The 112,836-nt window shown below is 69.7% G+C and carries 108 protein-coding genes (2 of these 108 running past the window's edge); 65 read left to right on the top strand and 43 right to left on the bottom strand.

The window, feature by feature from the left end; genetic code table 11:
- A protein-coding gene (locus G361_RS0128075) for a DUF2075 domain-containing protein (RefSeq protein ID WP_231387111.1) crosses the window boundary here: on the bottom strand, positions 1-989 show its 5' portion. The gene continues 913 nt to the left of window position 1, outside the view; the window shows 989 of its 1,902 coding nt (coding positions 1-989); the start codon lies at positions 987-989; its stop codon lies beyond the left edge, outside the window.
- A gap of 217 nt (positions 990-1,206) precedes the next feature.
- On the opposite strand from G361_RS0128075, the gene G361_RS0128070 reads away from it, so the two are divergent.
- The 5 genes from G361_RS0128070 (at position 1,207) to G361_RS0128050 (ending at position 3,773) form a co-directional block, all read left to right on the top strand.
- Positions 1,207-1,638 (top strand): SRPBCC domain-containing protein, encoded by a 432-nt coding sequence (locus tag G361_RS0128070; RefSeq protein WP_026343602.1) that lies wholly within the window; start codon positions 1,207-1,209, stop codon positions 1,636-1,638.
- Positions 1,628-1,981: a helix-turn-helix transcriptional regulator gene (locus G361_RS0128065; protein WP_019930456.1), complete on the top strand. Its 354-nt coding sequence runs from the start codon at positions 1,628-1,630 to the stop codon at positions 1,979-1,981. The genes G361_RS0128070 and G361_RS0128065 overlap by 11 nt, the downstream gene beginning before the upstream one ends.
- Positions 1,982-1,993: 12 nt before the next feature.
- On the top strand, positions 1,994-2,764 hold the full coding sequence (locus G361_RS0128060) for a DUF899 domain-containing protein (protein ID WP_081635679.1): 771 nt from the start codon (positions 1,994-1,996) through the stop codon (positions 2,762-2,764).
- A gap of 137 nt (positions 2,765-2,901) precedes the next feature.
- Positions 2,902-3,387 carry a MarR family winged helix-turn-helix transcriptional regulator gene (locus G361_RS0128055; RefSeq protein ID WP_019930454.1) on the top strand — a complete coding sequence of 162 codons (486 nt, stop codon included), beginning with the start codon at positions 2,902-2,904 and terminating at the stop codon, positions 3,385-3,387.
- Positions 3,388-3,395: 8 nt separating this feature from the next.
- A complete protein-coding gene (locus G361_RS0128050) occupies positions 3,396-3,773 on the top strand; it encodes a DUF5313 family protein (RefSeq protein ID WP_036495936.1) in 378 nt (125 codons plus the stop codon).
- 4 nt (positions 3,774-3,777) lie between these two features.
- On the opposite strand, the gene G361_RS0128045 is transcribed toward G361_RS0128050, so the two are convergent.
- Positions 3,778-4,761, bottom strand: coding sequence for a sigma-70 family RNA polymerase sigma factor (locus G361_RS0128045; protein WP_019930452.1), 984 nt, complete (start codon positions 4,759-4,761; stop codon positions 3,778-3,780).
- A gap of 147 nt (positions 4,762-4,908) precedes the next feature.
- Between G361_RS0128045 and G361_RS0128040 the strand changes: the two genes are divergently transcribed.
- The 3 genes from G361_RS0128040 (at position 4,909) to G361_RS0128030 (ending at position 8,481) form a co-directional block, all read left to right on the top strand.
- Entirely contained in the window at positions 4,909-5,493 is a 585-nt protein-coding gene (locus G361_RS0128040; RefSeq protein WP_019930451.1) for a dihydrofolate reductase family protein, read from the top strand.
- A gap of 93 nt (positions 5,494-5,586) precedes the next feature.
- Positions 5,587-5,997: a VOC family protein gene (locus G361_RS0128035; protein WP_019930450.1), complete on the top strand. Its 411-nt coding sequence runs from the start codon at positions 5,587-5,589 to the stop codon at positions 5,995-5,997.
- Between the two features lie 93 nt (positions 5,998-6,090).
- On the top strand, positions 6,091-8,481 hold the full coding sequence (locus tag G361_RS0128030) for an excinuclease ABC subunit UvrA (protein WP_026343600.1): 2,391 nt from the start codon (positions 6,091-6,093) through the stop codon (positions 8,479-8,481).
- Here the strand turns inward: G361_RS0128030 and G361_RS45150 are convergent.
- Positions 8,466-9,818, bottom strand: coding sequence for a S9 family peptidase (locus G361_RS45150; protein ID WP_019930448.1), 1,353 nt, complete (start codon positions 9,816-9,818; stop codon positions 8,466-8,468). The two genes, G361_RS0128030 and G361_RS45150, sit on opposite strands and share 16 nt — an antisense overlap.
- A gap of 1 nt (position 9,819) precedes the next feature.
- On the bottom strand, positions 9,820-10,380 hold the full coding sequence (locus G361_RS0128020) for a dihydrofolate reductase family protein (protein ID WP_019930447.1): 561 nt from the start codon (positions 10,378-10,380) through the stop codon (positions 9,820-9,822).
- Positions 10,381-10,569: 189 nt separating this feature from the next.
- Between G361_RS0128020 and G361_RS0128015 the strand changes: the two genes are divergently transcribed.
- Positions 10,570-11,304: an enoyl-CoA hydratase/isomerase family protein gene (locus G361_RS0128015; protein WP_019930446.1), complete on the top strand. Its 735-nt coding sequence runs from the start codon at positions 10,570-10,572 to the stop codon at positions 11,302-11,304.
- 70 nt (positions 11,305-11,374) lie between these two features.
- Positions 11,375-11,893 carry a peptide-methionine (S)-S-oxide reductase MsrA gene (gene msrA, locus G361_RS0128010; protein WP_019930445.1) on the top strand — a complete coding sequence of 173 codons (519 nt, stop codon included), beginning with the start codon at positions 11,375-11,377 and terminating at the stop codon, positions 11,891-11,893.
- 61 nt (positions 11,894-11,954) lie between these two features.
- Here msrA and G361_RS0128005 read toward each other — a convergent pair whose 3' ends face one another.
- Positions 11,955-12,665, bottom strand: a complete 711-nt coding sequence (locus G361_RS0128005) for a GntR family transcriptional regulator (protein ID WP_081635611.1) — start codon at positions 12,663-12,665, stop codon at positions 11,955-11,957.
- Between the two features lie 479 nt (positions 12,666-13,144).
- Here G361_RS0128005 and G361_RS0128000 point away from each other — a divergent pair, with 479 nt between their 5' ends.
- From G361_RS0128000 to G361_RS0127990, 3 genes are read left to right on the top strand one after another with little or no spacing between them, the layout of a single operon-like run.
- Complete coding sequence (locus tag G361_RS0128000; RefSeq protein ID WP_019930443.1) at positions 13,145-13,573, top strand: GAF domain-containing protein; 429 nt, start codon at positions 13,145-13,147, stop codon at positions 13,571-13,573.
- Between the two features lie 15 nt (positions 13,574-13,588).
- Complete coding sequence (locus G361_RS0127995) at positions 13,589-15,019, top strand: NCS1 family nucleobase:cation symporter-1 (protein WP_019930442.1); 1,431 nt, start codon at positions 13,589-13,591, stop codon at positions 15,017-15,019.
- Positions 15,012-15,932, top strand: a complete 921-nt coding sequence (locus tag G361_RS0127990; RefSeq protein ID WP_019930441.1) for a polysaccharide deacetylase family protein — start codon at positions 15,012-15,014, stop codon at positions 15,930-15,932. Before G361_RS0127995 ends, G361_RS0127990 begins: the two co-directional genes overlap by 8 nt.
- 13 nt (positions 15,933-15,945) lie before the next feature.
- Here the strand turns inward: G361_RS0127990 and G361_RS0127985 are convergent, their stop codons facing one another.
- The 4 genes from G361_RS0127985 to G361_RS0127970 all read right to left on the bottom strand — a co-directional run bounded on the left by G361_RS0127985 (position 15,946) and on the right by G361_RS0127970 (position 19,693).
- A complete protein-coding gene (locus G361_RS0127985; protein ID WP_155981808.1) occupies positions 15,946-16,227 on the bottom strand; it encodes a hypothetical protein in 282 nt (93 codons plus the stop codon).
- Positions 16,228-16,427: 200 nt separating this feature from the next.
- On the bottom strand, positions 16,428-17,699 hold the full coding sequence (locus G361_RS0127980; RefSeq protein ID WP_019930439.1) for an acyl-CoA dehydrogenase family protein: 1,272 nt from the start codon (positions 17,697-17,699) through the stop codon (positions 16,428-16,430).
- A gap of 73 nt (positions 17,700-17,772) precedes the next feature.
- Positions 17,773-18,903 carry an acyl-CoA dehydrogenase family protein gene (locus G361_RS0127975; RefSeq protein WP_019930438.1) on the bottom strand — a complete coding sequence of 377 codons (1,131 nt, stop codon included), beginning with the start codon at positions 18,901-18,903 and terminating at the stop codon, positions 17,773-17,775.
- A gap of 22 nt (positions 18,904-18,925) precedes the next feature.
- Positions 18,926-19,693, bottom strand: coding sequence for an SDR family NAD(P)-dependent oxidoreductase (locus G361_RS0127970; RefSeq protein ID WP_019930437.1), 768 nt, complete (start codon positions 19,691-19,693; stop codon positions 18,926-18,928).
- Positions 19,694-19,910: 217 nt separating this feature from the next.
- On the opposite strand from G361_RS0127970, the gene G361_RS0127965 reads away from it, so the two are divergent.
- The 4 genes from G361_RS0127965 to G361_RS0127950 all read left to right on the top strand — a co-directional run bounded on the left by G361_RS0127965 (position 19,911) and on the right by G361_RS0127950 (position 23,619).
- Positions 19,911-21,128, top strand: a complete 1,218-nt coding sequence (locus tag G361_RS0127965) for a CaiB/BaiF CoA-transferase family protein (RefSeq protein ID WP_019930436.1) — start codon at positions 19,911-19,913, stop codon at positions 21,126-21,128.
- Positions 21,129-21,154: 26 nt separating this feature from the next.
- On the top strand, positions 21,155-21,718 hold the full coding sequence (locus G361_RS0127960; protein ID WP_019930435.1) for a hypothetical protein: 564 nt from the start codon (positions 21,155-21,157) through the stop codon (positions 21,716-21,718).
- Entirely contained in the window at positions 21,715-22,986 is a 1,272-nt protein-coding gene (locus tag G361_RS0127955) for an amidohydrolase family protein (RefSeq protein WP_019930434.1), read from the top strand. Before G361_RS0127960 ends, G361_RS0127955 begins: the two co-directional genes overlap by 4 nt.
- Positions 22,987-23,055: 69 nt before the next feature.
- Positions 23,056-23,619: a TetR/AcrR family transcriptional regulator gene (locus tag G361_RS0127950; protein ID WP_019930433.1), complete on the top strand. Its 564-nt coding sequence runs from the start codon at positions 23,056-23,058 to the stop codon at positions 23,617-23,619.
- Here the strand turns inward: G361_RS0127950 and G361_RS0127945 are convergent.
- Positions 23,616-24,479 (bottom strand): alpha/beta hydrolase fold domain-containing protein, encoded by an 864-nt coding sequence (locus G361_RS0127945; RefSeq protein WP_019930432.1) that lies wholly within the window; start codon positions 24,477-24,479, stop codon positions 23,616-23,618. The genes G361_RS0127950 and G361_RS0127945 overlap by 4 nt on opposite strands.
- Before the next feature lie 155 nt (positions 24,480-24,634).
- Between G361_RS0127945 and G361_RS0127940 the strand changes: the two genes are divergently transcribed.
- Entirely contained in the window at positions 24,635-26,680 is a 2,046-nt protein-coding gene (locus tag G361_RS0127940) for a glycosyltransferase family 39 protein (protein ID WP_019930431.1), read from the top strand.
- Between the two features lie 67 nt (positions 26,681-26,747).
- Positions 26,748-27,398 (top strand): hypothetical protein, encoded by a 651-nt coding sequence (locus G361_RS0127935; RefSeq protein WP_155981807.1) that lies wholly within the window; start codon positions 26,748-26,750, stop codon positions 27,396-27,398.
- A gap of 7 nt (positions 27,399-27,405) precedes the next feature.
- Here G361_RS0127935 and G361_RS0127930 read toward each other — a convergent pair whose 3' ends face one another.
- The 3 genes from G361_RS0127930 to G361_RS0127920 all read right to left on the bottom strand — a co-directional run bounded on the left by G361_RS0127930 (position 27,406) and on the right by G361_RS0127920 (position 29,754).
- Entirely contained in the window at positions 27,406-28,866 is a 1,461-nt protein-coding gene (locus tag G361_RS0127930) for an MFS transporter (protein ID WP_026343596.1), read from the bottom strand.
- A 155-nt stretch (positions 28,867-29,021) separates the two neighbouring features.
- Entirely contained in the window at positions 29,022-29,504 is a 483-nt protein-coding gene (bfr, locus tag G361_RS0127925) for a bacterioferritin (RefSeq protein ID WP_019930428.1), read from the bottom strand.
- A gap of 58 nt (positions 29,505-29,562) precedes the next feature.
- Positions 29,563-29,754 carry a bacterioferritin-associated ferredoxin gene (locus G361_RS0127920; protein ID WP_019930427.1) on the bottom strand — a complete coding sequence of 64 codons (192 nt, stop codon included), beginning with the start codon at positions 29,752-29,754 and terminating at the stop codon, positions 29,563-29,565.
- Between the two features lie 172 nt (positions 29,755-29,926).
- Between G361_RS0127920 and G361_RS49745 the strand changes: the two genes are divergently transcribed.
- Complete coding sequence (locus tag G361_RS49745) at positions 29,927-30,100, top strand: hypothetical protein (RefSeq protein WP_019930426.1); 174 nt, start codon at positions 29,927-29,929, stop codon at positions 30,098-30,100.
- Positions 30,101-30,113: 13 nt separating this feature from the next.
- Here G361_RS49745 and G361_RS0127910 read toward each other — a convergent pair whose 3' ends face one another.
- Positions 30,114-31,466: a cytochrome P450 gene (locus G361_RS0127910; protein ID WP_019930425.1), complete on the bottom strand. Its 1,353-nt coding sequence runs from the start codon at positions 31,464-31,466 to the stop codon at positions 30,114-30,116.
- A 205-nt stretch (positions 31,467-31,671) separates the two neighbouring features.
- On the opposite strand from G361_RS0127910, the gene G361_RS0127905 reads away from it, so the two are divergent.
- Complete coding sequence (locus G361_RS0127905; RefSeq protein ID WP_019930424.1) at positions 31,672-32,604, top strand: TIGR03564 family F420-dependent LLM class oxidoreductase; 933 nt, start codon at positions 31,672-31,674, stop codon at positions 32,602-32,604.
- 9 nt (positions 32,605-32,613) lie between these two features.
- On the opposite strand, the gene G361_RS0127900 is transcribed toward G361_RS0127905, so the two are convergent.
- Positions 32,614-33,228, bottom strand: a complete 615-nt coding sequence (locus G361_RS0127900; protein WP_019930423.1) for a nitroreductase family protein — start codon at positions 33,226-33,228, stop codon at positions 32,614-32,616.
- A 116-nt stretch (positions 33,229-33,344) separates the two neighbouring features.
- On the opposite strand from G361_RS0127900, the gene G361_RS0127895 reads away from it, so the two are divergent.
- From G361_RS0127895 to G361_RS45130, 5 genes are all read left to right on the top strand, one after another.
- Positions 33,345-33,998, top strand: coding sequence for a TetR/AcrR family transcriptional regulator C-terminal domain-containing protein (locus G361_RS0127895; RefSeq protein WP_019930422.1), 654 nt, complete (start codon positions 33,345-33,347; stop codon positions 33,996-33,998).
- An 80-nt stretch (positions 33,999-34,078) separates the two neighbouring features.
- The gene (locus G361_RS45145; protein WP_019930421.1) at positions 34,079-35,230 is read left to right on the top strand and encodes a cytochrome P450; all 1,152 of its coding nucleotides are present in this window, start codon (positions 34,079-34,081) and stop codon (positions 35,228-35,230) included.
- Positions 35,231-35,417: 187 nt separating this feature from the next.
- The gene (locus tag G361_RS47315) at positions 35,418-35,870 is read left to right on the top strand and encodes a hypothetical protein (RefSeq protein ID WP_019930420.1); all 453 of its coding nucleotides are present in this window, start codon (positions 35,418-35,420) and stop codon (positions 35,868-35,870) included.
- Positions 35,871-35,910: 40 nt separating this feature from the next.
- On the top strand, positions 35,911-36,423 hold the full coding sequence (locus tag G361_RS45135; protein ID WP_155981806.1) for a hypothetical protein: 513 nt from the start codon (positions 35,911-35,913) through the stop codon (positions 36,421-36,423).
- Between the two features lie 4 nt (positions 36,424-36,427).
- On the top strand, positions 36,428-37,606 hold the full coding sequence (locus tag G361_RS45130) for an MAB_1171c family putative transporter (protein WP_019930418.1): 1,179 nt from the start codon (positions 36,428-36,430) through the stop codon (positions 37,604-37,606).
- 183 nt (positions 37,607-37,789) lie between these two features.
- On the opposite strand, the gene G361_RS45125 is transcribed toward G361_RS45130, so the two are convergent.
- The 8 genes from G361_RS45125 to G361_RS0127835 form a co-directional block, all read right to left on the bottom strand.
- On the bottom strand, positions 37,790-38,221 hold the full coding sequence (locus G361_RS45125; protein WP_019930417.1) for a DUF427 domain-containing protein: 432 nt from the start codon (positions 38,219-38,221) through the stop codon (positions 37,790-37,792).
- Between the two features lie 15 nt (positions 38,222-38,236).
- Positions 38,237-39,133, bottom strand: coding sequence for an acyl-CoA thioesterase II (locus G361_RS45120; RefSeq protein WP_019930416.1), 897 nt, complete (start codon positions 39,131-39,133; stop codon positions 38,237-38,239).
- A gap of 11 nt (positions 39,134-39,144) precedes the next feature.
- Positions 39,145-39,447, bottom strand: coding sequence for a putative quinol monooxygenase (locus G361_RS45115; protein WP_155981805.1), 303 nt, complete (start codon positions 39,445-39,447; stop codon positions 39,145-39,147).
- Positions 39,448-39,504: 57 nt separating this feature from the next.
- On the bottom strand, positions 39,505-40,593 hold the full coding sequence (locus G361_RS0127855; RefSeq protein ID WP_019930414.1) for an ABC transporter ATP-binding protein: 1,089 nt from the start codon (positions 40,591-40,593) through the stop codon (positions 39,505-39,507).
- A gap of 10 nt (positions 40,594-40,603) precedes the next feature.
- Positions 40,604-41,452 (bottom strand): carbohydrate ABC transporter permease, encoded by an 849-nt coding sequence (locus tag G361_RS0127850; RefSeq protein WP_019930413.1) that lies wholly within the window; start codon positions 41,450-41,452, stop codon positions 40,604-40,606.
- On the bottom strand, positions 41,449-42,294 hold the full coding sequence (locus tag G361_RS0127845; protein WP_019930412.1) for a carbohydrate ABC transporter permease: 846 nt from the start codon (positions 42,292-42,294) through the stop codon (positions 41,449-41,451). Before G361_RS0127845 ends, G361_RS0127850 begins: the two co-directional genes overlap by 4 nt.
- 3 nt (positions 42,295-42,297) lie before the next feature.
- Positions 42,298-43,605 (bottom strand): ABC transporter substrate-binding protein, encoded by a 1,308-nt coding sequence (locus G361_RS0127840; RefSeq protein WP_026343595.1) that lies wholly within the window; start codon positions 43,603-43,605, stop codon positions 42,298-42,300.
- 105 nt (positions 43,606-43,710) lie between these two features.
- Positions 43,711-44,436: a GntR family transcriptional regulator gene (locus G361_RS0127835; RefSeq protein ID WP_019930410.1), complete on the bottom strand. Its 726-nt coding sequence runs from the start codon at positions 44,434-44,436 to the stop codon at positions 43,711-43,713.
- Between the two features lie 33 nt (positions 44,437-44,469).
- On the opposite strand from G361_RS0127835, the gene G361_RS0127830 reads away from it, so the two are divergent.
- Positions 44,470-47,295 carry an FAD-binding and (Fe-S)-binding domain-containing protein gene (locus G361_RS0127830; RefSeq protein WP_036495560.1) on the top strand — a complete coding sequence of 942 codons (2,826 nt, stop codon included), beginning with the start codon at positions 44,470-44,472 and terminating at the stop codon, positions 47,293-47,295.
- Between the two features lie 61 nt (positions 47,296-47,356).
- Positions 47,357-47,992 carry a PASTA domain-containing protein gene (locus G361_RS47310; RefSeq protein ID WP_019930408.1) on the top strand — a complete coding sequence of 212 codons (636 nt, stop codon included), beginning with the start codon at positions 47,357-47,359 and terminating at the stop codon, positions 47,990-47,992.
- 28 nt (positions 47,993-48,020) lie between these two features.
- Here the strand turns inward: G361_RS47310 and G361_RS0127820 are convergent, their stop codons facing one another.
- The 4 genes from G361_RS0127820 to kduI all read right to left on the bottom strand — a co-directional run bounded on the left by G361_RS0127820 (position 48,021) and on the right by kduI (position 51,487).
- Entirely contained in the window at positions 48,021-48,950 is a 930-nt protein-coding gene (locus G361_RS0127820) for a hypothetical protein (protein WP_019930407.1), read from the bottom strand.
- Between the two features lie 79 nt (positions 48,951-49,029).
- A complete protein-coding gene (locus G361_RS0127815) occupies positions 49,030-49,803 on the bottom strand; it encodes an IclR family transcriptional regulator (RefSeq protein WP_019930406.1) in 774 nt (257 codons plus the stop codon).
- Positions 49,800-50,582: an SDR family oxidoreductase gene (locus tag G361_RS0127810; RefSeq protein ID WP_019930405.1), complete on the bottom strand. Its 783-nt coding sequence runs from the start codon at positions 50,580-50,582 to the stop codon at positions 49,800-49,802. Before G361_RS0127810 ends, G361_RS0127815 begins: the two co-directional genes overlap by 4 nt.
- A 71-nt stretch (positions 50,583-50,653) precedes the next feature.
- Positions 50,654-51,487, bottom strand: a complete 834-nt coding sequence (kduI, locus tag G361_RS0127805) for a 5-dehydro-4-deoxy-D-glucuronate isomerase (RefSeq protein WP_019930404.1) — start codon at positions 51,485-51,487, stop codon at positions 50,654-50,656.
- 140 nt (positions 51,488-51,627) lie between these two features.
- On the opposite strand from kduI, the gene G361_RS0127800 reads away from it, so the two are divergent.
- From G361_RS0127800 to G361_RS0127710, 18 genes are all read left to right on the top strand, one after another.
- Positions 51,628-54,351, top strand: a complete 2,724-nt coding sequence (locus tag G361_RS0127800) for a hypothetical protein (protein WP_019930403.1) — start codon at positions 51,628-51,630, stop codon at positions 54,349-54,351.
- On the top strand, positions 54,338-55,438 hold the full coding sequence (locus tag G361_RS0127795) for a glycoside hydrolase family 88 protein (RefSeq protein WP_155981804.1): 1,101 nt from the start codon (positions 54,338-54,340) through the stop codon (positions 55,436-55,438). The genes G361_RS0127800 and G361_RS0127795 overlap by 14 nt, the downstream gene beginning before the upstream one ends.
- Positions 55,435-56,382, top strand: coding sequence for a sugar kinase (locus G361_RS0127790; protein ID WP_019930401.1), 948 nt, complete (start codon positions 55,435-55,437; stop codon positions 56,380-56,382). Before G361_RS0127795 ends, G361_RS0127790 begins: the two co-directional genes overlap by 4 nt.
- A gap of 319 nt (positions 56,383-56,701) precedes the next feature.
- Positions 56,702-58,114 (top strand): sensor histidine kinase KdpD, encoded by a 1,413-nt coding sequence (locus tag G361_RS0127785; RefSeq protein ID WP_019930400.1) that lies wholly within the window; start codon positions 56,702-56,704, stop codon positions 58,112-58,114.
- Entirely contained in the window at positions 58,114-58,530 is a 417-nt protein-coding gene (locus tag G361_RS0127780) for a roadblock/LC7 domain-containing protein (RefSeq protein WP_019930399.1), read from the top strand. The genes G361_RS0127785 and G361_RS0127780 overlap by 1 nt, the downstream gene beginning before the upstream one ends.
- Positions 58,527-58,898 (top strand): DUF742 domain-containing protein, encoded by a 372-nt coding sequence (locus tag G361_RS0127775; protein WP_019930398.1) that lies wholly within the window; start codon positions 58,527-58,529, stop codon positions 58,896-58,898. Before G361_RS0127780 ends, G361_RS0127775 begins: the two co-directional genes overlap by 4 nt.
- The gene (locus G361_RS0127770; RefSeq protein WP_369797944.1) at positions 58,879-59,544 is read left to right on the top strand and encodes an ATP/GTP-binding protein; all 666 of its coding nucleotides are present in this window, start codon (positions 58,879-58,881) and stop codon (positions 59,542-59,544) included. The genes G361_RS0127775 and G361_RS0127770 overlap by 20 nt, the downstream gene beginning before the upstream one ends.
- Positions 59,541-60,818: a cytochrome P450 gene (locus tag G361_RS0127765; RefSeq protein ID WP_019930396.1), complete on the top strand. Its 1,278-nt coding sequence runs from the start codon at positions 59,541-59,543 to the stop codon at positions 60,816-60,818. The genes G361_RS0127770 and G361_RS0127765 overlap by 4 nt, the downstream gene beginning before the upstream one ends.
- Entirely contained in the window at positions 60,815-62,047 is a 1,233-nt protein-coding gene (locus G361_RS0127760) for a cytochrome P450 (RefSeq protein ID WP_019930395.1), read from the top strand. Before G361_RS0127765 ends, G361_RS0127760 begins: the two co-directional genes overlap by 4 nt.
- Positions 62,048-62,129: 82 nt before the next feature.
- On the top strand, positions 62,130-63,365 hold the full coding sequence (locus G361_RS0127755) for a cytochrome P450 (RefSeq protein WP_019930394.1): 1,236 nt from the start codon (positions 62,130-62,132) through the stop codon (positions 63,363-63,365).
- Between the two features lie 105 nt (positions 63,366-63,470).
- Positions 63,471-64,244: an IclR family transcriptional regulator gene (locus G361_RS0127750; protein WP_036495919.1), complete on the top strand. Its 774-nt coding sequence runs from the start codon at positions 63,471-63,473 to the stop codon at positions 64,242-64,244.
- A gap of 99 nt (positions 64,245-64,343) precedes the next feature.
- Positions 64,344-65,438 carry an ABC transporter substrate-binding protein gene (locus G361_RS0127740; RefSeq protein ID WP_019930392.1) on the top strand — a complete coding sequence of 365 codons (1,095 nt, stop codon included), beginning with the start codon at positions 64,344-64,346 and terminating at the stop codon, positions 65,436-65,438.
- Positions 65,435-66,274: an ABC transporter ATP-binding protein gene (locus G361_RS0127735; RefSeq protein ID WP_019930391.1), complete on the top strand. Its 840-nt coding sequence runs from the start codon at positions 65,435-65,437 to the stop codon at positions 66,272-66,274. The genes G361_RS0127740 and G361_RS0127735 overlap by 4 nt, the downstream gene beginning before the upstream one ends.
- A 12-nt stretch (positions 66,275-66,286) precedes the next feature.
- Positions 66,287-67,240, top strand: a complete 954-nt coding sequence (locus G361_RS0127730) for an ABC transporter permease (RefSeq protein ID WP_081635608.1) — start codon at positions 66,287-66,289, stop codon at positions 67,238-67,240.
- A gap of 52 nt (positions 67,241-67,292) precedes the next feature.
- The gene (locus G361_RS0127725) at positions 67,293-68,636 is read left to right on the top strand and encodes an LLM class flavin-dependent oxidoreductase (protein WP_019930388.1); all 1,344 of its coding nucleotides are present in this window, start codon (positions 67,293-67,295) and stop codon (positions 68,634-68,636) included.
- 47 nt (positions 68,637-68,683) lie between these two features.
- Positions 68,684-69,625 (top strand): TauD/TfdA family dioxygenase, encoded by a 942-nt coding sequence (locus tag G361_RS0127720; RefSeq protein WP_019930387.1) that lies wholly within the window; start codon positions 68,684-68,686, stop codon positions 69,623-69,625.
- A gap of 112 nt (positions 69,626-69,737) precedes the next feature.
- Entirely contained in the window at positions 69,738-71,318 is a 1,581-nt protein-coding gene (locus G361_RS0127715) for an FAD-dependent oxidoreductase (RefSeq protein WP_019930386.1), read from the top strand.
- Complete coding sequence (locus G361_RS0127710; protein WP_026343591.1) at positions 71,318-71,653, top strand: ferredoxin family protein; 336 nt, start codon at positions 71,318-71,320, stop codon at positions 71,651-71,653. The genes G361_RS0127715 and G361_RS0127710 overlap by 1 nt, the downstream gene beginning before the upstream one ends.
- 69 nt (positions 71,654-71,722) lie before the next feature.
- Here G361_RS0127710 and G361_RS0127705 read toward each other — a convergent pair whose 3' ends face one another.
- The 6 genes from G361_RS0127705 to G361_RS0127680 all read right to left on the bottom strand — a co-directional run bounded on the left by G361_RS0127705 (position 71,723) and on the right by G361_RS0127680 (position 82,314).
- Positions 71,723-72,673: a hypothetical protein gene (locus G361_RS0127705; RefSeq protein ID WP_155981801.1), complete on the bottom strand. Its 951-nt coding sequence runs from the start codon at positions 72,671-72,673 to the stop codon at positions 71,723-71,725.
- 324 nt (positions 72,674-72,997) lie between these two features.
- Positions 72,998-74,002 (bottom strand): nucleoside hydrolase, encoded by a 1,005-nt coding sequence (locus G361_RS0127700; RefSeq protein WP_036495917.1) that lies wholly within the window; start codon positions 74,000-74,002, stop codon positions 72,998-73,000.
- A gap of 55 nt (positions 74,003-74,057) precedes the next feature.
- Positions 74,058-75,632 (bottom strand): hypothetical protein, encoded by a 1,575-nt coding sequence (locus G361_RS47305; RefSeq protein ID WP_155981800.1) that lies wholly within the window; start codon positions 75,630-75,632, stop codon positions 74,058-74,060.
- 251 nt (positions 75,633-75,883) lie between these two features.
- On the bottom strand, positions 75,884-78,670 hold the full coding sequence (locus G361_RS0127690) for an ATP-binding protein (RefSeq protein WP_019930381.1): 2,787 nt from the start codon (positions 78,668-78,670) through the stop codon (positions 75,884-75,886).
- A 9-nt stretch (positions 78,671-78,679) separates the two neighbouring features.
- Positions 78,680-80,452, bottom strand: coding sequence for a hypothetical protein (locus G361_RS45100; RefSeq protein ID WP_019930380.1), 1,773 nt, complete (start codon positions 80,450-80,452; stop codon positions 78,680-78,682).
- 458 nt (positions 80,453-80,910) lie between these two features.
- Positions 80,911-82,314 carry an IS1380 family transposase gene (locus G361_RS0127680; RefSeq protein WP_019925568.1) on the bottom strand — a complete coding sequence of 468 codons (1,404 nt, stop codon included), beginning with the start codon at positions 82,312-82,314 and terminating at the stop codon, positions 80,911-80,913.
- A gap of 268 nt (positions 82,315-82,582) precedes the next feature.
- Between G361_RS0127680 and G361_RS0127675 the strand changes: the two genes are divergently transcribed.
- Complete coding sequence (locus G361_RS0127675; protein ID WP_019930379.1) at positions 82,583-84,121, top strand: MFS transporter; 1,539 nt, start codon at positions 82,583-82,585, stop codon at positions 84,119-84,121.
- Between the two features lie 107 nt (positions 84,122-84,228).
- On the opposite strand, the gene G361_RS0127670 is transcribed toward G361_RS0127675, so the two are convergent.
- Positions 84,229-84,717, bottom strand: coding sequence for a MarR family winged helix-turn-helix transcriptional regulator (locus tag G361_RS0127670; RefSeq protein ID WP_019930378.1), 489 nt, complete (start codon positions 84,715-84,717; stop codon positions 84,229-84,231).
- A gap of 403 nt (positions 84,718-85,120) precedes the next feature.
- Here G361_RS0127670 and G361_RS0127665 point away from each other — a divergent pair, with 403 nt between their 5' ends.
- From G361_RS0127665 to G361_RS0127635, 7 genes are read left to right on the top strand one after another with little or no spacing between them, the layout of a single operon-like run.
- Positions 85,121-85,666 carry an MSMEG_0572/Sll0783 family nitrogen starvation response protein gene (locus tag G361_RS0127665; protein ID WP_019930377.1) on the top strand — a complete coding sequence of 182 codons (546 nt, stop codon included), beginning with the start codon at positions 85,121-85,123 and terminating at the stop codon, positions 85,664-85,666.
- A gap of 4 nt (positions 85,667-85,670) precedes the next feature.
- Positions 85,671-86,729: an MSMEG_0568 family radical SAM protein gene (locus G361_RS0127660; protein WP_019930376.1), complete on the top strand. Its 1,059-nt coding sequence runs from the start codon at positions 85,671-85,673 to the stop codon at positions 86,727-86,729.
- Between the two features lies 1 nt (position 86,730).
- Entirely contained in the window at positions 86,731-88,188 is a 1,458-nt protein-coding gene (locus tag G361_RS0127655; protein WP_019930375.1) for an MSMEG_0567/sll0787 family protein, read from the top strand.
- Complete coding sequence (locus G361_RS0127650; protein ID WP_019930374.1) at positions 88,185-89,096, top strand: carbon-nitrogen hydrolase family protein; 912 nt, start codon at positions 88,185-88,187, stop codon at positions 89,094-89,096. Before G361_RS0127655 ends, G361_RS0127650 begins: the two co-directional genes overlap by 4 nt.
- The gene (locus G361_RS0127645; RefSeq protein ID WP_019930373.1) at positions 89,089-90,330 is read left to right on the top strand and encodes an MSMEG_0569 family flavin-dependent oxidoreductase; all 1,242 of its coding nucleotides are present in this window, start codon (positions 89,089-89,091) and stop codon (positions 90,328-90,330) included. The genes G361_RS0127650 and G361_RS0127645 overlap by 8 nt, the downstream gene beginning before the upstream one ends.
- Before the next feature lie 11 nt (positions 90,331-90,341).
- Positions 90,342-91,193, top strand: coding sequence for a carbon-nitrogen hydrolase family protein (locus G361_RS0127640; protein WP_019930372.1), 852 nt, complete (start codon positions 90,342-90,344; stop codon positions 91,191-91,193).
- Positions 91,193-92,287, top strand: a complete 1,095-nt coding sequence (locus G361_RS0127635; protein WP_019930371.1) for an MSMEG_0565 family glycosyltransferase — start codon at positions 91,193-91,195, stop codon at positions 92,285-92,287. Before G361_RS0127640 ends, G361_RS0127635 begins: the two co-directional genes overlap by 1 nt.
- Before the next feature lie 15 nt (positions 92,288-92,302).
- On the opposite strand, the gene G361_RS0127630 is transcribed toward G361_RS0127635, so the two are convergent.
- Positions 92,303-93,265: a LysR family transcriptional regulator gene (locus G361_RS0127630; RefSeq protein ID WP_026343589.1), complete on the bottom strand. Its 963-nt coding sequence runs from the start codon at positions 93,263-93,265 to the stop codon at positions 92,303-92,305.
- 99 nt (positions 93,266-93,364) lie between these two features.
- Here G361_RS0127630 and G361_RS0127625 point away from each other — a divergent pair, with 99 nt between their 5' ends.
- The gene (locus G361_RS0127625; protein ID WP_036495559.1) at positions 93,365-94,735 is read left to right on the top strand and encodes an MFS transporter; all 1,371 of its coding nucleotides are present in this window, start codon (positions 93,365-93,367) and stop codon (positions 94,733-94,735) included.
- Complete coding sequence (locus G361_RS0127620; protein ID WP_019930368.1) at positions 94,732-95,478, top strand: 3-hydroxybutyrate dehydrogenase; 747 nt, start codon at positions 94,732-94,734, stop codon at positions 95,476-95,478. Before G361_RS0127625 ends, G361_RS0127620 begins: the two co-directional genes overlap by 4 nt.
- A 10-nt stretch (positions 95,479-95,488) precedes the next feature.
- Here the strand turns inward: G361_RS0127620 and G361_RS0127615 are convergent, their stop codons facing one another.
- Together G361_RS0127615 and G361_RS0127610 are read right to left on the bottom strand one after the other, a co-directional pair.
- Positions 95,489-96,625 (bottom strand): homoserine O-acetyltransferase, encoded by a 1,137-nt coding sequence (locus G361_RS0127615; RefSeq protein ID WP_019930367.1) that lies wholly within the window; start codon positions 96,623-96,625, stop codon positions 95,489-95,491.
- A gap of 16 nt (positions 96,626-96,641) precedes the next feature.
- Positions 96,642-97,970, bottom strand: a complete 1,329-nt coding sequence (locus G361_RS0127610; protein WP_019930366.1) for a bifunctional o-acetylhomoserine/o-acetylserine sulfhydrylase — start codon at positions 97,968-97,970, stop codon at positions 96,642-96,644.
- Between the two features lie 298 nt (positions 97,971-98,268).
- Between G361_RS0127610 and G361_RS0127605 the strand changes: the two genes are divergently transcribed.
- Complete coding sequence (locus G361_RS0127605; protein WP_019930365.1) at positions 98,269-99,126, top strand: metallophosphoesterase; 858 nt, start codon at positions 98,269-98,271, stop codon at positions 99,124-99,126.
- On the opposite strand, the gene G361_RS0127600 is transcribed toward G361_RS0127605, so the two are convergent.
- Positions 99,095-100,342: a cytochrome P450 gene (locus tag G361_RS0127600; RefSeq protein ID WP_155981799.1), complete on the bottom strand. Its 1,248-nt coding sequence runs from the start codon at positions 100,340-100,342 to the stop codon at positions 99,095-99,097. The genes G361_RS0127605 and G361_RS0127600 overlap by 32 nt on opposite strands.
- Positions 100,343-100,498: 156 nt before the next feature.
- The gene (locus G361_RS0127595) at positions 100,499-101,191 is read right to left on the bottom strand and encodes a FadR/GntR family transcriptional regulator (protein WP_019930363.1); all 693 of its coding nucleotides are present in this window, start codon (positions 101,189-101,191) and stop codon (positions 100,499-100,501) included.
- Positions 101,192-101,265: 74 nt separating this feature from the next.
- On the opposite strand from G361_RS0127595, the gene G361_RS0127590 reads away from it, so the two are divergent.
- The 7 genes from G361_RS0127590 to G361_RS0127560 all read left to right on the top strand — a co-directional run bounded on the left by G361_RS0127590 (position 101,266) and on the right by G361_RS0127560 (position 108,111).
- Positions 101,266-102,018 (top strand): (Fe-S)-binding protein, encoded by a 753-nt coding sequence (locus G361_RS0127590; protein WP_019930362.1) that lies wholly within the window; start codon positions 101,266-101,268, stop codon positions 102,016-102,018.
- The gene (locus tag G361_RS0127585) at positions 102,015-103,493 is read left to right on the top strand and encodes a lactate utilization protein B (RefSeq protein WP_019930361.1); all 1,479 of its coding nucleotides are present in this window, start codon (positions 102,015-102,017) and stop codon (positions 103,491-103,493) included. Before G361_RS0127590 ends, G361_RS0127585 begins: the two co-directional genes overlap by 4 nt.
- A complete protein-coding gene (locus G361_RS0127580; RefSeq protein ID WP_019930360.1) occupies positions 103,493-104,116 on the top strand; it encodes a lactate utilization protein C in 624 nt (207 codons plus the stop codon). Before G361_RS0127585 ends, G361_RS0127580 begins: the two co-directional genes overlap by 1 nt.
- Before the next feature lie 117 nt (positions 104,117-104,233).
- Positions 104,234-104,875, top strand: coding sequence for a TetR/AcrR family transcriptional regulator (locus tag G361_RS0127575; RefSeq protein ID WP_231387110.1), 642 nt, complete (start codon positions 104,234-104,236; stop codon positions 104,873-104,875).
- Between the two features lie 133 nt (positions 104,876-105,008).
- Positions 105,009-105,773 carry an SDR family oxidoreductase gene (locus G361_RS0127570; RefSeq protein WP_036495557.1) on the top strand — a complete coding sequence of 255 codons (765 nt, stop codon included), beginning with the start codon at positions 105,009-105,011 and terminating at the stop codon, positions 105,771-105,773.
- Entirely contained in the window at positions 105,774-106,955 is a 1,182-nt protein-coding gene (locus tag G361_RS0127565; RefSeq protein WP_019930357.1) for an acyl-CoA dehydrogenase family protein, read from the top strand.
- 49 nt (positions 106,956-107,004) lie between these two features.
- Entirely contained in the window at positions 107,005-108,111 is a 1,107-nt protein-coding gene (locus G361_RS0127560) for an acyl-CoA dehydrogenase family protein (RefSeq protein WP_026343587.1), read from the top strand.
- Between the two features lie 60 nt (positions 108,112-108,171).
- Here G361_RS0127560 and G361_RS45095 read toward each other — a convergent pair whose 3' ends face one another.
- The 4 genes from G361_RS45095 to G361_RS0127540 all read right to left on the bottom strand — a co-directional run bounded on the left by G361_RS45095 (position 108,172) and on the right by G361_RS0127540 (position 112,259).
- Positions 108,172-108,987, bottom strand: coding sequence for an acyl-CoA thioesterase domain-containing protein (locus G361_RS45095; protein WP_019930355.1), 816 nt, complete (start codon positions 108,985-108,987; stop codon positions 108,172-108,174).
- 123 nt (positions 108,988-109,110) lie between these two features.
- Complete coding sequence (locus tag G361_RS0127550; RefSeq protein ID WP_019930354.1) at positions 109,111-110,178, bottom strand: phosphotransferase family protein; 1,068 nt, start codon at positions 110,176-110,178, stop codon at positions 109,111-109,113.
- Between the two features lie 11 nt (positions 110,179-110,189).
- Positions 110,190-111,428 carry an acyl-CoA dehydrogenase family protein gene (locus tag G361_RS0127545; RefSeq protein WP_019930353.1) on the bottom strand — a complete coding sequence of 413 codons (1,239 nt, stop codon included), beginning with the start codon at positions 111,426-111,428 and terminating at the stop codon, positions 110,190-110,192.
- An 18-nt stretch (positions 111,429-111,446) separates the two neighbouring features.
- Positions 111,447-112,259 carry an SDR family oxidoreductase gene (locus G361_RS0127540; protein WP_019930352.1) on the bottom strand — a complete coding sequence of 271 codons (813 nt, stop codon included), beginning with the start codon at positions 112,257-112,259 and terminating at the stop codon, positions 111,447-111,449.
- 231 nt (positions 112,260-112,490) lie between these two features.
- On the opposite strand from G361_RS0127540, the gene G361_RS0127535 reads away from it, so the two are divergent.
- Positions 112,491-112,836, top strand: the 5' end (the start) of a protein-coding gene (locus tag G361_RS0127535; RefSeq protein WP_019930351.1) for an MFS transporter. The gene runs 1,403 nt beyond the window's last position; only the first 346 of its 1,749 coding nucleotides appear in the window; its start codon is at positions 112,491-112,493; its stop codon lies off the right edge, out of view.

The raw sequence follows: 112,836 nt of genomic DNA, 5'->3' as shown, positions 1-112,836 counted from the left end.
CGATAGTCGGCGAAGGTCCGGAAATACTGGAAGAGGGTCTGGAGTTCCTTCGACCCCCGTCCGGGAAACTTCCGCAGCGATTCGGTGAATGCGGACGAGCCGGTCGCGTGCGCCACCCGCAATCCCTGTCGATGCAGTTCGGCCAGCAACGACACCGCGATGATGCTCTTACCGCTACCGGGTCCGCCGGTGACGATCACGACGCTCTTGGCATCGGACTCCTGTGCGCGCCGCACCATGCTCATGACGGCCTCGTAGGCCAATTCCTGCCGGCCCAGCAGCGAATATTCGGTCGCCGCACGAAGTTCCGCGCTCGTGAAGCCGAACAGGTCCGGCCGGGGACGCACGGCGCTGGACAACAGCCGATCCGCTGCTCCGGTTCCGGAGCCCGGGGCGAATTGGCTCTTCAGGTAGGTCAGGAATTCGTCTCGCTGCTCGCCGGTGAACATCCGGCCCCGGTCGTCCGGTTGCCGGACGCGCAACGCGCTCACCGAATTCTCGGTGGCGTTGTGCAGGTAGGCGACTCCGTGCACCGCGTCCGGTCGATCGTGGAGAACGTCGACGTATTGGGAAAGGTACCGGCAGTAGCCGCGCACCTGATCGATCGGATGCAGATGTTCGCCCGCCAGCCGCGGAACCCGCACGATGCGATCGCTGTTCCACGCGAGTTCGGCGGCGCTCCACTGCTTCAACTCGACGACGACGTAGTTGTCCGCGCCGGTCTGCGGATGGGTACCGCTGAGGATCACGTCGGGACGGAGGCTCGAGGACGGAAGGCGATATTCGACGAGCATCTCGATCTGCTCGAGTCCGACATCGGCCAGATCACCGGCGATCGCGGGCAGGCTCCGATCCCACGACCGCTGCTCGGCGGTCGGTCGCGCGCGGGGGACGCGGCCCAGATGTGCGGCGATGATGGCCGACAGTTGTTGGTCCGCAGGCAGAGCGAGAACCTCTTCTGCGGTCGACCGATACACCTGATTCGGCAACAGAATACCCCCGGGCAGCACGAATTCTCGTGCGGTGGGGCATATCCGTTGGCACAGAAGCCCGTCGGGCCGCAACCTGACCCGGGAATCCTACCGGACCGGCGGTGGGTCCGGCCGGTTCGGTGGTTCACGTCGTGAGAGCGGCCCGGTCCATTGACGCAACCGAGTGGTTGCAATAGTATCGCAACCGTCAGGTTGCTACTCAGTGGAGGTTCTCGTGGGGTTTCCGGATCGGATCGAGCGGACGGTGGAGTTGGCGCATGCGCCGGCTCGGGTGTGGCAGGCGCTGACCACGGCGGAGGGGTTGGGGACGTGGTTCGGGGATGAGGCGGAGATCGAGTTGCGGCCCGGGGGGCCGGCCCGGTTGGCGTGGAAGGAGGGGTTCGCGGTGCGGATGCGGGTGGAGCGGGTCGAGGAGCCGCGGGTGTTCGGATACACCTGGCAGATCATGGGTTTGGCGGACGACGATCCGCGGCGGACCTATGTCGAGTTCACGCTCGAACCGGTGGGGGCGGGGACGCGGCTGACGGTGGTGGAGTCCGGATTCGCGCAGCTGCCGGACGAGGCGTACGAGAAGGCGCACGAGTCCAACACCCAGGGTTGGGGGAGTGAGCTCGGCAAGCTGGCCGCGTATCTCGATGCGGCCTGACGCCGAGGCGATCGCCGAACAGGTCTTCGTTGCCCTGGCGGATCCCAGCCGGCGGGCGATCCTCGCCGCGCTGGCAACCGAAGGACCCTCCACCGCAACGGATCTGGCGGCTCGGCTGCCGATCTCCCGGCAGGCGATCACCAAACATCTGGCATTGCTGTCCGAGGCCGGTCTGGTGACCGCGGAACCGGGGGAGCGGCGCCGGGTGCGCTATCGGGTGCATTCCGCGCCCATGCAAGTGGCACAACAGTTCCTGGCCGCGCTGGCGCGTGACTGGGACGGTCCGCTCGGGGCGTTGCGAGACCATCTCGACCGGGTGCGGCCGGAAGCCGAAAAGGATTAGGAGGCAACGATGATGAAGACTCCGCCGATCGTCGATCGGACCGAGTGGGAGGCGGCGCGGCTGCGCCTGCTCGACAAGGAGAAGGAGATGACCCGGGCCCGGGACGCGCTGGCGGCCGAGCGCCGGCGGATGCCGTGGCTGCCGATCGAGCACCCCTATGTGTTCGAGGGGCCGACGGGACCGGCGAGCCTGCTCGACCTGTTCCACGGCCGCCGGCAATTGGTGATCTACCGGGCCTTCTTCGAACCGGGTGTGTTCGGCTGGCCGGAGCATCCGTGCCGGGGATGTTCCATGGTCGCCGATCAGGTGGCCCATCTCGCGCACCTCAACGCGCGCGACACCACGCTCGTCTTCGTCTCGCGCGCACCGCAATCGGATATCGCGCGGGTGCGGGACCGGATGGGCTGGACGATGCCGTGGTACACGCTCACCGACGGATTCGACGCCGACTTCGGCGTCGACGAATGGCACGGCACCAACGCCTTCATCCGCGACGAGAACACCGTCTACCGAACCTATTTCGTCAACAGCCGCGGCGACGAGATGATGGGCGGCACCTGGGACTACCTCGACATCACCGCCCTCGGGCGGCAGGAGTCGTGGGAGGACTCACCCGAGGGATATCCGCAGACGCCGCCGTACGAATGGTGGAACTGGCACGACGAGTACACCGGCGCCGAGTCGGCCGCGCCGGGCTGGCTGGTGCAGCTCAACGGCGCCGCCGGAACCGGCATCACGCTGCGCGAGGAGCCGGCGGACTGCTGTGCCCATCCGGTGAAATGAGCCGCACCCGAACGAGTCCCGTCCGGGGAAGGGGCTCGTTCGGGCGTCGTCGTGCATCCGGCAGAGGTCGTATGTGCACTAACTGTTTGTGCATTAACTATTAGTGCGGTACTTTGTTGGTGGCGATGGGAGGTGTGATGGAGTTCGACGATCCGCTACGGCTGGAGAAGCAGGTGTGCTTCGCGCTGGCGGTGGCCAACCGGTCCGTGCTGGCGATCTACCGGCCGCTGCTGGAGCCGATGGGGCTGACCCATCCGCAGTATCTGGTCATGCTGGCGTTGTGGGGTGAGTCACCGATGTCGGTCAAGGCCATCGCGGAGGCGATCCAGCTGGATTCGCCGACGCTGTCGCCGCTGCTGAAGCGGCTCGAATCCGCCGGGTACATCACCCGCCGGCGCGATCCGCGCGACGAGCGCACCCTGCTGGTCGACCTCACCGCGGACGGCCGCGCGCTGCGGCGCCGAGCCGAGCGCATCCCACCGGCGGTGGTCGAACGGCTGGGCGTGAGCCTGGCCGACCTCGAGGAGTTGCGCGAGGTCCTCACCCGGGTCAACACAGCTGCGCTCCGTTCCGCGGTGCGCAATCACGCTGTGCCCGTAGAACTTCCGGTCTCGGAAAACTAGGAGTGGAGATGACTGGTCGGAGCCCGAACCCGATTGCGCGGGCGCGCTACATCTTCGGGGCAACCCTGCCGCCGTCGATGTCGGACTGGGTGCTGCGGGATTTGACCGGCCCCGGCGCCGGCCGCCGCTACCTGCTGCGCTTCATGGTGCCGATCCTGCCGGTGCTGTGCCTGTTCCTCCTGGTCCCCGGTCCGCTCTGGATCGGCCTCGCGATGATGGCGCTGCTGTACGTGCCGCTGATCTACTTCACGATCGCGCTGATGTACGTGTACCGCCGCCACCGGCTGATCGCGCACGGCCTGGACCCCGAACTGGCCGACGCCGGCGAGCGCGCGCGGGCGGCGGCCGAGCGGGCCGCCTACGAAACCCGGCACGGCCGTGGCTGATTCGTCAGCGCTGCGGTAGCGAGCGGGGCAGCCCGAACCACGGCAGCACCGTATTCTCGAATCGGGCCATCCCGCTGATCCGATCGCCGGACAGCGTGAGCACGTAGAGACCGGTCCCGTGCCGGACTCCGGTCGTGCCGCGCAGATAGGTGCCGAAGGCGGGCTGCCCGTTGGCGCGGGTCGGCACCAGATCGAATCGCCTGCCGCCGTTGAGGATCGCGCCGCAGAAGCGTTCGGCGGCCGCGCGGCCCTCGTATTCCAGCGGCATCGGCGGCATCGAGATGAACACGTCGTCGGTGAGCAACGCCACCAGGGCCGTGAGGTCGGCGGCCTCCCAGGCCCTGGTGAACCTCGCGACGATCGCGCGCTCGGCGGGGGAGTCCGCGGGCGGCGGATCGGACGCCCGCAGTTTCCGCCGCACGCCGGCGCGGGCCCGTTTGAGCGCGCTGTTCACGGATTCCACACTGGCATCGAGCATGTCGGCCACCTCGGTGGCCCGGAAGTCGAGTACGTCCCGCAGGATCAGGACCGCGACCTGCCGCGGCGGCAGCACCTGCAGTGCGGTCACGAAGGCCAGCGAAACGGCCTCGTGCCGTTCGTATCCGGCCTCCGGACCGGGCCCCGCGAGCAGGGTGTCGGGAAACGGCTCCAGCCAGACGATATCGCCGAATCCGGTCGGCTCGGGCGGTTCGATGTGCGGGATGTCCCACTGTTTGGCCGGTCGGCGGCTCGCGGCGCGCCGCGCGTTGAGGCAGCGGTTGGTGGCGATCCGGTACAGCCAGGTGCGCAGCGAGGCCCGCCCCTCGAATCCGTCCAGCGCCTGCCACGCCGCCAGCAGGGTGTCCTGCAACGCGTCCTCGGCGTCCTGCAACGACCCGAGCATGCGGTAGCAGTGCACCTGCAATTCCCGCCGGAACGGGTCGGTCAGCTGCCGGAACGCCTCACCGTCCCCGGCCCGCGCCCGCGTCAGCAATTCACCGGTCACCATCGTGCGTCACCTCTTCCTGCGCTGTCGACCTGCGCCTCCGATATGGACACCGGCCGGGCCGCGAATCGGTCGCTCGCGGACCGGCCGATTTCCGGGCTCGCCGGTTTCTGCCTCCTCGTAGGACCACAACGATGAAGGAGATCGAACATGGGAACAATCGTCGTCAGCGAGAACGTCACCCTCGACGGGGTGGTGCAGGACCCGACCGGTGACGAGGGCTTCGCGCTCGGTGGCTGGTTCACCCACTTCGGCGGGGCCGATCGCGACGAATGGTCCGCGATCGAGTACGCGGAGGCGCGCGCGGCCGCGGCGCTGCTGCTGGGTCGCCGCACCTACACCTGGTTCGCCGGCCGGTGGGCGGCCCGTCCGGGCGACTGGGCGGACCGGCTGCGGGAGTTGCCCAAGTACGTCGTGGCCTCCGCGGCCCTCGACGGACCCGACTGGATGAATGTGGAGGTGGTGAAAGGTGAAGTGGTGGAGGAGGTTTCGGCCCTGAAGCAGCGGGTCGACGGTGAGATCGTGGTCTACGGCAGCCGGCAGCTGGTGCAGTCGCTGCTGGCGCACGACCTGGTCGACGAACTGCGGCTGACCACCTTCCCGTACCTGCTCGGCGCCGGTGAACGCTGGTTCGACCGGATCGGGCCCGCGACCCGGCCGCTGCGGCTCGTCACGACCCGCGCGATCGGGAACACCCTCGCCCTGCACACCTACCGGCCGGAGCGGGCCGCCTGACCGGAACCGGCCGTGCCCGTCCCCGGCGGGCACGGCCGAACCGATCAGGAATCGAGAAGCACGGGCCGGTCGGCCGCGCCTAGCGTCGTCGGCATGGACATCACCATCGCATCGACCTTCCTCCCGCACGAGGACCCGAAGGCCACGCTGGCCTTTTATCACGATCTGCTCGGCTTCGAGGTGCGCAACGACGTCGGCTACAACGGCATGCACTGGATCACCGTGGGCCCGGCCGGGCAGCCCGGCACCTCGATCGTGCTGTATCCGCCGGCCGCCGATCCCGGCGTCACCGAGGCCGAACGCGGCACCATCACCGAGATGATGGCGAAGGGCACCTACGGCCGCATCACCCTCGCGGTGCCGGACCTCGACGCCGCCTTCGACACCCTGCAGGCCGGCGGCGCCGAGGTGGTGCAGGAACCCACCGACCAGCCGTACGGTGTGCGCGACGCCGCGTTCCGCGATCCGGCGGGCAATCTGATCCGGATCAACCAGGTCGGCTGATTCGAGCACCGTGACCTGCGCGGACACGTTCCCGGCGCGGAATGTGTCCGGGTCACGGCCTATGGTTGGGTCCGAACAGACAGAGGAGAGATGATGAGCACGGCCACCAAGGGGAACGCCGCGTCGCCCGGTGCCCATATCGCCGACAGCCACGACCTCATCCGCGTGCACGGTGCGCGGGTGAACAATCTCGCGGACGTCAGTATCGAGATCCCGAAGCGCCGGTTGACGGTGTTCACCGGGGTATCCGGCTCGGGCAAGAGCTCCTTGGTGTTCGGCACCATCGCGGCGGAATCGCAGCGGCTGATCAACGAGACCTACAGCGCCTTCGTCCAGGGTTTCATGCCGACGCTCGCGCGCCCCGACGTGGACGTGCTCGAGGGGCTGACCACGGCCATCATCGTCGATCAGCAGCGGATGGGCGCCGACCCGCGCTCCACCGTCGGCACCGCCACCGACGCGAACGCCATGCTGCGAATCCTGTTCAGCCGCTTGGGGAAACCGCATATCGGCTCGTCGCAGGCGTTCTCCTTCAACGTCGCCTCCATCAGCGGGGCCGGTGCGGTCACGCTGGAGAAGAACGGCGAGAAGGTCAAGGAGCGCCGCAGTTTCAGCATCACCGGCGGCATGTGCCCGCGTTGTGAGGGCCGCGGTTCGGTCACCGATATCGATCTCACCCAGCTCTACGACGATTCGAAGTCGCTGAACGAGGGCGCGATCACCGTGCCCGGCTACACCTCCGGCGGCTGGAATCTCCGGCTGTACCGGGAATCGGGCCTGGTCGACCCGGACAAGCCGATCCGCCGATACACCAAGAAGGAACTCCACGACTTCCTGCGCGCCGAGCCGACCCGGATGAAGATCGCCGGGATCAACATGACCTACGAGGGTCTGATCCCGCGGATCGAGCGGTCGATGCTCGCCAAGGACAAGGAGGGGATGCAGCCGCACATCCGGGCCTTCGTGGAGCGCGCGGTCACCTTCACCACCTGCCCCGACTGCGACGGTACCCGGCTGAGCGCGGCGGCCCGCTCCTCGAAGATCGAGGGCATCAGCATCGCCGACGCGTGCGCGATGCAGATCAACGATCTGGCCGCCTGGGTGCGCGGACTCGACGAGCCGTCGGTGGCCCCGCTGCTGACGACGCTGCGCGGCACCCTCGACTCGTTCGTCGAGATCGGACTGGGATATCTGTCGCTGGACCGGCCGGCCGGCACGCTGTCCGGCGGCGAGGCGCAACGGGTCAAGATGGTCGGCCATCTCGGCTCCTCGCTCACCGATGTCACGTACGTGTTCGACGAGCCCACCACCGGGCTGCACCCGCACGACATCCAGCGGATGAACGAACTGCTGCTCCGCTTGCGGGACAAGGGAAATACCGTGCTGGTGGTCGAGCACAAGCCGGAGACCATCGTGATCGCCGACCACATCGTCGATCTCGGTCCGGGTGCGGGCAGCGCGGGTGGCGCGGTGTGTTTCGAGGGCACCGTCGACGGGCTGCGCGGTAGCGGCACCATCACCGGCCGGCACTTCGACGACCGGGCCGCGCTGAAGCAGCAGGTGCGCAAGGGCAAGGGCGCGTTGGAGATTCGCGGCGCCACCACACACAACCTGCGGGCCGTCGACGTCGACATCCCGCTCGGTGTGCTGTGCGTGGTGACGGGTGTGGCGGGTTCGGGCAAGAGTTCGCTGGTCCACGGCTCGGTGCCCGGCGGCGCGGGGGTGGTGTCGGTCGACCAGAGCCCCATTCGGGGTTCGCGGCGCAGCAATCCGGCCACCTACACCGGACTGCTGGAACCGATCCGCAAGGCGTTCGCGAAGGCCAACGGCGTGAAACCCGCACTGTTCAGCGCCAATTCGGAGGGTGCGTGCCCGACGTGCAACGGCGCCGGCGTCATCTACACCGATCTGGCCATGATGGCCGGGGTGGCGACCACCTGTGAGGAGTGCGAGGGCAAGCGGTTCCAGGCCGCCGTACTCGACTACCACTTCGGCGGTCGCGACATCAGCGAGGTGCTCGCCATGTCGGTGGACGAGGCGGCCGCGTTCTTCGGCGCCGGCGAGGCGAAACTGCCTGCCGCGCACGCGATCCTGCGGCGACTGGCCGATGTCGGGCTCGGCTACCTGCGGCTGGGCCAGCCGCTGACCACGCTGTCCGGCGGTGAACGGCAGCGGCTGAAGCTGGCCACCCACATGGCCGACAAGGGCGGTGTCTATGTGCTGGACGAGCCGACGACCGGCCTGCACCTCGCCGATGTCGAACAGCTGCTGGCCCTGCTGGACCGCCTGGTCGACTCCGGCAAGTCGGTGATCGTGGTCGAACATCATCAGGCGGTCATGGCGCACGCCGACTGGATCATCGACCTCGGTCCCGGCGCCGGTCACGACGGCGGCCGCATCGTCTTCGAGGGCACCCCCGCCGATCTGGTCGCCGCCCGCTCGACCCTGACCGGCGAACATCTCGCGGCCTACATCGGCGCCTGACCCGGCCGCGCGCCGATCCACGCGGCGATCTCGGCGACGACCGCCGGATCCATATGCTGCGCGGACAGATACGAGTCGGGTGTGGACCGTCCGGAACCGGGGAAGAACTGGTGGTCGTCGGCCTCGTGCACGGTGATCGTGACATGCGGCCGGCCGGCGAGTCCGGCCCGCCACAGCGCGAGATCGTCGTCGACGGTGACCTGGTAGTCGCGGCCGCCCTGCAGGACGAGCAGCCGGCGGTCCAGGGCGGCGGCCGTGCCGACCGGGTCGAGCGCTATCCAATCCTGCCAATAGTGCAGCGGCACACCGGGGAGCAGCGGTTCGGCCACGGCCCCCGAGGTGTCGAACCGGGCGACCCGCTCGGCGAGTTCCGCCAGCTGTGCCGCCAGGTCCGGATCGGGTTCGGCGCGCAGGCTCGCCAGGTAGCGGTACTGTCGCAGCAGCGCGTGGTGGGGTGGCTGCGCCCCGCCGGCCAGGATGATCACACCCGCGATCGCGGGCTCTCCCATCGCGATACCGGGAGCCATCGAGCCGCCGAGGCTGTGCCCGAGCAGGAAGATCCGGCTCGGATCCACCGCGGGCTGCTGCCGCAACAGGGTGATCGCGGGACCGGCGTGCGCGTATTCGTCTGTGAGCGTGAACTTCTCGGTGTCGAGGCGACCGGCGTGGGTTCGGACGACCTTGTCGTACCGCAGCACCGCGATACCCCGACCGGCCAGCCTCCAGGCCAGATCCTTGAAGGGCTTGTTGCGCGGATAGGCCGACAGGGTCGAGTCCCGATCGCAGGGACCGGACCCGGTCAGCAGCACCACCCCGGGCACCGGCCCGGAGGCGGTCGTGATCCCGGATCCGGTGATCGCGGCGGTCGTGATCCCGGGTTCCGCCGGTCCTCGGCCCGGAGCCGCCGGGCGAGCCGCGGGCAGGGTCAGCGTGCCCGGGACGGCGAACGGTCCGGCGCCGATCGTCAGCTCCTGCTCGGTGAGGGCTTCCGGATCGACATAATCCGGTGGCTGCCACGGCTCGGCCCAGTCCAGCTTCGGCAACCGCAGCCCGATCAGCCGGTCGTCCGGATCGAACATCGCCCCGAAGCCGAAACCGCCCTGCTCGCAGTACAACGGGATCCGCACCTGTATCGCGGTGGGCGACAGCCGATCACGGCTCGGCACACCGGTGCGCAGGATCCGGCCGTGCGCGCGCACCGCTTCGTCCCACGACCGCTGCAACTCCTCGGCGCCGTCGGCGGGTACCGACAGATCCGTCCGGACCGCCGGCTCGCGGATCCGGCCCTCCCGCAGGAGGCGCATCACGCGCAGCGCCGCTGCGGTCGGATCGACCATCTCAGGAGCGCACCCGGTAGTGGAGGTGCACGACGCCACCGTGGAAACGGCGCTCCGACAACAACTCCAGGTCGACGGCGATGCCCTCGGGCAGTGCCTGTTTGCCACGGCCGACGAGGATCGGGCCGAGGAACAGGTGGATCTCGTCGACCAGGCCCGCGGCGAAGACCTGGCGGGCCAGATCGGCGCCGCCGACACTGATGTCCCGGTCGGCGGACTTCTTCAGTCCCGCGATCGCGGCCGGGTCGAGGGTGCGCTCGAGCCGGGTCCGTTCGGTCGAAACCGATTGCAGCGTCCGGGAATACACGATCTTGTCGGCCTGCCGCCAGATCCGGGTGAACTCGTTCTCCAGGACGGGCCGGTCGGCGCCGGTGGGTGCGGTCGCCCAGTAGCGCATCGTCTCGTACATCCGGCGGCCGTACAGATAGGTGCCGATCGGGCGCTCGATCTCGTTGACCGCGGCGAGTACCTCGTCATCGGGTGCGGCCCAGTCGAATTCGCCCTGGGCGTCCTCGATGTAGCCGTCCAGTGAGGCGATCGCCGAATAGATCAGCCCGGCCATGTGCGTGCTCCTCCCCGTCGATGGCTGGGCGCTCCGGAGCAGCTGTCGCTCGGCGGGCCGAACCAATCCGGGGAGTAGGTCTACCACGAAAAAATCGGCGGCACCCGTGAATCCGGGGATCCCGGCACCGAAATTCGGAGAACGTTATTCTTGTTGTCGAGATCAGGGTTCTCCCGGGACAGGATGGCTATGGGTGAGTTTTCCGAGGTGACGGTCGAGCGGCAGGGCGCGGTGGCGGTGGTCACGCTGAACCGGCCGCAGCGGCGCAACGGCGTCACGATCGCCATGTGTGAACAACTCCACCGCGCGCTGGGCGCGGTGGCGGCCGGTGACGCGCAGGTGGTGGTGTTGCGCGGCGCCGGAACCGATTTCTCGGTCGGCGCCGACATCGGGGGCAGCGGCGACAGCGCCGGCGAGGCCACCTTGCAGCGGCTGGGCCCGACCTATCACGCGTCGACCCTGCTGCACACCATGCCGCAGGTCACCATCGCGGCGATCGACGGCGGCTGCGCCGGTGCGGCGATGGGCTGGGCGTGCGCGTGCGATTTCCGCTGGGCCTCGACTCGCGCGCGGTTCAACACGGCCTTCCTGGACGTCGGCATCTCCGGCGATATGGGCCTGAGTTGGTCGTTGCTGCATGCCGTCGGCGGCGGCCGGGCCCGGGAACTGCTCCTGTTCCCGGGGAAGTTCACCGCCGCGCAGGCGCACGAACAGGGCCTGGTCACCCGCCTGTTCGAGCCGGCGGACCTGCACGACGAGGTGCTGGCGCTCGCCGGTGAACTGGCCGCGCGGCCGGCGTTCGTGCTGCGGATGATGAAGGCGAACCTGTTGTCGGCGGAAACCCTGCCCCTGGCCGGATACATCGACATCGAATCCGCGCGGCATCTGCACACGGTGGGTGATTCGCCGCTGAGCCGCCGGTGACCGAGCGGAACTTTTCGGCCCCGGAACGAGTTGTAGGAGTAGTCGAGAACGTGCTCGTGAAGGAGGCAGCGTGACCGAAACGCGGACGGCGATCCTGGCCGGTGGGTGCTTCTGGGGTGTGGAGGACTTGATCCGCAAGCAGCCCGGGGTGGTGTCGACCGAGGTCGGCTACACCGGTGGCCGCAACGATCACCCGACCTATCGCAACCATCCGGGTCATGCGGAGGCCGTGGAGATCACCTACGACCCGGCGCGGACCGATTACCGGGCACTGCTGGAATTCTTCTTCCAGATCCACGATCCGACCACGAAGAACCGGCAGGGCAACGATATCGGCACCAGCTACCGCTCCGAGATCTTCTATCGCGACGACGAGCAGAAGCGGGTGGCGCTGGACACCATCGCCGACGTCGACGCCTCCGGCCTGTGGCCGGGCAAGGTGGTCACCGAGGTGAGCCCGGCGGTCACGTTCTGGCCGGCCGAGCCGGAGCATCAGGACTACCTCGAGCGCTACCCGGACGGGTACACCTGCCACTTCCCGCGGCCGGGCTGGAAGCTCCCGCGTCGGCAGGCCACGGCGCAGTCGTAAAACCACAAGTGAGCGGGGTCGTCCGGTGACGGCCCCGCTCGCCGTTCCGGATCGTCCCCGCTCACCAGGGCAGCCCGGCGAGGATCTCCCGTCGAGTGGCTCGCATGTGCGCCGCGGACAGTTCCGCGGCGAGTTCCGCGTCACCGGCGGCGATCGCCGCGGTGATGGCGGCGTGTTCGGTCTCGATGCGGTCGTTCTCGCTGCCGTGCCGCAGCAGGAACTGCACCCGGCCGCGCAGCGGGGCGAGCACGCTGTCGAGGACCTCGTTCCCGGCCAGTCGCGAAATCTCTTCGTGCAGAGCCATATTGCCGCCGTCGGAGATCGGGAAGCCGCCGGTGGCCAGCCGTGTCCGGCCCATCTCCAGCACCGCGCGCAATCGCAGCGTGCCGGTCGCGGTGATCTGTTCGGCGGCCTGCCGCGCGGCCAGCGCCTCGAGGGTCTCGCACACGTCGAGCAGATGCGCGACCGAGGCCGGATCCAGGGCCCGCACCCGGACCTGCCGTCCCCGCACGGTCACGTACCCCTCCGCCTCCAGGATGCGAATCGCCTCCCGCACCGGCACGCGGGAGATGCCGAGTACGGTCGCCAGATCCTGTTCGAACAGGCGCATGCCCGGTGTGAGCCGGCCGTCGGCGATCCAGTCGCGCAGCACATCGCGCACCCGTTCCCGTAGCGGCGGCAGGCCGGGGCCGCACTGCCGCAACATATTCTGCGCGCGGGGCGGGACCGGGGGCAGTTGCGCATGTCCCGGAACCGATGTCGGTAACGCCATGAATCAGTGGTAACACCCGCGTGCTAATACCTCGCACCGCCGATGTTTCGGCGGTGTTTCCGGCTGTGTATACCTCGCGAAGTATACGTTGCTGTTCATTGACTTCGATGTCGCCGGATTCCCAGAATATCGACATCGCAGCGATCGGCCGGATACGGAGGAGGGCAGTTCATGACAGCGATCGACATGGTCCGCACCGGACCGCGACGGATTTTCGCCGAGGCTGCCGGGTGCCGCGCGGAAATGGCCGCACGAATATTGCCCGACGGCAGTGAATCGACGTCCCGGCCGAGTGGATTTCGATGCCGCAAACCTTTTTCCGGCGGGCTCCGATCGTATTCTGTTGCAGCCCGCGGGCGACTCCGTGAATATGTTCCGCCGCGGTCGGATCATGCGGCGATATCGAATGTCCCGGCCCGGATCGGCACGCGGGATCGAGCCCGGCCGTCGCCGGTCCGGCACGAGGGCAGGGGTTTCGCGTGACCACCGAATACGCGGACGGATGCCGCCGGCTGCTGTCCGCCACCGGGGCCAGCCGGGTGACCCTGCGATTGGCCGACCCGACGGGATTTCCGGCGCTGGTCGCGGAGGAACTGTCACCCGGCGTGCCCTCGATGCGATCCGGGACCCCGATCAATCCGGCCGACTACCCGACCTACCGCCACCTGGTCGACACCGGTGAGCTACTGATCCAGTCCGATACCCGCACCCACCCGATCCGGCCGCCGCGGTCGCTGATCGACGAGATGCGGGTCTACGCACAGATATTGGCGCCGATCCGCCGCGACGGCCGGACCGTCGGCACCATCTCCGTGCACATCCAGGACCGTCCGCACCGATTCACCGCCGCCGATGTCGCCGCGGTGCGGGATTTCCAGCAGTACGTCGAAGCCGGGCTCACCGGCTGAATTCGAGGAGTAGTCATGTCCGAACCACCGCCGATCAGTGCGCGGCTGCACAATCCGGATCTCGCGCCGGCCACCACGCGGGACTGGAACGGGTACAGCGTGTTCGCGCTGTGGATGTCGGTGTTGCACAACGTCGGTGCCTACACCTTCGCGATCGGATTCTTCTTCCGCGGCCTCGGCACCTGGACGGTGCTCGCCGCCATGGTCGTGGCCCTGATCATCGTCTACGTGCTGATGAATCTCAGCGGCGCGATCGGGCAGCGCACCGGAGTGCCGTATCCGGTCGTGGCCCGGATCAGCTTCGGGGTCTTCGGCGCCAACCTGCCCGCGCTGGTGCGCGGCGTGCTGGCGGTGTTCTGGTACGGGGTGCAGACCTATCTGGGCTCGCTGGCGGTGTCCGCGCTGGCGCTGCGCCTGGTCCCGGGGCTGGCCTCGTGGAACCGGACGCATGTGCTCGGATTGTCGGCGCTGGGCTGGTGCTCGTTCATGCTGCTGTGGGCGCTGCAGTTGCTCGTGGTGCGGCACGGTATGGAAGCGGTACGTAAGTACCAGAACTGGGCCGGTCCCGCGGTGTACGCGGTGATGTTCGTACTGCTCGGCTGGGTGCTGGTGCGCACCGGCGGCGCGCCGGGGGTCGAGGTGTCCGCCGAGCGGGTGCACGGCGGTTCGGCGGTGCTGGCGTTCGCGTCGATCGTGGCCCTGATCGTGTCCTTCTTCGGGACCTTCCTGCTCAACATCAGCGATTTCACCCGGTCCAGCCCGAGTCCGCGGTCCATGCGGCGGGCGAATCTGTGGGGGCTGCCGGTGAACTTCCTGGTCTTCGCGGTCACCGTCGCGGTGGTGACCACCGGCAGCGCGAAGCTGTTCGGCACGGCGATCACCGATCCGATCCAACTGGTCCAGCGGCTGGACAACACCCCGGTACTGATCGTCGCGACGATCGTGTTCACCGCCGCCACCGTCGGCGTGAACGTCGCCGCGAACGTGGTGTCGCCGGCGTTCGACTTCTCCAATATCGCGCCCCGGTACATCACCTTCGAGCGCGGCGGGCTGATCGCGGCGGTCGGATCCGTGCTGGTGTGCCCGTGGGCGCTGTACTCCAGCCCGGTCGTGGTCGACTACTTCATCGGCGGCCTCGGCGCGCTGCTCGGCCCGTTGTTCGGGGTCATCGCCACTGACTACTACCTGGTGCGCCGCGGCACCGTCGTGGTCGCGGATCTCTATGTCGAGGGCGAGGGCCGGTACTGGTACCGGCGCGGGGTCAATCCGCGGGCCATGGTGTCGGCCGCGATCGGCGCCGTCGTCGCGCTCCCGGTCGCGCTGATCCCGGCCTGGCAGCAGGCGGCCCCGTTCTCGTGGGCACTGGGCGCGGTCCTCGCCGCCGGCGCGTATCTGGCCGTGAACCGCTCGACCGCCGCGTCCGAACGAGAGGTCGTCCATGCCTGAGGAATTCGGGCCGCGGCGGGATTTCGCCGGCTACGGCCGGGTGCCACCGCGGGTGGTGTGGCCGGAGGGCGCGCGGATCGCGGTCAGCCTCGTGATCAACTACGAGGCGGGGGCCGAGTACAGTTTCGCCGCCGGTGACGGCCGCCGGGAAGCGGTGGGGGAGTTCGGCGTTGCCATCAACCCGACCCGGCCCGGAATCCGGGACCTGTGCGTGGAATCCAGCTTCGAATACGAGAGCCGTTCCGGCACTTGGCGTCTGGCGCGCATCCTGGACGAGTACGGGCTGCCGGCCACCTTCAACTGCTGTGGCCGTGCGCTGCTGGAGAATCCGGAGATCGGCAAGTACATCGCCGAGGCCGGGCACGAGCCGATGGCGCACGGCTGGCGCTGGGAGGAGCCCTGGCGGCTGTCGCGGGCGGAGGAGCGCGACCATATCGCGCGGGCCGTCGCGGATATCGAGAAGGTTTGCGGCACACGGCCGGTCGGCTGGCATTCGCGCTGCACCCCGTCGGTGCACACCCGGGAACTGGTGGCCGCCGAGGGCGGATTCCTGTACGACTCCGACGCCTACAACGACGACCTGCCCTACTTCACCGATACCGCCGCGGGTTCGCATCTGGTGGTGCCGTATTCGCTGACCTTCAACGACATGCGGTTCGCCTTCCCGGGATACGCCGACCCCACCTCGTTCACCCGATATCTGGCAATGGGTTTCGACGATCTGTGGGAGGAGGGTGCGACCCGGCCGCGGATGATGACCATCGGCCTGCACGGACGCTGGGCCGGGATGCCGGGGCGCGCCCGCGCCGTCCGCGACTTCCTGGATCACGCGCTGGCGCGCGAGGATGTCTGGTTCGCGCGCCGGGCCGATATCGCCCGGTGGTGGCTGGATCACCATCGAGAGTTCGACTGAGATCGAACCGGTGTCAGACGTCCTCGTATACCGGTTCGTTGTACGTCGGCAGGTTCGCCATCGGCGGCTGCTGCAGCATTCCGCCCGGGATGCCGTTCGACGGCGGCCGCAGATTCAGTGGGTTGGGCGTGATTCCGGGGAAGATGTGCAGGCCGCGCGGGATGGTGTCGTTTCCGGAGCGGTTACCGCGATCCTCGTCGGGATTGGCACCACCACCGCCACCGCCACCGCCAGGAACGCCGGGACCGACGGGCAGGCTGATCGCACACTCCCCGCAGCCGGCGAGCGTGGCCACCGGATGCGGGCCGAATAGCGGCCCCAGGAGGCCGCACACCACCCCGGTGGCGAAGCAGCAACGTCGTAGCAGCGGCGATTTCCGAGCCATGGCTGCACCTCTATCCTGGCGTACCTGGACGGCACGATACGACAGCTAATTGACAGCGATCCCTGTTTCTGATACTACGCCCGTCGGCCGGATTCGTACCCGGTGTCGCCCTATCGAGATCCGCCGCGCGGTACCTCCCGGAACGGCACGTTGCGATCGGGCAGCTGTTCCCGGGGGAATCCGAGCACCCGCTCGCTGATCACGTTCCGGGCCATCTCCGTGGTGCCGCCGCCGATGCAGGCGGTCTGCCGCATCAGGAAACCGTTGCCCGCCTGCGAGATTCCGCCGTCGTCGTCGGACCAGGCGGCCGCGTCGGGGCCCGCGATGTCGAATTTGATGGTCGCCGTGCGGGTTCCGGCGATACCGCGGTACAACCGGCCGATCGCGGCGGACTGGTCGGAGATCCGGCCGGCGCGCATACCGCCGGCGATGCGCTGCATCAGCGCGTCGCCGACGACGTCCAGGGTCCGGGCCTCGCCGATCAGGTCCCGGGCACGGGGATCGTCGAGAACCCCTGCGTCGCGGGCGATGTCGGCGGGCGAGGCGTCGGCGACCGTGTGCACCTGCCCCTGCGGATAGGTGACGTACGGCGAGTTGAACAGGGTGCGCTCGTGGAACATCCAGCGCGTCACCACCGTCCACCCGTCGTCGACGGCGCCGACCCGATCGGTGTCCGGCACCCGGACGTCGGTGAGGAATTCCTGGCAGAAATCCTTGGCGCCGTTGAGCATCTCGATCTGGTGCACGTCCACGCCGGACTGCTTGATCGGCAGGATGAACACCGACAGGCCGCGGTGCTTCGGCACGTCCCAGTTGGTCCGGGCCAGGCACAGCGCCCAATCCGACCACCACGCCCCGGTGGTCCACACCTTGGAGCCGTTGAGCACCCACTCGTCGCCGTCGCGGACCGCGCTGGTCAACGCGCCCGCGACGTCCGAGCCGCCGGACGGCTCGGAGAGGAACTGCATCCAGATCTCCTCGCCGCGCAGCATCGCGGGGATGTGCCGTATCTTCTGCTCCTCGGTGCCGAAGTCGAGAAGTACTGCGGCACAAGGGCACATCGTCGGGATCTGGAAACGGGTCGCGCACTCGTACCCGGCCAGCTCCTCGTTGAACGCCCGCTGATGGGCGGCGGTCAGGCCCTGCCCGCCGTATTCACGGGGGATGGCGATGCCCGCGAACCCGGCGTCGTACACCTTGCGCTGCAACTGCCGGTCGTAGGCGACGGCCGCCAACTCCTCTTCCGCCGGAACACTTCTCAGGCCCATCGCGGTCTCCGGCCGGAACGGGCCGAGATTACCGCGGATCCACTCCCGGGCCCGCGTGCGGAAACTCTCGACATCCTCGGCCACGGCCGCGACATCCGACACATCGACACTCATGCTGTCACTCCCTTCGGCATGTGCGGCGGGCCTACGTGGTCACGCTCCGCTGCCGCCTCCGGCCCTCGACCGCTCATGCCGCACTACCTTCCCGATCGATGACGAATTGCGCGATCCGCGCCCGGTGCTGCGCCGGGGTGCCGTGCAGCGCGCGGTCGACGGTGGCGCGGCGCAGGAACAGATGCAGATCGTGCTCGAAGGTCAGGCCGATACCGCCGTGCAGTTGCACGCAGTCCTGCAACAGTTCCAGGCCGTATTCGCCGATGTAGGCCTTGGCGACGCTGACCAGTTCGCCCGCGCCGGCGGCCCGTGCGGAGACCGCGGCCGCCGCGCTGTCGGCGATCGCGTGCGAGGCCTCGAGCCACGACTTCAGATCGGCGAAGCGATGTTTGATGGCCTGATAGGAGGCCAGCGGCCGGCCGAAGGAGTAACGATCGGCGGCCCATTCGACGGTCATGTCGAAGCCGCGTTGCATCGCGCCGACGGTCTCGGCCGCCTGGATCACCAGGGCCAGTTGCAGTTGATACTCCAGTTGCGCTGCGGCGCCGCCGATCTCGCCGACGACCGCGTCGCGCGGCACCCGGACCCCGTCGAAGGTCACCGTGCCGAACCGGCCGGTCAGGTCCACCGTCTGCAGTGCGGCGACCGAGACGCCGGGGGCGTCGGCGGGCACCAGCACCTGGGTGAGCCCGTCGCCGGTGCGGCCGCTCACCAGGAACCAGCCGGCCTGCCCGGCCGCCTCGACCGGGCGCTTCACCCCGTCGAGCACCAGCTCCGCACCGTCGGCCCGGATCTCCAGGCCGACCGCGCCGATGCCGCCGCGCGGTTCGGCGTGTGCCCACCCCGCGACGGTGGCGCCCGAGAGCAGATCCGCCACCACCTCCGGATGCGATCCGGCGCCGCTCAGCGCGGCGGCCACCACATTGGCCGACGTCAACGGCCCGGGGGCGGCGGCGCGGCCGAACTCGTAGGCGATCAGCGTCAGATCCACCACCGGATCACCGCTGATGCTGCCGCCGCCGGCCTCCTCGCCGACCAGCAGCGAGGTCCAGCCCAGATCCGCACCGCGACGCCAGTATTCGGCGTCGAAGGCGTCCGTCTCGTGACGGCGGCGCCGGATCGCCTCCACCGGTACCCGCTCGCTCAGGAACTTCGCGGTGGTGTCCCGGAAGAACTCCTGATCAGCATTCAACTCCCACAACATGGGCCCACAACTCCCGCACTTCTCAGATGTTGAACCGCAGCGCGCCGTCGATGCGGATCACGGTGCCGTTCAGATAGTCGTTGTCCGCGATGTGCAGGGCGAGCCGCGCGTATTCGTCGGCACTGCCCATGCGCTTCGGGTTCGGGACCGACGGGCCCCATTTCGCCTGCACCGCGGCCTCGTCCGGGCCGTAGGCGGGTGTGTAGAAGGTGCCCGGGGCGATCGTCATGACCCGGATGCCGGTGGGCGCCAGATCGCGCGCGGCGGTGAGGGTCAGGCCGATGACGCCGCCCTTGGCCGCCGAGTAGTCGCTCTGTCCCACTTGACCTTCGAAGCCCGCGATACTCGCGGTCGCGATGATGACGCCGCGCTGGCCGGAATCCAGTGGCTCGTTGGCGGTCATCGCGGCGGCGGTGAGGCTGAGCACCCGATAGGTGCCGGTGAGGTAGATGTCCAGGGTGCGGGCGAAGATGTCCGCGGAATAGGGCTCACCGGCGCGGTTGACGATGCGCCGGGCGGCGACCGGCCCGCCGTGCACGATCACCACGGTACGCAGCGGCGCCGCGGAGGTGGCGGTGGCGATGGCCTCGCGCACCGAATCGTCGCTGGTGACGTCGGTGCGCACATAATCGGCGCCGGCGCCGAGCTCGGCGGCCAGGGCCTTACCGCGCTCGTCGTTGAGGTCGGCGATCACCACGTGTGCCCCCGCCTCGGCCAGTCGCCGCACGGTAGCCGCGCCGAAGCCACCGGCCCCGCCGACCACCAGGGCGGACGATCCCTCCAGCTGCATTGCTCTCTCCCGTTCCTGCGGCCGGCGCCGACCGGGCCGCGGTTGTTCTCCCCGCGCAATGCGACGGCTCCGAGAGCCTCGAAAAGCGTTGAAAGACAGTGATATTCAGCAGGCAGGGGGAGCGTGCCCGAGCGTTGCCGTGGTCTTGACTATATGTCCGCGGACCGCGAAAGTAAACGAGACAGTCTCGTCTCGCAAGTCCGATGGGTGGTCGTAGATGACCGAAGTCATGCAGGGTGTGCGCATCCTCGAAGTCGCCGAGCACACCTTCGTCCCCGCGGCGTCGGCCCTGCTGTCCGACTGGGGCGCCGAAGTGATCAAGATCGAGCACGTCGAGCGCGGCGACGCGATGCGCGGACTCGGCGCGACCGGCGTGGTGAACATTCCCTCCGACGTCCACGTACTGCTGGAACACTCCAATCGCGGCAAGAAGAGCCTGGGGCTGGACCTGAACTCCGACGAGGGCCGGGCGATCCTCTACCGGCTCGCGGCCACCGCCGACGTGTTCCTGACCAACAAGCTGCCGCGGGTGCGGCAGAAGTTGCAGATCGATGTGGACACCATCCGCGAGCACAACCCGGACATCATCTACGTGCGCGGCACCGGCCAGGGCGAGCGGGGACCGGAGGCCGACGCCGGGTCCTACGACTCGCTCGCGTTCTGGGCCCGGCCGGGTGTCGCGATGGCGATGGCACAGCCGTCCTACGGCCACGTGCCCAGCCCGCCCGCCCCCGGCTTCGGCGATTCCATCGGCGGTATGACCATCGCCGGCGGCATCATGGGCGCGCTGTTCCACCGCGAGCGCACCGGCGAGGCCACCACCGTCGACGTCTCGCTGCTGGGCACCGGCATCTGGGCGATGGGCCAGGCGGTCGCGCTGTCGCTGCTGATGAACGTGCCGTGGATGCCGCCGCCGGAGGGTCGCGCGCGGCTGAACCCGCTGGTCGGAAACTACCTCACCCAGGACGGGCGCTGGCTGTCGCTGTGCTGTCTGCAGGCGGGCCGGTACTGGGCCGAGGCGTGCGAGCTGATCGGCCGGCCGGATCTGGCCACCGATCCGCGCTTCGCCGATCATGCCGGGCTGCAGCAGAACTGCGCCGAGGCGGTCGAAATCCTCAACGAGGTCTTCGCGTCTCGTCCCCTCGACGAATGGCGTACCGCGCTGGCCGGATTCAGCGGTCAGTGGACGGCGGTGCAGACCACGCTGGAACTGCTGTCCGATCCCCAGGTGGTCGCGAACGGCTACGTGCAGGAATGCCGTACGGCCACGGGCACCCCGTTCAAGATGGCCGCCGCACCCGTCCAGTACGGCGAGCAACCACCGGTGCCCGGCCGCGCGCCGGAGTTCAACGAGCACGGTGACGCGATCCTCGCCGAACTCGGCCTGGACTGGGATACCGTCGTGGACCTGAAGGTTCGCGGCATCGTCGCCTGATCGCCGTGCAGCCGAAGGGAGTTGCCATGCGCCCGGCCACCACGACCACCCCGCCCGACCGCCGGTGCGGGTTGCGGCACCGCCTGGTCGTCGTCGCGGCCGACCCCGAGCAGGTGGTCCGGCACGCGGGCGGATGGCTGTTCGACCAGGTGATGGCGGGCTGGATGGTGTACGCACTGGTCGCCGAGCGCGGTAACGGGCGATCGCTGCGCATCCTCGGTACCCATGTCGCCGGGCTGCACCGGCTGGACGCGGCGCTCGACGCACCGGGCCCGCAGGCCCTGGCCGTCGACGCCGCGCTGTACCGGGCGGATCCGCAGGTCCGCGAACTGGTCGCCGCCGCCCGCGACCGCGGTCGCACCGAGGTCCGCTCCTGGAATGCCGCCGGCAGCTCGGATCAGGATCCCTTCGAATACCGATTGAGTTCCGCCGCAATGGCTTTCAAAGCCCAGGCGCTCGTCGCGGTCGGGGCCGGCGCGCGCCGGGTCGACCGGGTCGAGCGATTCCACCGTGCCGCCGTATCGGCCACGGTGATCCCGTTTCCGTCGACCCACGCTCGCATCGCTCGAACCTCGAAGGAGTTGCCATGAATCTCGAGGACATGATTCTGGTCAGTATCGATGACCACATGATCGAACCGCCGACCATGTACGCCAATCACGTACCGGCGAAATGGAAGGACGACGCGCCCAAGGTCGTCCGCAACGCCCAGGGTGTGGACGAGTGGGTGTTCCAGGGCGAGGCCACCTCCACCCCGTTCGGGATGGCCGCGACCGTCGGCTGGCCCAAGGAGGAGTGGGGTTTCAACCCCGGCGCCTACAGCGAACTGCGGCCGGGCTGTTTCGATGTGCACGAGCGTGTGCGGGACATGAACGCCAACGGTGTGCTCGCGTCGATGTGTTTCCCGACCATGGCCGGATTCAATGCCCGCACCTTCCACGAGGCGCGGGACAAGGAATTGGCGCTGGTGATGTTGCAGGCCTACAACGACTGGGCCGTCGACGAATGGTGCGGCACCTACCCGGGCCGGTTCATCCCCCTGGGCATCGTGCCGATGTGGGATGTGGACCTCGCCGTCGCCGAGGTCCGCCGCCTGGCCCGCAAGGGCTGCCGGTCGATCAGCTTCCTGGAGACCCCGCACGTCCAGGGTTTCCCGAGTTTCCTGTCCGGGCACTGGGATCCGATGCTCGAGGCCCTGTGCGAGGAGAACATGGTGCTCTCGCTGCACATCGGTGCCGGGTTCGACGTGATCAGACGCCCCGACGAGGCCCCCGTCGACCACTTGATGGTGCTGGCCTGCCAGATCTCCGCGATCACCGCGCAGGATCTGCTGTTCGGCCCGACGCTGCGGAAGTTCCCGACCCTGCGGGTCGCGTTGTCCGAGGGCGGGATCGGCTGGATCCCCTTCTACTTCGACCGGGTGGACCGGCATTTCACCAATCAGGCGTGGCTGCACGGCGGCAACGACTTCGGCGGGAAGCTGCCCAGTGAGGTGTTCAAGGAACACATCCTGGCCTGCTACATCACCGATCCGTCGGGCCTGCTGCTGCGCGACCGGATCGGTACCGACATCATCGCGTGGGAGTGCGACTACCCGCACACCGACACCACCTGGCCCGAATCCCCGGAATTCGCCTGGGCTGAATTCCGGGAGGCCGGTGTGACTCCCGACGAGATCCACAAGATCACCTGGCAGAACGCCTGCCGGTTCTTCGACTGGGATCCGTTCCGGCACACCCCGAAGGAGCAGGCCACCGTCGGCGCGCTGCGGGCCGCGGCCACCGACGTCGACGTCACCCGCATGTCGAAAACCCGATGGCGCGAACGCAACGAAGCCGCCGGTATCGGTACCTTCTGACCGTACGTTCCGGGACGTCGCGGACCATTACCCGCGCAGTGCTTCGTCAGCCCGTCGAAAGGACCGCCTGTGCCGCGCCCGCTCGCCTCGGAAGAACTGATCCTGCGCGCGACGATCGACATCCTGGCCGAACACGGCGTCGGCGGCTTGGCCGTCGACACCGTGGCCGCCGCGGCGGGCGTGAGCAAGGCGACCATCTATCGGCGCTGGGGTTCCCGCGCGCAGCTGGTACACGCCGCGATCACCTCGATCCAGCGGCCGGTGGACGAGCCGGACACCGGATCGCTGCGGGAGGATCTGCTGGTGCTGGTCCGGCAGCTGGTCACCTATGTGTCCAGTCGCGACAGCGGCCGGGTGTTCGCCTCGTTCATCGACGCGGCCACCCGGGAGCCGGAACTCGAGGAGGTCCGCCGTAATTCGGTCGCCGACGCCCGCGGCACCTACGAACGGGTGCTGCGCCGCGGTGTCGATCGCGGCGAGCTGCCGCCGGCCACCGAGGTGGGACTGCTCATCGATCTGCTGATGGGCCCGGTGGTCTACCGCGCCCACTTCGAACGGAAATCGGTGCGCGGCGGGTACGCCGAGACCGTGGTCGACATGGTGCTGACCGCCGCGCGGGCCTGCGCGCCCTAGGCGTTCGCGACGGTCTCGACGATCACCTTGGCCGCGGCCCGGCCCTCCGGGACGGGGACCAGCGGATACACGTGGATTGCGCCCTGGCACACGGTCACCGAGACGGTGGCGGAACGCTGCCGCAGCAGTAACGCGTCGGGATAGAACAGGTCCCGGGTGCCGATGTAGACGTCGGTCGGCGGCAGGGCGGACAGCGGGCCGTTGATCGGGCTCAGGCGGGGATCGGCGAGATCGTCGCCCGCGGCCCAGGCGGTGCCCGCGGCGAGCAGTCCGGTACGGCTGAGCCAGGGGTCGCGGATCGCGGCGGCGTCGGGATTGGCGACGGTGAGATCCAGCCAGGGCGCGATCAGGATCAGCCGGGCCGGCGGCGGCAGTTGCCGCCGGGGCAGGGTCTGGGTGAAGCCGAGCGCGAGCCCGCCACCGGCGGAATCCCCGAGGATCGTCATCGGCGTGGCGTCCGGCGCGGTCGCGGCCCGGCGGTAGACGGCGGTCAGGAAGTCGTAGGCCTCGCGATAGTCGTGCTGGGGCGCCAGCCCGTAGATCGGCACCTCCACCCGGACGCCCGCGTCGGCCAGCTGGGCGATCAGTGCCCAGTGCTGCCGCACGATCTCCGAGATGTAGCCGCCGCCGTGCAGGTAGAGGGCGCTGCGTTCGACGGTCCGGTGCCGCGGCGTGATCGTGTAGCAGGTGAAGCCGCCCTCGGTGCGCCGTTCGACGCGGTGGCGGCCGCGCAGCCGGGCCGGCGGCAGTGCGGAGCCCTTCGGTGCGGCGATCCGCTCCCGGGCGCGCTGCGGGGTGCTCATACGGCGTTGCGTCGTCATCCGCATGTACACGGCCACTGCGTCCATCTGCACGCTCATCCGTACTGTTCCTCTCCGGCGGTGGTGGCAGCATATCGGTTGCCGGATGCCACCGGCATCTGCGGTATGGCCTGGTCGAAGCGCCGGATCGGCTCACAGCGTATTCGCAGCGACACCTCAGGCGGGCCGGAGTGAGGCTGCCGAGAATCGGCACCATGACCGAGACTGTCACGCGAGCCGACGTGCCGCCGGAGACGGCGAGTCCGGCTCCCTCGCCACGGCCGCGCTGGGAACTGCCCGGCCTGGCCCTGCTGCTGATCGGCACCGCTGTCGCCTACTTCTGGAAGCTGACCGCGGCCGGATGGGCCAACGAGTTCTACGCGGCGGCCGTGCAATCCGGCGCGCGGTCGTGGAAGGCGTTCTTCTTCGGATCACTGGACCCCGGCAACATCGTCACCGTCGACAAGACGCCGCTGTCGTTGTGGCCGATGGAGTTGTCCGCCAGGCTGTTCGGATTCGGCAGCTTCAGCATGCTGATGCCGGAGGTGCTGCTCGGCGTCGCGTCGGTGGCGGTGCTGTGGGCCACCGTGCGGCGGCCGTTCGGCCCCGGCGCGGGCCTGCTCGCCGGTCTGGTGCTGGCGCTGACTCCGGTGGCGGCGTTGATGTTCCGGTACAACAACCCGGACGCGATGCTGACCTTCCTGATCGTCGCGGCGGCCTGGGCGATGACCCGGGCGCTGGCCGACGGACGCTGGCGGTGGCTGGTGCTCACCGGCGTGTTCATCGGATTCGGTTTCCTGGCAAAGCAATTGCAGGTGATGCTGGTCGTACCCGGGCTCGCGCTGGCCTATCTGGTGGCCGGGCCGCGCCGGTTCGGCATCCGGATCGGCCAATTGTGCGCCGCCGGTGCGGGTCTGGTGCTCGCCGCCGGCTGGTGGGTGCTGATCGCGCAGTTGTGGCCGGCCGGCTCCCGGCCGTACATCGGCGGCTCCGACGACAACTCGGTTCTCGATCTGACCTTGGGCTACAACGGAATTCAGCGACTGAACTCCGAGGGCGGCGGCCCGCGCTCCGGGAGTCCGGGCATCACCCGGCTGTTCCAGCCCGAACTGGCCGGGCAGATCACCTGGCTGATCCCGGCGGCGCTGGTACTGCTGCTGGCGGGCCTGGCGCTGCGCGGCCGCATCACCGCGGGTTCGGTTGCGACGGAAGGACATTCGCGCACCGACGAGCAGCGGGCGGCCCTGCTGCTGTGGGGCGGCTGGCTGCTGGTGTCCGGACTGGTCTTCAGCTTCATGACCGGTACCTTCCACTCCTACTACACGATGACGACGGCCCCGGCGGTCGCGGCGCTGATCGGCGGCGGCAGCGTGCTGCTCTGGCGCGAGCGCGAACGGCCGTGGGTGCGTGCGGCACTGGCGCTGAGCGTGGCTCTTACGGTGGTGACGGCCTGGTCGATCCTGTCCCGGACACCGGACTTCTTCGGGTGGTTGCGCTGGACCGTGCTGATCGCGGGTGTGGTGGCGACCGTGGCGATGCTGCTGCCGCTGCGCGGCCGCGCCCTGGTGATCGCGGGCCTGGCGGCGGTATTCGTCGGCCTCGCCGGCCAGATCGCCTACACCGCGGACACTCTGGCCGTCGCACACGGCGGCGGCGGTACGTCGGCCGGGCCGCGGGTGCCCGGCCGGGGCGGGTTCGGCGGCGGTCCCCGCGGTGGCGGACCGGGCGCCCCGAACCCGGGCGGTGCGGTCGCCCGCAACGACGCGGGTGATACCGGTCCGGCAGGCAACGGCGCCCCCGGATCGGGCCGCACCGGCCGCCCGGTCGCACCGGTCCCGAACGGTGGTGGCGCGAATCCCGGTGCGCCGGGCGGGAATACCGCGGGCGGTCCCGGCGGCGGGTTCGGCTTCGGCGCGAAGCCGAGCGAGCAGGTGATCGCGATGCTGCAGGAGAACGCCGGTTCCTACACCTGGGCCGGAGCGGCCGTCTCCTCACATTCGGCCAACTCCTATCAACTGGAGAGCGAGGTCTCGGTGATGTCGATCGGCGGGTTCAGCGGCGGTGACCCGGCGCCGACCCTGGCGAAGTTCCAGGAGTACGTGGCGCAGGGCAGGATCCACTACTTCCTCGGTGGCAGTCGCGGTTTCGGCAACGACCGCGACACCGAGAGCGCGAAGATCACCGCCTGGGTGCAGCAGCACTACACCGCCGCCACGGTGGACGGCGTCGCCGTCTACGACCTGACGGTCCCCGCACACTGACCGGTGGGCGACCTGGACATTCGGCGCAAATGGTGCCGGTGTCGAATCGCGGTGGTAGACCGATCCCATGACAGATGCGGTTGCCGTGCGGCCGGTGACGGGTGGGCGGTCGGCGGAGTTCTGGGGATACCTCATGTGGGGCCTGGCCGGATCGGTGATCCTGGTGCCGGAGTTGATCGCGGTGTTCCGGGTCGCGGATCTGCCGACCATCTCCGCGACCGTCGGCCACCTGGAGACCCAGCACTCGTGGGTTCGGTTAGTCGTGGTGTTCGTGATCGTCGTGCTCGCCTATTATGCTGTGCCGCAACTGATCACGAATCCGGAGCGGGCCGGTGTGGTCGGCGGGCGGCAGGTCACCGCCAACGGGCGGATGACCCCCGACCCCGGTGTGGTCCGCTATCAGGGCATGGGCGGCTATCTGGTCGCCGCGATCGCCACGCTGGTGGTGGGGGTCGGGTTCGCCGTCGGGGCCCGGCAGACGCATCCGGGCACCTATGTCGGCGCGTACGTGCTGTACGGCGCGATCGCGGTGATGTGGGTGGTCGTGCCGAGTCTGCTGGCGGCGTTCCGGGCGCGAGAAGTGCCGTTCCCCACCCTGTTCCGCACGATCGGCTATCTGGAGCGCCGGGCGCATCCGCTGGCCGCGGTACTCCTGGCGCTGCTGGTGCTCCTCCTGCTGCACCTGGCGTTCTATCCGTGGCCGCGGATGCCCGCCTGAATCCGGCTCAGCCGTCCACGCGCAGCGCGGCCGGCGCGGGCACGACGGGTTCGGGTTCCGGCTCGGCATCGGCGAGCCGGCTGCGGATCGGGATGGTGGCGGTGATGACGGCGGCCATTATGGCCACGCCGCAGCCGATCAGCAGCCCGGTGTGGAATCCCGCGGAGGTGGGGATGCTGTGGCCGTGGTAGTTCCGGGTCATCTGGGACAGCACCGCGCCGACCACCGCCGCCGAGACCGAGGTGCCCGCGGCCCGCATGAGGGTGTTGAAACCGTTGGCCGCGGCCGTTTCCGAATGCGGCACCGCCGCCATGATCAGCGCGGGCATGGCGCCGTAGGAGAAGGCCACACCGGTGTAGATGATCATGGTGACGATCAGCAGCGTCCAGGTGTGCGCGAGCATCACCGTGGAGGCCGCGTATCCGGTCGCGATGATCAGGCAGCCGACCAGCAGGGTCGTCTTGGGCCCGCGTGCGGCCGACAGCCGCGCGCTCACCGGCGACATCAGCACCATCGTGAGGCCGTTGGGCGCCATCCACAGACCCATCGTCATCATCGACTGGCCCAGGCCGTATCCGGTGTCCAGCGGCAGCTGCAGTAGCTGCGGGATCAGCAGTGCCTGGGCGTACATGCCCATCGCGACCACGAAGGAGGCGGCGTTGGTCAGCAGCACCTGGGGACGGGCGGTGGTGCGCAGGTCGACCAGCGGATAGCGGCTGCGCAGCTCCCACCAGCCCCACAGCACCAGCGATCCGAGGCCCACCACGATCAGCGTCAGGATGGAGCCGCTGGTCCAGCCCCAGGCGGCGCCCTTGGAGACGGCCAGCAGCAGCGTGACCAGCCCGATACCCAGCCCGACCGCGCCGAGCGGGTCGAACCGGCCCTCGGGATCGCCGGTATCGGTGGCCGGGACCATGAAGACGATGAGGATGCCGATCAGCGCGGCCAAACCCGCGAGGCCCCAGAACAATACGCGCCAGTTGCTGTTCTCCATCACCGTCGCCGCGATCGGCAGGCCCAGGGCCGCGCCGACGCCGAGCGAGGAGCTGATCAGGGCGATCGCCGAGCCGACCCGCTCGGGCGGCAGCAGATCGCGCAACGCGCTGATCCCGAGCGCGACGATGCCCGAACCCATGCCCTGCAGGCTGCGGCCGATGATCATCGGCACCAGCGAACTCGCCAGTGCGCAGACCACCGCGCCCGCGATCAGCAGGGCCACGGAGATGAGCAGGATCCGGCGTTTGCCGTACAGATCGCCCAGCCGCCCCGCGACGGGATTGGTGACCGCGCTGACCAGCAGCGTCACGGTGACCACCCAGGTGGCGTTCGACGTACTGGTGTGCAGGATCTGCGGTAGCTGGCCCAGCAGGGGCACCACCAGGGTCTGGGTGAGCGATGCGGTGATTCCCGCGAGTACGAGCACCGTCATGAGGGCACGGGGTCGGGCCGTCGATACGGGCATGGCCATGGCTGGTACTTCCCTCTGCTGAGCAACCCTAACTATATGGCTACTACACACGATGTGCATGATGCAACTCATGCGCGAGTGGCAGAGGGTTCCACGACGGCAGTGCTGTCACCGGCGAGGCCGGCGGCGGTGACAGCGTCGCTCGTCGCGAGAGGTCAGTCGTCGTCCTTGGCCTTGGTGTAACGCTGCAGGTACAGCGGCTCGCCGAGCTTCTCGATGAGATCGAGTTCGGTCTCGAGATAGTCGACGTGGCTCTCCTCGTCCGCGAGGATCTCCTCGAAGATGCGGGCGGAGGTGACGTCGCCGCGGGAACGCATGAGGTCGATGCCGCGACGCAGCCGCTCCACGGCTTCCATCTCGACCTGCAGATCGGCCTTCAGCTGCTCGGGCACGGTCTGCCCGATGCGCAGCATGTTCAGCTTCTGGTAGTTCGGCAGGCCCTCGAGGAACAGGATGCGGTCGGTCAGCGTCTCCGCATGCTTCATCTCATCGATGGATTCGTGCCGGGTGTGGCTCGCCAGCCTGGTGAAACCCCAGTTCTCCTGCATCTTGGCGTGCAGGAAGTACTGGTTGATCGCCGTCAGTTCGGCGGTCAGTTGCTCGTTGAGCACCGCGATGATTTCCTTGTCGCCTTCCATGACTAGTCATCGTGGCACAAGCCACGATGACTGGCGGTATGCGACTGTGTGTGTCGGGTCAGGCGGCGGTGGTTTCGATCGTGTCGCTGTTGCGCGCGTCGCGCACCATCTGGGCCAAGCGGGTGGTGCAGCTGCCGCATCCGGGCTTCCACCCGCACGCTCGTTTGACCTGTCCGGTCGTGCCTGCGCCTGCGGCGACGCAGTCGTGCACGTCCGATTCCGTGACGGCGTTGCAGATACAGACGTACATGGCGGGCCTCGAAGCGCATCAGTGGGCAACCTGGCGAGGTTAGGCTCGTCTTCACGAGGTAAGCCTCGCCTAAATTTATAACATCCGGACCCGGATGCCCGTCAATAGCGACGAACAAGTTTCCGTCACGATCGGTCGCCGGCGAGGCGGCCGGGCCACGTACCGTGGACGTATGGGACAGATCGGTGAGCTCTTTCCGGGGCCGAAGATCCGCAAGGAGAGCCAGGAAGACGCCGGTACCGGTGATCAGCCGTTCGAGATCGAATCGCTGGATCTGGACCGCGGTGTGATCCGGGTCACGCCGCGACCGGCACCCCGGGCTCCCGAACCGGATCCCGAGGGCTGATCGCCGGATTCGGTCAGCGCACCCGGCGCCGGTAGCGGACCGTGCACGGCTGCTGCAACTGCACCACCATCTTCGAGTGGTCGTTGCGGTAGCTGTCGGATGGCTGGGCCATCTCGAACTCCCAATCGCGCAGCAGGATCGAGAAGATCGCCTTCAGCTGCATCTGCGCGAAGGCGGCGCCGACGCAGCGATGCCGGCCCGCCCCGAACGGAATCCAGGTCCAGCGATTGGTCAGGTCCTCCTGGCGCGGATCGAGATAGCGGCCCGGATCGAAGCCGTCCGGATCCGGGAAGTCCTCGGGCAGGCGGTTGGAGATCGCGGGCGTGGCGGCCACCAGATCGCCCGGTGCGATGCGGTTTCCGCACACCTCGAACTCGTCGCGGGCCACCCGCATCAGGATGATCAGCGGCGGATGCAGCCGCAGCGTCTCCTTGACGACCGCGTCCAGCTGCGGAATCTGGCGCAGCGCATGGAAACTCACGTCCTGCCCGTCCGCGTACAGCTCGTCGAGCTCGGCGGTCACCGCGGCGAGCACCCCCGGATTGCGCAGCAGTTCGATCACCGTCCACGCCGCGGTACCGGAGGTGGTGTGGTGCCCGGCGAACATCATCGAGATGAAGATGCCGGTCACCTCGCTGGCGGAGAAGCGCAGCGCGCCCTCCTCGTCCCGGATCGACACCAGGACGTCGAGCATGTCCCGATCCGCCTTGTCCGCGGGCGGATTCGCGATGCGGTCGTTCATGATGCCCTGCACCAGGTCGACCAGCTGCGCGCGCGCCTCGTCGCGGCGGCGGAAGCTGTCGATGGGGGCGTACGGGTCGACGTAGCACAGCGCGTCGGTGCCCTGTTCGAGCTCGTGGTACAGGTGCGCGAACCGGCCGTCGAGCTCCTCGCGGAACTTCACGCCGATCAGGCAGGCCGAGGAGGTGTAGATGGTGAGCTCGGCGAAGAACTCCAGCAGATCGATCTCGCCGGCCTCGTCCCAGCCGGCGATCATCCGGTTCACCTCGCGGGCGATGGTCTCCGCGTGCCCGCGCATGAAATCGCCGCGCAGCGCCTGGTTGTGCAGCATCTCCTTGCGGCGTTCGGGGCTGGCGTCGAACACCACGCCCTCGCCGAAGATGGGCTTCATGAACGGATAGGCGGCGCTCTGGTCGAGATCCTCGTCGGTGGAGCGGAAGAAGAATTCGTTGGCCTCGGCGCCCGACAGCAGGATGACGTCCTTGTCCGCCAGCCGGAACGAGCCGACATCCCCGCACTCCTGCCGGACCCGGCGCATCAGCGCGATCGGATCGGTGCGGAACTCCTCCAGGTGGCCGTGTTCGTGCTCGCCGCCGGAAACCTGTCGTGGCCGGACCAACGTCATCGTTCGAACCCTCCGTAGCGTGCCTGCCGACACCATGTTGGACACCTGTCTGGACGGTACTACAGGGCAGTGGCCGTTCACAAGGGCGGCGGGTCGAGGGGCCGGGAGCCATTGGCTCAGCACGCTTTTGGCGGGCTGTCGATCGTTCCGATCGGGATGGTCGTAATCCGGGGATCCGGACCCGGGCCGGGCTACGGTGGCGGTCATGGGTATCGGAATTCCGATCGGTGTGTCCCTGTGGCCGGAGCCCGGGGCGGCCAACGACGTCACGGACGTGATCGATCAGGTGACGGCCGCGCGGGCCGCCGGAGTGCGCTCGGTGTGGTTCGGGCAGCGGTTCGATCTGGATTCGCTGGTGCTGGCCGGCGTGGTGGCGCAGGCGGTGGACGGTATCGGCGTCGGTACCTCGGTGGTGCCGATCAACCCCCGGCATCCGGTCGTCGTCGCCTCCGCGGCGCAGACCGTCCAGGCCGCGTCGCGGGGGCGGTTCCGGCTCGGCCTCGGCCTCGGCGCGGCCGCCATCGAGGACGCGGTCTACGGCATCCGCGAGCCGAAACCGGTACGGCGCCTGCGGGAATACCTCACCGCACTGCGGCAGCTGATCGAGGAGGGCGGGGCCGACATCGACGGTGAGTCGTTGCGCGCCCGGCCCACATCGCCGACGACCGTCCATGGCGGACAACAGGTTCCGCTGCTGGTGGCGGCGCTGGGTCCGCAGGCGCTGCGGGTCGCGGGCGAACTCGCCGACGGTGTACTGCCGTTCCTCACCGGTCCGCGCACACTGGAATCGCACATCCTGCCGAGCCTCGAGCGCGCCCGGCCGCGGCAGGCGCCTGCCGCGCAGGTGGTCGCCGGGGTGGTCGCACTGGTCACCGACCGCGCCGCCGAACTGCGCGAACAGGCGCTGGCGGCACTCGGCTTCTACGAGGGCATCCCGTCCTACCGCGCCGCGCTCGATCGCGAAAAAGTAACTCGCGCTGCCGATCTCGCGCTGATCGGAACCGAGGAGGAAGTGGCCGAAGGGTTGCGGGCCTACGCCGGGGCGGGGGCCACCGAACTGTGGGTCAGCCGGTCCGGGCTCGGCGACGCCGCCGAGCGGGACCGGACCGTCGCCCTGCTCGGGCAGTTGACCGCCTGAGCCGCCGCCTCAGGCCGTGGCGCCCCACCGGTTGCGGTAGGTGATCTCCTCCACCGGCGGGCGAGCGCCCGGTCGGAAGGTGCCGGTCGTCGTGTGGCCCACGGCGAGCATCGACACCTGGGTGACCTCCGGCGGGATACCGAGGATGCGGGCCACGTCGGATTCGTGCCCGGCCAGGTGGTACCCCACGATCGTGCTGCCGAGCCCGCGGGAGCGCAGCGCCAATTGCAGGCTCCACACCGCCGGATAGACCGAGCCGTAGAAGGCGGTGAGCAGCGCGTGATCGCCGGTGGGCCGGCCGCGCAGACAGGCGATCACGTACACCGGAATGCGTTCGAGCGTCGCGAGCAGATGCCGCCCCGAGGCCAGGGTGCGCGGCGGCAGGCCGGCGCCGTAGGTGGCGAAGGATTTCTCCCCGTCGGCCCGGATGATCGGGGCCAGTTGATCTTTCGTGTCCTGATCGTCGACGACCAGCCATCGGAATCCCGCGGCGAAGGCGCCCGCGATGGGCGCCTGCTGCGCGATGCGCAGGCAGTCGGTGAGGATGTCCGGCTCCACCGGGCGGTCCAGATCGAGTTTGCGGCGGACCGAACGGGTGGTGGTCAGCAGCGTGTCGGCATCCATGGGTGCGTCCTCCCTCGTACTTACTAAGTAAGTATAGCCCGTCGTACTTACGATGTAAGTAGTCGGCGGCGATCGCCGGATTCCGATCGGAAGGATTGTCAGATGCCGGAGCATCCGTGGCGCGGGAAACACTGACCCGCGGGCGCGTGCTGCGCGCCGCGCTGGAGCTGGTGGACACCGAGGGGGTGGCGCGGCTGTCCATGCGCCGGCTGGGCACGGCGGTCGGTGTCGAGGCCATGTCGCTGTACAACCACGTGTCCGGCAAGCGCGATGTGCTCGACGGCGTGGCGGCCCTGGTGTTCGAGGAGATCGCGTTGCCGGATCCGGCACTGCCCTGGCCGGATCGGTTGCGGACGCTGGCCCACGGCGCGCAGGCGAGCTTCCTCGCCCATCCGGTGGTGGTCGGGCTGCTCGCCGGGGGACAGGCCGATCCGCGGTCCCGGGGTGCGCTGCGCTTCATCGACGCCGTACTGGGAAGCCTGCTGGACGCCGGACTCGACGATCGCGCGGCGGCCCGGTACTACCGCTCGCTGCTGGGATTGTTGTTCGGCAGCGCACTCGCCCGCACCGCCGATGTCGCGGAATCGCCTGACGTTTCGGGTGATTCCATCGCGGACTGGTTCCGTGACACCGCGGCCGCCGAGAATCTGCCGCACCTGTCGCGGGTGCTGCCCGCTCTGATCGACGCGGACTGTTACCCCGACTTCGGGCACGAGATCGAGATATTCGTCGCCGGAGTGCGCGCGATGGCCGCGCTGCCGCGCAGCTGAGAGCGCGAAAACCGTTGGGCTGCCGCAGGTGTCCGGACGGTGATCGTGCGCCGGGGCGCGGCAGCGACCATGATGGCTGGGTGCTGACCATATTCGACGAGGAGTTCGCCCGGGAGCCCTGGCCGGTGCTGGCGCAGCTGCGTGCCGACGGCGGAATGCATCGGGTGGCGACGCCGGACGGGCCGCCGGCCTGGCTGGTGACCCGCTTCGACCAGGTACGCGGCGGACTGCTGGACGAGCGGCTGTCCACGAATCTCCGTTTCGCCCAGGGCGACGACTACCGTGGGTTCGCGGTGCCCGCGCCGCTGGACGTGTTCCAGAGCAGCGATGCCGAGGACCACGCGCGGTTGCGCCGGACCGTCGTGGCGGCGTTGCGGCCGCGGCGGGCGGAGGAGTGGGCCGAGCCGGCCGGAGATCTGGTCCGGCGGTGTCTCGCGGCGGTGCCGGCGGACGAATTCGATTTCGTCGAGCGGGTGGCCGTGCCGCTGCCCGCGGCGGTGCTCGGCGATCTGCTGGGGCTGGCCGACGCGGAGCGCGAAGCCCTTCTGGGATGGGCGAATTCGACGTTGCGCCCGGACGGGGCGCCGCGGGCGCGCGACACCCTCACCACCATGGCGGGCATCATCGCGGGCACGCTGGAGCACGCGCGGGGAGCCGGGGCGGACACCGTGCTGGGGCGGTTGCTCGCCGCCGGGCGGGACGACGCCGGACTCGATTCCGGGCAGCTCTCGGGTCTGCTGTTCTATCTGCTGTTCGTCTGGTACGAGGTCCTGGCCGACCTCGTTTCCGGTGCGGTGCTGACGTTCTCGCAGCGCCCCACGCTGGCGGCGGAGCTCGGACCCGACGGCGCGGTGGTCGACGAACTGGTACGTCATCAGTCGCCACAGGTGCTGGCGGGCCCGCGGTTCGCCGTGACGGATCTCGACTTCGGCGGCTACCGGGTGCGCGCGGGGGAGACGGTGCTGCTGTGCCTGGCCGCGGCCAATCACGATCCGGAGCGCTTCGCGCGGCCCGAGGAACCGGATCCGCGCCGGGGGCCGAATTCGCATCTGGGACTGGGCCTGGGCGCGCACGCCTGCGTCGGCACCGCGCTGGTGCGGACCGTCACCACGGTTGTGCTGCAACAGATCTACGCGCGGTGGCCGGGTCTGCGCGCCACCGCCACCACCGTGCCCTGGCGGTCCGGATTCCGGCACCGCGGCCCGCTGACCCTGCCGGTGAAGGTTTCCTGAGGCACGGGTCCGGATGGGGCGAGCGTCCTCGATCGCCCCACCCTTTGCTTCGCGTACCGTGCGCCGACCTCTCACGGCCGATGCCCTCCCCTTCGGGGGCAACCGCCGTCGACACCGGGTCGCGAAGTCGCCGATGAGTATATGATCTGTGGCACGGAGCCTGTCAACTGCAGGAGACAAGATCGGAATGGTTGCGTCCCACGAGCATCCGTTCACGTATGCGCTGAACACCCTGATCGGCGCGATGCATCCGCCCGCCGAGCGCGACGGCCGCACGGTCGAGATCACCCATCGGGCGTTGGCGGAGAACATACTTCGCGCGACCGGATTCGGCCTGTCCGCCAACTATCTGTGGAAACTGCGCACGGGCCAGGCGGTGAATCCGTCGTTCGAGACGCTGGAGGCGCTGCGCGCCTACTTCGGACTGGACAGTCTCGACCCGCTGACCAATCCGCGACTGGCCGCCGAACGCGGCCGGGAATTGGCATTGATCAACGCGCTCAAGGGAAAAGGCGACAGCGCCGCGCTGGAACTGGTGCTGCGCGACGGGCTCGCACACGGTACGGTGCGGGCCGAGGCCGTCGCGGCGATGTTCGACGTGCTGCGGCGGATCGAGGCCGAGCGCGACAGCGGCGGCTGACGTGCGGATCGCGGCGTGGCGGAGCCTCGGGGGTGGGAACGTGGTGATGGATCATCGGCGGTTGCGTCGCGAACTGCGCACATTGGGCCTGACGCAACACTTTTCGGTGGCCGGGCTGGCCGAGGCGCTGGCCCGGCGGCGCGGCCGTCCGCTACGGCTGCGCCCGGAACCGCTGCCGCCGGCCGGTCTGTCCGGCGGACTGCTGATCACCGACGACATCGATTTCATCGCCTACCAGCGTGATACGACCCGGATGCATCAGGATCACATCGTGTGCCACGAATTCGGGCATCTGCTGTCCGGGCACCGCCCGGTCACCGTCACCGGGCTCGACGCCGCTCGCCTGCTGGCCCCGCACATCGACCCGGTGGTGGTGCGGCGGATGCTGGGCCGATCCTGTTCGTCCGACGGCGAGGAACGGGAGGCCGAGCACATCGCGGATCTGCTGATGGCCCACCACATCACGGAATGGACCGCCCGTCCGGAATGGGTGCTGCCGGACACCGCGCCACCGGAGCTGGGCAGCCTGCTCGACACCCTCGGACCGGCCTGACGGCATGGGATTCGCGCTCACCTACGGTGGCATCGGGACGCTCGCCCTGATCACCTTCGGCTGGCGGCTGGTGCCGGCCGTCCGCAACCCGAGTTCCGCCCGCTGGGCCGTGGCCGTCGCGATCCTGTGCGCGGCAGTGGGTTTCGAGGCCGCGGTGCCGGCGATCTACGACTGGATCGGCCGGGTGAGCGGCGTCCCGAATCTGGCCACCCCGATCGTGTACGCGGCGATCGCGACGGCGGTACTGGCCCAGTTGGTGTGGACGGCCTATCTGGTCGCGCCGCAGGAACATCCGCTGCTGCGCGGCCGGGTGGTGATGGTGGCGATCGCCGCCGTCGTGGTGACCCTCGCGGTGCTGTTCGCGGTGGCGCCGGTGCACGACCGTTCGCACGCCACCGATTTCGACGACCACTACGGGACCCGGCCGGTGGTGACCGTCTTCCTGACGGTCTACCTGGTTGCCTACAGCGGCGGACTCGTGCGCCTGATCCTGCTGTGCCGCACCTGGCTGGGCCAGGTGCGCGCGCAGGTGTGGCTGTGGCGGGGACTGTGGCTGCTGGCCGCGGGCTCCACCGTCGCGCTCGGCTACAGCGTGGGCAAGGCGGTGGCGCTCGCCGCCGCGTGGGCTGGAACTCCGCTGCACGGGCTGAGTATTCGGATCGCGCCGGGATTCGCCGCGCTCGGCGCGACGATCATGCTGATCGGCTACCTGTGCCCGTCGCTGATCCCGCAGGCGGTCACCGCCGTGGCGCAGGCGCGGACACTGCCCCGGCTGCGACCGCTCTGGTCGGCGCTGCGCGCGCAACTACCCGAGATCGGCGGCGGCGCACCGGAGGTCGGCCGCGGCATGCGGAATGTGCGGTACCGCCGGGTGATCGAGATCCGCGACGCGCTGCTGCGCCTGCAACCGTACCTCGGCCCGGACGACGGCGACCGCGCCGAGCGCCGGCTCGCGGGATCGCGGCTCAGATCGGAGAAGCGTTCGGCGGCAATCGAAGCCGCGCGCATCGCGGCCGCACTGCGGCGGCAGGCCGCGGGTGCGCACGGCGGTGGTGGCGCGATCTTCCGGGATCCGCCCCGGCCCGGCTTCGACGGGGAACTCGACTGGCTGCTGGCGGTCGCGTCGGCCTTCCGGAAACTGCCGCCGACGTCCGGCGTCGCGGATCGCCGCACGTCAGGATGAATATCCGCTACCTGCGCGAATTCGATAAGTGTGTCGAAAAGTACTGTGTATCTGTACATTTCGGTGAACAGCAAGTATCGGCCCGATGATGACGTGCGGGCCCCGGGCGGCTATCCTTGCCGGTGCGGCTGTGGTGTTCGATATCCCCTTCATCGAACACCACAGCCGTCCAAGCGTTCCGTGTCAGTGCGCGGCGGCGGCCGTGGGCTTCGGCGCCGGGCGACCGCTGACGGCGGGCACCGCCACACCCACCTCGAGGGTGGTCCGATCCTGATAGAAGCCGATGTGGCCGCGGATCACCGCCACCTCCGGATACGGGTCGGTGTACTCCCAGGCGATCGGCTCGCTGCTCTCCGGGCGCCGCCAGTACTTTGCGTCACCCTTGAACGGGCAGCGGCTGGTCGTGTCGTCGTCCGGGGCGAGCAGATCGAACCGGACGTCCTCGGCGGGGATGTAGAACACGATGCCGTGATCCTGTTCGGCCACCAGCAGTGCCCCGGTGGTCTCGGCGAGCAGTGCTCCCTCGTGGGTCACCCGGATCAGATTGCGCACGCGCCGGACGTCGATGTAATAGTCCGGCCAGTCGACGAAGCCCGAGGGCCGGTCGTTGGTCATGCTTGCCTCCTGTGGTCAGAGCAGGGTGTCGCCACCGGGGGTGGCGTCGGTCCGTTTCAGCAGGCCCCGGATCATGGCGTGCACGCTGTACGAGGCGACCAACCGGCCGTCCACGTCGAACACGTGGCCGTCGCTCTGGGCCTGACCACGGCCGGCGTAGGTGGCACGGGTGGCGTACAGCAGCCACTGCGAGACATCCGCCGAATCATGGAACGTCACGGTGGTCATCGTGATTCCGGTGGAGATGCTCCGATGCGCCATCGACTCACCGATCCCGGTGTGCGGGCGCATCGCGGCGGCGACCGTCCAGTGCGTCGTCGACTGGGTCAGCAGCGCCTGGTGCAGATATTCGTATCCGGGGGCGTCGCGGAATCGCGTCCACACGAACAACTCCGGCGGACCGACCCGATCCGGGTCGTGGTCGTAGGCGTCGTCGACGACCCGGATGTCGCGGCCGTCCACGACGGCGCCGGGCACGTCGTGCGAGCGCAACCGGTCCGGGGGGTCGACGTCCGGCATCGTGATCGAGTTGCGGATCAGGTCCGGGGCGCCGGAGTCGAGCAGTACCACGCCGGAGCAGCGCTGCGTACCCTGTTGCCGCACTTGGGCTTCCACGGTCGAGAAGGTGCGGCCGGTGCGCACCGTGTCCAGGTGCACACGCAGCGGCTGCGAATGCGCGGCGGCCCGGGAGAAGATCATCGACGCCGAGACCACCCGCTGGTGCTCGACGTGTTTGGCCGCGGCCGCCACGGTCGCGCCGAGCATCTGCCCGGCCTCCACCACGTCGCGCGCGGTGGAGCCGTGCGCGGGGGCCAGGTAGACGCCCTCCTCCTCGTGGTCGGGCTGCAGGTCCATCAACCGCAGCAGCTCGTCCTGGGTCCAGGGGCGGGTCTGTTCCGCTGTGTCGTCCATGGCGATCCCCGTCAGTCGGCGATCCGGGTGTGGTGGCTGAACTGGGGATAGCCCTCGAACAGGTCGGCCATGCCGGGAACCGCGCCCTCGCCGGCCCGCCACTTGCGGTAGGCCCGGTCGTGCTCCAGGCTCGCCCACTCCTCGACGAGGGTGATCAGGTGCTCGTCGGCGGCATCGGCGAGCAGCGTGACGTTCAGGCAGCCGGGGAAGGCCCGGGTGTCGGGGATGGACTTCGCGAGCGTCTCGCGGGCGGTGGCGGCCGCGCCGGGCTTGACGCGCAACTGGACGATGGCGACGATCGGGCTGTCCGACATGATGAGATCCTTACTCTGTTCCAACGAGAACAAGATTCTCACAAAATGTCGCAACGATCATGCAGTCTGCAGCAGCGTCCCGGATCCGGGGTCGTACCAGCGGCACGCCTGCGGCGGGATCCGGAGCGTGAGGGTATCGCCGGGCTCGGCGCGGAAACCGGCCGCGGCCTGCACCCTCACCACCTGACCCGCGACCGCCGTGGTCAGCAGCGTCGAGGCGCCGAGCGGCTCGATGACCTGCAGGTCGGCGCGCAGCACCGGATCGGAGCCCGCCTCCACGACCTCCAGCGCCTCCGGCCGGATACCCAGACGCAGGTCGCGGCCGTCGAAGCCGGCCAGGGCCTCCGGCAGCGCCAGCGACTGGCCGCCCAGATCCAGCCGCGGCCCGTATTCGGCCGGCGCGACGGTGCCGGTCAGGAAGTTCATCGGCGGGCTGCCGAGGAAGCCGCCGACGAATTCGGTCGCGGGCTGGTCGTAGACCTCGGCCGGGGCGCCGGTCTGCACGATCGTGCCCGCCCGCATGACCGCTATCCGGTGGCCCAGCGACAGCGCCTCCACCTGATCGTGGGTGACGTAGACGGTGGTGATGCCGAGTTCGCTCACCAGCTTCTTCAGCTCGGCGCGAAAGGACATGCGCAGCAACGCATCCAGATTCGACAGCGGTTCGTCCATCAGCAGCAGATCGGTGTCGGTGACGATGGCGCGCGCGACCGCGACCCGTTGCCGTTGCCCGCCGGACAGTTTCGCCGGGTAGCGGTCCAGATACGGTGTCAATTGCAGCAATTCGGCCGCCCACGCCACCTTGCGCCGGATCTCGTCGGCGGGCACGCCGCGCACCCGGAGGCCGAAACCGATGTTGGCGGCGACCTTCTTGTGCGGGAACACCGCGTACGACTGGAACACCATGGACAGGTTCCGGCGCCGCGGTTCCAGATAGGTGACGTCCCGCCCGCCGAGCACGATCTGCCCGGCGTCGGGCACCTCCAGCCCGGCGATCATCCGCAGCAGGGTGGTCTTGCCGCAGCCCGACGGGCCGAGCAACACCATGAACTCGCCGTCGGCGATCTCCAGCGAGACCGCGTCGGTGGCCCGGGTGGTGCCGCCGGGATAGGTCTTCACCAGGTCGCGCAGGATCAACTCGGCCATCGCACACCCCTCATCGCAGCGTCGTCCCCCACATGTTCAGCAGATAGCGGCGCATCACGAGAATGAACACCAGCGCCGGGACGATCAACGCGAACCCGCCCGCGAACCGATACGGCGTGGACGCCTCGCCGAGCGCGGTGAGCACCTGGGCCGGCAGCGTGCGGTGACCGAGGGTCACGAGGGTGGCGCCGAGGATCTCGTTCCACGAGAGTACGAAGGTGAAGATCGCGGCGGCGGCCAGGCCCGGCAGTGCCAGCGGCACGACGACCTGCCACGCGGCCTGCCGGCGGTTGCAGCCGAACACCTGCGCGGCCTCCTCCAGATCCGCGGGCACCGCGACGAAGATGCCCGCGGTGATGAGCACGGTGGTGGGCAGCGCCAGTACGGTGTGCACCAGCGTGACGGCCAGTACCGTGTCGTCGAGACGCAGGTGCAGGAACATGGTGGCCAGCGGCACCGACAGCACCACGATCGGCAGGGCCCGCACCAGCAGTACGAACAGCCGGTAGGCGTCCTTGCCGCGGAAGGCGTAGCGCGCCAGCGCATATCCGGCGGGTGCGCCGATCAGCAACGACCAGAACACCGTGTACAGACCCACCAGCACCGAATTGCCCAGGGCCGGGAAGGTTCCGGTGGCGTGGAAGAACGAGGACAGCGTCTCGGTTGAGAACTGCCGGGGGATCAGGGTTTTCGGGTAGGCGTCGATACTGTCGCGGGAGGAGAAGGCCGCCAGCGTGATCAGCGCGATCGGCACCGCCATGAACAGCGAGACCGCGACGCAGGCGAGCTGGACCCCGGCCGCGCGCCACCGCCGGCGGCGCAGCGGGCGGCGGTCGATCGGCGGCAGGCCGGTGGTCATCGCGCCTCCTCCGGTGCCCGGACCGTCCGCAGGTACAGCGCGGCGGTGATCAGCGAGATCGCCAGTACCACCAGGGATACCGCGCTCGCGACGGCCGGATTCTGCAGATTCGAGTACCACTGGTAGGTCTCGCCGACCAGGAGCGGGAAGTCGCGGCCGGTCAGGGCCTGGGCGACGGCGAAGGCCTGCAGCGCCAGGATCGTTCGCAGGATCAGCGCCACCTGCAGGCTCGGCGCCAGCAGCGGCAGCGTGACGTGCCGCAGCCGCTGCCAGGGGTTCGCGCCGAAAACCTGTGCGGCCTCGTCGTAGTCGCGGGGGATCAGCTGCGCGCCGGCCACCACGATGACGAACACCAGCGAGGTGGCGCGCCAGACCTCGGCGATCACGACGGCCAGCAGCATGGTCCAGGTGTGCCGGTAGCCCAGCCACTGCACGCCGTCGTGGGCGAGACCGAGCCGGATCAGCAGCGAATTCAGGTAACCGCGATTGCCGAAGACGGACAGCCACACCAGGCCCGCCGCCAGCTCCGAGATCGCCAGCGGCAGGCACCAGAGGTAGAAGTGCCCGGCGAGGAATCGCGGCCGCGCCTGCACCAGCAGCGTCATGGCGATCGCCAGTATCAGCTGGATCGGTACCACGATGACGATCAGCAGAATCGTATTGCGCAGGGCGGGAAGGAAATACGGATCGTGGAACAGACGGGAGAAGTTGCCGACGGTGAGGCCGTGGCCGCCGCGGAACGCCTGCACCACCGCCTGTGCCAGCGGCCAGCCGAACAGCGCCAGCAGCAGCACGATCGAGGGGAGCAACAGCAGCCACGGGGTGCGGGCGCGCAGGGTCATCGCTCACACCACCCGGCAGTGCGCGGCGGGCGGATCGGGGGCCCAGCACGGCACCTTCATCTCGTCGAGGATGCCCTGGAGGATCTTGGCCTGCTGGTCGAGCGTGCCGCGAATATCGGCCCCGCCCAGCACGATCGCGCGGAAGGTGTCCTGGAAGACCTTGCTCACCTCGCCCTCGCGCTGCCCGAGCCCGACCGGTGGCAGCGAGACGATGGTGCCCGGCGCCTGCTGCTGCCGGCGCACCGCGTCGGCCTCCAGCCGCACCGCCGGCGGCAGATCGCCGGGGATCGCGGCGCCGACCGCGGGGAAGAATCCGTTGGACCGCAGCAGGTCGATCTGCGCGGCCGGTTGGCTGAACGCGGAGATGGTGCGTTGCGCCAGTTCGGGTTCCGGCCCGTGCTTCGGGATCGCGAGCCCCAGCAGGACCGCCATGTAGCCGAGCCCCTTCGGTCCACGCGGTGCGGGAAACATGTGCCAGTTCTGCGGATCCCGGGCCGGCGCCTGCGCCAGCCGCACCACATGATCCCAGGCCATCCGCACCTCCCCGGCGGCCAGCGGTTCCTGCATGAAGTCGTAGGTGGTGCTCGCGGGCGTGCAGTTGGCCCACAACTCGCGGAAGTACTGCCACGCCGTGACCGCCGCCGCCGACCGGAACGCGGTGATCTGCCCGGCGGTGAACGAGGGCAGCAGATACCCCTGAGTGAACCTGTGCAGCAACCCTTTCGGTCCCGCGGGCAGCCCGAGCATCGGCCGGTTCCCGTTGGCCCGCCGCGCGGCGACGGCCCAGTCCAGGAACTGGTCGTAGGTGAGCGCGTCGGCATCGGCCCCCGGCGGCAGATGCCCGAGCGCCTCGGCGTGGGCCGCGAGCACGTAAGTGGCTGTCGCCCAAGGGACGTACCAGGTCCGGTCGGTACCCACCCGGGCCAGCGCGAGATGGTCCGGGGACCATCCGCGCGGCCCGAGATCGCCGATCAGCCCGGTGAGATCCTGCAGATATTCCGGCGCGAGCGGCGCCAGATCCCCGTGCAACCCGCCGACCAATCCGATCCTGGTGGACCCCGCCGACACCTGACTGCGAATCTGCGTCGCGAACGGACTCTCCTCGATGGTCACGTACGCGACCCCGGGGGCGGTCCGGGCCAGCAGCGCCCGGAAATGCTCGACCTCGTCGGCCGGCCGGAACTGGGTGGAGAGGAAGATCATCGACCCGTTCCCGGTGGTCGAGAATCCGGTACATCCGGCGGCGAACGCCGCCACCCCCAGCCCGGCCGCACGCAACACCGCCCTGCGTGTCGAGCGGGCTGCCGACATACTCGTTCCCCCGGTGCTGGACCGTCCGTTGCTCGAAGCGTCAATCTATGTGAGCTGTAACACATTGTCAACAAGAGCCCGGACGGTCGGCTTGGTGCCGTGCGGCTATTCGATCAGGGCGGTCCAGATGGCGTCGGGGTCGAGGTGGGGGGAGGTGCGGGCGGCCTGGTGGACCAGCAGGCGGCCGGTGGTGATCAGGTGCGCGCGCATGGCGGTCGCGGCGGCGTCGGGATCGCCGGCGGTGACGGCGGTGACGATCGGGGTGTGTTCGTCGTCGATGTCGGTGAGGGTGCGGGAGGTGTCGGCGGTGGAGGCGCCGAGCAGGCGGGTGGTCTCGCGGAGGGCGGCGACGATCGCGCGGGACCGGGCGTTGCCGGCGGCGGCCAGGATCAGGTCGTGGAGGCCGAAATCATCACGGGCGAAGGTGGATTCGTCGGCGGTGCGGGCCGCCGTGTGCATGCGCTCGTGCCGGTCGGCGAGGGCGTGCCGCAGTGCGGGGTCGGGGTTCGCGGCGGCGCGGTGGGCGGCGGGGACCTCCAGGGCCAGGCGGACGGCGAAGATCTCCGCAATCTCGTGGGGTTGCGGGAGCAGGATGCGGAAGCCTTGGCGCGCTTCGAATTTGATGACGCCGACCTCCTCCAGGCGGAGCAGCGCCTCGCGGACGGGGGTGCGGGACATGTGCAGGGCGTCGGCGAGTCGATAGACCGAGTATTTGGTGCCGGGGCGCATGCGGCCGGTGTCGATGGCGGCGCGGACGGCGGTGATCGCCTGCTCCATGCGCCGGCCGGTGGCGGGCGGGAGGGGACCGAGGTCGAGCGCGCCGTCTGGCATGGCGGCGATCGTAGCATGCTACGACGGTGTAGCATGCTACGAATGATCGATGCCGCCGCACTGGCCGACCGGTTGCGCCGCTCCGGGGTGGGGGAGGTGCGCGACGATTCGACCACGCGGGCCGCGTACTCCTCGGACGCCTCGTTGTATCGGGTGCTGCCGCAGGTCGTCGTGCGGCCCCGGCATGCCGACCAGGTGGCGGCGGGGCTGGCGGTGTGCCGCGCGGAGGGGGTGCCGCTGACCTCGCGCGGGGGTGGTACCTCCATCGCGGGCAATGCCGTCGGGGCCGGGGTGGTGATGGATTTCGGGCGATATCTGAACCGGGTGTTGTCGATCGATGCGCAGGCGCGTACCGCGGTGGTGGAACCCGGTGTGGTGCAGGCGGTTCTGCAACGGGCCGCGGCGCCGCACGGGTTGCGGTTCGGGCCGGATCCGTCGTCGTACACCCGCTGCACGATCGGCGGGATGATCGGGAACAACGCGTGCGGTAACCGGGCGCTGGGCTACGGGCGGACCTCCGACAACATCGAGGAGCTGCGGGTGCTGACCGGAACCGGTGTGGCACTGCGGCTCTCGGCCGGTCGCACCGAGCCTGCCGCGGGGCCGCTCGCGGATCTGCATCGGGTGATGCAGGGCGGGCTGGCCACCGCGCGCACCGAGCTGGGCCGTTTCGGCCGGCAGGTGTCCGGTTACGCGCTGGAGAATCTGTTGCCGGAGAAGGGGTTCGACGTCGCGCGGATGCTCGTCGGCAGTGAGGGCACGCTCGCGGTGGTGACGCAGGCGACGGTGCGGCTGGTCGCCGATCCGGCGCATCGGGTGCTGGTGGCGCTGGGGTATCCGGATATCGCGGCCGCCGGTGACGCCGCACCCGGAGTGCTGGCCTTCGCGCCGACCGCGTGCGAGGGGATCGATTCCCGCATCGTCGAGGTGCTGCGGCAGCGCCGGGGGCCGGATGCGGTGCCGCCGTTGCCCGCCGGGGCGGCCTGGCTGTTCGTCGAGATCGCGGGGGACGATCGCGCGGAGGTGCTGGACCGGGCCGCGCGGACGGCCGAATCCGCTGGGGCACTGGACAGTCGAGTGGTCACCGACGCCGCGCAGGCCGCCCGGTTGTGGCGGATCCGGGAGGACGGCGCCGGTCTGTCGGCACGCAGTCCGGCCGGACTGCCCGCGCACGCCGGGTGGGAGGATGCGGCGGTGCCGCCGCACCGGCTCGGGGCGTACCTGCGCGATTTCGACGCGCTGATGCGCGATTTCGACGTGACCGGCCTGCCCTACGGACATTTCGGCGACGGATGCCTGCACATTCGGCTCGACCTGCCGCTGGATCGGCCCGGCGGTACCGCGATCTTCCGCGAATTCCTCACCGCCGCAGCGGAACTCGTGGCCGGTTACGGCGGATCGCTGTCCGGTGAGCACGGCGACGGCCGGGCCCGCAGCGCGCTGCTGCCGGCGATGTACTCGCCGGCCGCGATCCGGCTGTTCGCCGCGGTGAAGCACGTCTTCGATCCGGAGAACGTGCTCAATCCCGGTGTGCTGGTGGACCCCCGGCCGGTCGACGCCGATCTGCGGGTGCCGGCCGCGCCGCCGCTGCGCCGCGATCTGGCCTTCGGCTACCGCGACGACGACGGCGACTTCACCCGGGCCGTGCACCGCTGTACCGGAGTCGGCAAGTGCCGCGCCGACAACACCGGTACCGGCGGGGTGATGTGCCCGTCGTTCGCGGCCACGGGGGAGGAGAAGGATTCCACCCGCGGCCGCGCCCGGATCCTGCAGGAGATGGTCAACGGCACCGCGGTCACCGGGGGCTGGCGTGCGCCGGAGGTGCACGAGGCGCTGGATCTGTGCCTGTCCTGCAAGGGATGTCGTTCGGACTGCCCGACCGGTGTCGACATGGCCGCCTACAAATCCGAGGTACTGCACCAGACCTATCGCGGCCGCCTCCGGCCCGCCGCGCACTATTCGCTGGGCCGGTTGCCGCGCTGGGCCCGGCTCGCGGCCCTCGCGCCGCGCACGGTCAACGCGGCCATGCGGATTCCGGGTGTGAGCCGTGCGGTGCTGGCGGCCGCCGGTGTGGACGCGCGCCGCGGCATTCCGCCCTTCGCGCCGCGCACGTTCCGGTCCTGGTTCGCGGCCACCGCGCACGAACGCGCCACGACCGGTGATCCGGTACTGCTGTTCGTCGACTCCTTCACCGACCATTTCGATCCGGAGGTCGGCATCGCGACCGTGCGGGTGCTGGAGGCGGCCGGTTACCGCCCGCGACTCACCGCCGCGCGGCAGTGCTGCGCGCTGACCTGGATCACCACCGGCCAGCTCACCGCCGCGCGGAAGATCCTCGGCCGGACCGTCGGAACCCTCACGCGGCAGGTCGGATCGGGTATTCCGATCGTCGGGATGGAGCCCTCGTGCACCGGGGTGCTGCGCTCGGATGCCGTGGAACTGCTGGGTGATTCGGCCGCCCCGGTCGCGGCGGCCACCCGCACCCTGGCGGAGCTGCTCACCGAACGCGGCTGGCAGCCGCCCACTCTCGCCGGGACGTCGATCGTGGCACAACCGCACTGCCACCACCATGCCGTCATGGGCTGGAGCGCCGACGAGAAGTTGTTGCGCGCCGCCGGGGCCGAGGTGCAGCGGCTCGGCGGATGTTGCGGTCTCGCAGGCAATTTCGGCGTCGAGAAGGGGCACTACGAGGTCTCGGTGGCGATCGCCGGGGATCGGCTGCTGCCCGCGGTCGCGGCGGCCGGCCCCGGCGATCCGATCCTGGCGGACGGATTCTCCTGCCGCACCCAGCTGGCCGATCTGACCGATCGCCGGGGCGAGCATCTGGCGCAGTTGCTGGCGGATCGACTGGCGCCGTAGCGATCCGGTGTTCACCGTGGGCGTAGTGTCGGATTCTCCCTGTCAGGCTAGCCTGTCGGATATGGCAGACAGCAGCAGGTGGAGCGATGGTAACGCGGCGTGGAAGCGGCTCACCTCCCGGCGCGGGGGCCCGTCGACCGGATCGGACGCACTGGCCGCCCTCGACGACGTCGTCACGGTGCGCCGGACATTGGACCAGATGGAATTGCGGGCCGTGCACGCGGCGCGGGAGTACGGGCAGAGCTGGACGGAGATCGCGACCTATCTCGGCGTGACCCGGCAGTCCGCCTGGGAGCGCTGGCACGATCTGGATCAGCAGGTCGTGCTGGAGCAGGCCGCGCGGGACGCGGCCGCCATCCCGATGCGGGCGATCCGGGAACGGCGCCGGTCGACGGTCACCGTGCCGAATATGATCGGCATGAGCTGGATCGACGCCCGCACGGCGCTGGACAAGGTCGGACTGGCCGCGGTGAGCGCCGAATCCGACACGCCCACACCGGAACTCGGCGAGACCGGCTGGATCGTGACCGATCAGAGCCCGGAGTCGGGCGCCCGGGTGCCGGCCCGCTCGGTCGTGCAGGTCTGGCTCACCCGCGACGACGGCCACGGCGGTGTGCGCGAACCGCGCCGCCCGCGGCCCACTCCGCTGTCGATGCGCGAGGCGCTGCCCGAGCCCACCCAGGAAGCGGTCGGCTGAATCCGGCCGCGCCGCAGCGGTTCCCGGCTCATTCGCCGTAGCGGTCGAGCAGTTCCCGGAAGTCCTCCGGCAGGTCGAAGGTCATCCGATCGTCCTCGTGCTGGGTGAGCTGGGTCAGTTCGCCGCTGCGCCACCAGTACAGGTGCGGGCTGACCAGACCGGGAGCGTCGACGTAGCCACGAATGGTGAAGTCGGTCATATCGTGCACGGCCGGCGCGAACGCACTGCCGTCGAGCGGGCGGAACACCAACTGGGTCCGGTTCGGCATCGTCACCAGCACACCGTCCTCGCCGAACGGGACCGCCATCCGGGTCAGCAGTTCGTCGAGGACCAGCACCCGCGAGGCCGTGAAATACGAGTCGTCGATCATCGCGTGGAACCAGCCGCCGGCCCGGCGGCCGAAGGTCTGATGCGCCGGAATCGGCAGGGCGCGCAGGTTTTCCATCGCCCGCGGCCACAGTTCGTCGAAGCCGCCGAGTTCCGCGACGGCGGTGTCGGGCATCGTGGTGACCGTGTCGGGCCGGTCGAGGGCGAGCACCACCCACAGCCCCTCGGCGACCTCGGGACCGTAGCGGAACTCGTCGCGGTACTGCATCTGGAAGTCCGGCACGACGCGGGGGAACATGGTCGGCAGCAACTCGTCGACGGGCAGATCCAGCGGATCCGAATCGTGTTCGCGCAGCAACCGGTCGAGGTGCTCACCGATCAGCGCGGGCCAGGACCCCGGATCGCCGCCGAAACTGTGGCAGTAGGCCGCGATGTTGTAGAAGCCGAGCTGAGCGCCGTCCATGGTGGTGAGGTGCGTCTCGGAGACGACACCCTCGATACCGCGCTCCGCCAGCACCTCTCGCATGGTCGCGCGGAAACGCCTGCCCTCGTCCGCCGACAGGAACGAGAACGAGGGATCGCGCGGGTCGGTCCCCGGATCGCGTCGCTGCCGTCGGTTGAACCAGCTCACGCCCGCCTCCGATCCGGAAGAACAACCCGGACAGCCTAACTCGCAGGCTGCTGCCCGAGGAACCCGGAGCGGGCGCGGCTCAGTCGCGGCGGGCGGGCAGGCCGAGCGCCTGGGACGCCTCCCGGGCGGCCGTGAGCAGAAGCGGGGCGCAGGTCCGGACCTTGGTGCGATCGAGGTCGAAGGTCAGCGCCGACACGCTGATACCCCCGATAGGCGCGCCGTGATGGTCCAGTACGGCGGCGCCGAGACAGCGGGTGTGCTCCTCGTTCTCCTCGTCGTCGACCGAATACCCGCGCGATCCGACCTGTTCCAGATGGGCCACGAGCAGATCCGGATCGGTGATGGTGCGCGGCGTCATCGCGGTGAGCGGTAGCCGCGAAAGTCGTGTGCGCAGTTCGGGTTTCGGCAGCGACGCCAGGATGGACTTGCCGATCGCGGTGCAGTGCAGCGGGATCGACAGGCCGATGCGCGAGCGCATGGCGTACGCGCGGTCGCCCTCGAGCTTGTCGACGTATACCGCCTCGTCGCCGGACAGCAGCGCGAAATGGATCGTGTGGCCGGTCTCGGCGCACAGTCGCTGCAGAATCGGGCGCACGATCTGCGGGATGCTCGCCGACTGCCCGGCCAGCGACAGCAGCCGCACGCCCGGCAGATAGCGGCGGTCGGCGTCGACCCGGACCCAGCCGAGTCCCACCAGTTCCTGCAGGATCCGATGCACCGTCGAGGTGGGTAGCCCGGTGCCGCGGCTGATCTCGCTGACCCCGTGGACGCTCGCCAGCGCCTCGAGGACCAGTACGACCTTGGCGACCGCGCTGGGCGAGGGCGGGGCGACGGCGTCGGCGGAGGACGTCATCGGGCCATCCAGCCGCCGTCCACGACCAGTACGTGCCCGTGCACGTAGGCCGCGGCCGGCGAGCAGAGGAAGACCACCGCACCGGCCAGATCGGCGGGGTCGCCCCAGCGCCCGGCCGGAATCCGTGCGGAGATGGCGCGATTGCGGTCCGGATCGGCCCGCAGCGCCGCGGTGTTGGCCGTCGCGATGTAGCCGGGGGCGATCGCGTTCACCCCGACACCCGCACCCGCCCATTCGGTCGCCAGCGCCTTGGTGAGCCCCGCGATGCCGTGCTTGCTCGCGGTGTAGGAGGCGACGTTGAGTCCGCCCTGGAACGACAGCAGCGAGGCGATGTTCACGATCCGGCCGGTGCCGCGCGCCAGCATCGCGGTACCGAAGCAGCGGGAGAGCAGAAAGGCCGCATCGAGATTCACGTCGAGCACCTGCCGCCACTGCGTCAGCGACACCTCGGCGGCCGGGCCGCGGCTGATGATGCCCGCGTTGTTCACCAGCAGATCGATGCGGCGGCGGGCGGCCAGATCGCCGGCGGCGGATTCGACCGCGGCCGGGTCGGTGAGATCCGCACCGACGGTGTCGCATTCGCGGCCCAGGGCCCGGACCTCCGCCGCGACCTCCGCGAGCCCGGCCCGATCCCGGCCCCAGAGCACCACATTCGCCCCGGCCCGCGCCAGCGCCAGCGCCGCGGCGCGGCCGATGCCGGTGCGAGCGCCGGTGACGACGGCCCACTGCCCGTCGACCCGAAACGCCCCGCCTACCGCCTCCGCCCCCTGACCGCTCACGCTGTCTCCATCGGGCGTGCTCGAGGGGCCTGCGTGGTGACGCTCCGCTACCGCCTCCGGCCCCTGACCGCTCACGCCAGGTCCGCGGTGGCGACGAAATCCATGTCGGTGTAGGCGAGGTTCTCGCCGGCGGTCGACCAGACGAATCGGTAGGGGGCGGTGCCGGCGCCGGTGTGGACCGACCACGGCGGGCTGATCACCGCCTGCCGGTCGGCGACGATGATGCTGCGCGTGCGGGCGGGCTGTCCGCACAGGTGCACCACGCGCTCCGCGGGATCCAGGTCGAAGTACAGGTAGATCTCGGTGCGGCGGTCGTGGGTGTGGCACGGCATGGTGTTCCACACGCTGCCGGGTTCGAGAGTCGTGATGCCCAGGGCCAATTCGCACGACCGCACGCCGTCCTCGTGGACGTATTTGCGGAGGGTGCGCTCGCTGGCCTTGGCCGGATCGCCGATGTGGTGGGTCTCCGCCTCGTCGCGCGTGATCAGGCTCGTCGGCAGCGGCCGGTGCGCCGGGGCGGAGACGAGGTAGAAGACCGCATCACCGGCCACCGCAACGGATTCCGTGCCCTGGCCGACGTAGACGATGTCCTCCGCCCGGACCTCGAAGCGCTGCGCACCGGCGGTGACGGTACCAGTACCGGACAGCGTCACGATGCCCAATTCGCGGCGGTCACAGAGCCGTTCGGCGCGCAACTCCGGCGGCGGCGTCAGCGCGAGCTCACCTCCGGCGGGCACCGCGCCACCGATCAGCAACCGGTCGTGATGCGACAGCGTGAAACGCACCTCGCCCTCGGCGAACAGATCGGTCACCAGGAAGCGGGCGCGCAACTCCTCCGGCGACAGGGTGGCCATTTCGACCGGGCTGGTGGCATAGCGGACGTCGGCCACGTACTGCTCCTTCATCTTTCCCGTCTGACGGAAAGCACTTTCCCTCCCAGAGGATGCGGGAGGAGTATGCCGTACCGAGCACGACAGCGGCAAGGTACGAATGCCGCGCGACGGCGGGCCGCGACCCGCCGCGGAACGAGGAGCGGAGCCGTGAAATGAGCCGGTATCTCCCCGATCTCGCCGTGGGCGAGCGTTCGGCGCACGCGCTCGGCGCGCACGGGTTCGTCCGCGACTGGCTGGTGAGCCCGGCCTGGTCGGCCCCCTGTGACGATCTCGATCAGGTGCTGGCGGCGGACGGCAGCCCCTGGGGCGAGGACGGCCGCTGGGTGCTGACCAACGGGCCCGATGTCGCACCGTTGAAACAGCGCCTGTACCAGCGGCATCCGCTGTATCCGGCGCAGCCGCTGCCGATCGTGGCCGAGGGCGGGGAATTCGACTGGCGGCCGGAGGCTTCCGGGGAGATGCGGCACGCCACCTGGCGGCGTGCGCACACCGGGGCCGACGGCCTGCTGGACTGGAGCGAATTCTGTTTCACCCCGGAGTACCGGCAGGCGATCGCGGCGACCGTGCTGGAGGTCGACCAGGCCGAGTACCGGGTGCTCGAGGTCGCCTGTACCGGTCCGGCCGCCGTCTTCGTCGACGGCGAATGTGCCGGGGCGATCGAGGATTTCACCTATATGGAGCCGCATCCGCTGCGCCTGCGGGTGCGGCTGCGCGCCGGACGGACCGCGGTACATCTGGTGACCTGGCAGGTCGCCTTCCGGGAATGCCGGCAGGTGGCGAGCCTGCGGATCGAGGGATTACCGGTGCGGGTGCTGATCCCGTCACCGGGGGCCGACGAGAACCGTTGTGCCGCCGCCGAACACATCCTCGACGCGATCGCGGTGGCCCCCTGGGCCGTCACCGGCGACACCGTGACACTGACCGGTCCGGCCGGGGCGCGGGTGGCGGTCGACCTCGGCGGCCACACCCGCGAGGTGCGGCTCACCGGCGGTCGTGCCGCGGTGTCGTGGTGCGGTGCGCCCGCCGCCGCGGAAGCGGATCCCACCGACAGCACCGCCTCGATGCTCACGACCGGGGAATCGACGCTGACGGTGCGGATTCCGGGCACGCCGGTATTCCGTGAGCTGCGGGTGGCGCGGGTGCCCGCCGAATTCCGGCCGGCGCCCGACGGATCCGATGCGCGGCGGTGGCGGGCGGAGTTGCTGCGGCACGTCGCCGCCGGGGCGCCCGGGGTCGCGCGGGCCCTGGCCCGGCACGCGCTGGAGCCCGGGTCCGCCCTGCGCGACGCGGATCTGGACCCGCCGCTGCGCATGATCGAATCCCGTTCCGACTGTGCCGATTTCGAGGCGGTCGGACTGGTCCACCTGTGGTATCGGCTCGGCGACGCGAACTGGTCGCCGGCGCAACGGGATCGCGTGCGTCGTGCGCTGCTGGCCTTCAAGTACTGGATCGACCAGCCCGGCCTGGACGCGATGTGCTACTTCACCGAGAATCACCAGTTCGTCTGGCACACCGCGGAAACCCTGATCGGCGAGCTGTTCCCGGACGAGACCTTCGGCAACGCCGGTCGGTCCGGCCGGCAGCACGCCGACCACGGCCGGCGCCTGGCCGCGGAGTGGATGCGCCGCAAGCTCGCCGGTGGTTTCAGCGAATTCGATTCCAACGCGTACCTGGCCATCGACTCCCTGGCGCTGGTGTCCTGGATCGAGTACGCCGCCGACGACGGACTGCGCCGGCTGGCGGAAGCGCTGCTGGACAAGGCATTGCTGACGCTGGCCGCGAATTCCTGGCGCGGGGTGCACGGCGCCGCGCACGGCCGCTCCTACGTGCCGACGTTGCGGTCGTCGCGATTCGAGGAGACCGCGCCCATCATGTGGACCCTGTGGGGGGCGGGCGCGCTGAACTCGGCGGTGCTGCCCGCCACCGCGCTGGCGACCGCGACCTGTTACCGGATGCCCGCGGCGATCCGCGCGATCGCCACCGAACTTCCCGCGGAATGGACGGGGCGGCAGGTGTATCGCGGCGACTACCGGCTGCACCACGATCTGCTGGACCGCCCGTACGGATCGGATCTGCGGGTGTGGCGCACCCCGGCGGCCATGCTGTCCAGCGTGCAGGACTATCGCAGCGGCCTGCCGGGCCTGCAGGAGCACATCTGGGGCGCGACCCTCGGTCCCGAGGTACAGGTGTTCGCCACCCACGCCGCCGCCGACAGCACCTCCTCGTCGGCCCGGCCGAATGCCTGGGCCGGACAGCGGATTCTGCCGCGGGCGCATCAGCACCGCGACACCGTGCTGGTCCTGCATCGGATTCCGGCGGGCGACCGGTTCGGCACCCATCTGTGGTTCCCCACTCCGCATCTCGACCGCGCGACGGCCCGCGGCGCGTGGCTGGCCGGTGCGGTCGGCGACGGATACGTCGCGGTGGCCGCCGCCGGTGGTTTCGAACCGGTCCGGGCCGGTGACGAGGCCGGGCAGGCGTGGCTGCCCCGCGGCGACGGCCGCGCCTTCGTGGCCACCGTGGGGCACAGCGTGGCCGACGGCTCGTTCGACGAATTCGTGGCCGCGCTGGCCGAACCCGAATTCGGCGCCGCGACGGTCTCGTGGCGGGCGCGCGACGGCCGCGAGCTGGCCCTGTCGTGGCCCGGAGCCTTCACCGTGAACGGTTCGCCCGCAACCGATCTCGTGGACGGATTGCCCGCCGAGCCACCGCATCTGGACAATCCGGCGGTCCACCTGCCGTTCGGCGCACCGCGGCTGACGGCCGCCTGGTCGGGGCATCGTCTGGTCCTGGACCTCGCCGCGGGACGCCGCCTCGAACCCGAGAGCGGCGTCCCCGCCGCCGAATTCGAGGGTGCGGCCGATGTCGTCCGCTGATCCGACCTCCGCGCGGCAGGCCGCGCCGCCGCTGCCGCCGTTACCGGATCTGTCCGTACCGCGGCTGATCGATATCGGCGAACGGCTGGTGTGGCGGACCTGGTCGGCCGGACTGCCCGAGTGGTTCTGGGGCGAGGGGGTGTGCCTGCTGGGTATGCTGCGATTCGCCCGGGCCCGCGGCGCGGCGGTACCCGCCGAGGTCGTGGATTGGCTTCGCCGCCACCGGGATACGGGGATCGAGGTGACACACGTGAACAACCTCGCGCCGGGCGCCGCGGCGGTGCTGGTCGCCGCCGACCACGCGGACCTCGCCGAATCGGCAGTGGCACTGGGCCGCTGGTTCCGGGAGTCGCCCGCCGCCACCCGGGCGCCGAACGGGGCCCTGGAACACTGGCCGGGCGGGGTGTGGGCCGACACCACCTTCATGGCCGGGGTGTTCCTCGGACATCTCGGCGAACATCTCGCCGATCCGGAGCCGGTGCGGTGGTTCGGCGAACAACTGCTCGCCCACGCCGAGATCCTGCAGGATCCGGCGACCGGGCTGTTCGCGCACGGATCCCATCGCGGCGAGACGATCCCGTGTTTCTGGGGACGCGGCAACGCCTGGTGCGCCCTGGCCGCGGTCGAATTCCTGGAAGTTGCTGCCCGCGAACGGGTTCCGGTGGATCCGGCACAGCGCGCGGCGGTGGCCGCGGTGCTCACCCGGCAGTTGCGCGCGCTGGCCGCGCGGCAGCCGGAGCACGGCGTGTGGAGTGTGCTGGTCGACGAGCAACCCGAGAACGCCGGAATTCTGGAGACCTCGGCCGCGGCCGGGATCGGCGCCGCGATGTTGCGCGCGACGGCCGTATTGCCCGAGTGCCCACCGGAGATCGGTACCGCCGGACGGCGGGCGGTCGCCGGGGCCCTGGCCTACGTCGATGCCGGCGGCACCCTCACCCGGGTCAGCGCCGGAACCGTACTGCAACTGATTCCGTTCGGCTACAGCGTGATTCGGGACGATCGGCAACAACCCTGGGGTCAGGGGCTGGCCCTGCACGCGGTGGCGGCGGCCCTGACGGCGGCGCAGTCCCCGGGAGGATCGCGGTGACCACCGCCGCCGCCGGCGGACCGGCGCCGGGAGTGGTGCTGTGCGTGGGGGAGCCGCTGATCGCGCTGACCCCGGCCGCCGCGACCGGATTACAGCACACGGACACGTTGTCGGTGGCCGTCGGCGGCGCGGAGGTCAACGTCGCGGTCGGCCTGGCGCAACTCGGGGTGCCGAGCCGGTTCGCCGGACGGGTGGGCGACGATCCGTTCGGCCGCAAGGTGTCCGCGGTGCTCACGGCCGCGGGGGTGGACGCCCGATTCCTCGAGGTCGACCCGGGCCGCCCGACCGGTCTGTATCTGAAGGATCCGGCCGGACCGGTGCGGTACTACCGGAAGGATTCGGCCGCATCCGTTCTCGCGCACCTGCCGGAACCGGCGCGGGACGGGGTCGGCCACGTCCACCTCACGGGTATCACGGCGGCGCTGTCGCCGCAGTGCCGGGATCTGGTCGCGCGGCTGCTGTCCGCACCCGGCGCCACCGCGTCGTTCGACGTGAATTACCGTCCGGCGCTGTGGCATCCGGCCGTGGCAGGTCCCGTCCTGCTGGCGCTGGCCGCGCGCGCCGATATCGTGCTGGCCGGTCTGGACGAGGCGGCGCTGCTCTGGGATGTGCACGAGCCCGAGGACATTCGCGCCCTGCTGCCCGATGTCGGCGAACTGATCGTCAAGGACGGACCGCGTCGGGCCAGCGCCTTCCGGGGTGCGGATCGCGTCGACGTGCCGCCGCTGCCGGCGCCGGTGGTCGAGCCGATCGGCGCGGGCGACGCCTTCGCCGCGGGCTATCTGGCGGCTCGGCGCGGCGGTGCGACCCTGGCCGCCGCGCTGCGTACCGGACATCTGCTGGCGGCCATCGTGATCGGCGGTCACACCGACCACGGCCGGGCCCCGACCGCTCGCGAACTGGACCTCGCCCGGACCGGTACGGGCTGGCCGGCGGCGGATTGAAACCCCGCTTCCCGATTCGCCGATATGCGCGCTACGACCGGTTGCCGCAGTTGGGCGTGGTTTGCGGCGAATTGCCGCCGGGTACCCTCCCCCGGCCGACTGGCGCGGCTGTGCCGGACTGGCTATGCTCATCCGCGGCTCGAAACTGCTTGTCGGTCCGCCTGTTTGGGTTACCCCTGAGTAGCGGATAGGTCCGGGGAGGCTGTGTCATTTCCCTTGACGAGTGTGGAAGTGCGGGAAGGTGTCACAGTCATCGAATCCGCCGGAAGATGAACGTCGCGACGCCGTAGCGCAGCGACGGAATCCTACCGTTCCGGTATTGCTGGGCGTCACGATCGTGACGGCGAGTATTGCGGTGTGGTCGGTTCTCATCTCTCCGGCAAATATCCGGATCCCCCTCGGCGTCGGTCTCGGCGCGGCGGCGATCATCGTCTCGGTCAGCGTGAGCCTGGCCGTACACAACGCGGTCAAGGCCGCCCGGGCACAGGCCGAGGCCGCCTGGTACCGAGAGGGTATCGATCAGGCCCGGATCGTGGTCGACCAGGCGCGCCGGGAGACCGATCTCGCGCGTGTCGACACCGAACGGTTCCGGATCGATTCCGAACGTTCGGCCCAGACCGCCGCGATCGATATGGCGACCCGCCTCGCGGCCGCCGACGAGAACATCGCGCACTATGTGCGCCAGGCGCAGCAGAACGAGAATCGGCGCTCCGCGGCCGTGGCGTCCTTCGCCAGCGCCGCCGGCCGCATGCAGGCCATGATGACCAGCATGCTCGCCGAACTGCGCGAGATGGAGCACCGGCACGGTGATCCGGCGGTGCTCGCCGATCTGCTCGAACTGGACCATCGCACCGCGCAGGCGGGCCGGCTGGCCGACAGCGTGGCGGTGCTCAGTGGCGCCCGTTCCGGCCGCCGCTGGGCGAAACCCATTGCGATGGAATCGATCCTGCGTGGCGCGATGGGCCGGGTCGCGGGCTATCAGCGCGTCCGGCTGCGGGCCGTCGCGGATGTCGCCGTGCTCGGTCACGCCGCCGAGGGCGTGATGCACGCGCTGGCCGAACTGATCGACAACGCCTGCAACTTCTCGCCGCCGACCACCGAGGTCCACGTGTACGCCGCGGAAGTTCCTGCGGGCGTGGTGGTCACGATCGAGGACAGCGGTCTGGTGATGAGCGAGTCCGCGTTGCGCCGGGCCGAGCACGCCGTCTCCGGCGAGACCGTGCGCGGCCGGGATCTGTCCTCGCTGACCGGAACCCGGCTGGGCCTCGCGGTCGTCGGCCATCTGGCCCGCAAACACACTCTGACCGTGTCGTATCGGCCGTCGGCGATCGGCGGCACCGCCGTGGTCGTCGTGGTGCCGCGCGAGCTGACCGCGCGCCTGGATCGCACCCCCGGTGCGACCACCGTGCTGGCGCTGCCCGCCGCCGGTGTCACGGTCGCCGCCGCCCCGCGCCCCAGCGCGGGATCCATCGGTCCCGCTCCGATCTCCGCCACCACCACCGCGCAGCTTCCGGTGGCCGAGGATGCCCGGCTGCCGAAGCGCCGCCGCGGCAGCACACTCGCCGCCGTACATCCGGACGGTCTGTCCAGCCCCGCCGGAACCGAGAACGCGACGCTGACGCCGCCTCCCGCCCGGCCCGATGCGCTCGGAGCCTTCCAGCGCGCGGTGACCGGTCGCGACATCGACGCCGCGGCCACCGTATCCCCCTCTGTCGCCGTGGAGAACGATTGATGACGACATCCGCCACCTCTCAGCTCAGTTGGCTGCTCGAGCAGCTGCTGGACCGCACCCCGGAGACACGGCACGCCCTGCTGTTGTCCAGCGACGGGCTGAAGATCTGCCACACGCCGGAACTGTCGATCGACAAGGCGGATCAGCTGGCGGCCATCTCGGCCGGCATCCAGAGCCTCGCGCACGGCGCCTCCGCCGAATTCGGTGACGGCCGTAGTGGTGTCCGGCAATCGATGACCGAGTTCTACGGCGGCATCCTGTTCATCGTCGAGGCGGGCCAGGGCGCCCACATCGCGGTGGTGGCGGCGGAGGACGCGGACGCGGGCCTCGTGGGTCACAACATGCGCGAACTCGTGGAGCAACTCAGCGAGCACCTGGCCGCACCGCCCCGTGCCGAGGGCGAGATCGTATCGTGACGAGGCCCGGTCGCGACGACGCCCCGGATCGGCTGTACACGCTGACCGGAGGCCGCAGCCGCCCGGACACCGATGCCTTCGACCTGGTGACGCTCGTTGTGAGCGAATGCGATCCGGTGCCGGGTATGCCGTCCGAGCAGGTGAAGATCCTCGGAATGTGCCGTGCCCCCACCGCGGTCGTGGAGATCGCGGCGGAACTGCGGTTACCGGTCGGTATCACCATGGTTCTGCTCTCCGATCTGTTGCTCGCCGGGAAGATCACCGTGCGACATCCGAAGACCGGCCACACTGGCCCCGGTGCGCAGCAGAATTCGCTGTTCGACACCGCCATGCTCGAGAAGGTGCTCGTTGGACTCCGCAACCTTTGATCCCCGGCCGGCGCGGGCCGAGGCGCCGTTGCTCAGCACGGCCAGCCGGGGCCTGAAGATCGTCGTGATCGGCGGCTTCGGCGTCGGTAAGACCACTCTGGTGCGCGCGGTGAGCGAGATCCGCCCGCTGGACACCGAGGCGACGATGACCAACGTGGGCGTGGGTATCGACGATCTGTCCGCGGTGCCCGGAAAGGCCACCACCACGGTGGCTTTCGACTTCGGCCGGATCACCATCGACGCCGAGCACGTGCTCTACCTGTTCGGCGCGCCCGGACAGGAACGGTTCTGGTTCCTGTGGGACCGGCTGTTCACCGGTGCGCTCGGCGCCATCGTGCTGGTCGACCAGCGGCGGATCGCCGACTCCTGGTATTCCATCGATCGCCTGGAGCATCAGGGAATCCCGTTCGTGGTCGCGCGCAACAACTTCGGGGGCGCCACCCAGACGCTGGCGGACATCCGGGACGCGCTGGACCTGGATCCGCTGGTGCCGTTGATCGATTGCGATGCCCGGTCCCGGGATTCGTGCAAGCAGATCCTGATCGCCTTGGTGGAGCACCTGTTCCGGGGCGCCGCGCGGTTGCGCGAGCAGACGGCCCACGCCGTGGGCCCGGCATTCCAGCTAGGACCGGAGGTCCTCTCGTGAGCGCGCCCGATTTCGCCTCGAACCATTCCGGCGGTTGCCCGGTCGAGCGGCCGCCGGTGTCGTTGTCCGGACCGATCTTCCACACCGATCCGCACCAGCTGTACGGCCAGATGCGCCGCGAGCACGGGCCGGTGGTGTCGGTGGAGTTGCCCGGCGGCATCCCGGCGTGGCTGGTGATCGGCTATCGCGAATTGCACCAGGTACTCAGCGATCCCGAGCTGTTCCCGCGGAATGTGGCGCTGTGGAACCAGTGGCCGAACATCCCGCCGGACTGGCCGCTGTTGCCGATGGTGGGCCAGCCGATGCCGTCGATCTATTTCAGCGCGGGCGCCGAGCACCGGCGGCACGTGACGATGGTGGAACCCGCCCTGGAGGAGGTGGATCCGTTCGAATTGCGCCGCATCACCGAGGAATTGGCCGATCGGCTGATCGATCTGTTCTGCGGTCGCGGTGAGGCGGACCTGATCGCGTCCTACGCCGAGCCGCTGCCGGTGTACGCCATCGGCCGGATCGTCGGCGTCGCGGACGAGGACATCCCGGACCTGGCCTGGACGATGAAGACGCTCGCCGACGGCGGCGCCGACGCCATCAACGCCCATCAGCGTTTCGGTGAGCACACCCAGAAACTGGTCGCCGCCAAGCGCAGTCGTCCCGGCAACGATGTGACGACCCGGATGATGCAACACCAGATCCCGTTCACCGACGAGGAATACGCGCTGGATCTCATGGCGATCCTGGCCGCCGGGCACCTGACGACGGCGGACTGGATCGGCAACTCGGTGCGGCTGATGCTGGTCCAGGACCGCTTCGCGGCGGCCTTCGGCGGCGGCCGCAACAGCATCGCGCAGGCGATGAACGAGGTGCTGTGGGACGACGTGCCGTCCCAGATCCTGGCCGGCCGCTGGGCATCCCGCGACACCCGGCTGGCGGAGAAGGTGATCCGGGCCGGCGACATGCTGCTGCTCGGCCTGGCCGGCGCCAACACCGATCCGCACATCCGGCAGAACCTGGACGACCGCCAGCAGACCGCCTACACGGGCAACAACGCCCACTTCGGTTTCAGCTACGGCGAATACCGGTGTCCCTTCCCCGCGCAGCAGATCGGCGAGATCATCGCGCGGACCGGGATCGAGGTGCTGCTGGACCGGTTGCCCGATATCCAGCTCGGGGTATCGGAGGCGACGCTGGCGCGGCGGCCGTCGGTGTTCCAGGGCGGAATGACCTCGCTCCCCGTTCGTTTCACCGCAGTTCGCCCGCTCGGAGGTCTACCGTGAGTTCGAAATGCCCGTTCGGCGATACCATCTCGATCGACCCGATGGTCGGCGACCTGCCCGGTGAGACGGCGCGACTGCGCGCCGCCGGCACGGTGGCCCGCATCGATCTGCTCGGCGCGCAGGCGCTGACCGTCACCGACCACGCGCTGGCCCGGCAACTGCTGGTGGACGGCCGCCTGGTGAAGGACATCAACGCCTGGAGTCTGTGGCAGTCCGGCGCGGTCACCTACGAATGGCCGCTGATCGGCATGGTCGACGCCGGCCGTTCGATGTTCACCGTCGACGGCTCCGAACACCGGCGGCTGCGGATCAAGACGACGCAGGCGCTGTCGCCGCGGCGGCTGGAACTGTTGCGCCCCACCGTGTCCCGGCTCACCGACGAACTGCTCGACGATCTGGCCGAGGCCGGGCGCGACGGGGACGTGGTGGATCTCAAGCAACTGTTCGCCTATCCGTTGCCGATCCGGGTGGTGGGGGAGCTGCTCGGGGTCGACCGCGTCGATCATCCGATGTTGCTGGACGCCTACAAGAAGTTCTTCTCGGTGCTGACGCCGCAGGACGAGCGGCTGCAGATCATCGCCGATCTGGACGACTACTACCTGGATCTGATCCGCAAGCGGACCGCGCAGCCCGCTGACGATCTGCTGTCGGCGCTCATCCTCGCCGACGAGGGCGGCGATCGCCTGACCGAGGAAGAGGTGCTGGGCAATCTGAAGGCCCTGGTGGCCGCCGGGCACGAGACGACGGTCAGCCTCATCCTGAACGCGGTGCGCGCCTTGCTGACCCACCCCGGCCAGTTGGCGCTGTTGCAGTCCGGCGACGTGGACTGGAAGCAGGCGGTGGAGGAGACGCTGCGCTACGAGAGCCCCTCGACGCATCTGCTGATGCGCTTCGCCACCGAGGACATTCCGGTGGGGGACGCGGTGATCGAGAAGGGCGAGGGCGTGGTGATGTCGTATCGCGCGATCGGCCGCGACACCTCGGTGCACGGCGCCGACGCCGACGAATTCGATATCGAGCGCCCGAGTGCCAACCGGCACTTGGCCTTCGGCTACGGCCCGCACGTATGCCCCGGTGCGGGACTGTCGCGGCTGGAGGGCAATGTGGCCCTGCCCGCGCTGTTCGAGCGCTTCCCGCAGCTGCGACTGGCGGTGCCGGTGACCGAGATCCGCAATCTGCCGGTGCTGACGCAGAACGATATCGCGGCATTCCCGGTGCGGCTGAGCTGAACTGCTCCATCGGGACGATCCGGGTGAGTCGGATATCGCCATTGCCCTTACGATTTCGGTAGCTTTCGAATAGCGTGTCCGTGTGCTCGATCCCGTAGCCTCGGTGGATCCGGACCCGGCTCCGATTCCACTGTTCGGCCCGCGCTTCCTGAACGATCCTCAGGGCCTGTATCGCGAGATGCGGCGCGAACACGGTGCGGTGGTACCGGTCGAACTGCCCGGCGGCGTGCCCGCCTGGCTGGTCATCGGCTACCGCGAATTGCACCAGGTCACCAACGATTCCGACCTGTATCCGCGGGATCCGACGCTGTGGAACCAGTGGCCGAACATCCCGCCGGACTGGCCGCTGCTACCCCTGCTGCCGATCTCGCCCCCGGCCCTCGCCGATTTCCCGCATCGCGCGCAGCAGGCCAATCTCGATCAGGCCCTGGAGGCCATGGATCCGTTCGTGCTGCGCCGCGATTGCGAGGAACTGGCCGACCGGCTGATCGACAACTTCTGCGGCCGCGGCACGGTGGATCTGGTCGGCGCGTTCGCGGAGCCCTTACCGGTGCTGGCCTTGGCGCGGCTGATCGGCCTGCCGGACGCCGAGGGCCTGGAACTGCTGCGCTCGATGGAGATCATCGGCGACGCCGGCGCAGATTCCCTGCAGGCATACGCCCGGCTCTCGGAGAGTATGCGGCAGTTGATCACCCGCAAGCGCGAACGGCCGGGTACCGACCTGGCGACCGCTTTGTTGCAGCAGGGCCACTACACCGAGGAGGTCTGCGGCCTGACGCTGATGTCGGTACTGTTCTCCGGGCACATCACGACCGCCGACTGGCTGGTCAACTCGCTGCGGCTGATGCTCACCGACGATCGGTTCGCCAACGCCTTCGGCGGCGGCCGACGCAGTATCGGGGAAGCGATGAACGAGGTGCTGTGGGAGGAGACGCCCACCCAGATCCTCCCGGGTCGCTGGGCGGTGCGCGACAGCCGTCTGGGCGACAAGGTGATTCGCGCCGGTGACCTGTTGCTGCTCGGTCTGGCGGCGGCCAATTCCGATCCGGACATACGGCAGTACGCCGGAGCCGAGCCGTCGAACCTCGGCAACAGCGCGCACTTCGCCTTCGGGCACGGCGAATACCGTTGCCCGTACACGGCACAACAGATGGCCGAGACGATCGCGCGCACCGGTATCGAGGTGCTGCTCGATCGGTTGCCGGATATCGATCTGGCCGTCGCGCCCGAGACCCTGGTGCGCCGCCCCTCGCCGTTCCTCAGCGGGATGACTTCGCTGCCGGTGCGGTTCACCGGGGTTCGGCCGCTGAACGACTGAATCCGGCCCACGTACCGCCGGCCCGGAATCGCGGTGCGCGGAATCATTGTGGCAAACCCGGTGTCGTCCGATAGTTCCCTGCAGGCGGAACTCGAGGAGGATGCCATGAGCGAGCAGCCGAGGTCGGGAACACAGGCGGTGGATCGGGCGATCCATGTGCTGAACTGCTTCGCGGGAACGGATCCCGAGCTGTCGGTGAGCGAGCTGGCGCACCGCGCCCGGCTACCGGTCAGTACCACCCATCGGCTGGCGCAGGCCCTGGTCCGCGGCGGCCTGCTGGAACAGGACGCCGGCACCGATCGGTACCGGGTGGGCGGCGGGCTGGCGGATCTGGCCGGACCGGCGCTGGCCCGCCTGGGTTTCGACACCGTGGCGCAGGCCGGGGTCGAGGCCGTGGCCCCGCATGTGTACGCGCTCGCCGCCGGTATCCGCATCACCGTCAATCTGAACGTCGCCGATCGGACCGAGGCGGTCTCGGTGCTCCAGGCCCGGCCGCCGGTCTGGTTCTGCGCCAACCAGGTTCAGACCGCCCGGCGGCCGCTGTACGCCAGCGCGGCCGGGCGGGCCATGCTGGCCTTCGCACCGGGGGATCGGATGCCGGCGCCGGTGCGGGAGAGCCTGCACGGCGTGCGCCGGACCGGATTCGCGGTGGAGGAGATCGACGCGGCCGAGCCGGTGCGCTCGGTGGCCGTGCCGATTCTGAGCCCCGATCGGCAGGTCTGGGGTGCGCTGAGCATCCAGGCGCGGTCGGTACGGCTCAACGACGAGCTGGTGCGGACCGTGGTGCCGGCCATGCGGCAGCTGGCGGGCCGGCTGAGTCCGTATTTTCATGCGGCGGCCGCCGCGGCGCACACGGCCGCCGAATTAAAATCACCGTGATTTCCACAGCGTGAAAAGCTCGTTGCCGGGAGACTGTGCGGTCCGCACGATTGAAACGGCGGCGAATACTTCGCCGTTGTCGTCCACATGAATTCAGGAATGGGCATGCTCGAGAATTCGAAAACTTCCACACGGAACAAACGATGGTACCGGACGCTCTACGCACTGTTGACGCTGTGCCTGATCGCGGGGACCGTCGCGGCGTGTGGCAAGGGCGACTCGGGCGCCACCGCGGACGGCCGGACGATACTCCGCTACCAGGGGTCGACCGGTCAGGTGGGCCCGTTCGAACTGGCCGCGGACCTGGGTTACTTCTCGAAGATCCAATTGCACTGGGAAGGCGACACGACCAGCGGCCCGGCCAATATCCAGGCCGCCGCCACGAAACAGATCGAATTCGGCAGCGCCTTCAACGGCGCGGTGGTGAAATTGTCCGCCGGCGGTGCGCCGATCACGTCCGTCCTGTCCTCGTACGGCGCCGACCAGGAATCCTTCACCGGTTATTACGTGCGTGACGATTCCGGCATCAAGACCGCCCGCGACCTCATCGGCAAGAAGGTCGGGGTGAACACCCTCGGTGCGCACCACGAGTTCATCACCCGGGAATGGCTGCATCAGCAGGGGCTCACCGACGCGGAGATCAAGCAGGTGCAGTTGGTCGTGCTGCCGCCGGTCAGCACCGAGGAGTCGCTGCGCAAGGGGCAGATCGACGTGGCGGCGCTGAGCAGCGTCTTCCGGGACACCGCGATCGCCCGCGGCGGTATCCATCCGCTGTACACGGACAAGGATCTGTTCGGCCAATTCGACTACGGCACCTTCGTTTTCCGCAAGGATTACCTCGCCGCGCACCAGGACGCGGTCAAGGATTTCGTCCAGGGCACCGCGCGTGCGATCCGCTGGGCGCAGATCACGCCGCGCGATCAGGTGGTCGCCCGCTTCACCGACATCATCGGCAAACGCGGCCGCAACGAGAACCTGGATCTGCTGAAGTACTACCGCAGCACGGGTATTCCGGTGCCCGGCGGCGTGATCGCCGACAAGGAGATCCAGATCTGGATCGACTGGCTGGTCCGCAACGGTGAACTGCCGCAGGGCAAATACAAGGCCGCCGATCTGTACACGAACCAGTACAACCCCTATGCCAACGGCACCTACAAACCCGACGCCGGTCCGACCGGGGAGGCAGCGAAATGACCACAGCGATACAGCCCGTGAAACTGTCGATCTCCGGGGTCGGCAAGGAATTCTCCGGCCGCGGTCGATCCGGCGCCTTCAGCGCGCTGCAGGACGTGACGCTGGAATTGCGCAACGGGGAATTCCTGGTGCTGGTCGGCCCGAGCGGCTCCGGTAAGTCGACGCTGCTGGACCTGCTCGGCGGGCTGACCGCGCCCACCACCGGGCAGATCCTGCTGGACGGCCGGCCGATCACCGGCCCGGGGCTGGATCGCGGCGTCGTCTTCCAGCAGTACGCGCTGCTGCCGTGGCGCACCGCGCGGGCCAATATCGAATTGGGCCTGGAGGCCAAGGGAATCCGGCGGCGGCAGCGCCGCGCCATCGCGGACGACTATCTGGAACTGGTGGGGCTGGGCGGTTTCGGTGACCGCTACCCGCACGAGTTGTCCGGCGGGATGAAGCAGCGGGTGGCGATCGCCCGCAGCCTGGCCTTCGATCCCGAGGTGCTGCTGATGGACGAGCCGTTCGCGGCGCTGGACGCGCAGACCCGGGAATCGTTGCAGGACGAGCTGTTGCGGATCTGGCAGACCACGGGCAAGACCATCCTGTTCATCACCCACGGCATCGACGAGGCCGTCTATCTGGGCCAGCGGGTCGCGGTGCTGACGTCGCGGCCGGGCCGGATCAAGGCCGTGGTCGACATCGACATCGACCGGGACGGTGACGATATCCGGTCCAGCGCGCAGTTCCGCCGGCTGCGGCACGAGATCTGGACGCTGTTGCAGAGCGAGGTGACCCGGGCCCAGGGCCTGGAGCGCGTGGCGGTATCGGCCCGGACCGGCGCGGCCGGACAGTGACGGAGGAATCCCATGTCTAGTGTTGTTCAGATCATTCCCGCCGCGGCCGAGGTCGCCGAGGTGGAGACCGTGCGCGCGGAGATCGCCGCGCCCGCACCGGCGGCCACCCGCACGGTGACCACCGAGCCCACCGAAACCGTTGTGCCGCGCAGTGATTCGACGCCGCCGAGCGTCGCGCCGCGGTCCGTGGCGCGCATCGCCGTCGCGTTCGCGGGCCGGCTGGTGTGGCGAATCGTCAAGCCGCTGCTGGTGATCGCGGTGTTCGCGGGGATCTGGGAGGCGGCGCCGCGACTGGGCCTCGTCGACGAGGTGTTCCTGCCGCCGCTGTCGACGGTGCTGGGCGCGTTCGTGGATCTGGTGCGCAGCGGGGAGATGGCCGAGCACGTCGAGGCCAGCCTGGCTCGTTCGGTCGTCGGGTTCGTCATCGCGGTGGTGGTGGCGGTGCCGGTCGGTGTCGCCATCGCCTGGTACAAACCGGTCGCCGAATTCCTCAATCCGCTGCTCGAATTGTTCCGCAACACCGCCGCACTGGCCCTGCTGCCGGTGTTCGTGCTGATCCTCGGCATCGGCGAGACCTCGAAGATCGCGCTGGTGGTGTACGCGGCGTTCTTCCCGATCCTGCTGAACACCATCAACGGTGTGCGCACGGTAGATCCGCTGCTGGTGAAGGCCGCTGTCTCACTGGGCTTCTCACCGCTGCGCCTGTTCGCCAAGGTGATCCTGCCCGCCTCGGTGCCGTCCATCTTCACCGGTGTGCGGATGGCCGCGGCCGCCTCGATCCTGGTGCTCATCGCGGCCGAGATGGTCGGCGCCCGAGCCGGATTGGGCTACCTGATCACCGCGGCCCAGCAGAACTTCCAGATCCCGCAGATGTACGCCGGCATCCTGGCGATCTCGTTCGTCGGCCTGCTGTTCAACGCCGTGCTGGTCGGCATCGAACGCCGACTGTCGCGCTGGCGGAACTGAATCCGCGGAATCACGAGATACGGCAACCACTCAGTAAGGAATTTCGTCCCCGATGACACACGACGGCAACACCCTGCACATCAACGCCTTTCTGATGGGCGTCGGCCACCACGAGGCGGCCTGGCGGCATCCCCGGACCGAGGCGCACCGGGTGCTCGATGTCGCGCACTATCAGGAACTCGCCCGGATCGCCGAGCGCGGCCGGCTCGACTCGATCTTCTTCGCCGACAACCTCGCCGTCGGCGCGTATCCGAAGCGCAACGTGCACACGGTCTTCGAGCCGATCACCCTGCTCTCGGCGATCGCCCCGGTCACCGAGCGGATCGGCCTCATCGCGACCGCGTCCACCTCCTATCACGAGCCGTACGCGCTGGCCCGGGCCTTCGCGTCGCTGGATCACATCAGCGGCGGACGCGCGGGCTGGAACATCGTCACCTCGGGCACCGAGGCCGAGGCGTTCAACTTCGGTTACGACGCCATCCCCGAGCACGCCCGCCGCTACGCGCGCGCCGAGGAGTTCGTCGACGTGGCCGGAAGGCTCTGGGACAGCTGGGAACCCGGCGCCCTGGTGCTGGACACGGCCGAGGGGGTGTTCGCCGATCCGGACAAGGTGCACACCCTCGACTACGCCGGGGAGCGGTTCCGGGTGCGCGGTCCGCTGAACTCGCCGCGCAGCCCGCAGGGCCGGCCGCTGCTGGTGCAGGCCGGATCGTCGGAGGACGGTAAGGAATTCGCCGCGCGGCACGCGGAGGCGGTGTTCACCGCGCAGCAGACCCTCGCCGAGGGGCAGCAGTTCTACGCGGATCTCAAGGGCCGCCTCGCGCGCTACGGCCGAGCCGAGACGGAGTTGAAGGTGCTGCCGGGCCTGGTGCCCTTCATCGCCGACACCGAAACCGAAGCCGTTGCGCTGCAACAGGAGTTCACCGGCCTCATCTCGCCGGACTACGCGCTGCGGCAACTGTCCACCATGCTCGGCACGGATCTGACCGGCTATCCGCTGGACCGGCCGCTGCCGTCGCTGCCGGACGAGAGCGCCGTCGAGGGGCAGAAGAGCCGGTTCACGCTGGTGAAGCAACTGGCCGCGGGCCGGGAGCTCACCGTCCGTCAGCTGATCGGCGAACTCGGCGGTGGCCGTGGCCATCGGACGCTCGCCGGTACGCCCGAGCAGATCGCCGACGATCTCGAGACCTGGTTCCGCGGCGGCGCCGCCGACGGTTTCAACATCATGCCGCCCTATCTGCCCGGCGGGCTCACCGACTTCGTCGAGCGGGTGGTACCGATCCTGCAGCAGCGCGGGCTGTTCCGCACCGAGTACACCGCCACCACGCTGCGCGGCCACTACGGGCTCGCGCCCGTACCCAACCGATTCGCCGACGCGGTCCCCGCGACCGTCTGAGCCGTTCCGAAAGCAGTCCGCCGGAACCCACCGAAGGAGTTATCGCCATGACCGCTGTCAACGAACCCCTCACGCGCACACTCGAATTCACGCCGGTCGCCGGCCACACCGGCGCCGACGTGTCCGGGGTGGATCTCGCCGCGGAGCTGTCCGAGGCGCAGGTGTCCGAGATCACCGCGGCCCTGCACGAATACAAGGTGCTGTTCTTCCGCGGGCAGCAGCACGTGGGCCACGCCGAGCAGGTCGCGTTCGCGCGCCGGTTCGGCAAGGTCACCCCGTCGCATCCGTACGACGACGACGCGCCCACCGAACATCCGGAGATCCTCGCGATCGACAGCCGCGTCTACGAGAAGCGGTTCGGCGTCAAGAAGTTCAGCTACACCAACTATTGGCACACCGACATCTCCTCGCTGATCAACCCGCCCGCGGCGTCGATCCTGCGGGCGCACGACGTCCCGGTCCGCGGTGGCGACACCCAGTGGACGAATCTGGCCGCCGTGTACGCGAATCTGCCGCAGTCGCTGCGGAACTTCCTCGACGGACTGCGCGCCGAACACCGCTTCGGCGGTCGCCGGCCGCAGTGGGACTCGAACAGCGACTACGCCCGGAAGGTGGCGGCGGCGCCGCTGGCCACCGAACATTCGGTGGTCCGGGTGCATCCGGTGACCGGCGAGCGAATCCTGTTCGTGAACCCGGGTTTCACCACCCGCATCCTCGGTCTGTCGCCGCGGCAGAGCGACGCGCTCCTGGAACTGCTGTTCGCCGAACTGGCCGATCCGGTCTACACCGTCCGATTCCGGTGGGAGCCGGGCCATGTGGCCTTCTGGGACAACCGGGCCACCGCCCATCTGGCCCCCGGCGATCTGGGGCATCTGGGCGCCGACGTGAACCGGGTGCTGTACCGCACCACGCTCGAGGGTGACGTCCCGGTCGGTGTGGACGGCCGGGTCTCGGAGCAGATCGTGGGCGAGAAGTTCTCGGGGAACTGACCTTCCGGCGCGCCCGTCCGCCCGTCCGCCGGGCGGGCGGGCCCGCGCCGCGGTATTCCGGTTCCGGCGTGCGGCCGGGCCCGGGTTCGGACCATCGACAGGAGCAACACCGATGCGCGAATACCTGCACGCCAGTACCGATGTCCTGGTCATCGGCGGCGGACCCGCGGCCTGCTGGGCCGCGATCCATGCCCGCGAGGCCGGGGCCGAGGTGATCCTCGTCGACAAGGGCTACTGCGGCACCAGCGGTACGACCGCCCCCGCCGGCACCGGCGTCTGGTATGTCGCGCCGGAGCCGTCCGCGCGCGCCGCCGCCAAGGCGAGCCGGGAGGCCCTCGGTGGCTATCTGGCCGACCATCATTGGATGGACCGGGTGCTGGATCAGACCTACGCCAACATGAATCGGCTCGCGACCGAGGGCCGCTACCCGTTCCCGGTGGATCCGCGGACCGGGGAGCAGATCCGCACCGGCGTGCAGGGTCCGGAGTACATGCGGCGGATGCGAGCGTGGGTGCGCCGGCTCGGCGTCGAGATCCGCGATCACGCACCGGCACTGGAACTTCTGGTCGACGCCGACGGCGTGGTCCGCGGCGCCGCCGGCTGGCAGCGCGACGGCGATCACGAGTACCGGATCACCGCGGGCGCGGTGGTCCTGGCCAGCGGCGGCTGCGCATTCCTGTCCCGCGCGCTGGGCACCAACGTCGACACCGGGGACGGCACGCTGATGGCCGCCGAAGCGGGAGCGCGCTTCTCGGGCATGGAGTTCTCCAACGCCTACGGCATCGCGCCGAAGGGTTCCACCATCACCAAGACCGCGTACTACGGCTATGCCACCTTCTTCCACGCCGACGGCCGGGTGCTGGAGGGCGCGGGCTCCCAGCAGGGCCGGTCGGTGATCGCGCGAACCCTGTTGTCGGAACCGGTTTTCGCGCAACTCGACCGCGCCGACGAGACCGTGCAGCGGCAGATGCGCGTCGGCCAGCCGAACTTCTTCCTGCAGTTCGACCGGCGCGGCATCAACCCGTTCACCGACCGCTTCGAGGTGGACCTGCTCGCGGAGGGCACCGTGCGCGGCACGGGCGGACTCGACATCGTCGCCGACGACTGCGCGACCACCGTCGCGGGCCTGTACGCCGCCGGTGACGTCGCCACCCGCGAACGCATCTGCGGCGGTTTCACCGGTGGCGGCAGCCACAATTCGGCCTGGGCGATGTCCTCGGGCACCTGGGCCGGCCGCGGCGCCGCCGCCTTCGCCCGCCGCTCCGGCCGGCCCGATCCCGCCGCGGTCCACGGCGTCGGACGGGCCGGCCTGCACCCGGCGGGTACCGGCACCCTGCGCTCGGCGGACGTATTGGCCGGCGCCCAATCGGAACTGCTGCCGCTGGACAAGAACTACCTCCGCCACGGCGACCGCCTGCTGCTGTCCCGGGACCGCCTCGACCTGCTGTGGGAACTGGTGGTGCACAACCTTTCCGGCGCCACCGGCGCCGAGCGGGTGCGCGCCCGCGAGGCCGCCGCCGTCACCGCCGTCGGCCGCCTGATGTACGAATCGGCGTTGCGCCGCACCGAATCCCGGGGCATGAGCAAGCGCGAGGACCATCCGGATCAGGACCCGGCCCAGCACCACCACATCCTGTCCGGTGGGACGGATCGGGTGTGGGCCGCCGCGGACGCGCTCGCGGCGGTGGCGTGATGATCGAGCTGGTTCGCGCGGACGACTGCATCGCCTGCGACAAGTGCGTCGACGTCTGCCCCACCTCGGTCTTCGATCGCACCGACAGCGGAATCCCCTCGATCGCACGACAATCCGACTGCCAGACCTGCTTCATGTGCGAGGCGTACTGCCCCACCGACGCCCTCTACGTCGCACCCCAGGTGACCCCGCTGACCCCGGAGCAGGCGATCCCGGAGGACCAGGTGGGCCGCTACCGCCGCGAGATCGGCTGGGGCCGTGGGCGCCGGCCCGGCAGCCTCGTCGCGATCGGGCCGGAACTGCCACGGGGTGGGCAGCCGCCGCGGCGCGAGTGAGCGGCGCCGGGCACCTGGCCACCGGTGCAGTTCGCCGGAATACCGTCGCCGCCACACTGGGCAGCATTCTCAACCGACCGACAGGGTGTGCCGGGAGATCAACCGGACGGTGGCGGCGATGGCGGTTCGCAGATCCGGGCTGCCGAGCCGGTGGTAACTGTCCGGATCGGCCGGGTCGTGGTGCGATCGCCACCACTGTCCGGCGGTCCCGTGCGTGAAACCCAGTGGAATGATGGGCTTCTCGAAGCGCTCGGCCAGCCGTGCCTCCGACTCCGTGCCGGGACCGCCGCCGAACAGCAGGACCAGGTTCGACTGGGCCAGCAGATGTACGCGGACGGATTCGCGAGTGCCGTGCAGATAGTCGCATGCACCGTAAGGCTGGCGGGCGCGGGTGTGCCGGGGCGAGTCGTATCGTCCGAACAGGCGTGCTCGAGGCGATTCGTAACGGCCACCGGCAATCCGGGCCTTCTCCATGCCGTAGCTGATGTGGATGCCGGGATCGGACATGGCGGCGATCAGCCGGACCGGCTGATCGGCCAGCGCGTGTCCGACCTCCTCCGCGATCGAGTCCCATGCCGGATCGGCGTAGCTGCCACCGATGAAGACGGTCGGCGCCGCTACATCCCAATACGCGCTCTGCAGCCCGGCCGCGAGCTGGGCGAGTACGGCGCTGCGCCGCACTCGGAACTGGTCGTCGCTGAAATCGTGATCGTTCTCCCTGACGTGATCGAGGCGTAGCGAGACCTTGAGGCGTTCGAATTCGGGCTCGGAGGCCAGAACCACCTGCGCGATGCGGCGATCGGCCTTGTCGGACAGACGTGCGATCTGATGGTGCAGCTGCGGTACCACCCAGCGCGCCAATCGCAATCGCTCGTTCGCCTCGAGTTGCCGGCCGCCGGTGAGAGCGTCGAGGACATCCGCTCGACCGGCCGCCACGGTCTCGACGGACAGGCGCCGTTCGAGGCGACCGTGTTGTTCCAGGGCCCGATGCAGCGGTGTCGCGGTGTGCGAGGTTGCCATGTCGTAGATCATGGCCCGGAGGCCGCAGAAACGCATGCAGCGGCAGAATATTCGGTTCGTGCCCCTCGAAAACTCCCACGCGTTTTCCCGGTTCGCGCGGCGTAGCGTCGTGCACGTCCGGACCGGCCTGCTCGTCGGCCGGCGATTTCGGTTCATCCACACGGGAAGACGTCGGGAGACAGCGATGGGACGACACCGTAGGCAGGGCCCGGCCTGGTGGCGCAGGGGCAGTACCACGACGCTGATCGTTGCCGTCGTGGTGAATTCGCTTCTCGTCGTGTGGTTCGTGCGGCGCCGGGCGCGAGCGCGGTGACGAGCGGGCGGTCAGTAGTCGAGTTGTCCGGCCAGCCAGGCGCGGAAGGCGGCGTAGTCGGCCCGGCTCGAGGCGCGGACGCTTCGACCGCGGGGGTCCACGCGCATCCGGGCGTCGTCGCCCAGGACGATTGCGCGCCGGGCGAAGTCGACGAACGGCAATTGCAGGGCGGCGGTGAGGGTCAGCGGATCATGTTGCCTGGTACCGGGATAGAACCGGTCGAACCAGTTGTCGAGGTGGGTGGCGAGCAGGCGTGCCCACTCCGGGGCGTCGGTGGCGGCGAGCCGCTTGTAGAGCTCGCTGTCCCGGTCGATCTCGATCTCCGGGGTGAAGGTCGTGTCGGACAACATCAGGAACAGGTGAACGGCGTGGCCGACCACGAAACTCGCGGCGGCGGGATCGAGCCGGAAGTTGTGTTCCGCCTTGGCCGGATCGCGATAGGCGATCGCGCCGCCCATCTGGGTGATCACCAGGCGTGGCGCCAATTCCGGTGCGGCGTCGAGGATTCGGGCCAGGTTGGTCAGCGGGCCCATGCCGACCCAGCGCACCGGGCCGTCGGTCGCGGCGCACACCGCGCGGACGGCGGCGATCGGATCATCGCGCTGGCCGGGTATATCCGGCGGGATCAGGTCCTCGACGCAGTAGTACCGGATGTTGCCCAGATCGGCCCCGGCGACCACCGGCACCTCGGCCCGGCCGTGGAGATCGAGCACATGGCGCGCGAAACGTGCCCGCTGACCATGGTTCTCGTCCGCGGTGAGCACCAGCGCCAATTCGGGCACACCGCGGGCCGCGCAGGTGACCGCGATCGCGTCGTCCGGGTCGCCGCCGATATCGGTGTCGATGATCACGGGGGTGCCACGCAGGGGTGGTAGCGGCGGACCCCCGCCGCGCAATTGGTCGGCGAGCGGGCCGAAGCCGAGCGTGCGGTAGCGGTCCGCGAAATCCAGCAGCGACGACCAGGCGGACCCGATCGGCTCGGGGGGCTCGTTCGCTTCGTCCTCGATATCACCCATGGTCGGTTCCTTCCGGCGGTCGGTTCGGCTCTGCATCTCTGTGACGTCTGCCCGGTCAACCGGCGGGAGGCCGATCGGAGCGTCGCACGAACGAATCCAGCACAGTTCGGAGGGTGGGATCGACGGTGTCGCGGCCCTCCCTCCATGATCGCACCTGCTCAGCGGTCCGCGCCGCAGCGGACGGCAGGCCGGGGGGCCGCGGCGGGCCGGATACCCGGTCCGCGAACCGCTCGGCGTGCTGGGCGACCGCGACCTGTGCGATGTCGAGGGCTGCCCGTCGTACCGCCTCGTCGCGGTATTCCGGGGCCAGCGCTCGGTGATCCAGTCCGGTGATCGGCGCCTCCGGACGCTGCTCCGGCAGCCCGTCGGCATCGAATCGGACGGCCTTCGACAGCGGGCCGCGCAGCATGTGCTCCACGGCGAGAACTGCGTCCTTGTGGGAGAAGGTGCTCGCGAACACGTCGGCCGGTCTCGACCCGTCGGCCGAGATGTGCAGCAGATGACCGGTTTTGGTGCCCGGATGCGGATCGTCCGGGGATTCGGCGTGGAACAGGTAGTGACCTTCGAAGTGCACGTCGGGGTACTCTGCCGACAACAGCTCCTGGACAGTGCCGTTGAAACTGGTGTCGATCAGCAGGATTCGGCTGCCGGGGTCGGCCACAGGTACGCCGCGGCCTTCGAGGTAGTTCGTCAGTTGTGCTCGGGAGCCCGGAATGTCGTCGACCTCGACCTTGTCGCGCGCGCTCCGGAACGCTTCCACCTCGGGAAACTCTCTGCCGGAATGCTGTTCGAGATCCTGCAACGAGGCGTCGGCCAGGACTCTCGACACCGTGACCTCGGTGCAGTGCCGGCGGAAGAACTCCGGGTCCAGCTCGTTGGCGGCCAAGGCGAGCGAATGCCCGTCGCGGCCGAGGAAGACCACGCGGGTGTCGGGATGCTCGGCCACCGCGGCCCGTGCGGCGTCGAGAATCTTCATCGTGCCGTAGGTGATCAGTGGCGCAAGGTGTTCCGTGATCACATCGTGGACCCGTTCCACCGCGGCCCGCCCCTCCGGCGTACGCACGCCGTACCGATCGAGCACGGTCGCCACCGCGAGTTCCCGTGGTTCCGGCGCGGTGTCGGCGGGCCGACGGGAGTGGTCCGCGAACGCGCCGGCTCGTTCGAGGGCGGCGGCGAAATCGGCCGTTCGTATGCGGCCGTCATCGCTGTCCCCGGCGCTGCGGTCGCTATCGCTGTCGCTGAACCGATTTCGCGCGTCTGCCTCGCCGGACTCGGCCGGATCCGGGCTGTGCTGCTCGACCCGATCGGGGCCGTCGGCCTCGGACCGGCTGCTCCCGTCGGTGCCGGGAGGTGCGAGGTCGTCGATCCCGACCCGGTCCTGCGGGTCGGTGTCGGCTGTGGCAGAAGTGTCGGTTCCACGCGGGTCCAGGTCGCCGGTGTCGGACTGCTGCCCGGACTGGTCGATCTCCGGTGTGGCCGGTACGCCGATCTCGGGCGATCCCGAGTAACCGGCCTTCTGCTCCGGAAGACCGCCGGTGGCCGGCCCGTCGAAACCACCTGTCTCGGTGCCTGTGTCGAATCGGGCAGCACGGCCGGTTTCGGGTGAGGCCGGTACGCCGATCTCAGGCAAGGTTGGGCCGCGGGGCCCGAATGCTGCACGGCGGCTGCCGGTTTCGGGCTCGGCGCTCCGATCCGCACCGGGGACGGCGTCGGGCGACGCGGGGCGGCTCGGGCCCGGCCCGGCGGGGCTCGGTGCCTCCTCGGCCTCGGCCGATCCGTCGAACTCGAATATCGTATTGCTGTCGTGGAGGTCGTCCGTATCCTTCGGTTCTGATTCCGGTTCCGGCGCAACACTTTCCGGTTTGTCGTGGGATTCGATGCTCATGCCGGCCTCCGGGTGGGTTCGGCGAGCAGTGCCAGCGGCCAGCGATGGGCGGGGGACAGGTGGGCGGTGGCATCGCGCAATCGCTGTTCGGGGTCGGGTGCGAGGCTCAGCCTGGTCAGGGCGAGGGTGAGGGCGGTGGGGGCCGGGCCGATCACGATCGTGGGATCGGCCCAGGTGTCCGGATGGGCGTGCAGGGCGGCCTGCTGTTCCCGGATGGTCGCGCCCGGCAGGTGCAGGCCGCGTTGCAGCCAGGTGGGGGTGTCCGGATGGGGTCCCTCGTGTGCCGAATCCGCGTCGTGCAGAGCACGGTCCACATCTCCCCAGCGGAATCGTCCTGCTTGCCAGCGGGTTTCGCCTGTGGGGCAGATGTCCGTGGCACCGTCGAGTGCGGCGGACGCGGCGGCGTGGAGGTGTTCGACGAGGTGTTCGGGCTGGTAGTACCCGCACAGGCCGGCGTAGCGGAGTTCCACGGCGGCGTGGAATCCGTGATGGACGGCGGCTGTGAGCAACCGGGGCGAGTGGCGGTGGGTGAGGTCCGTCCGCCATCGCGCGGTGGGGCGAGGCCACGGACGGCCGATCAGATGGGCCAGCAATACCAGTTCCAGCCAGAGTGCCAGGCGCGCGTCCTGGGCGATTCGGCGGGCGCGGTGCAGATCTCGCAGTAGCAGCGGCTCGGTCGCGGCGGGGCCGATGACGGCGACCGTGCGGACTGCGCGGGTCGGGTCCTCGCGATGCTGCCCCAGCGGCACCGCGATGCGGACCGGCCGGTCCATGCCGTCGGTGAACACGGCGGCGCGGCCGGGGGGTAGCGATACCACCTGGCGCGACTGGCTCTCCGTCAGATTCATGGTGGCGCCGACGATGTCGCGGTCGTCGGCGGCGGGGAGCCGATGCATGATCTTGTACGCCGTGTTCTTGACGACGTCGACGGCGATCTTCGCCGGAATCTGCTCGACGACCACGATGCCCTCGCCGTAGGCGCGGATCTCGGCCAGCAGCGCGGTGAACAGTTCCACGGCGTGCGCGGTCATCGTGCCGGGCTCGGCGCGGCGCAGCAGCCGGTGCGCCTCCTCGATCACCAATACGTGCCGTAATCCGTTGCCGTCGTGCCGATGTACGCGCAGATGCTCCGCCAGGCGGATGAGGACGACACCGATGAAGAACGCCTTGTCGGCGTCGTTGCCGATGTCCTCGAGTTCGAAAACCGTGTTGCGCCGCAGCAATTCGCCGATGTCGAGCGGGTACGCGGCCTCGAAGAACCGGCCGGGGGTGCCGAGCCGCAGGGCGCCGATCCGGACGGTGATGAATCCCCGGACGTTGTCGGCCACCTCGCGGCCGTAGCCGATTCCCTCCACCACCGACAGCGCGGTGGTCTGGAGGTCGGCGAGGGTGGGGTAGCGCGGCCGGACGTCGTCGTGCACCGGTTCGCCGAGCACGGTGTCCCAGCCGAGGTCGGTGTAGCAGCGGGTCAGTGCGTGCGCCAGCACCTGCGGGAACGGATCGACCGCGTCGAAGGCCGCCAGGAACAGGGCTCGGATGAGGTCGATGTGGGTCTGCAACGGGAAGCCGGGCTCCGGTTCCAGCGGTCCGAGTCCGACCGGCACCTCGTCGCTCGCGCCGGGCCGGATCACCGCTGTCGAGACGGTGGTGATCCGGCCGGCCATGCCCGCGTACTCGGCCTTGGCCGGTTCGATCACCAGCCACGGAATGCTTTCGGCGGCAAGACCTTCCAGCAGATGCCGGACGGTCTGCGATTTACCCGACCCGGTCGCGCCCGCGACGAAGCCGTGGCGGTTGATCGTGTCCAGGCCGATGCGGAAGGGGCCCACCCGGCGATCGGCCTCGTCGAGTATCTCGCCCAGGGGGATACCGTCGTCGCGTTCGGGGGTGACGTCGAAGCGGATCGGATCCACGGCCCGGATTCCGGGCAGTTCGCGCTGGGGCGGCCGGGCCAGAGCCGCGACCACCTCGGTGCCGGCGAGGAACGGACTGCGGAACTCCGCGGTGGAAACCGTTGCACTGTCGTGGATCTCGGTGAGCGTGCCGGTGGCTCCGGTCGGGCGCAGGACATACGGAAACCGGTCGAGATCGGCGGCGCCGCACAGCAGGGCGGCGGCGGACCGGGTCCGGTCGGGATCGTGCCCGCCGACGAGGACGTGCACCGACCACAGCCCGGCCGACTGCGCGCGTACCAGTTCGCGATAGCGGAACTCGTCGCGGTGCAGTGCCACTCGGTCGATTTCGGTGTGTTCGCGCGCACGCAGCCGGGGTAGCCGGGCGGCCAGGTCACGCAGTTCGGCCTCGACCTCGGCCGCCGGCGCCGGTTCGGCGACCACCAGCCAGACGAATTCGCCGGGCACATGAGCGATGTGGTCCTCGAAACATCCGCGTGCGGGCGGGGCGGCCCCCTCCGGTGACCACAGTGCGTCGATGCGGGCCGTGCAGCGCAACCAGTTCGGCAGGCCGGTCCAGTCCGCCAGCACCGCCGCGGTATCCACGGCGATCGCGGTACTGCCGGGTGGATAGCGGATCGGCACCGGCTCCGTGGATTCGCCTTCGGCCCAGGGGAACCAGGGACAACCGCCGACGAGCACCCGCAACCGGTGTCCGGGACCGGTGCGTTCCCAGGCCACCGCGATACCGGCGCCGGGGGTCGGCGCCATCCGGTCGTGTGCCGCCACCAGCGCGGCGAACAGGTGCCCGGAGTGGGTGGCCGGGTTCTCGTCGGGTGCCGCCGGGATGGTCAGTACCTGATGGAAGCGGTAGCGCCGCAACGGAATCATGCGCTGTCCTCAGGCCACTCGCGGGCGGATGGAGACCCGTTCCAGCAGGGTGATGCCAGGGTTGCAGTCCCCGGCGACCACCCGCCTGCCCGTGCGGCCGGTCTCGACCAGCACCAGCGCGGTGGGTGGCAGCGATTGGAAGGTGACCGGTTCGATGACGTACTCGTAGGTGCGGGCCACGGTGCGGCCGGTGGACAGCGAGATCGACTCCGACCGGTTCACGGTCGACGACCAGGTGCGTGACCAGGAGTTCGATACGCTCGCGGCACCGGTGGAATAGCCGTCGGTGTGCGAGGTGGACGTCGAATCCCCGGTGGTGTCGGAATATCCGTCGGTCAGGCCGCGGCCGTACTGATCGGTCAACTGGGACAGCACGAAACGGTGGCCGCGGCCGACGAATTCCGCCGCGACGGCGGCCTCCGCGGCATTGCCCAGCCGCATGAGGATCGCGGCGCCGTCGGCGGCGCCGAGCAGTTGGGTCAGCTCACCGCGCAGGTGCTCGACCATGGTGACCAGCCGGATGCCGATCCGCTGGGCTTGCCGCGCAAGCTGTTCCAGCTCGCCGACCCCGAATCCGTCGGCACCGGCGATGATCAGCGTGGCCCGTCCCCCGGTGCCGGTGTTGCGCAGGCTGTGCGCCGTCCGATGGAACAGCAGCCGGTCCAGCAGGGTCTTGCGCCGCGGATTGGTCGAGGTCGTGCTGTAGACGTGCAAACCCGCAGGCGGCCAGCGGAGTTCCGCACCGGCGTCGGACGGCGGTGCGGCAGCGAGCAGATCGAGTAGCCCGCCGAGCAGCCGGAGTTGCTCGCGCATCGGCTCCGACCAGTCGAGCAGGCCCAATTGTTCGACGAGGCAACGGGTTTCCGCGTCGGACAGGACCGGGCCCGGCTCCAGCCGGCGCAGGATCCGCAGGCCCGCGGCGAGCCGGGGGACGGTGATCGGCGCGGTGAGGCACCGTGCGACCAGTTCGGCGAGTTCGGCGTGCAGACCCCGGGTGGTGTCGGTGGCCGGTGCCGATTCGACCGTGGTGGCGATGAGCTCACCGATCTCGGCGGGAGTCAGTCCCGCCAGCGGATTCAGTCGCGCGGGGGTGTCACCGAATTCCACCGCCGCGGGAAATTGCCCGATCGCACGCCACATCGCGGCCAGGCCGGCGGCGATCCGGTGTTCGGTGAAATCGAGCACCATGATGCCTGTGACCTCCGCCAGCGGCCCGGTTCCGGCCGTGGCGAGCAGGCTGATCCAGCCGTCGACGGTACCGCCGAATATCTGTACGCGGCGAGATTCCGGTCGCAACATCAGCGGATACCACAATATGGTCGCGGCGGCCCGTGCCCGTTCCCGCCGCTCTTGTTCCGCGACCTGGGCGGCCCAATGTTCGTATGCGCGCCGATAGCGGACGTGGCGTTGTGATTCGGCGGTACGGAATTGCTGGCGGATCGCCCAATATCGCAGTGCGATCCAGATCGGCCATGCGGCCGCCGCGGCAATTCCACCGAGCAGCGGAACGGGCCACAGCGACGACCCCCACGCGGCGACGGCGACCGTGGCCCACACCGCGAGCATTATTCCCGCGGCGAGCGGAATCGGAGCTCGGTGCAGGCTGCGGTGCAGGTGGGTGAGGTGCGGTGGCTCCGGGGCAGCGACCCAGAACGGTTCGCGGGATCGCAGCGGATTCGGCGCAATCGGCTGTGGCGGTGTGAATTCCCAGCCCCACCGCTGTCCGGGCACGAGTAATCGCACAGCGAGATCGCTGTCGCCGATGGTGTGCAGCCGATCCATGACATCCCCCTGCAAGATGCAAAAGCGCCGCGAGACACAGGATACGGGCTGGTTCACGAAATCGCATCCGGCTGCGCGCAAAGTCCACTCGCTTCCGGAGATTCAGAAGTTCGATTTCGAGCGCAATTGTGCGGGTACCCGGATCAGGGCCCGAGACACATGCGAGTTCCGGTGCGATGCGGTGAATCATGCGTGTGCGGGTGAATCCATGGCGAACTCGAAAAGTGGAGTTCGGACGACTGCGCTCGGCTCGATTTCAGGTGGACGTGCCGACAGTTCGGTCGTTTTTCCACGGCGTGTCAGATTAGCGGTTTTTAGCCTGAATCCACTGACGGGGGTTTCGTGCTGGTCCGCGCGCCTGCGGCGCGCGGACCAGCGGGTTTCGGGCGTGGGGTAGCCGCTGGCCTGGCCAGCTTTTCCACGTGAGTCCTCGGTTCGGGCCCGTCGGGCGGGGATGGTCAGATGCTGTCGGGTTGTGGTGGTGTGTAACCGATTGTGTTGTGCCACAACGTGAGCCATGCGTCCGCCCAGGGCCAGCAGCGGGGCAGGTGCAGGATGGGACGCCGTTGAGGGCGAGCGAGCCGGGCGGGGATGGTGATGATTTTGCGGCGCAGGGTCGATCCGCGGGCCCGGCCGAGTCGGCCACCGGCCAGTATTCCGGCGGTGCGCAGCAGGTTGTGGGCGATCGCGGCGCACAGGACCCAGGCGAAGTTGGCGCCGAATTTCCCGGACGGAATGTGAGCCAGTGGCCCGTCGATCAGGTCGGCGAACACGGTTTCGATGATGGCGTGTTTGCGGTGGGTGATGTCGGCATCGGCGACGGGCTCGGTGGAGTTGGTGAAGAACGGGTGATACCGCCAGACCGGGAACAGGGCATCGGGGTATCGGGCGTCTTTCACCCGGCGCACGATCAGCCTCGCGGTGGTCCGGTCTTTCGTGGAAGCGAAAGCGGTATAAGAGATTTCGGCGACCTCGGCGTCGGAGATCCACTCACCGGTATCGGGATCACGCACGGCACCGGGATACCGCACCGGAGTCCATTGGTCTTCGCCGATCGCGGTGATCGCGGCGTTGACCGCCGAATTCTTGGTCAGTACCAGCGAGAACTGTGCCCCGGCGCGCAACGCGGCGCACACGACTTTGCGGGTGCCGTATGCGGAGTCCCCACGCACCAGCACGATGCCGGTGGCGCGGGCGGCACGAGCGGTGCCGATCGCGGCGGTAACCATCGATGCGGCACCTTTGCCCGAGCCGGTCTTACCTGCGCGTAGCCGTATCCCGGCGATCACCGGTGCCGCCAGGTCGGTGCTGATCGTGGTTGCCAGGGGTGAAAGTCCTTTGCGGAGAACCTTTTTCCCAGCAATCTTCGTGTGCCCGTACGACGCGCCCTGCTTCTGGTGGCCATAGACCGGGCGCAGCAGCGAATCGATATCGACGAAGGTCCGCACAGCCGCACCGGGCAACAGATCCGCGCGCGCGGTCAAGGCCAGCAGATGCTCGCGCATCACCGACTCCAACTGCTTGGCGTGACCGAATGTGAACTCCCGCAACAGAGTCCCGACCGTCGAGGGCGCATACACGCCACTGAACAGCGTCTTGCACCCGCCGCTGCGCAGCAGACCGATATCGTCGATGCTGTCCGCACCCGCACACATCCCGGCGATCAACGTGGCCAGTTTCGGTGCCGGGTTCACCGACCCGGACTTGACTCGTGGCGCGTCGATGGCAATTTTCTCGGTCAACAGCCTGGTCAGACCCGTCTGCTCGGCCAGGGTCATCACCGGAACCAACCCCGCCACCGACACGAGGCCATCATCATCGAACCTCGCCGAGGACTCGGCGAACCTGTGGAACAATCGCACTGAAAGTGTCTTTCGGAACTTGTCTTGGTTGTTGTGTGGTAACTCCAATCATCCCAGGTCAGAAGGCACTTTCTTCATTTCGACACACCCAAATACACCGAATTCATCGGTGGATTCAGGTTTAGCCATACGGGGGTTCCGCGCGAGTGCCGGAGTGCGGCCGCCGGCCCGGATCCGGGCAGCAAAGTGCCTTGCAGATTGTCTGTAACGAAACTATCCGCTAGTCTCGTTCTTGTTCCTCCGGAACCTGATCAGACGGGAGTGCACGATGTCGTTTCCCAAACTTGCTGCGCTGGTGGTGTTGTCGGCGTCGGCGTTGATGACGATCCTCGACGGCAGCATCGTCACCGTGGCGATGCCCGCGATCCAGCGGGACCTGGGTTTCGCTCCGGCACAGCTGAGTTGGACGGTAAATGCGTACCTGATCGCGTTCGGCGGGCTGTTGCTGCTGGCCGGGCGGGCGGGTGATCTGATCGGCCGCCGGACCGTCTTCATCGCGGGCAACGTGGTGTTCACGGGCGCGTCCGTGCTGGCCGGGCTGGCGACCGGGCCCGGCTGGCTGATCGCGGCGCGATTCCTGCAAGGGGTGGGCAGTGCGCTGGCCACGGCGGTGGTGCTGGGCATCCTGGTCACGGTGTTCCCCGAAGGCCGGGAAAGGGCAACCGCCATCGGTGTTTTCAGCTCCACCGGGGCCGCGGGGGCGTCGATCGGACAGGTGCTCGGTGGTGTGCTCACCGATATGCTGAGCTGGCACTGGATCTTCTTCATCAACGTCCCGATCGGGGTGGTCACCGTCGCCGCGGCGCTGCGGGTACTGCCGCGGGATCGGGGGATCGGGATGCGCGCGGGCGCCGATGTATTGGGTGCGGTGCTGGTCACCGGCGGTCTGATGCTGGGTATCTACACGGTCGTCGGCATCGCGGATCACGGGTGGGCGTCGGCCCGGACCCTGATCCTGGCCGCGGTGTCGGTGGCGCTGCTGGCCGGTTTCGTGTTCCGCCAGTCGCGGGCCCGGACCCCGCTGTTGCCGTTGCGAATCTTCCGCTCCCGCACCGTTGTCGGCGCGAATCTGATCCAGATGCTCGCGCTCTCGGGCATGTTCGGATTCCAGATCATGGTCGCGCTGTTCATGCAGAAGGTGCTGGGCTACGGCGCCACCGCCACCGGCCTGGCCATGTTGCCCGCCGCAGTGGCGATCGGCGGTGTGTCGCTGCTGCTTTCGGCCCGGCTGAGCACTCGGTTCGGGCCGCGCGTGGTACTCGTCACGGGGCTGGTGCTCCTGGCGGGGGCGCTGGCGCTGCTGACCCGCCTGCCCGTGCACGCCGGCTACCTCACCGATCTGCTGCCGACCATGGTGCTGATCGCCGGTGGCGGTCTGGTACTCCCGGCACTGGCCACGCTCGGGATGTCGGCCGCGGGTGCGGCGGACGCGGGCCTCGCGGGCGGGTTGTTCAACACCACCCAGCAGATCGGCATGGCGCTCGGCGTGGCGGTGCTGTCCACCGTCGCGGCGGGCCGGACCGCCGCTGCGACGGCGGCGGGTGCGACCGCTCTCGAGGCGCTCACCAGCGGCTACCGCGCGGCGTTCACAGTCGCCACGGGTCTGCTGGCCGCCGCGCTGGTGGTCACCCTCGTCCTCCTCGGCCGCCGGGGCTCAGGTTCTGCCGCGGACGCCCCGGTCGCCGCGGACGCAGGCGCGGCGGACGCCGAGCATGCCGGCGCGGCCCTCGCCACCGGTGTGGAGACGGTTGCCGGCTCGGCGACTCCGGCCGCCGACGACGGGGAGGCCGCACACGCCCGCCTCTGATCCGGACTGGACATCCGGCCGGCCGTGAACGCGGCCGGCCTCCGGCTGTAGCGCCGGGTCTCGCACATCGGGCGAGTGCCCTCCGGGCCGTGCCGATGACGCGAATGTCAGCGCGACGACTGCCGGGCCCGGCGGGCGGCGACCGGGGTCTCGGCGGGGGCGGCCAGTTCGCCCTCGGTGAGCCGGGTCAGTGCCCGCAGCATCACCGCGCGCTCGTCGGCGGGCAGCGACTCCAGTGCGGTGCGGTGCACGCCGTCGACGAGGCGCTGACTCTGCTCGGCCACCCGCCGGCCCTTCGGGGTCACCGCGACGATCCGGGCCCGCCGATCGGTGCTGGACGGCTTGCGCTCCGCCAGCCCGGCCTGTTCCAGGGCGTCGATCGTGTTGACCATCGTGGTCTTGTCCATATCGCCGAGTTCGGCGAGCTGGATCTGGGTGCGTTCCGCCTCGAGCGCGTGTACCAGCGCACAGTGCATCCGCGCGGTGAGGCCGACCTCGGCCAGCGCCGCCGCCATCCTGGTCCGCAGCACATGGCTGGTCCGGTCCAGCAGGTAGGACAGATCGGGTTCGGTGCGCGACGGTGCCATGGCGGTCATACCACCATTATATCCATTACAGATAATCCGCATGAATATCATTTTCGGATCGCCGGGATGCGCGACGGTCCGGTTACGGTCGCGTGACGCCGCGCCGATTCCGGGGCGGCGATTGTTAACCGCTGTCGGCGAATTACCAGGACGGTGATTTCCCCGTCGCCGAATCGAATTCGAGTGCACCGGTGGCGCGGCGGGTGCATATGGCACCGGATTGCTTGTGCCGCAACAGATTACGGCCCTCGCGAAGATCGTCACGGCGGTGAACTCTCCGCTATCGCCAATTATTCCGGACGTGACCATCCGGAAACACGCCGGGCGTGCACTGGATACATCGCCGGACCCGGTGGCAGCCGGGATCGAGCGCCATCCATCGGCCCCATCGCCACGTATCCAGGAGTGAGACATGTCCGCACCCGCCGAACCGACCGCCGACATCGACCGGCTGATCGAGGAGAACATCGCGAAATCCCTTGCGGAGATTCCGCATCCGGCACTGCCGAAGGGCACCAACATCTACGGCGGCACCAAGATCTTCCCGGACTACCGGGCCGAGGCCGGCGAGACCTATTTCACCCTGGTGCACGGCATCGCGCACGAATCGTCGGTGAGTTTCGTGGCGGTCCTGCAGGCGACCCGCGCGCTGCGCAAGGGTTTCGAGTCCGCCATCTACTTCTACGGGCCGGGCGCGATCAACTGCATCGCCAACCGCGGATTCCCCACCACCGGTGACGCCGGCTTCCCGGGTGAGCAGAACATCAACGACGCGTTGAGCACGTTCATCAAGGAGGGTGGCACGGTGTTCGCCTGCCGGTTCGGGCTGGCGTTGCACGGTGCGCGCGAGGAGGATCTGATCGAGGGCGTCGTCCCGGCGCATCCGCTGGACGTGCAGGACGCGCTGATCCACTACGCGCGCAAGGGCGCCATCATCAACTCCACGTATCAGGTGTAGGACGATGACCGAGGTGTCCACCCGCGTGGACCTGGCGCTGCGCGGGATACGTGTCGAGGTACCGGTGCGGCGGCGCGCCGGTGCCGGGCCGAGCGACGACGGCCATGTGCTGCTCGGCGGAGTCGGTGCGGCACTGCCGATCCGGGCCGACAGCCCCTACGAGATCCGCGGTGACCGGCTGCTGCTCGACGGTGCGGACCTCGGTATCGCCGTCGAACCGGTACGCCGCCCGCGCTTCTACGATCTGCGCACCGCCGACGGCGTCGCCTACGAGCAGATCGCCCGGCTACACGGCGCGGATGTGCTGGCCACCACCGTGGTTCAGACCTGCGTGCGCTATGCCGCCGATCAGCGCTGCCGGTTCTGTTCCATCGAGGAGTCGCTGACCGCGGGGAACACCGTCGCGGTGAAGCGGCCGGAGCAACTGGCCGAGGTGGCCGCGGCGGCGGTCCGCCTCGACGGGGTCCGGCAGCTGGTGATGACCACCGGTACCTCCGCCGGAAAGGACCGGGGCGCACGGCATCTGGCCCGCTGTGTGCGGGCGGTGCGTGCGGCGGTGCCGGAGCTGCCGATCCAGGTGCAGTGCGAACCGCCCGGAGATCCGATCGCGCTGGCCGAATTGCGTTCCGCGGGCGCCGATTCCATCGGTATCCACGTGGAGTCGCTGGACGACCGGGTGCGCGCCCGGTGGATGCCGGGCAAATCGACCGTGCCGCTGTCGGAATACCGGGCGGCCTGGGCCGAGGCGGTGCGGCTGTTCGGCCGCAACCAGGTGTCCACCTATCTGCTCGTCGGGCTCGGTGAGGATCCGGACGAATTGGTCACCGGCGCCGAGGAACTCATCGCGATGGGGGTGTATCCGTTCGTGGTGCCGTTCCGGCCGCTGGCGGGCACCCTCGCGGTCGATGCCGACGGCGCGCAGGCGCCGGCACCACAGCTGCTCGCCGACGTGACCGCCCGGGTGGCCGCGGCGCTGCGCCGGGCCGGGATGGCCGGCGCCGGGCAGAAGGCCGGCTGCGCGGCGTGCGGCGCGTGCAGCGCGCTGCCGAGCCTGGGCGGCTGACATGCGGACGACACGGATCGCCGCGACGGCCGAAACCGGTTGGTGGAGTGCGGGTCCGGGTGCGGCCCAGCGGGTGGATCGCTGCCTGCTGTCCGGGCAGCCCACGGCGGCGCCGGAGTACCTGATCCGGCCCGCCGACGCCCGGGACCTGACGGCCTACCGGAACCTGCGGCGGTCGGCCTTCGTCGTGGAACAGGGCCTGTTCGCGGGTAGTGACGCCGACGATCTCGACGACGATCCCCGCACGGTGGTGCTGGTCGCGGCCACCGCGGACGGTACCGTCCTCGGCGGGGTGCGGCTCGCCCCGGCGACCGACCCGGATCTGGGGTGGTGGACCGGCAGCCGGCTGGTGGTCGATCCGGCCCGTCGCACCCGGGGCCTCGGCCCGGCGCTGGTCCGCGCGGCCTGCGCGCATGCCGAGGGCAGCGGCGTGCTGCGCTTCGAGGCGACCGTACAGGCCGCGCACGAACCGATGTTCGCGCAGCTGGGCTGGAATCGGCTGGGCGACTGCGTGATCGGCGGGGCGCCGCATGCCCGGATGCGATGGCCGATCGACCGCATCCGGCGGCTGGCCCACAGCACCAAGGCGGCGCTCGGGTCCGCGCTGGCGGTCCTGGACGGACATCCGAAGGCGTTCGGCGGCAGCGGATTCCGCGGCGACGACGGTGCACCGGTACCCGGCTCGGACCTCATCGCGGCCTGTGACGCCATCATCCCGGCCATGGTGGAACGGGATCCGGAGTGGGCGGGCTGGTGCGCGGTGCTGGTCAACCTGAACGATCTGGCCGCGATGGGCGCGACACCGGCCGGGCTGCTGGACGCGGTCGGCGCGCCCACCGCCTCCCTGCTGACCCGGATCCTGCGCGGGCTGGCGGAAGGCGCTCGCGCCTGGGACGTTCCGGTGCTCGGCGGTCACACCCAGCTCGGCGTGCCGGCCGCGCTGTCGGTCACCGCGCTGGGCCGCACCGACCGGCCGGTTCCCGGCGGCGGCGGCCGCGCCGGTCACGAACTGCGGGTGACCGCGGACCTCGGCGGTCGCTGGCGGCCCGGATATCAAGGCCGTCAATGGGATTCGACGACCTCCCGCAGCGGGCCCGAACTGCGGGCCCTGGGCGGCTTCGTCGCCGCCACGGCGCCGGCCGCCGCCAAGGACGTCAGTATGGCGGGATTGGCCGGCACCGTGGGGATGCTGGCCGAGGCGTCCGGCGTGGGCGCCGAACTGGAGGTGGCCCGGGTGCCGCGGCCGGCCGGCGCCGCGGTGGCCGATTGGCTCACCTGTTTCCCGGGTTTCGCGATGCTCACCGCCGATCGTCCCGGCGCGCGCATCGCCGATCCCGGCCCGGCGACCTCGGCGGTGTGCGGAACCCTCACCGCCACACCGGGAGTCGTCCTGCGCTGGCCCGACGGGGCCGTCACCGACGCGGTGCCCGGCACCGTCACCGGATTGGGAGAATCATGAGCGAGACCGTCATCTCCGTCGCCGCCGCCGAATTCGGCCGCGACCTGGAGCAGTGCTATCACACCATCGGCGCGTTGATCGACGAGGCGCGTGCCCGCGGCAGCCACCTGCTGGTCCTGCCCGAGGCCTGCCTCGGCGGCTATCTGACCAGCCTCGGCGGCACCGACGAGAGCGAGGAGGCGCGGGCGCGGCGGCTGCGCAGTCTGCCACCGGCGCTGGCCCTGGACGGGCCGGAACTGCGCCGGATCGCCGCGCTCGCCGGGGATCTCGTGGTGACCCTGGGTTTCTGCGAGGCCGACGGCGACACCCGCTACAACGCCGCGGTCACCCTCACCGGTGACGGCATCCTGGGCTCGTACCGCAAGGTGCATCAGCCGCTCGGCGAAAACCTCTGCTACGCGGCCGGTTCCGAGTATCGGGGGTTCGACACCCCGATCGGCCGGATGGGTATGCAGATCTGCTACGACAAGGCCTTCCCGGAGGCCGCGCGCGGCCTGGCGCTCGACGGCGCCGAGATCATCGCCTCGGTATCGGCGTGGCCGACGGCCCGCACCGCCGCCGCCGAACGCCTCGAAGACGACCGCTGGACCCAGCGTTTCGACATCTTCGACCGGGCCCGCGCGGTGGAGAACCAGGTGATCTGGGTGGCCGCCAATCAGGCGGGCCGGTTCGGCTCGCTGCGCTTCGTGTGCAGCGCGAAGATCGTCGGGCCGGGCGGCGAGGTACTCGCCACCACCGGCACGGCCCCCGGATTGACAACGGCCACAGTCGATGTCGCCGAGGCGCTGCGGCTGGCCCGCGACGGCGGCATGTACAACCTGCGCGACCGCCGGCCCGAGGTGTACGGCAGCGTCGTACAGCGCTACGGCGTGGTGGGACGACCGGAACGGGAGACCGCTCATGCCTGAGCATCGGCAGGTGGTGGTGATCGGCGCGGGCCAAGCCGGACTGGCGATGAGCCGGCACCTGGCCGACCGGGGTATCGATCACGTGGTGCTGGAACGCGACACGATCGCGCACGAGTGGCGCGACGGTCGTTGGGACAACTTCACTCTCGTCACCCCGAACTGGCAGTGCGTACTGCCCGGCTATCGCTACGAGGGCCCCGACCCGGACGGCTTCATGCCGCGCGACGAGATCTATCGGTGGGTGCGCGGCTACGCCGACACCTTCGATCCGCCGGTGCGCGAACACGTGGCGGTCACCGCGGTCACTCCGGCCGCGTCCGGTTTCGATGTCGAAACCTCCTCGGGCCCGGTGCATTGCGATCAGGTGGTGGTCGCGGTCGGCGGCTACCACGTGCCGACGGTGCCGCGGTTCGCCGAGCGGCTCCCGGCCACCGTCACCCAGCTGCACTCCGCGCAGTACCGCAGCGCGGACGCGCTGCCGCCGGGTGCGGTGCTGGTCGTCGGGACCGGGCAGTCGGGCGCGCAGATCGCCGAGGACCTGCATCTCGCGGGCCGGCAGGTGCATCTGGCCGCCGGCGACGCGCCGCGGGTCGCCCGGTTCTACCGGGGGCGGGACTGTGTGGCGTGGCTGCAGGACATGGGGCACTACGACATTCCCGTCGAGGACCAGCCCGGCGGGCTGGCCCGCCGGGAGAACACCAACCACTACGTCACCGGCCGCGACGGCGGCCGCGACATCGACCTGCGCCGATTCGCGCTGGAGGGTATGGCCCTGTACGGCCGGATGATCGACTTCCACAGTGAGCAGGCACATTTCGCGCCGACGCTGCAACGATCCCTGGACGCCGCCGACGCGGTCGCCGAGGGCATCAAGGATTCGATCGACGCCTACATCGCGCGATCCGGTATCGACGCGCCCACCGAGCCGCGGTACGTCCCGGTGTGGCGGCCCGAACAGGAGATCCCCGCGATCGACCTCGGGGCGCACGACATCACGACGGTGTTGTGGTCGGTGGGTTTCCGGACCGACTACCGCTGGCTACGCGCCGGTGTCTTCGACGGCGCGGGGCATCCGTGTCATCGCCGCGGGGTCACGGCCGTACCCGGGCTCTACTTCCTGGGATTGCCCTGGCTGCACACCTGGGGTTCCGGTCGTTTCGCCGCGATCGCCCGCGACGCCGGACATCTCGCCGACCGGATCGCGGTGTCCGCCCGCGAAACCGCCGCCGCCTGAGCGCCTGCGGCATGACCACCATCCGAATCGCCGCCGTGGCAGCACATTTCGGCGCCGACATCGCCCGTTCGCTGGACAAGCTGGCCGCCATCATCGAGCGGCTGGCCGCCGACGGCGTGAATCTGCTGGTGCTGCCGGACGCCACACTCGGCGGCTACATCGGCGATCTGCGCCACCCGGATCCGGCATCGGGCCCGGAGGCGCTCGATCCGGACGGGCCGGAGATCCGGCTGTTGTGCCGCACCGCGGGTGACATGGTGGTGTGCGTCGGCTACGCCGAGCGCGCGGGCGACCTGCGCTACAACGCGGCGGTCTGCCTCACCGGCGACGGGGTGCTGGGCCGCCACCGGAAGGTGCATCAGCCGGCCGGTGAACATCTGGCCTATGCGGCGGGAGATCGCTTCTCCGCCTTCGATACTCCCGTCGGTCGGCTGGGCATGTTGATCGACTACGACAAGACCTTCCCGGAGTCCGCGCGCACCCTCGCCCTGGACGGCGCGCGGGTGATCGCGGCCCTGTCGGCGTGGCCCGCCAGCATCACCGATCGGGCCTCCCGGATGCCGAACGACCGGCAGGCGCGCCTGTTCGACCTCTACGACCAGGCCCGCGCCGCCGAGAACCAGGTGGTGCTGGTCTCGTCCAATCAGACCGGCGTGACGGGCAGTCTGCGGTTCCTCGGGCAGGCGAAGGTGGTCGGTCCGGGCGGGGAGATCCTGGCCCGGACCTGGTCCAAGGGCGGGCTGGCGGTCTGCGATGTCGACGTGGACGCCGAGGTCGCGAGGGCCCGGCGGGTGCTGCGGCACCTCGAGGAACGCCGCACCGACGCCTATCACAACCTCACCAGCGAGAAGGGCGCCCACTGATGCGGATCGCGCTACTGACCTACTCCACGAAACCCCGTGGCGGCGTGGTGCACACCCTGAACCTGGCCGAGGCGCTGGCGCGCGCCGGGACCGACGTGACGGTGTGGACCCTGGGCCGCGGCGGTGACGACGCGTTCTTCCGCCCGGTGGATCCGGCGGTGACGGTCCGGGTGGTCCCGTTCCCGCCGATCGAGGGGGAACCGGTGGGTCCGCGGATCCTCCGCTCGATATCGCTGCTGCACTACGCTTTTCCCGCCCACGACTACGACATCGCGCACGCCCAGGACTGCATCAGCGCCAACGCCGTCCCGCACTGCGTGCGCACCATCCACCACCTGGACCGGTTCACCACCCCGGAACTGGCCCGCTGTCACGATCGCGCGGTGGTCCAGCCGTACGCGCGGATCTGCGTCTCGGCCGCGGTCGCGGCGGAGGTCGAGGCGGGCTGGGGCCTGCGGCCCACCGTGATTCCCAACGGTGTCGAATACGACCGCTTCGCCGCCGCGGCCGGTCCCGCCGCGGCACCGGCTCGCGCCGCCTGGTGGGAACGCCTGGGCCGCTACGTGCTGGCCGTCGGCGGCATCGAACCCCGCAAGGGCAGCCTGGATCTGCTGGAGTCCTTCGCGATCCTGGCCCGTGAGCACCCGGACCTGAGCCTGGTCTTCGCCGGGGGCGAGACCCTCTTCGACTACCGCGACTATCGAGCCCGATTCGACACCCGCGCAACCGAACTCGGCCTGAACCCGATCGTCCTCGGCCCGGTCCCGCACCCCGACCTGCCCGCCCTGATGGCCGCCGCCACCGTGCTCCCGTTCCTGTCCACGAAGGAGGGCTTCGGCCTGGCCGCGATGGAGGCCCTCGCCGCCGGGATTCCGGTCGTCGCACGGGATCTCCCGGTCCTGCGCGAAGTCTTCGGCGACACGGTCGAATACGCCGCGAACGCACCGGCGGCGGCCGCCGCCATGTCCCGTGCCCTGCACCGCGACCCCGTCCGGATCATCCACGGCCGCACCGTCGCCCGCGGCTACGACTGGGACCGGGCCGCCGCCGCCCACCTCGCCTGCTACGCGCGATACGCGGCGGCCCGGCGCTGACCGTGCGGTCCGGTGTCAGTCCCGGATGCCCAGTAGCGCGTCGGCGTGCTCCCGCACGGTGGTGTGGAGGGCCTCGACGACGGTGGAAACCTCGGGGCGGCGCAGGGTTTCGGGACGGCCGACGAGCCAGTAGGTGAGGCGGACCGCGACCTCGGTGGGGAGGACCCGGATCAGATCGGGGTGGCGGTCGGCCATGAAGCAGGGGAGCAGGCCGAGCCCGGCGGCGGCGCGGGTGGCCTCGACGTGGACGAAAACGTTGGTGGACGAGACGGATTCGCGCATCGCGGGGGCGAAACTGGAGGCCAGGTCGAGGTCGTCGACCTGGAGCATCGACTCGATGAAGTAGACCAGGGGGTGGCGGGCCAGATCGTCGATGCCGGTGGGAGCGGGGTGGGCGGCGAGGTAGTCGCGGGAGCCGTAGAGGCCGAGGCAGTAGTCGCCGAGCGGGGTCGCGATCGCACGGTGCACCTTCGGACGGCCCACCACCACCTCGAGATCCAGGCCCGAACGCTGGGTGGAGGCCCGGCGGGTGGCGGTGATGATCTCGACGGCGACGCGCGGGTGGCGGCGCTGGACGCCGGCCGCGGCGGGGGCGGCGATATAGGCGCTGAAGCCGTCGGTGGCGGAGATCCGGACCACACCCTCGAGGATGCGGGCGCCGGTGGCGTCGGTGGTCAGGGATCGGACCGCGGCGTCGACCGCCTCGGCCGCGGTCAGCGCCTCGCGGCCGAGGTCGGTGAGTTCCCAGCCGCCGGTGACCCGGGTCAGCACGCGGCCGCCGAGGGTTTGTTCCAGGGCGGCGACGCGGCGGGAGATGGTGGTGTGGTTGATGCCGAGTTCCTCTGCGGCGGAGACGAAGCGGCCGGTGCGGCCCACCGCCAGCAGGACCAGCAGGTCGTCGGGGCTGGGTCGGCGGGCCGGCGAGGGACTGGTGATCACTTCTGCATTTTCGCAGATATCCGGTGCGGAATTGGGCATTGTTACCGGCGAACATCTGCATTGATACTCGGATCCGACCAGGTAAATGTGGGAGGCGTCACATCTTCGGGCACGGCTCCCGGTCGAGAAGGAGTTCTGATGAGGGTGCGCAACGCAGCGCGGGCAGACGATTCCGGCACCCGCGGGCTGCGGACGGTGGTGGCCGCCTCGATGGCCGGGACGGTCGTCGAGTGGTACGAGTTCTTCCTCTACGGCACGGCGGCGACGCTGGTGTTCAGCAAGGTGTTCTTCGCCAAGGGCGGCAGTGATCTGGACGCGGTGCTGGACGCGTTCATCACCTATGCCATCGGGTTCGCGGCCCGGCCGATCGGCGGAATCGTGTTCGGGCACTTCGGCGATCGGTACGGACGCAAGTCGCTGTTGCAGGTCAGCCTGGTGCTGGTGGGCGTCTCCACATTCCTGATGGGCTGTCTGCCGACCTATCACCAGGTCGGCTATCTGGCGCCCGCGCTGCTGGTGATCCTGCGATTCCTGCAGGGGTTCGCCGTCGGCGGGGAGTGGGGCGGGGCGGTGCTGCTGGTCGCCGAGCACAGTCCGGCCCGGGGCCGCGGGTTCTGGGCCAGTTGGCCGCAGGCGGGGGTGCCGGCGGGCAATATGCTCGCGACCGTCGTGCTGCTGGTGCTGACATCGACCCTGTCCGACGCGGCGTTCCTGGCCTGGGGTTGGCGGGTGGCGTTCTGGTTGTCGGCGGTGGTGGTGCTGATCGGCTACTACGTCCGCACCAAGGTTACCGACGCGCCGATCTTCGTTGCGGCACAACGGGATGCGGAGCGGATCCGGGACGCCTCGTTCAGCGCGCTGGAGGTGCTGCGGCGGTATCCGCGCGGGGTGTTCACCGCGATGGGGCTGCGGTTCGGCGAGAACATCATGTACTACCTGGTGGTCACGTTCTCGATCACCTATCTCAAGGTGCACGTGAAGGCCGACACCAAGGTGATCCTGTGGTGGCTGCTGGCCGCGCACGCGGTGCATTTCGTCGTGATCCCGCTGGTGGGCCGGTTGTCCGATCGGATCGGACGGCGGCCGGTCTATCTGTTCGGGGCGCTGGCCACGGCCACGTGGGGCTTCTTCGCGTTCCCGATGATGAACAGCGGGCACAAACCGGTGATCATGGCCGCGATCATCGTGGGGCTGGTGTTCCACGCCTTCATGTACGCGCCGCAGCCGGCGATCATGGCCGAGATGTTCCCGACCCGGATGCGGTATTCCGGTGTGTCCCTGGGTTATCAGGTGACCTCGATCGTCGCGGGTTCGCTGGCGCCGATCATCGCGGTGAAACTGCTGGACACGTACGGGACCTACGTGCCGATCGCCTGGTATCTGGCCGGCGCCGCCGTCGTGACCCTGGTGGCCGTGGGATTCGTGCGGGAGACCCGCGGCGCGGATCTGGCGGCCCTGGACCGGATCGAGCCCGCCCCGGTGGAATTCACCGAGGTCGTCGCGAAATGAGTGCGACGGCCGGACGTTCCGCCCTGGTGACCGGCGGCGGCAGCGGGATCGGGGCGGCCTGCGCTCGCGCGCTCGCCGCCGCCGGGGTCGCCGTCACCGTCGCCGACATCGACGGGGCCGCCGCCGTGGCGGTGGCCCGGGAGATCGGCGGAAAGCCCTGGGAGGTGGACCTGCTCGACGTGACGGCCCTGGAGGAGTTGCGGCTCGAGGTGGACATCCTGGTCAACAACGCGGGCGTGCAGACGGTCGGCCCGCTGGAACGGTTCCCGCCCGCCCGTTTCCGGAACATGCTGGCGCTCATGGTGGAAGCGCCGTTCCTGCTGATCCGGGCCGCCCTGCCGCACATGTACGGGCAGGGCTTCGGGCGGGTCGTGAACATCTCCTCGGTGCACGGGCTGCGCGCCTCGGAGTTCAAGTCCGCGTACGTGACCGCCAAACACGCGCTCGAGGGGCTGTCGAAGGTGACGGCCCTCGAAGGCGGCGCGCGCGGGGTCACCAGCAACTGTGTGAATCCGGGCTACGTCCGGACCCCGCTGGTGGACAAGCAGATCGCCGAACAGGCCGAGGCGCACGGCATTCCGGAGCAGGAGGTGCTGGCGCGGGTGCTGCTCACCGAGAGCGCGATCAAACGCCTGATCGAACCGGAAGAGGTTGCGGCGCTGGTGGTCTGGCTGTCGTCGGCGCACGCGGGCATGGTGACCGGCTCCTCGTACGTGATGGACGGCGGCTGGAGCGCGCGATGAACCGGAGCGCTCAGGCCGTTGCCGCGCTCAGGGACAGTACCGTGCGCACCAGCGCGCCGACCCGGTCGATCTCGGTGAGGAAGCCGTCGTGGCCGTCGTGCGAGCCGATCACCTCGAACCCGGCGCATTGCGGCAGTGCCGCAGCCAGTTCCGCCTGGGTGCGCACCGGATACAGCCGGTCGGAGTCGATTCCGGCCACCAGCACCGGCACCGGGCAGGAGGCGAGCGCCGCCGGGATCCCGCCGCGGCCGCGGCCCACGTCGTGGCGGTTCATCGCCTCGGTGAGCGCCACATAGCTGCCGGGATCGAAGCGGGCGTTCAACTTCGCGGCCTGATGGGCCAGATAGCTGTCCACCGCGTAGCGGCCGCGCGCGGCCGGACGGTCGTCGCCGTGGACGGCGTTGCCGAAGCGGTGGTCGAGTTCGGCCTCCGCACGATAGCTGAGATGTGCGATGCGGCGCGCGATTCCCATGCCGGACAGCGGTATTCGCCCGGTGCCGTGGTAATCGCCGCCCTGCCAGTCGGGATCGGCGGTGATCGCGGCGATCTGGGTGCTCTGCGTACCGATCTGATCGGCGGTGGCCCGCGCCCCGACCGCCAGCACCAGCGCCGCCGAAACCCGGTGCGGCGCATCGATGATCCATTCCAGCACGCGCATCCCGCCCATCGAACCGCCGACCACCGCGGCGAACCGCTCGATGCCCAGCAGCTCGGCAAGCCGCTGTTCGGCGGTCACCTGGTCGCGGATGGTGACGATCGGAAACCGTGCGCCCCAGGGCTTTCCGTCCGGCGCGAGCGAGGACGGGCCGGTACTGCCGCGGCAGCCGCCGAGGACGTTCGCGGCCAGCACGCACCAGCGGCCGGTGTCCAGCGGCGCACCCGGTCCGACCATGCCCTCCCACCAGCCGGGGGAGGGATGGCCGGGACCGGCCGGGCCGGTGACGTGGGAGTCCCCGGTCAACGCGTGTTCGACCAGCACGACGTTGTCCCGGGCGGGGGAGACCGCACCCCAGCGCTGTACCGCCAGCCGCACCTCCGGCAGTACCACGCCGCTCTCCAGCGTCACCGCGCCCAGCGCGACGACACCCAGCTGCCCGTTCGGTCCGGGCAGCCGGGCGTCCGGGGTGGATCCATTCGGGGACCCCACGATCCACCCCTGCTCGTTACTGCGCGGCCGCGGCGAAACCGGCGCGCAGATCCGCGAGAATGTCGTCGATACCCTCGATACCGACCGCGAGCCGTACCAGGCCCGGCGTGACGCCCGAGGCCGCCTGCTCCTCCGGGGTCAGCTGCGAATGGGTGGTCGACGCCGGGTGGATGACCAGCGAGCGCACATCGCCGATATTGGCGACGTGACTGTGCAGGGTGAGCGCCTCCACGAACCGCTTGCCCGCGTCCACACCGCCGGCCAGTTCGAAACCGATCACCGCGCCGACCCCCTTGGGCGCCAGCTGCCGGCCGCGCTCGTACCACGGCGAGGACGCCAGGCCCGCGTAGTAGACGGTCGTGACCTCGGACCGCTCCTGCAGAAATTCCGCCACCGCCTGCGCGTTCCGCACGTGCCGCTCGACCCGCAGGCTCAGCGTCTCGAGGCCCTGGCTGATCAGGAAGGCGTTGAACGGCGCGATGGCCGAGCCGAGGTCGCGCAGCAACTGGACCCGGGCCTTCAGCGCGAACGCCGGCGCGCCGAGTTCGGCGTACACGACGCCGTGGTAGCTGGGATCCGGGACGACGAAGCCGGGGAAGCGCGGCTCGCCGTTCTCGTCGCGCACCGTCCAGTCGAAGGTGCCGCCGTCGACGATCACGCCCGCGATCGCCGCGCCGTGCCCGCCGAGATACTTCGTGGCCGAGTGCACCACGATGTCGGCGCCGTGCGCCAGCGGCTGGATCAGGTACGGCGTCGGCACCGTGTTGTCGACGATCAGCGGCACGCCGGCCGCGTGCGCGACCTCGGCGATACCGGGCAGATCGAGGATGTGGTTCTGCGGATTGGACACTGTCTCACCGAAGAGCGCCTTGGTGTTCGGCCGGATCGCGGCGCGCCACTGATCGAGATCGTCGGGATCGTCCACGAACGAGACCTCGATGCCGAGCTTCGGCAGGGTGTAGTGGAACAGGTTGTAGGTGCCGCCGTACAGCTTGGGGCTGGACACGATGTGGTCGCCGCTGCCCGCGAGGTTGAGGATCGCGAAGGTCTCCGCCGCCTGCCCGGAGGACAGGAACAGGGCCGCGACGCCACCCTCCAGCGCCGCGACCCGCTGCTCGACCGCGTCCTGGGTGGGGTTGGCGATGCGGGTGTAGATGTTGCCCGGCTCGGCCAGCCCGAACAGCGCCGCGGCATGGGTGGTGTCGCGGAAGGTGTACGAGGTCGTCTGATAGATGGGCAGCGCGCGGGCGCCGGTGGTTCCGTCGGGGGTCTGGCCCACATGGATCTGCTTGGTCTCGAAGCTCCAGGCGGCGGTGGGATCGATCGGTTCGGCGGCTTCGGTCATCGCTGGCTCCCTGATGGCGTAGGTGTGCGGCCTGCCCGGCGGGCGCGCTGGTGGCAGGTGGTCCGGCACCACGGTAGGAACCGGTTGCCGTCTCGGCGATAGTTCCGTTCGCTCTGAGTGCAACCAGCGCAATCCCGGACGCCGGAACGATGCTGCGGGTATGCTGCCCTGTCGAATCCGGGGAAGCAAGTTTCACACTCGCGACAGATCGCGGGAATACGCCGTGCCGATCGAATTCATCCGAGGTTAGTCGCGATCGCTAACCTGGCGGACATCTTTCGAGAGGTGGGGATCCAGCATGAGTGATCTGACCCTGGTCCAGATTTCCGACACCCACCTGCGGGCCGGCGGCGAATCGCTGCACGGTGTCGACACCGCCGCGAATCTGGCCCGCATACTCGATGCCGTGCGCGCGGCGGAGGCGCGGGTGGACGCGATCGTACTGTCCGGCGATCTGGCCGACGACGGTTCGGTGGCGGCCTATCGGCGGCTGCGCGAACTGGTGGCCCCGGTTGCCGCCGAGTTGGACGCGCACCCGATCTATGTGATGGGAAATCACGACGAGCGCAACGCCTTCGGTGCCGAACTGCTCGGAATACCCTCCGGCGAGCTCGATTCCGAGCGGCCCCACGATCAGGTGGCCGAGGTGCGCGGACTGCGGGTGATCGCACTGGACTCGACCACCCCGGGCCGGCCCGACGGCCGCCTGGAGCCGAGTCAATTGCGCTGGCTGGCCGCCGAATTGCGCACCCCGGCGCCGCGCGGCACGGTGCTGGTGGTGCATCACCCGCCGATCCCGTCGCCGTTCGCGACCTCCGAGATGGTGAAGCTGCACGAGGTGCAGCCGCTGGCCGATGTGCTCGCGGGCACCGACGTCCGGCTGATCCTGTGCGGCCACAACCACGTCACCCGGGCCGCGACCCTCGGCGGAATTCCCGTCTGGGCCGGGCCCGCCGCGGCGTTCCGGATCGATCCGATGCCCCCGCCGGGCCGGTTCCGGGGTTTCGCCGGATCCGGTTACACCCGAGTCGATTTCCTCGGCCCGTCGGTCGTGACGACCGCGGTGACGGCGAACGAGGCGGAGCCGATCCTGAATCGGGATCGGCGGGAGATGGTCGACCTGCTCATCGCGGCGCATCCCGATCTGCCGCACTGAGCGGTCGATTCCCCAGGCGCACCGGCAGTTCGGTCAGGCCGCGGATCAGGGTGGAGCGGTGATAGTGCAGCGCGCTCTCGTCGGCGGCCAGTCGCAATCGCGGGAACCGTTGCAGCAGTGCGGTGAACGCGATCACCGCCTCCAGCCGCGCCAGGGGCGCGCCGACGCAGTAGTGGATGCCGTGCCCGAAGGCCAGATGCCCGGTGGCGTCGCCGGTGAGATCCAGCTCGTCGGCCGCCGGGAAATGGGACGGATCGCGGTTGGCGCCGGAGAGCGCGACCTGCACCAATTCGCCCGCCGGGATCTCGATCCCGCCGATCGTCACCGGCTCGGCGGTGAACCGCAGCGTCGAGATGTTCACCGGGCCGTCGAACCGCAAGAACTCCTCCACCGCGACCGGGATCCGGGCCGGATCGTCGCGCAGTGCCGCCCAGCGGGTTTCGTCGCGCAGCAGGGCCAGTACGCCGTTGCCGATCAGGTTCACCGTCGTCTCGTGGCCCGCGACCAGCAGCAGGAAGGCCATCGAGACCGATTCGGTCTCGGTGAGCCGGTCGCCGTCGTCACCGGGTTCGAGGATGGCCGACAGCAGATCGTCGCCGGGGTGGGTGCGCTTGTCCTGCACCAGTTTCCGCAGGTACTCGGTCATCCGCTCGGCGGCGTCGGCGGTCTGATCCACGCCGCCGCCGGAGCCGAGCAGGGTGGCGATCCAGGCGCGGAACGAGTCCCGGTCGTCCAGGCCGACGCCGAGTACCTCGCAGATGACGGTGACGGGCAGCGGTATCGCGAACTCCGCCAGCAGGTCGACGCGATCGCGGTCTGCCAGCCGGTCCAGCAGATCGGTGGCGATCTGCTCGATGCGCGGCCGCAGCGCCGCCACCTGCCGCGGCGCGAAGGCCTTGCTGACCAGTTTGCGCAGCCGGGTGTGGTCCGGCGGATCGACATTGAGCATATGCGCCGACAGCATCGACTCGGGTGGGTCGATGTGCCGGTCCGGCCGCCGGCGGCGGAACATCTCGATGAGTTCCTCGACGTCCTTGTGCAGGCGCGGATCCGACAGCGCGGCGCGGCCCTCCGGGTAGCCGACGACGACCCAGCGGGTGATCCCGTCCGAGAAGCGCACCCGGTGCACCGGCCCCTGTTCGCGCCACCGCCGGTAGTAGGCCTGCGGCTCGGTGAAGAAATCGTCCCCCGGTGTTTCGATCACGGCATGGACCACGTCACCGACGCTACGGACCGCCGCCGGAGCGTGCAACCGGCCCGGACCCGCGGGCGGTGCGGCGACGTCGAAGCGACTCGGCGGCAACGGCTTTGGACCTGTCCGTTGCCGAACCCGGTGTGTCGCGGCCGAACTCGCGCGCAAATCGGGCGCAACTCAGGCGCCCGGATCCACCAGCGCGTGGAATCCGGCGATGTGCACCTGTACCAGTTCGGCGGCCTTGGCGCCGTGCCCGCGGCGGATCGCGGCGACGATCTCGCGGTGCTCGCGGCGCAACTCGGCGGCGACGGCGGGCCAGTCCGACAGTCGCGACACCGCGGCCATCACATAACCGTGGATCGCCTCGCGCAGCGAGGACATCATCGCCTCGATGAGCACATTGCCCGCCAGGCCGGTGAGCGCGACGTGCAGATCCGCGTCGAGACGATGGAACCGATCGGGGGTGAGCGCCGGATCGTCCATCGCGTCGAGCAGCGCCTCGACGTCGGGCAGCGGGCTGCCGGCCGCGCGGACGGCCGCCTCGCGAACGGCCCACGTCTCCAACAGGATTCGGGTCTGCACGAGATCGCGCACCGGCAGTGTGCTGGTCGCGACGTGCAACCGCAGCGCGGTACCGATGGAGGCGGCCGGATCGGCGGCCACGATGGCGCCGGCGTCCGGGCCGGAGCCCGCGGAGGTGCGCACCACGCCCATCGCCTCCAGGACGCGCAGGGCCTCGCGCACCGACGAGCGGCCGACCCCGAGTTCCTCGGCCAGGGCGCGTTCGGCGGGCAGCCGGGCCCCCACGACCACCCGCCCGGCCGCGAGGTCCGACTCGATTCGCTGCAGGACGACTTCGTGGGTTCGCACCCCGGCAGTTTACCCCTTGTGGTCGGACCATAGTGCTACCGTGGTCGGACCACATCCGACCGTCGGGAGAGTTCATGCGCATCGCCCTGTTCGCCACGTGTCTGGCGGACGCGCTGTTCCCGGCGGCGGCCACGGCGACCGTCCGCCTGCTCGAACGCCTCGGTCACGACGTGGTGTTCCCGGCCGGGCAGACCTGCTGCGGCCAGATGCACGTCAACACCGGATATCTCGCGGAGGCCGTGCCGCTGGTGCGCAATCACGTGGCGGCGTTCGAGGGCGAAGCCTGGGATGCGGCGGTCGCGCCCTCCGGGTCGTGTGTGGGCTCGGTGCGACATCAGCACGCGATGGTGGCCCGCCGCGCCGGTGACGACGGCCTGGCCGTGCGGGCCGAGGCGGTCGCCGCGCGTACCTACGAACTGTCGGAACTGCTGGTCGACGTGCTCGCTGTCACCGATGTCGGTGCGTACTACCCGCATCGGGTCACCTATCACCCGACCTGTCATTCGCTGCGGATGCTGCGGGTCGGCGACAAACCGCTGCGGCTGCTGCGCGCGGTGCGCGGGCTGACCCTACTGGAACTGCCTGCGGCGGAGTCCTGTTGCGGGTTCGGCGGCACCTTCGCGCTGAAGAACTCCGACGTCTCCACCGCGATGCTGGCCGACAAGATGAGCACGGTGCAGCGCAGTGGCGCGGAGGTCTGCACCGCCGGCGACTCGTCCTGCCTGATGCACATCGGCAGGGGACTGTCGCGGCTGCGCAGCGGAATTCGTACCGTGCACCTCGCCGAGATCCTCGCGGCGACCGAGACGGGGGCCACCCGGATATGAGTACCTTCCTCGGCACGCCGAGCCTGCCTGCGGGCACCGGCAATCTCCGTGGCGCGCAGTCGTTCCCGGCTGCGGCCCGGAAAGCTCTGGGCGACAGTCAGTTACGGGCGAATCTGGGTGCGGCGACCGCGACGATCCGCGCCAAGCGGTCCGCGGCGGTGGCCGAGGTCCCCGACTGGGAACAGTTGCGCGCCGCCGGCAGCGCGCTGAAGGCCACGGCGCTGCAACGGCTTCCGGAACTGCTGGCACAGTTCGAGGCGAATGTGATCGCCCGCGGCGGGACCGTGCACTGGGCCCGCGACGCCGCCGAGGCGAACCGGATCGCCACCGAGCTGATCCGGGCCACCGGCAGCACCGAGGTGGTGAAGGTGAAATCCATGGCCACCCAGGAGATCGGGCTCAACGAGTATCTGGCCGAGCACGGGATCACCGCGTACGAAACCGATCTCGCCGAACTGATCGTGCAGCTCGGGCACGACACCCCCAGTCATTTCCTGGTGCCCGCGATCCACCGCAACCGGGCGGAGATCCGGGAGATCTTCCTGCGCGAGATGCCCGGCGTCGACCCGGCGATCACCGACGATCCGCGCGTGCTGGCGACCGCGGCGCGGACCTATCTGCGGCAGAAGTTCCTGACCGCGAAGGTGGCGATCAGCGGCGCGAATTTCGGTGTGGCCGAGACCGGTACGCTCGCGGTCGTCGAATCCGAGGGCAACGGCCGGATGTGCCTGACCCTGCCGGAGACGCTGATCACGGTGCTGGGCATCGAGAAACTGGTGCCCGCGTTCACCGATCTGGAGGTGTTCCTGCAGCTGCTGCCGCGCTCCTCCACCGCCGAGCGGATGAATCCGTACACCTCGATGTGGACCGGGGTGCACCCCGGCGACGGGCCGCAGCGGGTCCACGTGATCCTGCTCGACAACGGCCGCACCCGCGTCCTCGCCGACGAGACGGGACGCGCTGCGCTGCACTGTATCCGGTGCAGCGCGTGCCTGAACGTGTGCCCGGTGTACGAGCGGGTCGGCGGGCACGCCTACGGCTCGGTGTATCCGGGCCCGATCGGTGCGATCCTCAGCCCGCAGCTCACCGGGGTGACCGGTCGCGACGATCCGAACGCCTCGCTGCCGTACGCCTCCACGCTCTGCGGCGCCTGCTTCGACGCCTGCCCGGTGCGCATCGACATTCCGGGCATCCTGGTGCATCTGCGCGCGGCGGAGGTCGATGCCCGCCGCGGTGGGCTGCCGGGTCCGCAGGATCTGGCGATGAAGGCCGCGAGCGCGGTGATGGCCTCGCCGTCGAGATTCGCCGCCGCGGAACGCGTCACGAAACTCGGTCGCCTGCTGGGCCGGATGCGCGGCCGGATCACCGCCCTGCCGTACCCGGGTTCGAAGTGGACCACCAGCCGCGACCTGCCGATGCCCCCGGCGGAGACCTTCCGGCAGTGGTGGTCCCGCACCCACGACGGGAGCCGCTGATGGGAAGCGATGCCCGCGCGGAGATCCTCGCCCGCATCCGCGCTGCGGGAAGTATTGCGCCCGTGCCGATTCCGCGCGACTACGACCACGCGCCACGGTCCGGCCCCGGCGACGCCGAACGATTCGCCACCATGGTCGCCGACTACCGGGCACAGGTGCACCGCACCACCGAATCCGGGATCGCGGATCTGGTCACCGCCCTCCTGCCGCCCGGCGCCACCGTCGTCGCCCCGGCCGATCTGCCCGAGAGCTGGCGTCCCCGAACCACATTGGTCCTCGACGGCGATCCCCGCCCGCTGTCGGTGACCGAACTGGACGCCGCCGACGCCGTACTGACCGGCTGCCGCCTCGGCATCGCCGCCACCGGCACCCTCGTCCTGGACGCCGGACCCGCCCAGGGCCGCCGCGCCCTCACCCTGGTCCCCGACCACCACATCTGCGTGGTGCGCGCCGCCGATATCGTCGACACCGTGCCGCAGGCGTTCCGCGCGCTCGACCCGTCGCGACCGCTCACCTTCGTCAGCGGCCCGAGCGCCACCAGCGATATCGAACTGAACCGTGTCGAGGGCGTCCACGGCCCGCGCACCCTCGACGTGATCCTGGTCGGCCCGGCATTCGGATAGCACACGGATGTCCGCCCGATCCTCGCGTCGCGGCGTAACATCGCTGACCTGGCGATGTACTGGGGGTTGTTACTATCCTCCGCACCGGCGAGGGTCGCCGGGACAGCGAGCGGGACGGTGAGTACGCAAGAGGTGACCGAGGAGCAATCCGGGAAGCTGGTGCCCCGCAGCAGGCGGGGGATGCGCACGCGCGGCGCGCTGGTGACGGCGGCGCGGGAGGTGTTCGAGCGCGACGGCTATCTCGATGCCCGGATCAGTGACATCTCCAAGGCCGCGGGGGTGGCGTCCGGGTCGTTCTACACCTATTTCGACAGTAAGGAAGAGGTGTTCGCCGAGGTCGTCGAGCAGTTGCGCGAGGAGATGCTGCATCCGCACATCCGGCAGCGCTCCGGCGTGGACGATCCCCGATTGCTGATCGAGGCGGCCAACCGCGAATATCTGCTCTCCTATCAGCGCAATCATCGGCTGATGGCGGTGCTGGAGCAGGTGGCGCAGGTCGACGAGCAGTTCCGGACCATCCGGTTCGACCGGGCCAAGGCGTTCGGTGAGCGCAATGCGGCGCTGATCCGGTCGTTGCAGGCCGCGGGGAGTATCGAGGCCGATCTGGATCCCTGGGTGACCGCGCTGTCGCTGTCGACGATGACCAGCCGGATGGCCTACATGGTGTTCGTCCAGGGGGAGGACATCGCGTTCGAACGCCTGTTGAGCGGTCTGAACCGTATCTGGTTCAACACGTTGGGGCTGAGTCCGTCCCACTGAGCGGGCCGGGCTGCTACCACTGTGGTGGGCCGGCGCGCGAGTGGCCCGCCTGAGGATGAACTTGACGTCGGGTTCGGATTTGGGGAGTCTGGTCGTGCGCGCGAGCGAAACGACAGCGGAAGGGCGGTATTCGATGGGTCGAACGTTGGGCCGATTCGAGGGGAAGACGGCGATCGTGACCGGCGCCAGCCGGGGCATCGGGCTGGCCGTCGCGCAGCGCCTGGTCGCCGAGGGCGCCCGGGTCTGCGTCACCGCCCGTAAGCAGGAGGCGCTGGACGAGGCGGTCGCCGAACTCGGCGGTCCCGAGCACGCGCTCGCGGTCGCCGGGCGCGCCGACGATCCCGACCATCGGGCCGAGGTCATCGAGCGCACGCTGGCCGCCTTCGGTTCGCTCGACGTCCTGGTCAACAATGCCGGCATCAACCCGGTCTACGGGCCGCTGCTGGACCTGGATCTCGGCGCGGCCCGCAAGACCGTCGAGGTGAACTGCCTGTCCGCGATCGCCTGGGTGCAGGGCGCGCACCGGGCGTGGCAGGGCGAGCACGGCGGCGCGGTGGTCAACATCGCCTCGGTCGCCGGTCTGAAGCCCGCGCCCGGCATCGCCTTCTACGGCGCGACCAAGGCGATGCTGATCCATCTGACCCAGGAACTGGCCGTGGAACTGGGTCCGAAGATCCGGGTGAACGCCATCGCGCCGGCCGTGGTCAAGACCAAATTCGCGACCGCGCTCTACGAGGGCCACGAGGACGAGGTGGCCAGGGCCTATCCATTGCAACGGCTCGGCGTGCCGGAGGACATCGGCAGCGTCGCAGCCTTTCTCGCTTCCGACGATGCCGCCTGGCTGACCGGCCAGGTGGTCGTCGTCGACGGCGGCGTGACTCTGACAGGTGGTGTGTGAATGACCGGCATCGATGAGATCGAGACCCGGGTCGCGAAGCTGCTCGCCGAACACGATCCGGCGACCACCGGCACCGTGGACTTCCTGCGGGCCCGCTTCGACGCCGGGCTGGCGTGGGTACATTTCCCGGTCGGCCTGGGCGGGCTGGGCCTGGCCCGCGAACTCCAGAACCAGGTGAACACCCTGCTGGCCGCGGCCGGCGCGCCGGACACCGACGGTGGCCGCAACCCGATCGGCCTGGGGATGGCCGCGCCGACGATCCTGGCCTACGGCACCGACGAGCAGAAACAGCGCTATCTGCGGCCGCTGTTCACCTGCGAGGAGATCTGGTGCCAGCTGTTCAGCGAGCCCGGCGCGGGCTCGGACCTGGCCGGGGTCGCCACCCGCGCGGTCCGCGACGGCGACGACTGGGTCGTCAACGGCCAGAAGGTGTGGACCTCCGGCGCGCAGAACGCGCGCTTCGCCATCCTGCTGGCCCGGTCGGATCCGGACGCGGTCAAGCACGCGGGCATGAGCTACTTCGTCTGCGATATGACCGATCCCGGCGTCGAGGTGCGGCCGCTGCGGCAGATCACCGGTGAGGCCGAGTTCAACGAGGTGTTCCTCACCGATGTGCGGGTTCCCGATGCGAACCGGCTCGGCGCGGTCGGCCAGGGCTGGGAGGTGGCCAACGCGACGCTGATGAGCGAGCGGGTGGCCATCGGCGGCAACGCGTCGCCGCGCGAGGGCGGCATGATCGGCCCGGTGTCCCGGACCTGGCGTGCGCATCCGGAACTGCGCGATCCGGAACTGCATGTGCGCCTGCTGAAATTGTGGGTCGACGCCGAGGTCGCGCGGCTGACCGGCGCGCGGCTGCGGCAGAAGCTGGCCGCGGGCCGGCCCGGTCCCGAGGGCTCGGCGCTGAAGCTGACCTTCGCCCGGCTGGCCCAGCAGCTCAGCGGCCTGGAACTGGAACTGCTCGGCGAGGACGGGCTGCGCTACAGCGACTGGACGCTGCGGCGGCCGGAGAAGGTCGACATGATCGGCCGCGACGCCGGGTATCGCTACCTGCGCGCGAAGGGTAATTCGATCGAGGGCGGCACCTCGGAGGTGCTGCGCAACATCGTCGGCGAGCGCGTCCTGGGCCTGCCCCCGGAACCGCGCGGCGACAAAGGCATTCCGTGGAAGGACCTGCCCCGATGAGCAGCGTAACCCTCGGCGGACACAGGATTTCGTGGAAGGAGTCGTCCCGATGAGCGCAGTCCCGCCGGGTGCGGATGTGGATCTGCTGTACACCGATGTCGAGGAGGCGCTGCGCGCGTCGGTGCGATCGGTGTTGTCGCGCCGGCTGTCGGCGCCACAGGTGGCGGCGCTGTACGACGGCGCCGCCGCGGATCCCGCGCTGTGGCAGACGCTTTCGGCCGAGGTCGGCCTCGCCGGGCTGCTCGTGCCGGAGGATCTCGGCGGCGCCGGGGCGACCGCCCGCGAGGCCGCGGTGGTGCTCGAGGAACTGGGCGCCGCGGTCGCGCCGGTGCCGTTCCTGACCAGTTCGGTGGTCGCCGTGACCGCCCTGCTCGCCGCCGGGGCCCGTGACCTGGCCACCGAGGTCGCCGAGGGTACGATCGCCGCGCTGGCGACGCCGCTGCCGGCCACCACGGTCGCGCCCACCGTCACCGCTACCGCGGACGGCCGCCTGTCCGGTGAGATCCGTTCCGTCGCAGGCGCACTCGACGCCGGGGTGCTGCTGGTTCCGGCCGCTGCCGCCGACGGGTTGCGGCTCTACGCCGTTCCGGCCGATCGGGTGCGGATCACGCCCGTGGTGTCGCTCGACATGTCCCGGCCGATCGCCGATCTCGGCTTGACCGACGTCGAGGCGACGCTGCTGGCCGAGGGCGAGGCCGCGCGGGCCGCGGTGGAGCAGGCGCTGGAAGCCGGTGCGGCGCTGCTGGCTTCGGAGCAGGTCGGGATCGCGCAGTGGTGCCTGGACACCACGGTCGAATATCTGAAGGTACGCAAGCAGTTCGGCCGCGTGGTCGGCGGCTTCCAGGCCGTCAAGCACCGGCTGGCCGATGTGTTCGTCCAGGTCGAATCCGCCCGTGCCGCAGCGCGATACGCCGCCGCGACGCTCGCCGAGGGGGATCCGGACCGGTCGGTCGCGGCCGCGCTGGCCCAGGCCTACTGTTCCGACGTCGCGGTGCTCGCCGCGGAGGAGGCCGTGCAGCTGCACGGCGGGATCGGGATGACCTGGGAGCATCCGGCGCACCTGTACCTCAAGCGCGCCAAGGCCGATCAGATCGCCTACGGCACCGCGGCCGTGCACCACGCGCGGCTGGCGGGTCTGGTCGATCTGCCCGCCTGAGCCAGGAACGCCTGGGCCGCATCCGGTTCCGTGTGATCATCGGTGTGGGTGATCACCGGATCAGGGTGCGGCCTTCGTGTGCTTGCCGGCCGTGCGCGCGTTGGCGAGGGCCGTGGTGGTGCAGTGGCCGATGGCGCCCGCGATGTCGTAGACCGTGGCGTGGCCGACGGCGATGCCGTCCTCGCTGATGTGGCCGCCGGATTCCAGGCCGACCACATCGGTCATCGGGAGCCGGCTCAGCAGCAGGGTGTAGTCGGCGTTGATGAATTCCAGTTTCTTCGCCGAATGGGTCATCGGACTGGCCGCATCGGCGGCCAGCGCGGTGCGGACGAAGGGGGACAGCGACTCTCCGGCAACCAGCGGCGAGAATTCGTGCACCCAGATCCGGCGGCGCAGCGGCCCGCTGTCGCCCCAATAGGTGATGGGCTTGTTCTCCTCGTCGAACATCTGGATCGGGAATTCGGGCCGCATGGTGTCCGGCAACTGTTCCGGCGGCGGCGCATTCCATTCGGGCACGTTCGGCACGAAACCGGTGGGTTGCTCCCCGCGGCGCAGCAGTACCGCGGAGGCGCGGGCGACCGGGCCGATCGATGAATGCAGCACCGCGTCGGCCACCCGGATGCGGCGGCCCTCCCGCACCCGCTCGGTGGTGACCCGCAGCGGTTCCATCGGCGCGTTGCGGAACATGTCGACGGTCAGGCGCGCGAAGTGCAGATCCTCGCCGGAATGCGCGCGTTCCAGCGCCCGCGCGAGCAGTCCCGCCAGCAGCCGGCCGTGCAGCATGCCCGGCGTCCACCAGCTGCGCGAATGCGGTGCCGGTAGCAGCGCGCCGTCCTCCTCGGTGAAGTACGGCTCGGAATGCTCGGTCTGCGCCACGGGAATCCTCCTGCGATGATTACCCTTTCAGGTTACAATCCGGCAACTTGCAGATGGGCGATCGGCGAGTGCTTGTTCTCACACTATCCGGGTGCACCGACACCTCCGCTGCCGCCGATATCGCTAGATTCCCGCGTCGGCGGCGACCCGATCGGCGAGCCCGATCAACTCGTCCACCAGATCGGTGGTCGGCGTGCCCGACCGGGCCCGGTTGCGCGGATTGTCCAGGGCGCGGCGCAGGACGCCCTCGGCGATGATGCCCAGCTTCCACAATCCCAGGGAATGCCAGAACGCCAACGCCTTCCGATCGCGGCCGGTGATCTCGAGGTACCGCTCGATCAGTTCCTCCCGGGGCGGAAAGCCCGGCAGCAGGCACAGATCCACGCCCGGGATCGACGGTTCGCCGGGCCGCGGCCAATAGGCCAGCAGGCTGCCGACGTCGGCCAGCGGGTCGCCGAGCGTGCACAACTCCCAGTCCAGTACCGCCGTGAGCGCACCGGTCTCCGGCGAGACGATCACATTGCGCAGGTTGTAATCGCCGTGCACCAGCGACAATTCGCGTTGTTCGGGGATCGCCGCGCGCAGCCGCTCGGTGAGCCGGTCGAGCACCGGCAGGTCCCGGGTCCTCGACTTCTCCCATTGGGCCGGCCAGCGCTTGAGTTGCCGTGCGGCATAGGAGGAATGGCTCGCCAGGGTGTCGAGCCCGGTGGCGGTGAGGTCGACCGCGTGGATGCGGGCCAGCGTATCGATCAGGGACGTCCCGACGGCGTGCCGCAGCTGCGGGGTCAGCTGCTGCGCGGGTTCGGGCCGGTCGAGCACCAGCCCGGCCACGCATTCCATCAGCACCAGCGCGACCTCGCCCTCGTGCCGTACGTCGTGGATCCGCGGCACCGGCACGTCGGTGGGGGCCAGCGCCGCCATCACCCGGGCCTCGCGGGCCACGTCGTGCGCCGACGCCAGCAGGTGCCCCAGCGGTGGCCGGCGCAGAATCCATTGCCGCCCTTGCGCATCGGTGATCCGGAAGGTCAGGTTGGATTGGCCGACGCCGACCCGGACGGCCTGCACCGGGGTGGTGCAGGCCAGGCCGAGCGCGTCCAGCCAGCCATCGAACTCCGCCTGGTCGATCTCGAATCCCGTGTCGCCGGGACGGATCACGGCCCGCGGTTCGGTCACCGAATTGTCGGACGGCATACGCATACTCCTCAGGCGCCCGCGCCCGCCGGCGCGGCTTTCGCTCGCACCTTACCGAGTTCGGCGCGCGCGATGGACCGCTTGTGCACTTCGTCCGGACCGTCGGCCAGCCGCAGCGTGCGCAGGTGCGCGTACATGCTGGCCAGCGGGAAGTCCTCGGTGACACCGGCGCCGCCGTACACCTGGATGGCGCGATCGACGATCCGCAGCGCCATGTTCGGCGCGGCGACCTTGATCGCGGCGATCTCCACCTGGGCGGCCTTGTTGCCGACGGTGTCCATCATCCAGGCGGCCTTCAGGGTCAGCAGGCGGGCCTGCTCGATATCGATGCGGGACTCCGCGATCCAGTCCTGGATGTTGGCGCGGTCACTGATCTTCTGCCCGAACGTGATTCGGGATTCGGCACGCGCGCACAGCAATTCGAGCGCGCGCTCGGCCATGCCGATGGCGCGCATGCAGTGGTGGATGCGGCCGGGGCCGAGCCGGGCCTGGCTGATCGCGAAACCCTCACCCTCGCCCTTCAACACGTCCTCGACCGGCACCCGGACATCCTCGAAGGTGATCTCCGCGTGGCCCTCGCGATCGCGGTAACCGAACACCGGCAGGTTCCGCACCACGGTGACGCCGGGGGCATCGATCGGGACCACCAGCATCGACTGCTGGCGGTGCTTGGGGGCGTCCGGATCGGTCTTGCCCATCACGATGAGCACCTTGCAGTTCTTGTGCATCGCGTTGGAGGCGAACCACTTCCGGCCGTTGAGTACGTAGTGGTCGCCGTCGCGGCGCATGCGCATCTCGATGTTGGTGGCATCGGAACTGGCGACGCCCGGCTCGGTCATCGCGAACGCGGAGCGGATCTCGCCCTCCAGCAGCGGCTGCAGCCAGCGCTCGTGATGGGCTGCGGTGCCGAAGAGGGTGAACACCTCCATGTTGCCGGTGTCGGGGGCGGCGCAGTTGCACGCCTCGGGGGCGAGCGCGGGACTGTGGCCCATGATCTCGGCCAGCGGGGCGTACTCCAGGTTGGTCAGGCCCGGACCCCACTGCGGATGCGGGTGGAAGAGGTTCCACAGCCCGCGGCGGCGCGCCTCGGCCTTGAGATCCTCGAGGATCTGCGGATGGTGGTGCGGGTCGCCGGCGGCGGCCATCTGCTCCTCGTACACCGGTTCGGCCGGGTACACCCGCTCGTCCATGAAGGCCAGCAGTTCGTGCTGGTACTTCAGTGAGCGGTCGGACGGCGTGAAGATGTCCATCGAAAAATCCTCTCGTGGTCAGGATTCCAGCGTGACGCGGTAACGCTGCATGCCGTGGATCCAACGGTCGTGGTCGGATGTCTTGCGCCGCAGGAATTCCGCGACCTCGGGGTGGGGAAGGATCAGGAACTGCTCGGCCGCTACGGCTTCGAGCACCCGATCGGCGACGTCCAAGGGCTGCAACACCTTTCCCGCGCCGGTGACCGCGCGGGCGGCCAGCCGGGTGTCGGCGGCCTCGTCGGTGCCGAATCCGGTGAGCAGGGCGGTGTCCACGCCCATCGGGCACAGGCAGCTGACCCGGACGCCACGGTCGCCGTAGGTGACCGCGAGCCATTCCGCGAAGCCGACCGCCGCGTGCTTGGAGGCGGAGTAGGTGGCCGACCCGATCTGGGTGAGCAGGCCGGCGGCGGAGGCGGTGCCGACGAAATATCCGCTGCCGCGCTCCAGCCACTGCGGCACCATCAGGCGCGCGGCGCGGACATGGCCCATCAGGTTGATGCTCAGCGCCTGTTCCCATTGCGCGTCGGTGGCCGCGAGGCCGGGTCCGCCGCCCACTCCGGCATTCGCGAAGAACAGGTCGACCGGGCCCAGAGTCGTTGTCGCGGAATCGATCAGCGCGACGAGGTCGGTCTCGGCGGCGGCGTCGCCGGGCCGGCCGAGCACCCGGCCGGGGAATCGGTCCGCCAGCTCGGCCACGGTGGCCGCGAGCCGGTCGGCGGAGATGTCGCTGAGCGCGACCTTGCCGCCCTGCTCCAGCAGTCGTTGCGCGATGGCGGCGCCGATGCCGCCGGCGGCGCCGGTGACGACGGCGACGCTGTCGATGATCCGCATCCAGCGGTCCTCTCTGACGGGGTCCGTTCGAGCCGGCCCAAGTGTACTTGAATCCGATGTCAACTTCGGTGGCGATACCCGGATGGCCATTCGGCCCGGCCAGGTCGGCGAAAACTTAGACTTGACGCCGGATTCATGTTTGGTTACCTTTTGTGCTCTGGATCACATTTGGTGGTCAGCGGTATTGATCTGCGTCGATCTCGGTCGTGGCGGGTCCGTGCCGCCGGCCCTATGAGCGAGGTACCTGTGCTCGATCAGATCGCACCCACTCCGGATGCCGTCCCCTCCGTCCACCGCCCCGCCGACTGGATTTGGCGACGTGCAATTCCGCACTACCCGGACACCTTTCCCCGCTACACCTATCTGGCGATCACCGTGCTCGCCACCATCGTCCTGTACTACGAGTTGTACGTGCCGGGCGCCGTCGCGACCAAGATCATCGGCGATCTGGGCTTCAGCTTCACCCAATTCGTGATGGTGTCGGTGGTCGGCAACCTGGTCGGGGCCTTCGGCTCGCTGACCGCCGGCCTCGCCGACCGCTGGGGCCGCGCGAACCTGGTCGTGTTCGGCCTGTTCA

This window comes from Nocardia sp. BMG111209, from assembly GCF_000381925.1.
In the GTDB taxonomy this organism is placed as follows: Bacteria; Actinomycetota; Actinomycetes; order Mycobacteriales; family Mycobacteriaceae; genus Nocardia.
Note: the sequence above shows the minus strand (reverse complement) of the source record. Positions and strands in the feature narration are given on the sequence as shown.

What these genes read in the sequence shown, in the direction of transcription:
- G361_RS0128065 (WP_019930456.1), top strand. Translation starts at nt 1,628, where the DNA reads ATGCGGCCTGACGCCGAGGCGATCGCCGAACAGGTCTTCGTTGCCCTG.
- G361_RS0128060 (WP_081635679.1), top strand. Translation starts at nt 1,994, where the DNA reads ATGAAGACTCCGCCGATCGTCGATCGGACCGAGTGGGAGGCGGCGCGG.
- G361_RS0128055 (WP_019930454.1), top strand. Translation starts at nt 2,902, where the DNA reads ATGGAGTTCGACGATCCGCTACGGCTGGAGAAGCAGGTGTGCTTCGCG.
- G361_RS0128050 (WP_036495936.1), top strand. Translation starts at nt 3,396, where the DNA reads ATGACTGGTCGGAGCCCGAACCCGATTGCGCGGGCGCGCTACATCTTC.
- G361_RS0128045 (WP_019930452.1), bottom strand. Translation starts at nt 4,761, where the DNA reads ATGGTGACCGGTGAATTGCTGACGCGGGCGCGGGCCGGGGACGGTGAG.
- G361_RS0128040 (WP_019930451.1), top strand. Translation starts at nt 4,909, where the DNA reads ATGGGAACAATCGTCGTCAGCGAGAACGTCACCCTCGACGGGGTGGTG.
- G361_RS0128035 (WP_019930450.1), top strand. Translation starts at nt 5,587, where the DNA reads ATGGACATCACCATCGCATCGACCTTCCTCCCGCACGAGGACCCGAAG.
- G361_RS0128030 (WP_026343600.1), top strand. Translation starts at nt 6,091, where the DNA reads ATGAGCACGGCCACCAAGGGGAACGCCGCGTCGCCCGGTGCCCATATC.
- G361_RS45150 (WP_019930448.1), bottom strand. Translation starts at nt 9,818, where the DNA reads ATGGTCGATCCGACCGCAGCGGCGCTGCGCGTGATGCGCCTCCTGCGG.
- G361_RS0128020 (WP_019930447.1), bottom strand. Translation starts at nt 10,380, where the DNA reads ATGGCCGGGCTGATCTATTCGGCGATCGCCTCACTGGACGGCTACATC.
- G361_RS0128015 (WP_019930446.1), top strand. Translation starts at nt 10,570, where the DNA reads ATGGGTGAGTTTTCCGAGGTGACGGTCGAGCGGCAGGGCGCGGTGGCG.
- G361_RS0128005 (WP_081635611.1), bottom strand. Translation starts at nt 12,665, where the DNA reads ATGGCGTTACCGACATCGGTTCCGGGACATGCGCAACTGCCCCCGGTC.
- G361_RS0127995 (WP_019930442.1), top strand. Translation starts at nt 13,589, where the DNA reads ATGTCCGAACCACCGCCGATCAGTGCGCGGCTGCACAATCCGGATCTC.
- G361_RS0127990 (WP_019930441.1), top strand. Translation starts at nt 15,012, where the DNA reads ATGCCTGAGGAATTCGGGCCGCGGCGGGATTTCGCCGGCTACGGCCGG.
- G361_RS0127980 (WP_019930439.1), bottom strand. Translation starts at nt 17,699, where the DNA reads ATGAGTGTCGATGTGTCGGATGTCGCGGCCGTGGCCGAGGATGTCGAG.
- G361_RS0127975 (WP_019930438.1), bottom strand. Translation starts at nt 18,903, where the DNA reads ATGTTGTGGGAGTTGAATGCTGATCAGGAGTTCTTCCGGGACACCACC.
- G361_RS0127970 (WP_019930437.1), bottom strand. Translation starts at nt 19,693, where the DNA reads ATGCAGCTGGAGGGATCGTCCGCCCTGGTGGTCGGCGGGGCCGGTGGC.
- G361_RS0127965 (WP_019930436.1), top strand. Translation starts at nt 19,911, where the DNA reads ATGACCGAAGTCATGCAGGGTGTGCGCATCCTCGAAGTCGCCGAGCAC.
- G361_RS0127960 (WP_019930435.1), top strand. Translation starts at nt 21,155, where the DNA reads ATGCGCCCGGCCACCACGACCACCCCGCCCGACCGCCGGTGCGGGTTG.
- G361_RS0127955 (WP_019930434.1), top strand. Translation starts at nt 21,715, where the DNA reads ATGAATCTCGAGGACATGATTCTGGTCAGTATCGATGACCACATGATC.
- G361_RS0127945 (WP_019930432.1), bottom strand. Translation starts at nt 24,479, where the DNA reads ATGAGCGTGCAGATGGACGCAGTGGCCGTGTACATGCGGATGACGACG.
- G361_RS0127940 (WP_019930431.1), top strand. Translation starts at nt 24,635, where the DNA reads ATGACCGAGACTGTCACGCGAGCCGACGTGCCGCCGGAGACGGCGAGT.
- G361_RS0127935 (WP_155981807.1), top strand. Translation starts at nt 26,748, where the DNA reads ATGACAGATGCGGTTGCCGTGCGGCCGGTGACGGGTGGGCGGTCGGCG.
- G361_RS0127930 (WP_026343596.1), bottom strand. Translation starts at nt 28,866, where the DNA reads ATGGCCATGCCCGTATCGACGGCCCGACCCCGTGCCCTCATGACGGTG.
- bfr (WP_019930428.1), bottom strand. Translation starts at nt 29,504, where the DNA reads ATGGAAGGCGACAAGGAAATCATCGCGGTGCTCAACGAGCAACTGACC.
- G361_RS0127920 (WP_019930427.1), bottom strand. Translation starts at nt 29,754, where the DNA reads ATGTACGTCTGTATCTGCAACGCCGTCACGGAATCGGACGTGCACGAC.
- G361_RS49745 (WP_019930426.1), top strand. Translation starts at nt 29,927, where the DNA reads ATGGGACAGATCGGTGAGCTCTTTCCGGGGCCGAAGATCCGCAAGGAG.
- G361_RS0127910 (WP_019930425.1), bottom strand. Translation starts at nt 31,466, where the DNA reads ATGACGTTGGTCCGGCCACGACAGGTTTCCGGCGGCGAGCACGAACAC.
- G361_RS0127905 (WP_019930424.1), top strand. Translation starts at nt 31,672, where the DNA reads ATGGGTATCGGAATTCCGATCGGTGTGTCCCTGTGGCCGGAGCCCGGG.
- G361_RS0127900 (WP_019930423.1), bottom strand. Translation starts at nt 33,228, where the DNA reads ATGGATGCCGACACGCTGCTGACCACCACCCGTTCGGTCCGCCGCAAA.
- G361_RS47315 (WP_019930420.1), top strand. Translation starts at nt 35,418, where the DNA reads ATGGTTGCGTCCCACGAGCATCCGTTCACGTATGCGCTGAACACCCTG.
- G361_RS45130 (WP_019930418.1), top strand. Translation starts at nt 36,428, where the DNA reads ATGGGATTCGCGCTCACCTACGGTGGCATCGGGACGCTCGCCCTGATC.
- G361_RS45125 (WP_019930417.1), bottom strand. Translation starts at nt 38,221, where the DNA reads ATGACCAACGACCGGCCCTCGGGCTTCGTCGACTGGCCGGACTATTAC.
- G361_RS45120 (WP_019930416.1), bottom strand. Translation starts at nt 39,133, where the DNA reads ATGGACGACACAGCGGAACAGACCCGCCCCTGGACCCAGGACGAGCTG.
- G361_RS45115 (WP_155981805.1), bottom strand. Translation starts at nt 39,447, where the DNA reads ATGTCGGACAGCCCGATCGTCGCCATCGTCCAGTTGCGCGTCAAGCCC.
- G361_RS0127855 (WP_019930414.1), bottom strand. Translation starts at nt 40,593, where the DNA reads ATGGCCGAGTTGATCCTGCGCGACCTGGTGAAGACCTATCCCGGCGGC.
- G361_RS0127850 (WP_019930413.1), bottom strand. Translation starts at nt 41,452, where the DNA reads ATGACCACCGGCCTGCCGCCGATCGACCGCCGCCCGCTGCGCCGCCGG.
- G361_RS0127845 (WP_019930412.1), bottom strand. Translation starts at nt 42,294, where the DNA reads ATGACCCTGCGCGCCCGCACCCCGTGGCTGCTGTTGCTCCCCTCGATC.
- G361_RS0127840 (WP_026343595.1), bottom strand. Translation starts at nt 43,605, where the DNA reads ATGTCGGCAGCCCGCTCGACACGCAGGGCGGTGTTGCGTGCGGCCGGG.
- G361_RS0127835 (WP_019930410.1), bottom strand. Translation starts at nt 44,436, where the DNA reads ATGCCAGACGGCGCGCTCGACCTCGGTCCCCTCCCGCCCGCCACCGGC.
- G361_RS0127830 (WP_036495560.1), top strand. Translation starts at nt 44,470, where the DNA reads ATGCTACGAATGATCGATGCCGCCGCACTGGCCGACCGGTTGCGCCGC.
- G361_RS47310 (WP_019930408.1), top strand. Translation starts at nt 47,357, where the DNA reads ATGGCAGACAGCAGCAGGTGGAGCGATGGTAACGCGGCGTGGAAGCGG.
- G361_RS0127815 (WP_019930406.1), bottom strand. Translation starts at nt 49,803, where the DNA reads ATGACGTCCTCCGCCGACGCCGTCGCCCCGCCCTCGCCCAGCGCGGTC.
- kduI (WP_019930404.1), bottom strand. Translation starts at nt 51,487, where the DNA reads ATGAAGGAGCAGTACGTGGCCGACGTCCGCTATGCCACCAGCCCGGTC.
- G361_RS0127800 (WP_019930403.1), top strand. Translation starts at nt 51,628, where the DNA reads ATGAGCCGGTATCTCCCCGATCTCGCCGTGGGCGAGCGTTCGGCGCAC.
- G361_RS0127795 (WP_155981804.1), top strand. Translation starts at nt 54,338, where the DNA reads ATGTCGTCCGCTGATCCGACCTCCGCGCGGCAGGCCGCGCCGCCGCTG.
- G361_RS0127780 (WP_019930399.1), top strand. Translation starts at nt 58,114, where the DNA reads ATGACGACATCCGCCACCTCTCAGCTCAGTTGGCTGCTCGAGCAGCTG.
- G361_RS0127750 (WP_036495919.1), top strand. Translation starts at nt 63,471, where the DNA reads ATGAGCGAGCAGCCGAGGTCGGGAACACAGGCGGTGGATCGGGCGATC.
- G361_RS0127740 (WP_019930392.1), top strand. Translation starts at nt 64,344, where the DNA reads ATGGGCATGCTCGAGAATTCGAAAACTTCCACACGGAACAAACGATGG.
- G361_RS0127735 (WP_019930391.1), top strand. Translation starts at nt 65,435, where the DNA reads ATGACCACAGCGATACAGCCCGTGAAACTGTCGATCTCCGGGGTCGGC.
- G361_RS0127730 (WP_081635608.1), top strand. Translation starts at nt 66,287, where the DNA reads ATGTCTAGTGTTGTTCAGATCATTCCCGCCGCGGCCGAGGTCGCCGAG.
- G361_RS0127725 (WP_019930388.1), top strand. Translation starts at nt 67,293, where the DNA reads ATGACACACGACGGCAACACCCTGCACATCAACGCCTTTCTGATGGGC.
- G361_RS0127720 (WP_019930387.1), top strand. Translation starts at nt 68,684, where the DNA reads ATGACCGCTGTCAACGAACCCCTCACGCGCACACTCGAATTCACGCCG.
- G361_RS0127715 (WP_019930386.1), top strand. Translation starts at nt 69,738, where the DNA reads ATGCGCGAATACCTGCACGCCAGTACCGATGTCCTGGTCATCGGCGGC.
- G361_RS0127710 (WP_026343591.1), top strand. Translation starts at nt 71,318, where the DNA reads ATGATCGAGCTGGTTCGCGCGGACGACTGCATCGCCTGCGACAAGTGC.
- G361_RS0127705 (WP_155981801.1), bottom strand. Translation starts at nt 72,673, where the DNA reads ATGGCAACCTCGCACACCGCGACACCGCTGCATCGGGCCCTGGAACAA.
- G361_RS0127700 (WP_036495917.1), bottom strand. Translation starts at nt 74,002, where the DNA reads ATGGGTGATATCGAGGACGAAGCGAACGAGCCCCCCGAGCCGATCGGG.
- G361_RS0127690 (WP_019930381.1), bottom strand. Translation starts at nt 78,670, where the DNA reads ATGATTCCGTTGCGGCGCTACCGCTTCCATCAGGTACTGACCATCCCG.
- G361_RS45100 (WP_019930380.1), bottom strand. Translation starts at nt 80,452, where the DNA reads ATGGATCGGCTGCACACCATCGGCGACAGCGATCTCGCTGTGCGATTA.
- G361_RS0127675 (WP_019930379.1), top strand. Translation starts at nt 82,583, where the DNA reads ATGTCGTTTCCCAAACTTGCTGCGCTGGTGGTGTTGTCGGCGTCGGCG.
- G361_RS0127670 (WP_019930378.1), bottom strand. Translation starts at nt 84,717, where the DNA reads ATGACCGCCATGGCACCGTCGCGCACCGAACCCGATCTGTCCTACCTG.
- G361_RS0127665 (WP_019930377.1), top strand. Translation starts at nt 85,121, where the DNA reads ATGTCCGCACCCGCCGAACCGACCGCCGACATCGACCGGCTGATCGAG.
- G361_RS0127660 (WP_019930376.1), top strand. Translation starts at nt 85,671, where the DNA reads ATGACCGAGGTGTCCACCCGCGTGGACCTGGCGCTGCGCGGGATACGT.
- G361_RS0127655 (WP_019930375.1), top strand. Translation starts at nt 86,731, where the DNA reads ATGCGGACGACACGGATCGCCGCGACGGCCGAAACCGGTTGGTGGAGT.
- G361_RS0127650 (WP_019930374.1), top strand. Translation starts at nt 88,185, where the DNA reads ATGAGCGAGACCGTCATCTCCGTCGCCGCCGCCGAATTCGGCCGCGAC.
- G361_RS0127645 (WP_019930373.1), top strand. Translation starts at nt 89,089, where the DNA reads ATGCCTGAGCATCGGCAGGTGGTGGTGATCGGCGCGGGCCAAGCCGGA.
- G361_RS0127640 (WP_019930372.1), top strand. Translation starts at nt 90,342, where the DNA reads ATGACCACCATCCGAATCGCCGCCGTGGCAGCACATTTCGGCGCCGAC.
- G361_RS0127635 (WP_019930371.1), top strand. Translation starts at nt 91,193, where the DNA reads ATGCGGATCGCGCTACTGACCTACTCCACGAAACCCCGTGGCGGCGTG.
- G361_RS0127630 (WP_026343589.1), bottom strand. Translation starts at nt 93,265, where the DNA reads ATGCCCAATTCCGCACCGGATATCTGCGAAAATGCAGAAGTGATCACC.
- G361_RS0127625 (WP_036495559.1), top strand. Translation starts at nt 93,365, where the DNA reads ATGAGGGTGCGCAACGCAGCGCGGGCAGACGATTCCGGCACCCGCGGG.
- G361_RS0127620 (WP_019930368.1), top strand. Translation starts at nt 94,732, where the DNA reads ATGAGTGCGACGGCCGGACGTTCCGCCCTGGTGACCGGCGGCGGCAGC.
- G361_RS0127610 (WP_019930366.1), bottom strand. Translation starts at nt 97,970, where the DNA reads ATGACCGAAGCCGCCGAACCGATCGATCCCACCGCCGCCTGGAGCTTC.
- G361_RS0127605 (WP_019930365.1), top strand. Translation starts at nt 98,269, where the DNA reads ATGAGTGATCTGACCCTGGTCCAGATTTCCGACACCCACCTGCGGGCC.
- G361_RS0127590 (WP_019930362.1), top strand. Translation starts at nt 101,266, where the DNA reads ATGCGCATCGCCCTGTTCGCCACGTGTCTGGCGGACGCGCTGTTCCCG.
- G361_RS0127585 (WP_019930361.1), top strand. Translation starts at nt 102,015, where the DNA reads ATGAGTACCTTCCTCGGCACGCCGAGCCTGCCTGCGGGCACCGGCAAT.
- G361_RS0127580 (WP_019930360.1), top strand. Translation starts at nt 103,493, where the DNA reads ATGGGAAGCGATGCCCGCGCGGAGATCCTCGCCCGCATCCGCGCTGCG.
- G361_RS0127570 (WP_036495557.1), top strand. Translation starts at nt 105,009, where the DNA reads ATGGGTCGAACGTTGGGCCGATTCGAGGGGAAGACGGCGATCGTGACC.
- G361_RS0127565 (WP_019930357.1), top strand. Translation starts at nt 105,774, where the DNA reads ATGACCGGCATCGATGAGATCGAGACCCGGGTCGCGAAGCTGCTCGCC.
- G361_RS0127560 (WP_026343587.1), top strand. Translation starts at nt 107,005, where the DNA reads ATGAGCGCAGTCCCGCCGGGTGCGGATGTGGATCTGCTGTACACCGAT.
- G361_RS0127550 (WP_019930354.1), bottom strand. Translation starts at nt 110,178, where the DNA reads ATGCCGTCCGACAATTCGGTGACCGAACCGCGGGCCGTGATCCGTCCC.
- G361_RS0127545 (WP_019930353.1), bottom strand. Translation starts at nt 111,428, where the DNA reads ATGGACATCTTCACGCCGTCCGACCGCTCACTGAAGTACCAGCACGAA.
- G361_RS0127540 (WP_019930352.1), bottom strand. Translation starts at nt 112,259, where the DNA reads ATGCGGATCATCGACAGCGTCGCCGTCGTCACCGGCGCCGCCGGCGGC.